The organism is Pseudomonas sp. CAN1 (genome assembly GCF_030462585.1).
Taxonomy (GTDB): domain Bacteria; phylum Pseudomonadota; class Gammaproteobacteria; order Pseudomonadales; family Pseudomonadaceae; genus Pseudomonas.
This window is the reverse complement of record NZ_JASMRU010000005.1, coordinates 170966-283458: the sequence shown is the minus strand read 5'-3', so window position 1 is coordinate 283458 and position 112493 is coordinate 170966. Positions and strand designations below refer to the sequence as shown.

General features: G+C 66.6%; 105 protein-coding genes and 1 pseudogene (2 of these 106 running past the window's edge). 51 read left to right on the top strand and 55 right to left on the bottom strand.

Annotated features, from left to right (window positions below):
- Together QO207_RS10150 and QO207_RS10145 are read right to left on the bottom strand one after the other, a co-directional pair.
- Window positions 1-596 carry the 5' portion of a pitrilysin family protein gene (locus QO207_RS10150; protein ID WP_301532305.1) on the bottom strand. 922 nt of this gene lie to the left of the window's left edge, so 596 of the gene's 1518 nt are visible here — the first part of the coding sequence; its start codon is at window positions 594-596; the stop codon falls past the left edge of the window.
- The gene (locus tag QO207_RS10145) at window positions 589-1959 is read right to left on the bottom strand and encodes a pitrilysin family protein (protein ID WP_301532304.1); all 1371 of its coding nucleotides are present in this window, start codon (window positions 1957-1959) and stop codon (window positions 589-591) included. Before QO207_RS10145 ends, QO207_RS10150 begins: the two co-directional genes overlap by 8 nt.
- Window positions 1960-2150: 191 nt before the next feature.
- On the opposite strand from QO207_RS10145, the gene ftsY reads away from it, so the two are divergent.
- The 5 genes from ftsY to QO207_RS10120 all read left to right on the top strand — a co-directional run bounded on the left by ftsY (window position 2151) and on the right by QO207_RS10120 (window position 7030).
- Window positions 2151-3662: a signal recognition particle-docking protein FtsY gene (ftsY, locus tag QO207_RS10140; RefSeq protein ID WP_301532303.1), complete on the top strand. Its 1512-nt coding sequence runs from the start codon at window positions 2151-2153 to the stop codon at window positions 3660-3662.
- Window positions 3659-4330: a cell division ATP-binding protein FtsE gene (gene ftsE, locus QO207_RS10135; protein WP_301532302.1), complete on the top strand. Its 672-nt coding sequence runs from the start codon at window positions 3659-3661 to the stop codon at window positions 4328-4330. Before ftsY ends, ftsE begins: the two co-directional genes overlap by 4 nt.
- A complete protein-coding gene (gene ftsX / locus QO207_RS10130; protein ID WP_301532301.1) occupies window positions 4330-5340 on the top strand; it encodes a permease-like cell division protein FtsX in 1011 nt (336 codons plus the stop codon). The genes ftsE and ftsX overlap by 1 nt, the downstream gene beginning before the upstream one ends.
- A 110-nt stretch (window positions 5341-5450) precedes the next feature.
- Window positions 5451-6305 carry an RNA polymerase sigma factor RpoH gene (rpoH, locus tag QO207_RS10125; RefSeq protein ID WP_301532300.1) on the top strand — a complete coding sequence of 285 codons (855 nt, stop codon included), beginning with the start codon at window positions 5451-5453 and terminating at the stop codon, window positions 6303-6305.
- A gap of 83 nt (window positions 6306-6388) precedes the next feature.
- Window positions 6389-7030, top strand: coding sequence for a hypothetical protein (locus QO207_RS10120; protein WP_301532299.1), 642 nt, complete (start codon window positions 6389-6391; stop codon window positions 7028-7030).
- A gap of 160 nt (window positions 7031-7190) precedes the next feature.
- On the opposite strand, the gene mtgA is transcribed toward QO207_RS10120, so the two are convergent.
- Complete coding sequence (mtgA, locus tag QO207_RS10115) at window positions 7191-7913, bottom strand: monofunctional biosynthetic peptidoglycan transglycosylase (RefSeq protein WP_301532298.1); 723 nt, start codon at window positions 7911-7913, stop codon at window positions 7191-7193.
- A 32-nt stretch (window positions 7914-7945) separates the two neighbouring features.
- Here mtgA and QO207_RS10110 point away from each other — a divergent pair, with 32 nt between their 5' ends.
- The 5 genes from QO207_RS10110 to QO207_RS10090 all read left to right on the top strand — a co-directional run bounded on the left by QO207_RS10110 (window position 7946) and on the right by QO207_RS10090 (window position 11833).
- Window positions 7946-8314, top strand: a complete 369-nt coding sequence (locus QO207_RS10110; RefSeq protein ID WP_184590497.1) for a DUF423 domain-containing protein — start codon at window positions 7946-7948, stop codon at window positions 8312-8314.
- A gap of 101 nt (window positions 8315-8415) precedes the next feature.
- The gene (thiS, locus tag QO207_RS10105) at window positions 8416-8616 is read left to right on the top strand and encodes a sulfur carrier protein ThiS (RefSeq protein WP_205338666.1); all 201 of its coding nucleotides are present in this window, start codon (window positions 8416-8418) and stop codon (window positions 8614-8616) included.
- A 54-nt stretch (window positions 8617-8670) separates the two neighbouring features.
- A complete protein-coding gene (locus tag QO207_RS10100) occupies window positions 8671-9477 on the top strand; it encodes a thiazole synthase (protein ID WP_301532297.1) in 807 nt (268 codons plus the stop codon).
- Window positions 9478-9612: 135 nt separating this feature from the next.
- On the top strand, window positions 9613-10284 hold the full coding sequence (trmB, locus tag QO207_RS10095) for a tRNA (guanosine(46)-N7)-methyltransferase TrmB (protein WP_301532361.1): 672 nt from the start codon (window positions 9613-9615) through the stop codon (window positions 10282-10284).
- Between the two features lie 202 nt (window positions 10285-10486).
- Window positions 10487-11833: a DUF1329 domain-containing protein gene (locus tag QO207_RS10090; RefSeq protein ID WP_301532296.1), complete on the top strand. Its 1347-nt coding sequence runs from the start codon at window positions 10487-10489 to the stop codon at window positions 11831-11833.
- A 311-nt stretch (window positions 11834-12144) separates the two neighbouring features.
- Here the strand turns inward: QO207_RS10090 and QO207_RS10085 are convergent, their stop codons facing one another.
- The 13 genes from QO207_RS10085 to QO207_RS10025 form a co-directional block, all read right to left on the bottom strand.
- Window positions 12145-12399 (bottom strand): hypothetical protein, encoded by a 255-nt coding sequence (locus tag QO207_RS10085; protein ID WP_254470050.1) that lies wholly within the window; start codon window positions 12397-12399, stop codon window positions 12145-12147.
- Between the two features lie 43 nt (window positions 12400-12442).
- Entirely contained in the window at window positions 12443-12766 is a 324-nt protein-coding gene (locus QO207_RS10080) for a DUF3392 domain-containing protein (protein WP_017520106.1), read from the bottom strand.
- Window positions 12767-12838: 72 nt separating this feature from the next.
- Window positions 12839-14047 (bottom strand): radical SAM family heme chaperone HemW, encoded by a 1209-nt coding sequence (hemW, locus tag QO207_RS10075; protein WP_301532295.1) that lies wholly within the window; start codon window positions 14045-14047, stop codon window positions 12839-12841.
- Window positions 14044-14637 carry an RdgB/HAM1 family non-canonical purine NTP pyrophosphatase gene (gene rdgB, locus QO207_RS10070; protein ID WP_301532294.1) on the bottom strand — a complete coding sequence of 198 codons (594 nt, stop codon included), beginning with the start codon at window positions 14635-14637 and terminating at the stop codon, window positions 14044-14046. Before rdgB ends, hemW begins: the two co-directional genes overlap by 4 nt.
- On the bottom strand, window positions 14634-15056 hold the full coding sequence (locus tag QO207_RS10065; RefSeq protein WP_301532293.1) for a DUF4426 domain-containing protein: 423 nt from the start codon (window positions 15054-15056) through the stop codon (window positions 14634-14636). The genes rdgB and QO207_RS10065 overlap by 4 nt, the downstream gene beginning before the upstream one ends.
- Window positions 15057-15077: 21 nt before the next feature.
- Window positions 15078-15698, bottom strand: coding sequence for a methionine biosynthesis protein MetW (gene metW, locus QO207_RS10060; RefSeq protein WP_301532292.1), 621 nt, complete (start codon window positions 15696-15698; stop codon window positions 15078-15080).
- Between the two features lie 8 nt (window positions 15699-15706).
- A complete protein-coding gene (locus QO207_RS10055) occupies window positions 15707-16846 on the bottom strand; it encodes a homoserine O-acetyltransferase (protein WP_301532291.1) in 1140 nt (379 codons plus the stop codon).
- Window positions 16847-16955: 109 nt separating this feature from the next.
- Entirely contained in the window at window positions 16956-18923 is a 1968-nt protein-coding gene (locus tag QO207_RS10050) for a dynamin-like GTPase family protein (protein WP_301532290.1), read from the bottom strand.
- Window positions 18924-19042: 119 nt separating this feature from the next.
- On the bottom strand, window positions 19043-19333 hold the full coding sequence (locus QO207_RS10045) for a DUF167 domain-containing protein (RefSeq protein ID WP_138213121.1): 291 nt from the start codon (window positions 19331-19333) through the stop codon (window positions 19043-19045).
- A gap of 6 nt (window positions 19334-19339) precedes the next feature.
- Window positions 19340-19933, bottom strand: coding sequence for a YggT family protein (locus QO207_RS10040; protein ID WP_301532289.1), 594 nt, complete (start codon window positions 19931-19933; stop codon window positions 19340-19342).
- A gap of 142 nt (window positions 19934-20075) precedes the next feature.
- The gene (locus tag QO207_RS10035) at window positions 20076-21290 is read right to left on the bottom strand and encodes a hypothetical protein (RefSeq protein ID WP_301532288.1); all 1215 of its coding nucleotides are present in this window, start codon (window positions 21288-21290) and stop codon (window positions 20076-20078) included.
- A gap of 5 nt (window positions 21291-21295) precedes the next feature.
- Window positions 21296-22129 (bottom strand): pyrroline-5-carboxylate reductase, encoded by an 834-nt coding sequence (gene proC, locus QO207_RS10030; protein ID WP_301532287.1) that lies wholly within the window; start codon window positions 22127-22129, stop codon window positions 21296-21298.
- Window positions 22130-22158: 29 nt separating this feature from the next.
- On the bottom strand, window positions 22159-22848 hold the full coding sequence (locus tag QO207_RS10025; RefSeq protein ID WP_301532286.1) for a YggS family pyridoxal phosphate-dependent enzyme: 690 nt from the start codon (window positions 22846-22848) through the stop codon (window positions 22159-22161).
- Window positions 22849-22921: 73 nt separating this feature from the next.
- On the opposite strand from QO207_RS10025, the gene pilT reads away from it, so the two are divergent.
- The 5 genes from pilT to QO207_RS10000 all read left to right on the top strand — a co-directional run bounded on the left by pilT (window position 22922) and on the right by QO207_RS10000 (window position 28458).
- On the top strand, window positions 22922-23956 hold the full coding sequence (gene pilT, locus QO207_RS10020; protein WP_301532285.1) for a type IV pilus twitching motility protein PilT: 1035 nt from the start codon (window positions 22922-22924) through the stop codon (window positions 23954-23956).
- 104 nt (window positions 23957-24060) lie between these two features.
- Window positions 24061-25206, top strand: a complete 1146-nt coding sequence (gene pilU, locus QO207_RS10015) for a type IV pilus ATPase PilU (protein ID WP_301532284.1) — start codon at window positions 24061-24063, stop codon at window positions 25204-25206.
- 78 nt (window positions 25207-25284) lie between these two features.
- Window positions 25285-25689: a TM2 domain-containing protein gene (locus QO207_RS10010; protein ID WP_301532283.1), complete on the top strand. Its 405-nt coding sequence runs from the start codon at window positions 25285-25287 to the stop codon at window positions 25687-25689.
- A 229-nt stretch (window positions 25690-25918) separates the two neighbouring features.
- Window positions 25919-27292, top strand: coding sequence for a cystathionine beta-synthase (locus QO207_RS10005; protein ID WP_301532282.1), 1374 nt, complete (start codon window positions 25919-25921; stop codon window positions 27290-27292).
- Entirely contained in the window at window positions 27289-28458 is a 1170-nt protein-coding gene (locus QO207_RS10000) for a PLP-dependent aspartate aminotransferase family protein (protein ID WP_301532281.1), read from the top strand. Before QO207_RS10005 ends, QO207_RS10000 begins: the two co-directional genes overlap by 4 nt.
- A gap of 193 nt (window positions 28459-28651) precedes the next feature.
- On the opposite strand, the gene QO207_RS09995 is transcribed toward QO207_RS10000, so the two are convergent.
- From QO207_RS09995 to gshB, 8 genes are all read right to left on the bottom strand, one after another.
- Window positions 28652-29023 (bottom strand): hypothetical protein, encoded by a 372-nt coding sequence (locus QO207_RS09995; protein WP_301532280.1) that lies wholly within the window; start codon window positions 29021-29023, stop codon window positions 28652-28654.
- A 62-nt stretch (window positions 29024-29085) separates the two neighbouring features.
- Window positions 29086-30357, bottom strand: coding sequence for a dihydroorotase (locus tag QO207_RS09990; protein ID WP_301532279.1), 1272 nt, complete (start codon window positions 30355-30357; stop codon window positions 29086-29088).
- Window positions 30354-31358 carry an aspartate carbamoyltransferase catalytic subunit gene (locus QO207_RS09985; RefSeq protein ID WP_301532278.1) on the bottom strand — a complete coding sequence of 335 codons (1005 nt, stop codon included), beginning with the start codon at window positions 31356-31358 and terminating at the stop codon, window positions 30354-30356. Before QO207_RS09985 ends, QO207_RS09990 begins: the two co-directional genes overlap by 4 nt.
- Before the next feature lie 45 nt (window positions 31359-31403).
- On the bottom strand, window positions 31404-31916 hold the full coding sequence (gene pyrR, locus QO207_RS09980; RefSeq protein ID WP_301532277.1) for a bifunctional pyr operon transcriptional regulator/uracil phosphoribosyltransferase PyrR: 513 nt from the start codon (window positions 31914-31916) through the stop codon (window positions 31404-31406).
- Between the two features lie 158 nt (window positions 31917-32074).
- Entirely contained in the window at window positions 32075-32512 is a 438-nt protein-coding gene (ruvX, locus tag QO207_RS09975) for a Holliday junction resolvase RuvX (protein WP_253442713.1), read from the bottom strand.
- A complete protein-coding gene (locus QO207_RS09970; RefSeq protein WP_236172735.1) occupies window positions 32509-33078 on the bottom strand; it encodes a YqgE/AlgH family protein in 570 nt (189 codons plus the stop codon). Before QO207_RS09970 ends, ruvX begins: the two co-directional genes overlap by 4 nt.
- Before the next feature lie 75 nt (window positions 33079-33153).
- Window positions 33154-34047, bottom strand: a complete 894-nt coding sequence (locus QO207_RS09965) for an energy transducer TonB (protein WP_301532276.1) — start codon at window positions 34045-34047, stop codon at window positions 33154-33156.
- A gap of 54 nt (window positions 34048-34101) precedes the next feature.
- Window positions 34102-35064 carry a glutathione synthase gene (gene gshB, locus QO207_RS09960; protein WP_301532275.1) on the bottom strand — a complete coding sequence of 321 codons (963 nt, stop codon included), beginning with the start codon at window positions 35062-35064 and terminating at the stop codon, window positions 34102-34104.
- Window positions 35065-35345: 281 nt separating this feature from the next.
- Here gshB and pilG point away from each other — a divergent pair, with 281 nt between their 5' ends.
- The 10 genes from pilG to QO207_RS09910 all read left to right on the top strand — a co-directional run bounded on the left by pilG (window position 35346) and on the right by QO207_RS09910 (window position 51363).
- Window positions 35346-35753 carry a twitching motility response regulator PilG gene (pilG, locus tag QO207_RS09955; RefSeq protein ID WP_015475142.1) on the top strand — a complete coding sequence of 136 codons (408 nt, stop codon included), beginning with the start codon at window positions 35346-35348 and terminating at the stop codon, window positions 35751-35753.
- A gap of 46 nt (window positions 35754-35799) precedes the next feature.
- Window positions 35800-36165: a twitching motility response regulator PilH gene (pilH, locus tag QO207_RS09950; RefSeq protein WP_024766237.1), complete on the top strand. Its 366-nt coding sequence runs from the start codon at window positions 35800-35802 to the stop codon at window positions 36163-36165.
- 56 nt (window positions 36166-36221) lie between these two features.
- The gene (locus tag QO207_RS09945) at window positions 36222-36758 is read left to right on the top strand and encodes a chemotaxis protein CheW (RefSeq protein ID WP_081519603.1); all 537 of its coding nucleotides are present in this window, start codon (window positions 36222-36224) and stop codon (window positions 36756-36758) included.
- 83 nt (window positions 36759-36841) lie between these two features.
- A complete protein-coding gene (locus tag QO207_RS09940; RefSeq protein WP_301532274.1) occupies window positions 36842-38890 on the top strand; it encodes a methyl-accepting chemotaxis protein in 2049 nt (682 codons plus the stop codon).
- Between the two features lie 62 nt (window positions 38891-38952).
- Window positions 38953-39816 (top strand): protein-glutamate O-methyltransferase, encoded by an 864-nt coding sequence (locus tag QO207_RS09935; RefSeq protein ID WP_301532360.1) that lies wholly within the window; start codon window positions 38953-38955, stop codon window positions 39814-39816.
- A gap of 24 nt (window positions 39817-39840) precedes the next feature.
- A complete protein-coding gene (locus QO207_RS09930) occupies window positions 39841-48315 on the top strand; it encodes an Hpt domain-containing protein (RefSeq protein ID WP_301532273.1) in 8475 nt (2824 codons plus the stop codon).
- Complete coding sequence (locus tag QO207_RS09925; protein ID WP_301532272.1) at window positions 48308-49342, top strand: chemotaxis protein CheB; 1035 nt, start codon at window positions 48308-48310, stop codon at window positions 49340-49342. Before QO207_RS09930 ends, QO207_RS09925 begins: the two co-directional genes overlap by 8 nt.
- A gap of 11 nt (window positions 49343-49353) precedes the next feature.
- Window positions 49354-49869 (top strand): chemotaxis protein CheW, encoded by a 516-nt coding sequence (locus tag QO207_RS09920; RefSeq protein WP_301532271.1) that lies wholly within the window; start codon window positions 49354-49356, stop codon window positions 49867-49869.
- A 7-nt stretch (window positions 49870-49876) separates the two neighbouring features.
- Window positions 49877-50677: an AraC family transcriptional regulator gene (locus QO207_RS09915; protein WP_301532270.1), complete on the top strand. Its 801-nt coding sequence runs from the start codon at window positions 49877-49879 to the stop codon at window positions 50675-50677.
- A 74-nt stretch (window positions 50678-50751) separates the two neighbouring features.
- The gene (locus QO207_RS09910) at window positions 50752-51363 is read left to right on the top strand and encodes a LysE family transporter (protein WP_301532269.1); all 612 of its coding nucleotides are present in this window, start codon (window positions 50752-50754) and stop codon (window positions 51361-51363) included.
- Window positions 51364-51486: 123 nt separating this feature from the next.
- On the opposite strand, the gene QO207_RS09905 is transcribed toward QO207_RS09910, so the two are convergent.
- Together QO207_RS09905 and QO207_RS09900 are read right to left on the bottom strand one after the other, a co-directional pair.
- Complete coding sequence (locus tag QO207_RS09905; RefSeq protein ID WP_301532268.1) at window positions 51487-52206, bottom strand: 16S rRNA (uracil(1498)-N(3))-methyltransferase; 720 nt, start codon at window positions 52204-52206, stop codon at window positions 51487-51489.
- An 85-nt stretch (window positions 52207-52291) separates the two neighbouring features.
- A complete protein-coding gene (locus tag QO207_RS09900) occupies window positions 52292-53695 on the bottom strand; it encodes an adenosylmethionine--8-amino-7-oxononanoate transaminase (RefSeq protein ID WP_301532267.1) in 1404 nt (467 codons plus the stop codon).
- A gap of 192 nt (window positions 53696-53887) precedes the next feature.
- Between QO207_RS09900 and QO207_RS09895 the strand changes: the two genes are divergently transcribed.
- The 3 genes from QO207_RS09895 to QO207_RS09885 all read left to right on the top strand — a co-directional run bounded on the left by QO207_RS09895 (window position 53888) and on the right by QO207_RS09885 (window position 56710).
- Window positions 53888-55375, top strand: a complete 1488-nt coding sequence (locus QO207_RS09895; protein ID WP_301532266.1) for a flavin monoamine oxidase family protein — start codon at window positions 53888-53890, stop codon at window positions 55373-55375.
- Window positions 55376-55551: 176 nt separating this feature from the next.
- Window positions 55552-56106: a cytochrome b gene (locus QO207_RS09890; RefSeq protein ID WP_301532265.1), complete on the top strand. Its 555-nt coding sequence runs from the start codon at window positions 55552-55554 to the stop codon at window positions 56104-56106.
- 28 nt (window positions 56107-56134) lie between these two features.
- On the top strand, window positions 56135-56710 hold the full coding sequence (locus QO207_RS09885; protein ID WP_301532264.1) for a YceI family protein: 576 nt from the start codon (window positions 56135-56137) through the stop codon (window positions 56708-56710).
- A gap of 51 nt (window positions 56711-56761) precedes the next feature.
- Here the strand turns inward: QO207_RS09885 and QO207_RS09880 are convergent, their stop codons facing one another.
- Entirely contained in the window at window positions 56762-57196 is a 435-nt protein-coding gene (locus tag QO207_RS09880) for a MarR family winged helix-turn-helix transcriptional regulator (protein WP_301532359.1), read from the bottom strand.
- Window positions 57197-57466: 270 nt separating this feature from the next.
- On the opposite strand from QO207_RS09880, the gene mexA reads away from it, so the two are divergent.
- From mexA to QO207_RS09865, 3 genes are read left to right on the top strand one after another with little or no spacing between them, the layout of a single operon-like run.
- Complete coding sequence (mexA, locus tag QO207_RS09875) at window positions 57467-58624, top strand: multidrug efflux RND transporter periplasmic adaptor subunit MexA (RefSeq protein WP_301532263.1); 1158 nt, start codon at window positions 57467-57469, stop codon at window positions 58622-58624.
- A 15-nt stretch (window positions 58625-58639) separates the two neighbouring features.
- Window positions 58640-61783 (top strand): efflux RND transporter permease subunit, encoded by a 3144-nt coding sequence (locus QO207_RS09870; RefSeq protein WP_301532262.1) that lies wholly within the window; start codon window positions 58640-58642, stop codon window positions 61781-61783.
- Window position 61784: 1 nt separating this feature from the next.
- The gene (locus tag QO207_RS09865) at window positions 61785-63233 is read left to right on the top strand and encodes an AdeC/AdeK/OprM family multidrug efflux complex outer membrane factor (RefSeq protein WP_301532261.1); all 1449 of its coding nucleotides are present in this window, start codon (window positions 61785-61787) and stop codon (window positions 63231-63233) included.
- Between the two features lie 306 nt (window positions 63234-63539).
- On the opposite strand, the gene QO207_RS09860 is transcribed toward QO207_RS09865, so the two are convergent.
- From QO207_RS09860 to ubiE, 12 genes are all read right to left on the bottom strand, one after another.
- The gene (locus QO207_RS09860; RefSeq protein ID WP_301532260.1) at window positions 63540-63968 is read right to left on the bottom strand and encodes a UPF0158 family protein; all 429 of its coding nucleotides are present in this window, start codon (window positions 63966-63968) and stop codon (window positions 63540-63542) included.
- Between the two features lie 100 nt (window positions 63969-64068).
- Window positions 64069-66015: a methyl-accepting chemotaxis protein gene (locus QO207_RS09855; RefSeq protein ID WP_301532259.1), complete on the bottom strand. Its 1947-nt coding sequence runs from the start codon at window positions 66013-66015 to the stop codon at window positions 64069-64071.
- 834 nt (window positions 66016-66849) lie between these two features.
- The gene (locus QO207_RS09850; protein ID WP_301532258.1) at window positions 66850-68763 is read right to left on the bottom strand and encodes a methyl-accepting chemotaxis protein; all 1914 of its coding nucleotides are present in this window, start codon (window positions 68761-68763) and stop codon (window positions 66850-66852) included.
- A 185-nt stretch (window positions 68764-68948) separates the two neighbouring features.
- Complete coding sequence (locus tag QO207_RS09845; protein ID WP_301532257.1) at window positions 68949-69656, bottom strand: 16S rRNA (uracil(1498)-N(3))-methyltransferase; 708 nt, start codon at window positions 69654-69656, stop codon at window positions 68949-68951.
- Entirely contained in the window at window positions 69653-70450 is a 798-nt protein-coding gene (gene tatC / locus QO207_RS09840; RefSeq protein ID WP_301532256.1) for a twin-arginine translocase subunit TatC, read from the bottom strand. The genes QO207_RS09845 and tatC overlap by 4 nt, the downstream gene beginning before the upstream one ends.
- Window positions 70447-70983, bottom strand: a complete 537-nt coding sequence (gene tatB, locus QO207_RS09835) for a Sec-independent protein translocase protein TatB (RefSeq protein WP_301532255.1) — start codon at window positions 70981-70983, stop codon at window positions 70447-70449. Before tatB ends, tatC begins: the two co-directional genes overlap by 4 nt.
- Window positions 70984-70986: 3 nt before the next feature.
- Complete coding sequence (locus tag QO207_RS09830) at window positions 70987-71238, bottom strand: twin-arginine translocase TatA/TatE family subunit (RefSeq protein WP_301532254.1); 252 nt, start codon at window positions 71236-71238, stop codon at window positions 70987-70989.
- 24 nt (window positions 71239-71262) lie between these two features.
- On the bottom strand, window positions 71263-71601 hold the full coding sequence (locus QO207_RS09825; RefSeq protein ID WP_301532253.1) for a phosphoribosyl-ATP diphosphatase: 339 nt from the start codon (window positions 71599-71601) through the stop codon (window positions 71263-71265).
- Entirely contained in the window at window positions 71591-72004 is a 414-nt protein-coding gene (gene hisI, locus QO207_RS09820) for a phosphoribosyl-AMP cyclohydrolase (protein ID WP_301532252.1), read from the bottom strand. Before hisI ends, QO207_RS09825 begins: the two co-directional genes overlap by 11 nt.
- A gap of 83 nt (window positions 72005-72087) precedes the next feature.
- Entirely contained in the window at window positions 72088-73695 is a 1608-nt protein-coding gene (ubiB, locus tag QO207_RS09815; protein ID WP_301532251.1) for a ubiquinone biosynthesis regulatory protein kinase UbiB, read from the bottom strand.
- Window positions 73692-74318, bottom strand: a complete 627-nt coding sequence (locus tag QO207_RS09810; RefSeq protein WP_301532358.1) for an SCP2 domain-containing protein — start codon at window positions 74316-74318, stop codon at window positions 73692-73694. Before QO207_RS09810 ends, ubiB begins: the two co-directional genes overlap by 4 nt.
- Window positions 74315-75097: a bifunctional demethylmenaquinone methyltransferase/2-methoxy-6-polyprenyl-1,4-benzoquinol methylase UbiE gene (ubiE, locus tag QO207_RS09805; RefSeq protein ID WP_301532250.1), complete on the bottom strand. Its 783-nt coding sequence runs from the start codon at window positions 75095-75097 to the stop codon at window positions 74315-74317. The genes QO207_RS09810 and ubiE overlap by 4 nt, the downstream gene beginning before the upstream one ends.
- A 150-nt stretch (window positions 75098-75247) precedes the next feature.
- Here ubiE and QO207_RS09800 point away from each other — a divergent pair, with 150 nt between their 5' ends.
- The 3 genes from QO207_RS09800 (at window position 75248) to QO207_RS09790 (ending at window position 77054) form a co-directional block, all read left to right on the top strand.
- Window positions 75248-75523 carry a polyhydroxyalkanoic acid system family protein gene (locus QO207_RS09800; protein WP_138213081.1) on the top strand — a complete coding sequence of 92 codons (276 nt, stop codon included), beginning with the start codon at window positions 75248-75250 and terminating at the stop codon, window positions 75521-75523.
- A gap of 168 nt (window positions 75524-75691) precedes the next feature.
- Complete coding sequence (locus QO207_RS09795) at window positions 75692-76102, top strand: phasin family protein (RefSeq protein ID WP_301532249.1); 411 nt, start codon at window positions 75692-75694, stop codon at window positions 76100-76102.
- A 10-nt stretch (window positions 76103-76112) separates the two neighbouring features.
- Window positions 76113-77054 carry a phasin family protein gene (locus tag QO207_RS09790; RefSeq protein ID WP_301532248.1) on the top strand — a complete coding sequence of 314 codons (942 nt, stop codon included), beginning with the start codon at window positions 76113-76115 and terminating at the stop codon, window positions 77052-77054.
- A 73-nt stretch (window positions 77055-77127) separates the two neighbouring features.
- Here QO207_RS09790 and QO207_RS09785 read toward each other — a convergent pair whose 3' ends face one another.
- The 10 genes from QO207_RS09785 to QO207_RS09740 all read right to left on the bottom strand — a co-directional run bounded on the left by QO207_RS09785 (window position 77128) and on the right by QO207_RS09740 (window position 90826).
- Entirely contained in the window at window positions 77128-77742 is a 615-nt protein-coding gene (locus tag QO207_RS09785; protein WP_301532247.1) for a TetR/AcrR family transcriptional regulator, read from the bottom strand.
- Window positions 77743-78053: 311 nt separating this feature from the next.
- Window positions 78054-79736, bottom strand: a complete 1683-nt coding sequence (phaC, locus tag QO207_RS09780; protein ID WP_301532246.1) for a class II poly(R)-hydroxyalkanoic acid synthase — start codon at window positions 79734-79736, stop codon at window positions 78054-78056.
- Between the two features lie 343 nt (window positions 79737-80079).
- Window positions 80080-81084, bottom strand: a complete 1005-nt coding sequence (gene phaZ, locus QO207_RS09775; RefSeq protein ID WP_301532245.1) for a poly(3-hydroxyalkanoate) depolymerase — start codon at window positions 81082-81084, stop codon at window positions 80080-80082.
- Window positions 81081-82760, bottom strand: coding sequence for a class II poly(R)-hydroxyalkanoic acid synthase (gene phaC, locus QO207_RS09770; RefSeq protein WP_301532244.1), 1680 nt, complete (start codon window positions 82758-82760; stop codon window positions 81081-81083). The genes phaZ and phaC (QO207_RS09770) overlap by 4 nt, the downstream gene beginning before the upstream one ends.
- Before the next feature lie 506 nt (window positions 82761-83266).
- Window positions 83267-83638 carry a DUF971 domain-containing protein gene (locus tag QO207_RS09765; RefSeq protein WP_301532243.1) on the bottom strand — a complete coding sequence of 124 codons (372 nt, stop codon included), beginning with the start codon at window positions 83636-83638 and terminating at the stop codon, window positions 83267-83269.
- A 92-nt stretch (window positions 83639-83730) separates the two neighbouring features.
- Window positions 83731-85071: an ATP-dependent protease ATPase subunit HslU gene (gene hslU, locus QO207_RS09760; RefSeq protein ID WP_301532242.1), complete on the bottom strand. Its 1341-nt coding sequence runs from the start codon at window positions 85069-85071 to the stop codon at window positions 83731-83733.
- 27 nt (window positions 85072-85098) lie between these two features.
- Window positions 85099-85635, bottom strand: a complete 537-nt coding sequence (hslV, locus tag QO207_RS09755) for an ATP-dependent protease subunit HslV (protein ID WP_017520170.1) — start codon at window positions 85633-85635, stop codon at window positions 85099-85101.
- Window positions 85636-85778: 143 nt separating this feature from the next.
- On the bottom strand, window positions 85779-86591 hold the full coding sequence (locus QO207_RS09750) for an SPOR domain-containing protein (RefSeq protein WP_301532241.1): 813 nt from the start codon (window positions 86589-86591) through the stop codon (window positions 85779-85781).
- Window positions 86592-86597: 6 nt separating this feature from the next.
- A complete protein-coding gene (gene argS, locus QO207_RS09745) occupies window positions 86598-88361 on the bottom strand; it encodes an arginine--tRNA ligase (RefSeq protein WP_301532240.1) in 1764 nt (587 codons plus the stop codon).
- Between the two features lie 203 nt (window positions 88362-88564).
- A complete protein-coding gene (locus QO207_RS09740) occupies window positions 88565-90826 on the bottom strand; it encodes a primosomal protein N' (protein ID WP_301532239.1) in 2262 nt (753 codons plus the stop codon).
- A gap of 175 nt (window positions 90827-91001) precedes the next feature.
- Between QO207_RS09740 and rpmE the strand changes: the two genes are divergently transcribed.
- The 6 genes and pseudogenes from rpmE to QO207_RS09710 all read left to right on the top strand — a co-directional run bounded on the left by rpmE (window position 91002) and on the right by QO207_RS09710 (window position 96157).
- Window positions 91002-91217: a 50S ribosomal protein L31 gene (gene rpmE, locus QO207_RS09735; protein ID WP_301532238.1), complete on the top strand. Its 216-nt coding sequence runs from the start codon at window positions 91002-91004 to the stop codon at window positions 91215-91217.
- A 129-nt stretch (window positions 91218-91346) separates the two neighbouring features.
- Window positions 91347-91587, top strand: a pseudogene (locus tag QO207_RS09730) (hypothetical protein); the annotation flags it as partial.
- Between the two features lie 2 nt (window positions 91588-91589).
- Window positions 91590-93035 carry a M48 family metalloprotease gene (locus QO207_RS09725; protein ID WP_301532357.1) on the top strand — a complete coding sequence of 482 codons (1446 nt, stop codon included), beginning with the start codon at window positions 91590-91592 and terminating at the stop codon, window positions 93033-93035.
- A 103-nt stretch (window positions 93036-93138) separates the two neighbouring features.
- On the top strand, window positions 93139-94407 hold the full coding sequence (locus QO207_RS09720; protein WP_301532237.1) for a malic enzyme-like NAD(P)-binding protein: 1269 nt from the start codon (window positions 93139-93141) through the stop codon (window positions 94405-94407).
- Window positions 94408-94587: 180 nt separating this feature from the next.
- Window positions 94588-95358, top strand: a complete 771-nt coding sequence (locus QO207_RS09715) for a phosphatase PAP2 family protein (RefSeq protein WP_301532236.1) — start codon at window positions 94588-94590, stop codon at window positions 95356-95358.
- Window positions 95359-95422: 64 nt separating this feature from the next.
- The gene (locus QO207_RS09710; RefSeq protein ID WP_301532235.1) at window positions 95423-96157 is read left to right on the top strand and encodes an ABC transporter substrate-binding protein; all 735 of its coding nucleotides are present in this window, start codon (window positions 95423-95425) and stop codon (window positions 96155-96157) included.
- A 249-nt stretch (window positions 96158-96406) separates the two neighbouring features.
- Here the strand turns inward: QO207_RS09710 and yccS are convergent, their stop codons facing one another.
- A complete protein-coding gene (gene yccS / locus QO207_RS09705) occupies window positions 96407-98602 on the bottom strand; it encodes a YccS family putative transporter (RefSeq protein WP_301532234.1) in 2196 nt (731 codons plus the stop codon).
- A gap of 201 nt (window positions 98603-98803) precedes the next feature.
- On the bottom strand, window positions 98804-100180 hold the full coding sequence (gene dbpA / locus QO207_RS09700; RefSeq protein WP_301532233.1) for an ATP-dependent RNA helicase DbpA: 1377 nt from the start codon (window positions 100178-100180) through the stop codon (window positions 98804-98806).
- Window positions 100181-100501: 321 nt separating this feature from the next.
- Between dbpA and QO207_RS09695 the strand changes: the two genes are divergently transcribed.
- The gene (locus QO207_RS09695) at window positions 100502-100711 is read left to right on the top strand and encodes a cold-shock protein (RefSeq protein ID WP_138213067.1); all 210 of its coding nucleotides are present in this window, start codon (window positions 100502-100504) and stop codon (window positions 100709-100711) included.
- 122 nt (window positions 100712-100833) lie between these two features.
- Window positions 100834-101346, top strand: a complete 513-nt coding sequence (locus QO207_RS09690; protein WP_301532232.1) for a RimK/LysX family protein — start codon at window positions 100834-100836, stop codon at window positions 101344-101346.
- On the opposite strand, the gene mdtD is transcribed toward QO207_RS09690, so the two are convergent.
- Window positions 101347-102783, bottom strand: coding sequence for a multidrug transporter subunit MdtD (gene mdtD / locus QO207_RS09685; RefSeq protein ID WP_301532231.1), 1437 nt, complete (start codon window positions 102781-102783; stop codon window positions 101347-101349).
- A 293-nt stretch (window positions 102784-103076) separates the two neighbouring features.
- On the opposite strand from mdtD, the gene QO207_RS09680 reads away from it, so the two are divergent.
- Complete coding sequence (locus QO207_RS09680; RefSeq protein WP_184590345.1) at window positions 103077-103619, top strand: DUF2780 domain-containing protein; 543 nt, start codon at window positions 103077-103079, stop codon at window positions 103617-103619.
- Between the two features lie 97 nt (window positions 103620-103716).
- Window positions 103717-104271 carry a DUF2780 domain-containing protein gene (locus QO207_RS09675; protein ID WP_301532230.1) on the top strand — a complete coding sequence of 185 codons (555 nt, stop codon included), beginning with the start codon at window positions 103717-103719 and terminating at the stop codon, window positions 104269-104271.
- Window positions 104272-104277: 6 nt separating this feature from the next.
- Here QO207_RS09675 and QO207_RS09670 read toward each other — a convergent pair whose 3' ends face one another.
- Window positions 104278-105162 (bottom strand): acyltransferase, encoded by an 885-nt coding sequence (locus QO207_RS09670; protein ID WP_301532229.1) that lies wholly within the window; start codon window positions 105160-105162, stop codon window positions 104278-104280.
- A gap of 124 nt (window positions 105163-105286) precedes the next feature.
- Between QO207_RS09670 and QO207_RS09665 the strand changes: the two genes are divergently transcribed.
- The 7 genes from QO207_RS09665 to QO207_RS09635 all read left to right on the top strand — a co-directional run bounded on the left by QO207_RS09665 (window position 105287) and on the right by QO207_RS09635 (window position 111507).
- Window positions 105287-106552, top strand: coding sequence for an HD-GYP domain-containing protein (locus QO207_RS09665; RefSeq protein ID WP_301532228.1), 1266 nt, complete (start codon window positions 105287-105289; stop codon window positions 106550-106552).
- 69 nt (window positions 106553-106621) lie between these two features.
- Window positions 106622-107143, top strand: coding sequence for an ATP-dependent zinc protease (locus QO207_RS09660; protein ID WP_301532227.1), 522 nt, complete (start codon window positions 106622-106624; stop codon window positions 107141-107143).
- Window positions 107144-107208: 65 nt separating this feature from the next.
- Complete coding sequence (gene creB, locus QO207_RS09655) at window positions 107209-107898, top strand: two-component system response regulator CreB (RefSeq protein WP_301532226.1); 690 nt, start codon at window positions 107209-107211, stop codon at window positions 107896-107898.
- Window positions 107898-109313 (top strand): two-component system sensor histidine kinase CreC, encoded by a 1416-nt coding sequence (gene creC / locus QO207_RS09650; RefSeq protein WP_301532225.1) that lies wholly within the window; start codon window positions 107898-107900, stop codon window positions 109311-109313. The genes creB and creC overlap by 1 nt, the downstream gene beginning before the upstream one ends.
- 171 nt (window positions 109314-109484) lie before the next feature.
- A complete protein-coding gene (gene creD / locus QO207_RS09645; protein ID WP_301532224.1) occupies window positions 109485-110927 on the top strand; it encodes a cell envelope integrity protein CreD in 1443 nt (480 codons plus the stop codon).
- An 11-nt stretch (window positions 110928-110938) separates the two neighbouring features.
- Entirely contained in the window at window positions 110939-111238 is a 300-nt protein-coding gene (locus QO207_RS09640) for a hypothetical protein (RefSeq protein ID WP_301532223.1), read from the top strand.
- Window positions 111235-111507: an ABC transporter substrate-binding protein gene (locus QO207_RS09635; RefSeq protein WP_301532222.1), complete on the top strand. Its 273-nt coding sequence runs from the start codon at window positions 111235-111237 to the stop codon at window positions 111505-111507. The genes QO207_RS09640 and QO207_RS09635 overlap by 4 nt, the downstream gene beginning before the upstream one ends.
- Before the next feature lie 33 nt (window positions 111508-111540).
- On the opposite strand, the gene QO207_RS09630 is transcribed toward QO207_RS09635, so the two are convergent.
- Both QO207_RS09630 and QO207_RS09625 read right to left on the bottom strand, forming a co-directional pair.
- Window positions 111541-112164 (bottom strand): glutathione S-transferase, encoded by a 624-nt coding sequence (locus tag QO207_RS09630; RefSeq protein WP_301532221.1) that lies wholly within the window; start codon window positions 112162-112164, stop codon window positions 111541-111543.
- Between the two features lie 31 nt (window positions 112165-112195).
- Window positions 112196-112493, bottom strand: the 3' end of a protein-coding gene (locus QO207_RS09625; RefSeq protein ID WP_301532220.1) for an SMP-30/gluconolactonase/LRE family protein. It continues 668 nt past the right edge of the window; 298 of the gene's 966 nt are visible here — the last part of the coding sequence; the start codon falls outside the window, past its right edge — the gene reads right to left on this strand; the stop codon is at window positions 112196-112198.

Here is a 112493-nt window from a genome sequence, read left to right as displayed (position 1 = left end):
GCCATGACCTGGTTCTTGATGCGCGCCAGGGCGTCCTCGGGGAAGGTCGGCTGGCCGATCACCTGGTCGAACAGCGCCAGGGCGGCGTCGCGCTTGCTCGGCTCGCTCAGGCTGCGCAGGCTGGCCACCGCCATGTCGCGGTAGGAACCGTTGCCGAAGTTGGCGCCCAGGTCGTCGAAACCGGCGGCGATGGCGCTGGTGTCCTTGCCGGGCACGCCTTCGTTGAGCATGGCGTTGGTCAGCATGGCCAGCCCGTAGGCGTCGCCGTCCTGGCTGCTGCCGGCGGCAAAGGTCAGGCGCAGGTCGAACATCGGCAGCTCATGGGCCTCGACGAAGAGCACGCGGGCGCCTTCGGCGGTCTGCCATTGCTGGATGTTCAGCTTGCGGTGGCTGGGCGCCTTGCCGGCGGCTTCGGCGAGCGATTGCAGGCCGGTGGGCGCGGTATTTTCGGCGGCAGCCGGTTTTGTTGGGGCAGGTGCCGGCGCTGCCGCTTCGGGTGCGGCAGCGGGGCGGGAAACGAACAGTACCAGTCCGGCGATCAGCGCGATGACGATCAGCCCGACCAGGCCGTAGCGCAGGCCATTGCGTTCACTCATGGCTCGGCTCCTTGTCGGTGGCGACTTCCGGCAGGACCTGGGCGAGGGTCAGGCGGGAGCGGGTGAAGTAGGTGCGGGCGGCTTGCTGGATATCTTCGGCGGTAACCGCCTGGATGGCTTCCAGGTCCTTGTCCGCCAGGCGCCAGCCGAGGCCGACGCTTTCCAGCTCGCCGATGGTGCTGGCTTGCCCGGCGATGGAGTCGCGCTCGTAGACCAGCCCGGCGATGACCTGGGCGCGCACGCGTTCCAGTTCTTCCTTGCTCGGTGGGTTCTGCTTCAGGTCTTCCAGCTGCTTCCACAGCGCGGCCTCGACCTGGTCGAGGGTCTTACCGGTCTGCACGTTGGGCGTGGCCGAGAGGAAGAACAGGCCGTCGCCGCGGGAGAAGGCGTCGTAGGAGGCCGAAGCACCGGCGACGATCTCTTCGCCGCGCTCCAGGCGGGCGGACAGGCGCGCGCTGTAGCCGCCGTCGAGGATCGCCGAGATCAGGCGCAGGGCGTTGATCTGCTTGGCGTCGTCGCTGCTGCCCAGGGTCGGCACGTTGAAGCCCATGATCAGGCTGGGTAGCTGGGTGCGCACGTGCAATTTGAGACGACGTTCACCCGGCTCGGCCAGCTCCAGCGGTTTGCGCGCGGCGGGCAGGTCGCGCTTGGGAATCTCGCCGAAGTACTTCTCGGCCAGGGCCTTCACCTCGTCGCCGCTGACGTCGCCGACCACCACCAGAGTGGCGTTGTTCGGCGCATACCAGGCCTGGTACCAGTGGCGCAGGTCGTCGATGGTCATGCGCTGCAGATCGGCCATCCAGCCGATGGTCGGCGTACGGTAGCCGCTGGCAGGGTAGGCGGCGGCCTTGAAGCGCTCGAAGGCCAGCGCGCTCGGCTTGTCCTCGGTGCGCAGGCGGCGTTCTTCCTTGATCACCTCGATCTCGCTCTTGAACTGGTCGGCCGGCAGGGCGAGGTGCGCCATGCGGTCGGCTTCCAGCTCCAGCGCTACCGGCAGGCGGTCGCGGGCCAGCACCTGGTAATAGGCGGTGTAGTCGTCGGTGGTGAAGGCGTTCTCTTCCGCGCCGAGGTCGCGCAGCACCAGCGAAGCCTGGCCGGGGCCGAGCTTGCGGCTGCCCTTGAACATCATGTGTTCCAGGGCGTGGGAGAGGCCGGTGAGGCCGGGCGTCTCGTAGCTGGAGCCGACCTTGTACCAGAGCTGGGAGACCACCACGGGGGCGCGGTGGTCCTCGCGGACGACGACCTTCAGGCCGTTGTCCAGGGTGTATTCGTGGGTGGGCTGTGGTTCCGCGGCGCTGGCCATCAGCGGCAGCAACAGGGAGCCGAGCAGCAGGCCGGCGTGACGGCGTGCAAGGGTTTTCATCGTGGACTGAACCTTTCGGGCTGTCCGCGGGGTCTATGCAGGCTGGCGGCCAGCCTCTTAACCCCGGCGGGCGAGGAGATGCTAGGATACCCATCCGTTTTCCGGGCGGCCACGTTCTGGGCTTCTCAAAGCTGTTTCGAAGCTTTTTTGCTGCCAGTTTCCGTGGCGTCCCCTAGAGATTCGATCCCTACATGTTTGGTTCCAACGACGACAAGAAGGCCCCGCCAGCCGGGGAGAAGAAAGGTCTGTTCGGCTGGCTGCGCAAGAAGCCGCAGACCCCGGAGCAGCCCGCCGCCGACACCGAGCCGCAGGTTGAACAGCCTGTTGCCGCCGAACCGGTTGCTGCCCCCGAGCAGGTTCCCGTCGCCCAGACCGAAGCGCTGGCGCCGCGCGCCGAGCCGACGCCGGAACCGACTCCCGAGCCTGTGATCGACGTGGTCCCGGCCAGCGTGCCGGTCGAGCCGCTGGCGCAGCCCGCTCTGCAACCAGAAGCGCAGCCTGCTCCTCAGCCTGAGCTCGTTGTCGCCGAAGCGCCGATCGCAGTCGAGGCGCCGCAGCCCGCTATCCAGCAACCGGCCGTCCAGCCGCCAGTCAGCCAGCCGGTCGAAGCGCCAGTCGCTGCGCAGCCGGTCGAGCCGGCACCAGCGCCTGTCGCCGCGCCCGTTCAGCCCGAACCCGTGGCCGAAGCCCCCGTCGTGGTCGAACAGCCGGAAGCCGAGCCTGCCCCGCAGCCCGAGCCGGAAGCCAAACCGGCTGCCACGGAGCCAGCCAAGATCGGCTTCTTCGCCCGCCTCAAGCAGGGCTTGTCGAAGACCAGCGCCAGTCTCGGCGAAGGCATGGCCAGCCTGTTCCTGGGCAAGAAGGCCATCGACGACGACCTGCTCGACGAGATCGAAACCCGCCTGCTGACCGCCGACGTTGGCGTCGAGGCCACTACCACCATCGTGCAGAACCTCACCAAGCGCGTTGCGCGCAAGGAACTGGCCGACAGCGAAGCGCTGTACAAGGCCCTGCAGGAAGAGCTGGCCGGCCTGCTGCGCCCCGTCGAGCAGCCGCTGACCATCCCCCGCGACAAGCAGCCCTACGTGATCCTCGTGGTCGGCGTGAACGGCGTCGGCAAGACCACCACCATCGGCAAGCTGGCGAAGAAGCTGCAGCTCGATGGCAAGAAAGTCATGCTGGCCGCCGGCGACACCTTCCGTGCCGCCGCCGTCGAGCAGCTGCAGGTCTGGGGCGAGCGCAACAACATCGCGGTGATCGCCCAGCACACCGGCGCCGATTCCGCCTCGGTGATCTTCGACGCCGTGCAGGCCGCCAAGGCCCGTGGCGTGGATGTGCTGATCGCCGACACCGCCGGCCGCCTGCACACCAAGGACAACCTGATGGAAGAGCTGAAGAAGGTGCGCCGGGTGATCGGCAAGCTGGACGAGACGGCTCCCCACGAAGTCCTGCTGGTGCTGGACGCCGGCACCGGGCAGAACGCCATCAACCAGGCCAAGCAGTTCAACAACGCCGTGGAACTCACCGGCCTGGCCCTGACCAAACTGGACGGCACCGCCAAGGGCGGGGTGATCTTCGCCCTGGCCAAGCAGTTCGGCCTGCCGATTCGCTACATCGGTGTCGGCGAAGGGATCGACGATCTTCGAACCTTCGAGGCCGACGCCTTCGTCCGTGCACTCTTCGAGACCCGGGAAATCGCATGATCCGTTTCGAGCAGGTTGGCAAACGCTATTCCAACGGCCATGTCGGCCTGCACGAGATTTCGTTCCGCGTGCCGCGCGGCGAGATCATGTTCGTCACCGGCCACTCCGGCGCGGGCAAGAGCACCCTGCTGCGCCTGATCCTGGCGATGGAGCGACCGACCTCCGGCAAGCTGCTGCTTGGCGGGCAGGACGTCTCGCGCATCTCCACCGCGCAGATTCCCTTCCTGCGCCGGCAGATCGGCGTGGTGTTCCAGAACCACCAACTGCTGGATGATCGCAGCGTGTTCGAGAACGTCGCCCTGCCGATGCAGATCCTCGGCCTGCCCAAGGCGGACATCGCCTACCGCGTCGAAGCGGCGCTGGAGCGGGTGAACCTCAAGGAGAAGGCCGAGGACCGCCCGTCCGACCTCTCCACCGGCCAGCAGCAGCGCGTCGGTATCGCCCGCGCGGTGGTGCACCGTCCGGCCCTGCTGCTCGCCGACGAACCCACCGGCAACCTCGACCCGCGCCTGGCCTCGGAAATCATGTCGGTGTTCGAAGACATCAACCGCCTCGGCACCACCGTGCTGATCGCCAGCCACGACCTGGCGCTGATCGCACGCATGCGCCACCGGATGATCACCCTGCAGCGCGGCCGCATCATCGCCGACCGTGAGGAGAACGCCTGATGAGCGCCAATGACCTGCCCCGCGGCGACGAAGAAGGCACCCCGACGCGCAACACCCGCGAGCGCCCGGAAGATAACGAACACCAGGACCACAGCGCCTCGCTCTCGGCCTACGCAGAAAACCACCGCGCCAGCCTGATGGACAGCCTGCACCGCCTGGTCAGCCACCCCTTCGGCAGCTTCTTCACCTGTCTGGTGATGGGCATCACCCTGAGCCTGCCGATGGGGCTGTCGCTGCTGCTGAACAACGTCGAGCGCCTCGGCGGCTCCTGGCAGCGCGCTGCGCAGATTTCCCTGTTCCTCGACCTCAAGGCCAGCGAGGCCCAGGGCCAGGACCTGCGCGAACAGATTGAGAAAATGCCCGATGTGATCGAGGCACAGCTGATCAGCCGCGACGATGCGCTGAAAGAGCTGCAGGAACAGTCCGGCCTCGGCGAAGCGCTGAAGGAACTGCCTGACAACCCGCTGCCGGCGGTCATCTCGGTGACGCCCAAGCAGATCGACAAGGCCCAGCTGGATGCCTTGCGTCAAAGGTTGTCGGAGCTGCCGGGTGTACAACAGGCCCAGCTGGACCTGGTCTGGGTCGAGCGGCTGTCGGCGATCCTCAAGCTGGGCGACCGCTTCGTCTTCGGCCTGACCCTCCTGCTGGTGCTTACGCTGCTGCTGGTGATCGGCAACACCATCCGTCTGCACATTGAAAACCGCCGTAACGAAATCGAAGTCATCAAGCTGGTTGGCGGGACGGACGGCTACGTGCGCCGCCCCTTCCTTTATATGGGCGCGCTGTACGGCCTGGGCGCGGGCATCCTGTCCTGGGCCCTGCTGGCCTTCGGCCTGGACTGGCTGAACAGCTCGGTGGTCAACCTAGCCGGGCTCTACGGCAGTGATTTCGGCCTGGCGGGCGTGCCCGTCGACGATGGCCTGTCGCTGACCGTGGGCGCCGTGCTGCTGGGCTGGATCGGCGCCTGGCTGGCCGTGGCGCGCCACCTGCGCGAGCTGGCGCCACGCTGAAACCCCCTGATTTTGCAGGGATTAAGCGGGTGTAAAGGAACTTTTACACCCGCTTGCAGTCCGATTTCGCAGTGCTACACTGCGCGAGTTTCGTGAATCGGAGGATTCGCATGACCACTTCTCTGCAACCTGTCTATGCCCTGGCTCCCGGTGCAAACCTGGAAGCCTATGTGCACTCGGTGAACAGCATTCCGCTGCTGACGCCGGAGCAGGAGCGCGAACTGGCCGAACGCCTCTTCTACCAGCAAGATCTGGAAGCGGCACGGCAAATGGTTCTGGCGCACCTGCGCTTCGTCGTGCATATCGCCCGGAGTTATTCCGGGTACGGCCTGTCACAAGGCGATCTGATCCAGGAAGGCAACGTCGGTCTGATGAAGGCCGTGAAGCGCTTCAACCCGGAAATGGGTGTGCGCCTGGTGTCGTTCGCCGTCCACTGGATCAAGGCCGAGATCCATGAGTTCATCCTGCGCAACTGGCGGATCGTGAAAGTCGCGACCACCAAGGCGCAGCGCAAGCTGTTCTTCAACCTGCGCAGCCAGAAAAAGAAACTGGCCTGGCTGAGCAACGATGAAGTGCACCGCGTCGCGGACACCCTCGGTGTCGAGGCCCGCGAAGTCCGCGAGATGGAAAGCCGTCTCACCGGACAGGACATGGCCTTCGACCCGGCGGCGGATGCCGACGACGAGAGCGCCTACCAGTCCCCGGCGCACTACCTGGAAGACCATCGCTACGACCCGGCGCGCCAGCTGGAGGAAGCGGACTGGAGCGACAGCTCCACCGCCAGCCTGCACGAAGCGCTGGAAGGCCTGGACGACCGCAGCCGCGACATCCTCCAGCAGCGCTGGCTGGCCGAGGAGAAGGCGACCCTGCATGACCTAGCTGCCAAGTACAACGTCTCCGCCGAGCGGATTCGTCAGTTGGAGAAGAACGCGATGAACAAACTCAAGGGTCGCATCGAAGCCTGACCGGCTTCGACGCGCCCCGCGAGTCGCGAACCGCACCCTGGTGCGGTTTTTTTCTGTCCGCCTTCCGGACTCTGGAGCATTGCATGCCGCGCCTGCGTCCCGTCCACGGGATGTTCTTCCTGGTCATCGCCCTGCTGGCCTTCGGCCTGGGTACCTGGGTCGCCCGCACCTCGGCGCCGCCCAAGCCGCCGCAGTGGTTCATCGACTGGAAGGAAAAGGTCTTCGAGCCGCTGGCCGATGACAAGCTGACCCTCGACGATCTGCAGGCCCAGCAGCCCGGCGAGCTGTGGCTGACCGCCAGCCAGGACGGCCCGCAGCTGCATTACCGTGGCCGGTTGGTGACGGAAGAGGGGCCCTGGCACGTCGAGGCGGAACTGGCGCTGAGCGACGACGAGCACGCCAGCCTGGCCAAGGCCACCGGCATGCAGGCCAACAGCAAGGACCAGCCGCTGAGCGCCGAGCTGATGGGCCAGCTGGGCAACAAGCCGGTCTCCGAGCTGGCGCTGGCGCCCCAGGAAGACCTGGCAGTCGGCGGCCTTGCGGTGAGCCTGGGCGACCCGCGCCTGCGTCTGCAGGTGGATGGCGGCGAAGCCTGGGTCTATCCGGAGAAGGGCATGACCCTGCTGCACCGCGACGGCACCCTGCAGTGGGTGCGCGTGGTGCCGCGCAGCACTTTCAAGCTCGGGGCGGAAGCGGAAGCACCCTCTCCCCAGCCCTCTCCCTGAAGGGAGAGGGGGCAGTCCGGCAGAGAGTCTGGTTTTCGTGCCCCTCCTGATGCTTCGGGAGTGCTCAGGGCATGAGGTTGGCGCCTGGCGGTCTTCGCGCCCTCAAGGGAGATCGCTGGGGCAAAGCGTCTGACGCCGACCCAGCGACACGGCCAATCCTTTACAGCCGCTGCAGGTACTCGCTGCCACCCAGCTGCCACATCTGCTGGCGAATCCACGAGGCGCGCTGGCGCACGTAGGGGCCGGGCTTGCCGGCGCTCCACTTGCGCGGGTTGGGCAGCACGGCGGCGAGCAGGCTGGCCTGCTGCTGCGACAGGCGTTTCGCGTCGACGCCGAAGTGATGCTGGGCCGCGGCCTGGGCGCCGAATACGCCGGCATCCCATTCCACGCTGTTGAGGTAGACCTCGAGAATCCGCTGCTTGGACCAGAAGGTCTCGATCAGCAGGGTGAACCAGGCCTCGAAGCCCTTGCGCAGCCAGCTGCGGCCGGTCCAGAGGAAGACGTTCTTCGCCACCTGCTGGCTGATGGTGCTGCCGCCGCGCACCTTGCCGCCCTGCTCGTTGTGCGCCAGCGCCTTCTGGATCGCCGGCACGTCGAAGCCGTGGTGCTCGGCGAACTTCTGGTCCTCGCTGGCGATCACCGCCAGCTTGAGGCTGTCCGGCAGATCGTCCCAGGAGCGCCAGCTGCGCTGCAGGTCGATGGGCTTGCCGTTGAACCAGGACTCGACCTTGCGCTCGACCATCACCATGGTGCCTGGCGGCGGTACCCAGCGCAGGATGATGACCAGCGCCACGCTGACGGCGACGAACCAGAGCGCGATCTTGAACAGGCGGCGGAGGACGTTGCGCATGCGAGGCTTTGCCTGGGCGGATGAGCGGGCCATTATAGCGGCACTCACCTGCCTGGAGCTGTCCCATGCTGCGTACTTTCCTGATGCTCGCCGCGTTCTTCGGATTCACCGGCGTCGCCCTCGGCGCGTTCGCCGCCCACGGCCTGAAGAACAAGCTCACGCCCGAGTACCTGGCGGTGTTCCAGACCGGCGTGCACTACCAGATGCTGCATGCCCTGGCGCTGTTCGGCGTGGCGCTGCTCACCGCGCATATCGGCGGTACCCTGGTGACCCTTGCCGGCTGGGCCTTCACCGTCGGCATCCTGCTGTTTTCCGGCAGCCTCTACCTGCTGACCCTGGCCGGGCTGGGCGTGGGCATCATCACCCCGATCGGCGGGCTGTTCTTCCTCATCGGCTGGGCGCTGCTGCTGGTCGCGGCCTTCCAGCTGGGTTGACCCGAGCGTCAGAAAAGCCCGAGTGCGGCACTCCGGAACCTTGGTCATCCGGCGCGATCGGGCTAGAATGCCGACCCCCTCCAGCAACGACCGTCCCGCCCATGCGTATTCAGTTGAATGGCGAACCTTTCGAGCTGCCCGACGGCCACACCGTCGCCAACCTGCTCGAGCGTCTCGACCTCACCGGCAAGCGTGTCGCGGTCGAGCTCAATCTGGACATCGTGCCGCGCAGCCAGCACGCCGCCACCGCCCTGAGCGAAGGCGACCAGGTGGAAGTGGTGCATGCCATCGGCGGCGGCTAGCAGCCGCCTCCCAGACTTTCAGGCCCCGCCCGCCTTCCCTTCAGGAGTGATCCGATGAGCCAATCCAACGCCAACCTGCCGGTCGACAAGCCCTTCACCCTGGCTGGTCGCACCTACAATTCGCGCCTGCTGGTCGGCACCGGCAAGTACAAGGACCTCGAAGAGACCCGCGTGGCCATCGAGGCCTCGGGCGCCGAGATCGTCACTGTTGCCGTGCGCCGCACCAACATCGGCCAGAATCCGGGCGAACCGAACCTGCTGGACGTGATCCCGCCGGATCGCTTCACCATCCTGCCGAACACCGCTGGCTGCTACGACGCCGTCGAGGCCGTGCGCACCTGCCGCCTGGCCCGTGAGCTGCTCGATGGCCACAACCTGGTCAAGCTGGAAGTCCTGGCCGACCAGAAGACCCTCTTCCCCAACGTCGTGGAAACCATCAAGGCCGCCGAAGTGCTGGTCAAGGACGGCTTCGACGTCATGGTGTACACCAGTGACGACCCGATCATCGCCCGCCAGCTGGCCGAGATCGGCTGCATCGCGGTGATGCCGCTGGCCGGGCTGATCGGCTCCGGCCTGGGCATCTGCAACCCGTACAACCTGCGCATCATCCTCGAAGAAGCCACCGTTCCGGTGCTGGTGGATGCCGGCGTGGGCACCGCCTCCGACGCCACCATCGCCATGGAGCTGGGCTGCGAGGCCGTGCTGATGAACACCGCCATCGCCCATGCGCAGAACCCGGTGATGATGGCCGAGGCCATGAAGCACGCCATCGTCGCTGGCCGCCTGGCTTACCTGGCCGGCCGCATGCCGCGCAAGCTGTACGCCAGCGCGTCGTCGCCGATGACGGGCCTGATCAACTAACTATTTCCATCCCGACGCGCGGGCCGGTTTGCCAAGGGCAGCCGGCCCGCGCGTGCATTTACCCGCAAGGTCCGAGTCATGAGTGACATTCCCGAGAATCAGCCCGAGAACCAGCCCGACGCCGACAACCGTCCGATGCGTGCGATCAAGAGCTTCGTCATGCGCGCCGGGCGCATGACCGAAGGCCAGCAGCGCGGCCTCGACCAGGGCTGGCCGAAATTCGGCCTGGAGCTGGCCGACGGTGCACGGGACTTCGATCAGGTGTTCGGGCGCCAGGCGCCGCGTACCTTCGAGATCGGTTTCGGCATGGGCCACGCCACCCTGGAGATGGCCGCTGCCGCGCCGGAGCAGGACTTCATCGGTGTGGAAGTACACCGTCCGGGCGTCGGCGCGCTGCTCAACGGCATGCTGACCCAGGACCTGAGCAATATCCGCGTCTACAGCTGCGACGCCCTCGAAGTGCTGCGTGACTGCGTGGCCGACGCCAGCCTCGACCGCCTGCTGTTGTTCTTCCCGGACCCGTGGCACAAGTCGCGTCACCACAAGCGCCGTATCGTGCAGCCGGCCTGGGCCGAGCTGGTGCGGCAGAAGCTGAAGGTCGGCGGCGTGCTGCACATGGCCACCGACTGGGAACAATATGCCGAGCACATGCTGGAAGTGATGAATGCCGCACCCGGCTATCGCAACCTTTCGGCCGATAATACCTACGTGCCGCGCCCGGAAGAGCGCCCGGTCACCAAGTTCGAACGTCGCGGGGAGCGACTCGGCCATGGCGTCTGGGACCTGAAGTTCGAGCGCATGGACTGATCTACCGGAAAAGGCCTGCCCAGCAGGCCTTTTTCATGCAAGCCGGCTCTTGCAGAAGAGCCGCTCCCGGACGGGAGCATCTACCAGACCGGGACCACCCGGCAGGCCCCAGAGGCCACCCTCACCTCCTGAATAAAAAGCGGCATCCGCCGCGGACGAAAATAAGAGTGACGGACAGGAGTCCGTCGCAAAGGAGTCTGCTGTGTTGAAGAAACTTGCTGTACTGCTGATGGCAGGGGCGTGCGCCCTGCCGGCGCAGGCGAAGGTCGACGCCTCCGAGGCTGCTCGACTGGGCCGCGACCTGACGCCGATGGGGGCGGAGAAGGCCGGCAACGCCAGTGGCACCATTCCCGCGTGGACCGGCGGCATCACCACTCCGCCCGCGGGCTATCAGCCCGGCACCCACCATCTCGATCCGTACGCCGCCGATGCTGTGCAGTACAAGGTCGACAGCAAGAACCTGGCGCAGTACCAGGCCCTGCTCACCCCGGGCACCCAGGCGCTGCTGCAGGAAAACCCGGACTACTACCTGCGCGTCTTCCCCAGCCGTCGCAGCGCCTCCTTGCCCCAGCGCATCTACGACGCCACCCGCTTCAACGCCGAGAACGCCGAGCTGATCGCCGACGGCAACGGCGTGCAGGGCGCCGCAGCAGGCGTGCCGTTCCCGATGCCGAAGAGCGGCCTGGAAGCCATCTGGAACCACATCATGCGTTACCGTGGCGAGCAGATTCACATGGTGACCAACCAGGCCGCCGTGCTCGCCAATGGCAGCTACAACCTGCTCAAGCTCGATCGCTACGTGTACTTCAACTACGGCCGCGAGGGCATGACCCCGCAGGACCTGAACAACACGCTGTTCTACTACAAGTACAACATCGTCGCCCCGGCCAAGCTGGCCGGCTCCGCGCTGGTGGTGCAGGAGACCATCGACCAGGTGCTGTCGATCCGCAAGGCCTGGCGCTTCAACCGCGGCGAACGCCGCGTGCGCCGCCTGCCGAGCCTGGCCTACGACACCCTGCAGCCGGACACCAACGGCCTGGCCACCGCCGACACCGTGGACGTCTACAACGGCGCGCCGGACCATTACGAGTGGCAGCTGCTGGGCAAGCGCGAGATGCTGGTGCCGTACAACAGCTACGCGGTGCACCAGAAGGGCATTCCCTACGCCGATATCCTGCGCACCAAGACCCTCAATCCCGAGCTGCTGCGCTACGAGCCACACCGTGTCTGGGTGGTCGAAGCGACCCTGCGCAAGGGCATGGGCCATCCGTTCGCCAAGCGCCGCTTCTACCTGGACGAGGACAGCTGGCAGATCCTCGCTTCGGACATCTACAACGCCGACGGCAAGCTGATCCGCGCCCAGGAAGTGCACCCGATCAACTACTACGACGTGCCCATGGTGCTCAGCACCCTGGAAGCGCTGTACGACTTCGAAGGGGCGCGCTACTTCGTCGATGGCCTGGACAACAACGAGCCGATGTACGACTTCAACGCTCCGCTGGGGCCGCGCGACTTCACCCCGCAGGCCTTGCGCCGCGAGGGTAACTGAGTCCAGCAGAGGCCGCCGCGAGGCGGCCTTTGTGTTTGTGCGGGATGGCATGTCGTTGCTGGTGCAACGAATCGCCGGCATGGCCCGCCACAACGGTGATCGCTGGCGGCGCCGACGTTGGGGCGGTTGCCTGAACGAAGGGCGGATAACGCTGGCGCGTTATGCACCCTACGGGGCTGACTCCGGCATGCCCCTTCGCGTAGGAGCGGACTCTGTCCGCGATGTGCCACCGGCCAGCTCGGAGCAGCCGGGAATCGATCGCGGATAAATCCGCTCCTACGTTCCGTTTTGCTTCAGCAGGTGCGGGCCGGCTATTCGATCAGCTCGGCGCCCAGCACCGTAGTCTCCGGCATGCGCATGGGCGCCGGGCTGATCTGCAGGTACTTGATGCTGGCGCGGGGGATGATCAGCAGGTCGCCATCGACCTCGATACTGATGACCGGCGATTCCATCTGCTTGCGGATGCCGCGAGCCACTTCGGCGGGGTCGTCGCTCTGTTGCGGGAAGCGCAGCGCCAGGCGCTGGCCATCGGCAAAGTGCAGGTACAGGTGCTTGATCGGCTTCATGTGTCCTCCGGCGGGTGGTGGCCAACCGCCGGAGGCTCGCAGCTCAGCTGCGGTCGGCGATCATGCCAATCACGAAGAACACTAGCAGCAGGACGGGCGCCAGGGTGTAGTTGTTGAAATAACCCAGGCCCTTGGCCAGCCACGGGGTGACGAAGACCATCGCCAGGCCGTAGCCCACGGCGCAGATCAGCACGAACAGCAGGGTGCGGAAGACGAAATTCAGGCTGCCAATGCGCTGCTGTACCCAGGCGTTGATCGCCGGACCGAACAGCACCAGCACGGTGGCCATGATCGCCAGGGCGATGTCGGACAGATGGCCGCGGCACCAGCGGGAGACGTTGGCAATCAGGTCGAGCGCGAAGTCCATTGGGGCTCCTTGGGATTCAGAGTCGCCGGGGAGTGTACACGCCGGGCGACAGCAGCGTCGCCCGGCGCATTCTCAAGGCAGGAAGCGCTGCAACAGGTCGTTGAGGAACAGCTGGCCGCGTTCGCTGGGCGCGAGGCGCTGCGGGTCGTCCAGCAGCAGGCCGTCTGCGCGCGCCTGGCGGCAGGCTTGCTCGATAGCGGCCAGCGGCAGGCCGGTGCGCTCGGCGAAGGTGCCTGCCGGCACGCCGTCGGTGAGGCGCAAGGCGTTCATCATGAACTCGAAGGGCAGGTCGTCCGGCTCCAGGTCGCGCTCGCCGGCCTGGAAGKGTTTCTCCGGGTTCAGGTAGTCCTTCGGCAGGCGGGTCTTCCAGGTGCGCAGGATGCGGCCTTCCGGCGTGCTCAGCTTGGCGTGGGCGCCAGCGCCGATGCCGAGGAAGTCGCCGAAGGTCCAGTAGTTCAGGTTGTGCCGCGCGCGCTTGCCGTCGCGGGCATAGGCCGAGGTTTCGTACTGCACGTAGCCTGCCTGGGCGAGCAGCGCCTGGCCGGCTTCCTGGATTTCCCACAGCTGGTCGTCCTCGGGCAGCTCCGGCGGCTGGCTCCAGAACACCGTGTTCGGCTCCATGGTCAGCTGGTACCAGGACAGGTGCGTCGGCGCCAGGTCGATGGCCTGCTGCAGGTCGGAGAGCGCGTCGGCGACGCTCTGCTCCGGCAGGCCGTGCATCAGGTCCAGGTTGAAGTTGTCGAAGCCGGCGCGGCGCGCCATCTCGGCGGCGCGTACCGCTTCGTCACCGTCGTGGATGCGGCCCAGGGCCTTGAGCTTCTCGGCCTGGAAGCTCTGGATGCCGATGGACAGCCGGTTGATGCCCAGCGCCCGGTAGTCGGCGAACTTGGCCTGCTCGAAGGTGCCGGGGTTGGCTTCCAGGGTGATCTCGATGTCGCTTTCGAAGCCGACTTGCTGCTCCAGGCCCTCGAGGATGCGGCCCAGCGCCTTGGCGGAGAACAGGCTGGGCGTGCCGCCGCCGAAGAAGATCGAGGTCAGCTTGCGGCCGTACACGTAGCCGCGATCCGTCGCCAGATCGGCCAGCAGCGCCTCGACGTAGGCGTCCTCGGGCAGCTCCGGGCCGGCGGCATGGGAGTTGAAGTCGCAATAGGGGCATTTGCGCACGCACCAGGGGATGTGCACGTACGCCGAGAGCGGCGGAAGCTGCAGGCTGCAGGCCGTAGGCTGCAGGTGGGGGCTTTTGCCTGGGGCCTGAAGCCTGTCGCCTGAAGCCTTGGTCATAGTCCCAGCCGCTGCTTCAGCAGGGCCATCGCGCGGGCGCGGTGGCTGATCTGGTTCTTCTGCTCGGGCGCCAGTTCGGCGCTGGAGCATTCGGCTTCCGGCACCCAGAACAGCGGGTCGTAGCCGAAACCGTGTTCGCCGCGGGCTTCGCGCAGGATGCTGCCGTGCCAGAGGCCTTCGCAGAGGATCGGCAGCGGGTCGTCGGCGTGGCGGACCAGGGCCAGCACGCTGACGAACTGGGCGCCGCGTTGCTCGTCCGGTACGTCTTTCATCGCGTCCAGCAACTTGGCGTTGTTCGCCGCGTCGCCCTTGCCGTCGGCGTAGCGCGCGGAATAGATGCCCGGCGCGCCGCCGAGGAAGTCCACCGCCAGGCCCGAGTCGTCGGCCAGCGCCGGCAGGCCGGAGATGCGCGCGGCGTTGCGGGCCTTGAGGATGGCGTTCTCGACGAACGACAGGCCGGTCTCTTCCGGTTCCACGTCGCTGAACTCGCCGATGGAGCGCACCTTCACGTGGGCGCCGAGCATGGCCTGGAGTTCCTTGAGCTTGCCGGCGTTGTGACTGGCCAGCACCAGTTGTTCGAGCTTGATCATGGGTCTGGGAAGATTTCCTGCATGAAATCGAAGCTTTGCGCGGCTTCGTTTCCGGACTGGACCTGGATGGAGAAGGTCAGGGTTTCGCGGCCTTCGATGGGGAACTGCGCCAGGTTGTAGACGGCGCCTTCCTCGACCACGCGCTTGAAGGTCAGAGGGATGTTCTGCCCCATCAGGTTCTTCGCGGAGCCGGCGACGGTGACATTGGCCGGCTTGCCGCTGGCGTCCAGCGGCACGATGTTGATCACGCCCTGGGCCTTGCTGCGCACCACGCCCACCGCTTGCGCGACATTGGGCTGGAGGAAGCTGGAGTTGAACACGCTGTAGTGCACCTGCAGGTCGCCCAGGCGCTTCACCTGTTCGGCGAAGGCGGGCAGGGCGAGGACCAGGCAGGCGAAGAAGGTAAGCAGGCGGCGCATGATGTTTCTCCCGGGCGCGAGTTAGACGGCGATGCGGTGATCCTGCACGCCGGCACCGCTGACCCTGTAGATGCCGATCTCACCCAACAGATTAGGCCAGATTCGCGAGGCCCAGCCGTGCTGGTGCTCGTGGTCCACCGCCAGGCGGTCGAGCACCTTCGCGTGCTGTTCGTGGCAGAGCGCCTCGAAGTCGCGGAAGGTACAGAAGTGGATGTTCGGCGTGTTGTACCAAGTGTAAGGAAGGAATTCCGACACCGGCATGCGGCCATTGCGCGCGAGGTACCAGCGGCAGCGCCAGTGACCGAAGTTGGGGAAGGTGATGATGCAGGTCTTGCCCACGCGCAGCATCTCCGCCAGCACCTTGTCCGGGTAGCGCAGGGCCTGCAGCGACTGGGTCATCACCACCACGTCGAAGCTGTTGCTGGCGAAGTTGCCCAGGCCCTTGTCCAGGTCCTGTTCGATGACGTTGACCCCGCTTTCGACGCACTTGGCGATCTTGTCGGGGTCGATCTCCAGGCCGTAGCCGCCGACCTGCTTGTGGTCGCGCAGCCAGGCGAGCAATTCGCCGTCGCCGCAGCCCAGGTCGAGCACGCGGCTGCCGGCGGGGATCCAGTCTTGGATGATTTCCAGGTCGGCGCGCATGGTGGTCCTTATACGCTGATGCGGTGCATGTAACCGCTGAAGGCTTGCAGGTAGCGCGGGATCGGCATCAGGAAGGCGTCGTGGCCTTGCGGTGCGTCGATCTCCAGGTAGCTGACGTTCTTTTTCGCCGCCAGCAGCGCGTCGACGATCTCCCGCGAACGGGCCGGGGAGAAGCGCCAGTCGGTGGTGAAGGACATCAGGCAGAAGTCCGCCTTCACGTCGGCCAGGGTCCGCGCCAGGTCGTCGCCATGGGCGGCGGCCGGGTCGAAGTAGTCCAGCGCCTTGGTCATCAGCAGGTAGGTGTTGGCGTCGAAGCGGGTGGAGAACTCCTCGCCCTGGTAGCGCAGGTAGCTTTCCACCTGGAACTCGACGCTGTGCAGGTCGTAGTTGAGCTTCTCCGACTTCATGTCGCGGCCGAACTTGGCGCCCATGGCGTCATCGGAGAGGTAGGTGATGTGCCCGACCATCCGCGCCAGGCGCAGGCCGCGCTTGGGGATCACGTCGTGGTCCTGGAAGTGGCCGCCGTAGAACTCCGGGTCCGAGAGGATGGCCTGGCGGGCGACTTCGTTGAAGGCGATGTTCTGCGCCGACAGCTTCGGTGCGCTGGCGATGCACAGGCAATGGCGCACGCGCTCTGGGTAGCTGATGGTCCACTGCAGCGCCTGCATGCCGCCCAGGCTGCCGCCGACGATGGCGGCCCAGCTATGGATGCCGAGGCGATCGGCCAGGCGCGCCTGGCTATTGACCCAGTCTTCCACGGTGACCACCGGGAAGTCCGCGCCATAGGTCTTGCCGGTGGCGGGGTTGAGGCTGGTCGGGCCGGTGGAGCCGTTGCAGCCGCCCAGGTTGTTCAGCGCGACGACGAAGAACTTGCGGGTATCGATGGGCTTGCCCGGACCGATGCAGCTGTCCCACCAACCCGGCTTGCGTTCATCTTCGCTGTGGTAGCCGGCGGCGTGGTGATGGCCGGAGAGGGCGTGGCAGATCAGCACGGCGTTGCTCGCCGTGGCGTTCAGCTCGCCGTAGGTCTCGATCACCAGCTGGTATTCGGGCAGCGTCTTGCCGCAGGCCAGGGGCAGCGGTTCGTTGAACTGCAGCGTCTGGGGGGAGACCAGACCGACGGAATCTTCGGGGAAGACTGTTGGCATCGACCCAGCTCATGAATAAAAAAGGACGGCCAGTCTAAAGAGCGCCGCCCCCTGCGGCAAGCGCGCTCGGAAGGGGCAGGGCAGGGGCGGGGCGGGCGTGGCGCGGGGTTCAGGCGCGCTGGGAAGTGGGCAGGGTGACGACCTTGGCCTGGCGCTGCAGCGGCGCCGGGCGGCGCAGCAGGCGGAGGATGTCGGTGGCCTCGGCGAGCTGGCTTTCCAGCTCCCCGGTGTAGCGCCCCAGCAGCAGCGAGCGCTGCCGCGTCTGCTGGGTTTCCTGGGCCAGCGCCTTGAGCCGCAGCATGTGGGTTTCCAGCATCTGCTTGTGCTCCAGGCTGTACTGCATCAGCGGCATCAGCGCGTCGGCGGCCCACTGCTCGGCTTCCTCGCGCAGGCGCTGGTGCAGGCCGATGACTTCCTGGGCGACGGTGGCGAAGAAGCGCCGGGTCAGCAGGCGCTGCTCGGTGAGTAGGGTCTTCAGGTGCAGGCGGAAGCGGTCGGCCTTCTGCTGCAGCTTGGCCAGCTCGCGCAGGTAGCGCTCGACGCGCAGTTGCGGGGCGTCGAGGGCGTTGAGCGGGTTCTCCTGGTTATGCCGCTGGTAGATGGCCGCGACCATGCGGTTGGCGGTCTCCGATTCGTGCATCAGGCCGACCAGGTCGGTCTCCACGGTGCGGAAGAACTGCAGGATGGCCTGGTTGATGCCGACCGTGGTCCAGCTGCCGCGCAGTTTCTCGTGGACCTTGCGCAGGTGCTGTTCCAGGCGCTCCGGGCGCACCGCGTCGCGCAGCTGCTCGCCCTGGTGGCGCAGCAGGCGTTGGTTGGTCTTCAGGCCGAGCAGGCGCTTGTGGTGCAGGTTGTGGTCGTCCTTGGTCCGCGCCGTCAGCTCGAACAGCAGCTGTCCGCTGTCCTGCTGCTGGTCGTTGAGCAGCGCCTGCTGCTCCTTCACCTTCTCCAGGCGCACGCGCAGGCTGTGCTGGCTGTTGTTGACCAGGGCCAGCACGCGGCCGACCACGGCGTCCTCCAGCAGCCGCTCCTTCTGCGCGACGATGCGCTCGCAGAGCAGCTCCTCCAGCGACTCCATCTGGCTGCGCGCCAGCAGTTCGCGGTCGCCGCGCACCTTGGCCAGCAGCGCCTGCTTGGCCGACAGCGGCAGCACATCCTCGCGGCCGATGCCCAGCTGGCGCGCGGTGGTTTCCTGGATCTGGCGGATGGCGTTCTGCACGAAGGTTTCGCCGGCCAGGTCGTCCCAGAGCACGTCGATCTTGTTCAGCACGGCGTAGAGCGAAGTGTGGCCGTCCTCGCCGAGCTGGCGCACGTGGTCCTGCCAGATCGCCATGTCGGAAGCGGTGACGCCGGTGTCGGCGGCCAGCAGGAAGAGGATCGACTGCGCGCTGGGCAGCATCGACAGGGTCAGTTCCGGCTCGCTGCCCAGGGCGTTCAGGCCGGGGGTGTCGAGGATTCGCAGGCCCTGGCGCAACAGCGGGTGGTCGAAGTTGACCAGCGCATGGCGCCACGCCGGCACCAGCACGATGCCGGGCTTGTCGCTGGCTTCGAGCATGTCCGGGTGGAAGCCCAGCTGGATCGCCTGTTCCACCGGCAGCGGCTTGGTCTTGGCGACCTGGGCGAAGGCCAGCGCCATGTTGGCCGGGTCGGAGGTGTCCAGCGGGATGTTCACCCAGTGCCGCGGGATGCGCTTGAACTGCGCCACGCTGGCCTCGGCGACGCGGGTCTCGATGGGCAGCAGGCGGATGTAGGGGCGTTCCGAGCGCGGGTCGAAGAACAGTTCGGTGGGGCACATGGTGGTGCGCCCGGCCTGGGACGGCAGCATGCGCCGGCCGTAGCCGGCGAAGAACAGGCTGTTGATCAGCTCGGTCTTGCCGCGCGAGTACTCGCCGACGAAGGCCAGGGTGATGTGGTCGACCCGCAGCAGGCGCAGGGTACGTTCCAGACGCTCCTCGATCTCCGGCGAATTCAGCCGGGCACGCTCCAGCCAGCTGCGATAGCGGGTGATCTCGCGGACCAGCTCGCGCTTCCAGGTGACGTAGGCATCGATCTGCTGACTGAGACGTTCCATGCTCATCCGGGCGTTCCTTGGGCTGGCGCGTCCTGCGCAGGGGAATGGATGGCGTGGATTATGCGGTGGACTGTAGGAATAGCAATTGGCCTACAGCACATTCCTACACGTAAGGTCGGCCAAGGTTACCGAGCGGCTATCCCAAGTTCCGCCGGAAGTTTCGTCGGGCGCGGAATGCGCACGCGCTTCTGCCGGTTCAGCTCTCCGCTTTCCAGTTTCACCGCGCTTTTCGGCACGCCGAATGCCTTGCCGAGGAACGCCAGCAGGTGGGCGTTGGCCTTGCCTTCGACGGGCGGCGCGGTGAGGCGGATTTTCAGGCGCTCACCGTGCAGCCCGGCGAACTCGTCGCGGCTCGCCTTGGGCTGCAGGTGGCAGTCGAGGATCAGGTCCTCGCCGTCCCAGTGGTAGAACGGCATGGCCGGTTACATGAACGGCGACAGGATCTGCGGCATGCCGGTCATGGCGGCGAGGTTGCCGATCACCAGCATGTCGATCAGCTTCAGCGCGATGAACGCGAAGATCGGCGAGATATCCAGGCCGCCGAGGTTCGGCAGCAGCTTGCGGAAGGGCGCCAGGAACGGCTCGCAGATCTGGTTCACCAGCTGGGCGCCGGGGTTGTAGCTGCCCGGAGCGACCCAGGAGAGGATCACGCTGATGATCAGGGCGAAGAAGAATACCTTCAGGAACAGCGAGGTCACCGCGATGATCGACCACACCAGCAGCTGCAGGATGTAGCCGCCGACGCCGTAGCCCATCAGGGTCAGGGTGATGACCATGAGCACCAGCTGGACCAGGATGGCCAGCACCAGCGAGGCGAAGTCGATGCCGCCGAAGCCGGGGATGACGCGGCGCAGCGGGTTCAGCAGCGGCTTGGTGGCGCGCACGATGAACTGGCTGAGCGGGTTGTAGAAGTCGGCGCGGACCAGTTGCAGGATGAAGCGCAGCAGCACGATCAGCAGATACAGGCTGCCAAGGGTCTGGATCACATAGATGGCGGCTGTGGAAAGTCCGGTCATTGGGCGGTCCTTGGTAAACGTTGGGCGCCGGCGCGCAGGGCCGGGCGAATCGGGCGGTCGGTCAACGACGGCGCTGTAACGCCATACTGTAGGGAATTCATCGTCGCCGGTCGCCTGTAAGTGTGTTTCGTCACGTGCAAATTCAACCCCGCCTGGCCATCAGGTCAGGGCCACTGCACGCCGGGTCGGCGCTGCGGCTCAGGCCCAGCAGGGTAAAACCGTTGGCCTCCTGGCGGATGCTGACGAAGCGCTGGTTGCCTTCGGCCAGCGGCTCCGGGCTGTCCAGCTCGATGTCCACCTGGAAGCGTGCGGGGTCGGCCTTGCAGCCGCGCACCGCGGTGTAGGCCAGGGTCACGCCGCTGCGCTTGTTGAGGCCGAGCAGTTCCTCGCGCGCCGCCAGGGTGGCGTCGGCGCCGGCCGGGTCGGCCCAGGCGCGGGCAAGCGGCGGGTCCACCCGCAGCCATTCATCGACGAAGCCGCGGCCATTGGACGCGGCCGGCTGGATGCGCTGGAAGCTTTCGCCGTCCTGGCGGTAGCGGAAGATGCCGGGCCGGGTCAGCAGGTCGCCGTCCAGGCTGCCGACCTCGGCGCGCCACTCGAAGCCGTCGGGGCGGGCCTTGAGCTTCACTTCGTGGTCGTCGCGCACGTAGTCGTGCTCGTTGTGCAGCAGGGTGCGCTGGGCTTGGTCGGCCGTGGCCGGGCGCACCACTTCCAGTGCCAGGTGGCTCCAGCGCGAGGTGCACCAGGGCGTGCCGTGCATCATTGCGATGTCGCCGTTGGCCAGGCGTTCGTACAGGTACAGGTCGCCGTAGGCGCCGGAGATGTCCTTATAAGGGCCGCTCTGCCAGTCCAGCGCGCGCACCCAGGTATCGCCTTCGCGGCGGTAACCGCGCAGCACGTTGTCACTGCCGCAGGGAATGGCGAAGCCACCGCTGACCAGTAGCAGCGGAGCGGGACTGGCGCTGAGGCTGACGACGATCTCGTTTTGGTCGGGCAGGGCGACTTCGCTGTCGTTGACCGGCTTCGGCACCGGCAGCAGGCGCTGGCTCAGGTCGGCCTGCAGGGCAGTGACGTCCGGCGTGGCCGGGGCGCAGGCGAGGTGGGCGTCGAAGGCGTCGGCCAGCGTCTGTTTATAGTGCTCGATGGCCTGGCTCAGCTCCGGCGTCACGCTGTTGTCCGCGTCATCGGTGAAGCCGCTGGCCATGGCCTGCTGCATGGCCTGGTAGGCGGTCTTGACGTTGTCGTCGGTCGCTGGCGCAACCGGGCATTGCGCAGCCTGGACGGCGGCGCTGGCCAGCAGGAAACAGACAGCTAGGGGCAGTGCGACCTTCCCTGGTCGCGAAGTCTTGAAGGTCATCGAGATCAGCGGCCCAGCTGCTCGGCCAGTTCGGCGGAGCGGTGGTCAGCGGCGCCAACCGCCTTCTCCACCAGCGCCTCGAAGCCATTGGCCTGGAAGGTGTTGATGGCCGCTTCGGTGGTGCCCTTGGGCGAAGTCACACGGCGGCGCAGTTCGGCCGGGTCGACGTCGCTGGTAGTCGCCATCTGCGCGGCGCCCAGGGCGGTCTGGCGAGCCAGCTGGCCGGCAACTTCGCGGGACAGGCCGAGCTTCTCGCCGGCGGCGGTCATGGCTTCCATCAGCAGGAAGAAGTAGGCCGGGCCGCTGCCGGAGACGGCGGTGACCGCGTCGATCTGGCGCTCCTCGTCCAGCCACAGGGCAATGCCCACGGCGCTCAGCAGTTGCTGCGCCTGCTCGCGCTGGGCGGCGCTGACGCTGACGTTGGGGAACAGGCCGCTGGCGCCGAGGCCGACCAGCGCCGGGGTGTTGGGCATGCAGCGGACGATGGCGCGCGGCTTGCCGTTCACTTCGCCGAGCCAGCGTTCGAGGCTGGCGCAGGGGATGCCGGCGGCGATGGAGACGATCAGCGCGTTTTCGCTCAGCGCCGGCGCCAGGGCCAGGCAGACGTCCTTCATCACCTGCGGCTTGACCGCCAGGACCACCACGTCGGCACCGGCCACGGCGCTGGCGTTGTCGCCGACCACTTCGATGCCGTGCTCGGCGGCGATCTTTGCGCGCTGCTCGGCGCCCGGATCGCTGGCGCGGATGTCGCTCGCGGCGACGCCCTTGGCGCGCAGGCCACCGATGAGACTGGCGGCCATGTTGCCGGCGCCGATGAAGGCAATGCGGGTGCTGCTCATGGAGTCTCTTCCTTTATTCATTCCGTACGTCAGTGCGAAGTGCCGTAGTCGCGGGCGCCGAACAGGGCGGTACCGATCCGCACCCAGGTGGCGCCTTCGCCGATGGCGGCTTCGAGGTCGTGGCTCATGCCCATGGACAGGCTGTCCAGACCGAGATTCAGGGCTTGCATCAGCTCGCGCAGGCGGGCGAAGGCGGCGTGTTGCGCGGCGACGTCTTCGGTGGGTTCGGGGATTGCCATCAGGCCGCGCAGTTTCAGGTTCGGCAACTGCGCCACGGCGCGGGCGAGGGCGGGCAGTTCCGCGGGGGAACAGCCGGACTTGCTGTCCTCGCCGCTGACGTTCACCTGCAGCAGCACGTTGAGCGGCGGCAGGTCCGCCGGGCGCTGCTCGGAGAGGCGCTGGGCGACCTTCAGCCGGTCCACCGAATGCACCCAGTCGAAGTGCTCGGCGATCGGCCGGGTCTTGTTCGACTGGATGGGACCGATGAAATGCCAGGTCAGCGCCAGGTCGGTGAGCTCGACCTGCTTGAGCAGCGCTTCCTGCAGGTAGTTCTCGCCGAAATCGCTCAAGCCTTCGGCATGCGCTTCGCGGATCGCGGCGGCGGGTTTGGTCTTGCTCACGGCAAGCAACTGCACCGACCCAGGCGTGCGATTTTTCGCTTGTTCCGCCTCACGGATTCGTACGCGAACCTTTGCAATATTCTCTGCTATCGTGGACATTACCGTCGCTTTTCCGCCCGGCTGCTGCGTGTTCTGCGGCATTCTACCTGCTTGCTCTTGATTGGGGAGTCCCATGGATATTACCGAGCTGCTCGCCTTCAGCGCCAAGCAGGGCGCTTCGGACCTGCACCTCTCGGCCGGTCTGCCGCCGATGATCCGCGTCGATGGCGATGTTCGCCGCATCAACCTGCCGCCACTAGAGCACAAGCAGGTTCACGCGCTGATCTACGACATCATGAACGACAAGCAGCGCAAGGATTATGAAGAATTCCTGGAAACCGACTTCTCCTTCGAAGTCCCGGGGGTTGCGCGTTTCCGGGTCAACGCCTTCAACCAGAACCGCGGCGCCGGCGCCGTGTTCCGGACCATTCCCTCCAAGGTCCTGACCATGGAAGACCTGGGCATGGGCGAGGTGTTCAAGCGCGTCTCCGACGTGCCGCGCGGCCTGGTGCTGGTCACCGGTCCCACCGGTTCGGGCAAGTCCACCTCGCTGGCGGCGATGCTCGACTACCTGAACAACACCAAGTACAGCCACATCCTCACCGTCGAGGACCCGATCGAATTCGTCCACGAATCGAAGAAGTGCCTGGTCAACCAGCGCGAGGTGCACCGCGACACCCTCGGCTTCAACGAGGCGCTGCGCTCGGCTCTGCGTGAGGACCCGGACATCATCCTGGTCGGCGAGATGCGCGACCTGGAAACCATCCGCCTGGCGCTGACCGCCGCGGAAACCGGCCACCTGGTGTTCGGCACCCTGCACACCACCTCCGCGGCCAAGACCATCGACCGTATCGTCGACGTGTTCCCCGCCGAGGAGAAATCCATGGTTCGCTCCATGCTCTCCGAATCCCTGCAGGCGGTGATCTCCCAGACCCTGCTGAAGAAGATCGGCGGCGGCCGGGTGGCGGCCCACGAGATCATGATCGGCACCCCGGCGATCCGTAACCTGATCCGCGAGGACAAGGTGGCGCAGATGTATTCGTCGATCCAGACCGGCGGCGCGATCGGCATGCAGACCCTCGACATGTGCCTCAAGGGCCTGGTCGCCAAGGGCCTGGTGACCCGCGACGCGGCGAAGGAAAAAGCCAAGATTCCGGAAAACTTCTAACTCCACCGGGCCACCGCGGCCCGGCGCATGGAACGCGCCACACGCACTCGTTCCGTGCTTCGACAGCATCGTCGCAGTCAGCGTGAAACCCCGCGAGAACGAGCATGGAATTCGAGAAGCTGTTGCGCCTGATGGTGGAAAAGGGTGCCTCCGACCTCTTCGTCACGGCGGGCGTGCCGCCGTCGATGAAGGTCAATGGCAAGGTGCTGCCGGTCACCAAGACCGCGCTGTCGCCGGAGCAGACCCGCGAGACGGTGCTCTCGGTGATGAACGAGCAGCAGCGCCGCGACTTCGCCGAAAACCACGAATGCAACTTCGCCATCAGCGCGCGCGGCATCGGCCGTTTCCGCGTCAGCGCCTTCTACCAGCGCAACCTGGTGGGCATGGTGCTGCGTCGCATCGAGACCAGCATCCCGACCATCGACGACCTCAAGCTGCCGGAAATCCTCAAGAAGCTGGCGATGACCAAGCGCGGCCTGGTGATCTTCGTCGGCGCCACCGGTACCGGTAAATCCACCTCCCTGGCGGCGATGATCGGCTACCGCAACAAGAACTCCACCGGTCACATCATCTCCATCGAAGACCCCATCGAGTACATCCACCAGCACCAGGGCTGCATCGTCACCCAGCGCGAGGTGGGCCTGGATACCGACAGCTTCGAAGTGGCGCTGAAGAACACCCTGCGCCAGGCGCCGGACGTGATCATGATCGGCGAGGTACGCTCGCGCGAGACCATGGACCACGCCGTGGCCTTCGCCGAAACCGGCCACCTGTGCCTGGCGACCCTGCACGCCAACAACGCCAACCAGGCGCTGGAGCGGATCATCCACTTCTTCCCCGCCGACCGGCATGGGCAGGTGTGGATGGACCTGTCGCTGAACCTCAAGGCCATCGTCGCCCAGCAACTGGTGCCGACCCCGGACGGCAAGGGCCGCCGCGCGGTGATCGAAGTGCTGCTGAATACCCCGCTGGCTGCCGACCTGATCCGCAAGGGCGAGGTCCACGAGCTCAAGCCGCTGATGAAGCGCTCCACCGAGCAGGGCATGCAGACCTTCGACCAGGCGCTGTATCAGCTCTACACCCAGGGCGAGATCACCTACGAAGACGCGCTGGCCTACGCCGACTCGGCGAACGACCTGCGTCTGATGATCAAGCTGGGCTCGGAGACCGACGCCGACCACCTGAGCAGCATGACCAAGGGCCTGACCCTGGAGCTCAGCGACGACGATCCCAATCGCGGTTTCCGCTGATTCCGCCAGCCCGAGAAGCCCGCCCCGTGCGGGCTTTTCGTTTATGCTGGGTACCTTGAATCGCAACGGGAGAAAGGCATGTCCGCCAACCCTGATACCCACAGCAAGGTCATTGGCTACCTGCTGTGGATCTTCGGCTTTACCGGCTCGCACCGCTTCTATTACGGCAAGCCGATCACCGGCACCATCTGGTTCTTCACCCTCGGCCTGTTCTTCATCGGCTGGATCATCGACCTGTTCCTCATCCCCTCCATGGACGACGCGGCGGACCAGCGCTTTCGCGCCGGTGGCGTGGACTACAACGTCGCCTGGATCCTGCTGACCTTCCTCGGCGTGTTCGGCGTGCACCGGATGTACATGGGCAAGTGGATAACCGGGCTGATCTACCTGTGCACCGGTGGCCTGTTCTTCATCGGCGTGCTCTATGACTTCTGGACGCTGAACAGCCAGATTTCCGAGCGCAACGGGCCGCAGCGCATCTGATCCTTCTCTTGTAGGAGCGAGCTTGCTCGCGAACAGGCCCAGCCTCGACGCTCGGTATGTTCGCGAGCAAGCTCGCTCCTACAGCTAATGCCGTACCTTTCGCGCACCGTCTGCCCCGCCGTCTTTCGTCGCGCCGCCTGGCGCGAGCTGTGCCGCCCGCCTAAGGTCAGGAGGACAGTAGCAGGCGCCGCCGGGCGATCCCCGTGGCGCCGCAGAAGGAGTGGCTGCCATGAGCAACGAATCCCGCCCTGCCGTACTCGACCTGATCGGCAATACCCCCATGGTCCGCGTGACACGCTTCGATACCGGACCCTGCACCCTGTTCCTCAAGCTCGAATCGCAGAACCCCGGCGGCTCCATCAAGGACCGTATCGGCGTCGCCATGATCGAAGCCGCCGAGCGCGACGGCCGGCTCAAACCCGGCGGCGTGATTGTCGAAGCCACTGCCGGCAACACCGGCCTGGGCCTGGCGCTGGTGGGGCGCGCCAAGGGCTACCGGGTGGTGCTGGTGGTGCCGGACAAGATGTCCACCGAGAAGGTCCTGCACCTGCGCGCCATGGGCGCCGAAGTGCACATCACCCGCTCCGACGTCGGCAAGGGCCATCCCGAGTACTACCAGGACGTCGCCGCGCGATTGGCGAAAGACCTGCCCGACGCCTTCTTCGCCGACCAGTTCAACAACCCCGCCAACCCGCTGGCCCACGAGACCGGCACCGCCCCGGAAATCTGGGCGCAGACCGGCCATGATCTCGACGCTGTGGTGGTCGGTGTCGGCTCCGCCGGCACGCTCACCGGCCTCACGCGCTTCTTCCAGAAGGTCCAGCCCGAGCTGGAAATGGTCCTGGCCGACCCGGTCGGCTCGATCATGGCCGAGTACTCCCGCTCCGGCGCCATCGGCACGCCCGGCTCCTGGGCAGTAGAGGGGATTGGCGAGGACTTCGTACCTTCGATTGCCGACCTCTCCAGCGTGCGCCACGCCTACTCGATCAGCGACGAAGAGAGCTTCGCCACCGCCCGCGAGCTGCTGCGCAACGAAGGCATCGCCGCCGGCTCCTCCACCGGCACGCTGCTGGCCGCCGCGCTGCGCTTCTGCCGCGAGCAGAAGGAACCCAAGCGCGTGGTCAGCCTGGTCTGCGACACCGGCACGCGCTACCTGTCGAAGATCTACAACGACCAGTGGATGACCGACCAGGGCCTGCTGCAACGCAAGCGCTACGGTGACCTGCGCGACATCATCGCGCGGCGCTTCGAGGAGGGCCGGGTGGTCAGCGTCGGCCCCGGCGACACCCTGCTCACTGCCTTCCAGCGCATGCGCCTGGCGGACATCTCCCAGCTCCCCGTGCTCGACGGCAAGCGCCTGGTGGGCGTGATCGACGAGTCCGACATCCTCATGGGCGTGCATGACGACCCGGCGCACTACCGCTGCGAAGTCTCCAGCGCCATGAGCGACGCCCCGGAAACCCTCGCCCCCGGCGCCAGCCTCGCCGAGCTGGAAGCCGTACTCGGCCGCGGCCTGGTGGCGATCATCGCCGACGCCTCGGGCTTCCATGGCCTGATCACCAGATTCGACCTGCTCAACCACCTGCGGAGGATCCTCCCATGAGTCAGCACGACGACCGCCTCGGTTTCGCCACCCGCGTGATCCACGCCGGGCAGGAGCCGGACCCGTCCACCGGGGCGATCATGCCGCCGATCTACGCCAACTCCACCTACCGCCAGGAAAGTCCCGGCGTGCACAAGGGGCTGGACTACGGTCGCTCGCACAACCCCACGCGCTGGGCGCTGGAGCGCTGCGTGGCGGACCTGGAGGGCGGCAGCAAGGCGTTCGCCTTCGCTTCCGGGCTGGCGGCTATCTCGGCAGTGCTGGAGTTGCTCGATGCCGGCTCGCACATCGTCTCCGGCAACGACCTCTACGGCGGCACCTTCCGCCTGTTCGAGCGGGTGCGCCGGCGTAGCGCCGGGCACGACTTCCATTTCGCCGATTTGGCCCAGCCCGGTGCCCTGGAAGCGGCGCTGACCGAAAAGACGCGCATGGTCTGGGTGGAAACCCCGAGCAACCCGCTCCTGCGCCTGACCGATCTCGCCGCCATCGCCCGTACCTGCCGCGAGCGCGGCATCCTCTGCGTGGCCGACAACACCTTCGCCAGCCCCTACGTGCAGCGCCCGCTGGACCTGGGCTTCGATATCGTCGTGCACTCCACCACCAAGTACCTCAATGGCCACTCTGACGTCATCGGCGGCATCGCCATCGTCGGCGACAACCCCGACCTCGCCGAGCGCCTGGGCTTCCTGCAGAACTCGGTGGGCGCCATCGCCGGCCCGTTCGACGCCTTCCTCACCCTGCGCGGGGTGAAGACCCTGGCCCTGCGTATGGAGCGCCACTGCGCCAATGCCCTGGAGCTGGCCAAGTGGCTGGAGCAGCAGCCACAGGTGAAGCGCGTGTATTACCCCGGCTTGGCCTCGCACCCGCAGCACGAACTGGCGCGCACGCAGATGAAGGGCTTCGGCGGGATGATCTCGCTGGACCTGGACACCGACCTCGCCGGCTCGCGGCGCTTCCTGGAGAACGTCCAGCTGTTCGCTCTGGCGGAGAGCCTGGGCGGCGTAGAAAGCCTGATCGAGCACCCGGCGATCATGACCCACGCCAGCATCCCGCCGGAGAACCGCGCGGCGCTCGGCATCGGCGATTCGCTGATTCGCCTGTCAGTGGGGGTGGAGGACGTTGAAGACCTGCGCGCCGACCTCGCCAAGGCCCTGGCGATGATCTGAACCGTGGCGCATTTGTAGGATGGCGTGGAGCGAAGCGATACCCATCAACCGCGGCACCGCCAGCATGGGTATCGCTCCGCTCCACCCATCCTACTTTGAAGCTCCCGGTAGGAGCGGACCTTGTCCGCGAAGTCGTGCCGACACTGCGGAATGCCCAAGGCGTGGAGCGTCTAACCGTTCGCGGCTATACGCTCTACCCTTCAAGATTGTGGGAGTGGTAGAGGCCGTATCGCTGCTGCATGTGCAGCTCGAATGACTCCGGCCCCTGAATTTCCCAGTAGGAAGAGTCCACTGCCGTCAGGGTGCAGATTGGCTGTCCCGCGATGAGGGCGGTGAACTCGCCATCTATCGTCTGGTAGATGCCTTGGTACAGCGCCCAGAATTCGGCATTACTCAGCTCCAGCCCGTCCTTGGAAAGATGCTCGATCTCCAGGGCTCGATCGCCGGAGCACCAGTCAATGCGGATGCGCCAGGTTTCGATGGCGGGAAGGTGCGACAGGTCTTCCGCGAACGTCCGCATGTCGTTCAGTTCGTTGCGCGGGCCGTGCTGGGGGATGGTTACCATGAAGTGCTTCCGTTCGTGAAAAGCCCGCCAATCGGCGGGCTTTTTCATGGGGCAGCGCAGCGTTACACCGCGTGGACGATGTGCCCGTCCACCAGGGTGCAGCGCACCACGCCCGGCAGGCAGTGACCGAGGAATGGGCAGTTCTGGCCGCGGGAGAGCCAGGTTTCGCCCGCCAGGGTCTGGCCGTCGGCTTCGAACAGCACCACGTCGGCTGCCGCACCTACGGCCAGCTTGCCGGCCGGCAGGCGCAGGGCGGCGGCCGGGCCGCTGGAGAGGCGGGCGAGCAGGGTCGGCAGGTCGAGCAGGCCGTCCTGTACCAGGGTCATGGCCAGCGGCAGCAGCAGTTCGACGCTGCTGATGCCCGGGTCGGTCGCGGCGAACGGGGCGTTCTTGGCGTCCTGCTCGTGGGGCTGGTGGTGGCTGGCGATGGCCTGGATCACGCCGCTCTTCACCGCTTCGCGCAGGGCGTCGCGGTCCTTGCGTGAGCGCAGCGGCGGCTGCACGTGGTACAGGCTGGAGAAGTCCGCCAGCGCCTCGTCGGTGAGAATCAGCTGGTACAGCGCCACGTCGGCAGTGACCGGCAGGCCGCGGGCCTGGGCCTGGGCGATCATCTCGACGCCACGGGCGCTGGTCAGCTGGCTGAAGTGCGCCCGCACGCCGGACTGTTCCACCAGCAGCAGGTTGCGCGCCAGGGCTACGGTTTCGGCGGTTTCCGGAATGCCGGCGAGGCCGCGGAAGCTGGCAGTCGGGCCTTCGTGGGCGATGCCATCGGCGGCCAGTTCGGCATCCTGGGAGGTGAACACCACGGTCAGGTCGAAGGTCGCTGCGTATTCCAGCGAGCGCAGCAGTACGCGGTTGCTCGCCATCGGCGCCAGGCCGTTGGTGAAGGCCACGCAGCCGGCGTCGCGCAGGGCGACCAGCTCGGACAGCTGCTCGCCGGCCAGGCCCTTGGTCAGCGCGCCGATGGGGAACACCTTGGCGTTGCCGGCTTCGCGGGCGCGGTCGAGGATCAGCTCGGCGACGGCGGAGGTGTCCAGCACCGGCTTGGTCTGCGGCGGGAAGCACAGGCTGGTGACGCCACCGGCAGCGGCGGCGCGGGTTTCGCTTTCGATGCTGCCCTTGCGGCTGTAGCCCGGCTCGCGCAGGGCGACGCTCAGGTCCACCAGGCCGGGCGCGGCGATCAGGCCGGCGGCGTCGATTTCCTGGGCGGCGTGGAAGCCTTGCGGGGCTTCACCGACGGCGACGATGCGGCCGGCCTCGATGTGCAGGTCGCAGACCTGGTCCAGGCCGCTGGCCGGGTCGATCAGGTGGGCGCCACGAATACTGACGGTCATTGCGCGTCCTCCTGTTCCAGCTGGCGTTGGGCGTTCTGGCCGCTCATGGCCATGGACAGCACGGCCATGCGGATGGCGATGCCGTAGGTGACCTGGTTGAGGATCACCGACTGTTCGCCGTCGGCCACGGCGGAGTCGATCTCCACGCCGCGGTTGATCGGGCCGGGGTGCATGACGATGGCGTCGGGCTTGGCCAGCTTGAGGCGCTTCTGGGTCAGGCCGTAGAGCTTGAAGAACTCGCCTTCGCTGGGCAGCAGGCCGCCGGCCATGCGCTCGCGCTGCAGGCGCAGCATGATCACCACGTCGACGTCCTTCAGGCCTTCGTCGGCGTTGGTGAACACCTTCACCCCGTACTGCTCTTCCAGGCCTACCGGCAGCAGGGTGCGCGGGGCGATGACGCGGATGTTCGGGCAGCCCAGGGTCTTCAGCGCCAGCATGTCCGAGCGCGCCACCCGCGAGTGCAGGATGTCGCCGACGATAGCCACCGAGAGGTTCTCGAAGCTGCCCTTGTGGCGGCGGATGGTGAGCATGTCGAGCATGCCCTGGGTCGGGTGGCCGTGGCGGCCGTCGCCGCCGTTGATCACGGCAACGTTGGGGCTGACGTGCTCGGCGATGAAGTGCGCGGCGCCTGAGTCGCTGTGGCGCACGACGAACATGTCGGCAGCCATGGCTTCGAGGTTGCGCAGGGTGTCGGTGAGCGTCTCGCCCTTGCTGGTCGAGGAGGTCGATACGTTCAGCGAGATGACGTCGGCGGACAGGCGCTGGGCGGCCAGCTCGAAGGTGGTGCGGGTGCGAGTGGAGTTCTCGAAGAACACGTTGCACACGGTCTTGCCGCGCAGCAGCGGGACCTTCTTCACCGCGCGGGCGCCGACTTCGAGGAAGGAGTCGGCGGTATCGAGGATTTCAGTCAGCAGTTCGCGGGACAACCCGTCGAGCGAGAGGAAGTGGCGCAGCTGGCCCAGATCGTTGAGCTGCAGCGGGCGCTTGGCGTCGGTCGGCATGTGGCAGGCCCTGAAAGTTGGGGGTGGAGGTCCGGGCGCGCGAAGTTACAGCGCGGTGCTGAGAAGCGTGCGCTCGAGGACGAGTGGTGCGGGACCGCGCAATTTTACCCGCTCGTTGGGTGCCAGGGACAGGGTTTCGCCGACGATATCCGGGCGAATGGGCAGCTCGCGCTTGTTCAGGTCCACCAGGCTGACCAGGGTCACGCTGGCCGGGCGACCGTAGTCGAACAGCTCGTTGAGCGCGGCACGAATGGTCCGGCCGCTCATCAGCACGTCGTCCACCAGGACCAGGTGCTGGCCGTCGATCTCGAACGGCAGTTCCGACGGACGGACCTGCGGGTGCAGGCCGCTGCGGCTGAAATCGTCGCGGTAGAAGGACACGTCGAGGATGCCGAGGATCTCCTCGCTGCCCAGTGCCTTGAGCAGTTCCTGAGCGACCCAGATGCCGCCGGTGTGGATGCCGACGAAGCGCGGCGAGTCGATCCCGCGCTGCGCCAGGTAGTTGCGCAGGTCGGTGGCCATGCGGGGGATGAGTTCGGCGGGGCTGGGCAGGGTCATGACGTCTCCGGTTCGGTTGGCGAGGCCACCCGGCGCGGGCGGCCATCGGGGCGGACCGCTTCCGCGAAGGAATGGTCCGGCAAGCTTAGTGGCTTTCGCTGCGCTGGCGCTGCTTCAGGTCAAGGACGCTGCGGCCGCGGCAGGCAGAGGGCCAGGGATCAGGCGGGGGCGTTGTCGGCCAGCCAGCCCTCCAGCAGCAGGGCGGCGGCCAGGGCGTCCACCGGGCGTTCACGGTAACCATCGCGCTGGCCCTGGGCCAGGCGCTCGCCCTTGGCGGCGTAAGTGGTCAGGCGTTCGTCGTGGGTGTGCACCGGCAGGTTGTAGCGGCCGTGCAGGCGGCGGGCGAATTTCTCGGCGCGCTCGCTCATGTCGCTGGGAGTGCCGTCCATGTTCAGCGGCAGGCCGACGACGATGGCGTCGGGCTGCCATTCCTTGATCAGGGCTTCGACGCGGTTCCAGTCCGGCACGCCGTTCTGCGCCTTGAGCACGCAGAGTTCGCGGGCCTGGCCGGTGATGGCCTGGCCGACGGCGACGCCGATCTGTTTGGTGCCGTAGTCGAAGCCAAGCAGCAGGCGCAGGGGTTTGCTCGACATCAGGCGTGTCCGGCCTGGGCGGTGAGCAGGCTGAGGTTGACCCCTAGGCGCTCGGCAGCGGCCGACAGGCGCTGCTCGGCCGGCACCTCGAAGAGCACCGCCGGGTCGGCGGGGCAGGTCAGCCAGGCGTTGTCGGCGAGTTCCGCTTCCAGCTGGCCGGCTTCCCAGCCGGCGTAGCCGAGGGTGATCAGGTGCTGCGCCGGGCCGCTGCCATCGGCGATGGCGAACAGCACGTCCTGGGAGGTGGACAGCGACAGCTCGCCCAGCTCCAGGGTGGCCTGGTAGCTGCGCCCGGCGGGGTGCAGGACGAAGCCGCGGTCGGTCTGTACCGGGCCGCCGTTATAGATGGTCATGCCCTGGCAGCGCACCGGCGGCAGTTCGTCCGGGCGCAGTTGTTCGAGCACGTCGGCAAGGCTCAGGCCGCTGGGGCGGTTGATGATCAGGCCCATGGCGCCCTGCTCGTTGTGTTCCACGAGGTAGGTCACCGTCTGGGCGAAATTGGAGTCCGCCATGTGCGGCATGGCGATCAGGAAATGGTGCTTGAGGTAGCTGGCGGCTGTGCTTTTCATGCCGGCTAGTGTCAGGCCTGGGGCGCAAAGGGACAAGACTTGAAAGTGTCACCGGACGCCACAGGTGCGGCCGGCTTACTTGCTGGAGAGGCGGTCGCCGCGCTCGAAGCGCCAGGTGCGGATGATTTCCAGGCGGTCGATGTCGTTGAGGTCGCCGGAGAACGGCGCGAAGGGCGCGGCCAGGCGCACGATGCGCTGGGCGGCCTGGTCGAGCAGGGGCTGGCCGGAGGATTCCAGGACCTGCACTTCATACAGCGAACCGTCGCGATTGATCGACACCAGCAGCCGCAGGCTGCCGTAGATGCGCTGGCGACGAGCTTCGTCCGGGTAGTTGAGGTTGCCGATGCGCTCGATCTTCTTGCGCCATTCCTCTTTATACCAGGCGCCCTTGTCGCGCATGGTCGAGGCGGCGCTCAGGCGGTGGATGCGTGGGCGCTTGGCGTAGGCCTGCTGGTCGCGGGCGAGGTCGGCTTCGAGGCTGGAGATTTCCGCCGAGAGCTGGGCGGAGTCGAACTGCGGCGCGGGCTTGGCGACGGTCTCGGCCTTGGGCGTCTGCTGCTTGGTCTGCACCTTGTCCGGGCGCGGGCTGCGGGTGGCGACGGCGGCCTTGGGCGCCTCCGGGCTCTTGGCCTGGCGCGGCGTGGCGGGCGGGGCGACCTTCTTCACCTCGGTGTCCTGGAAGGGCGCCTGTTCGGTGGTCTTGGGGATCGCCTTGTGTTCCAGGGTGCCGCTGCCCTGCTGGTTCATCTGCGCGAGGTAGTCGGCCTTTTCCGGGGCCTTGTCGCTCTTGAAACTGGCCAGGGTGATTTCCAGCGTCTTGCTCAGCTGGCTGGGCATCGGCATGGTGAAGCCCACGCCGAGCAGCACGGCAACGTGCAGGATGGCCGCAATGAACAGGGTGAAACCCAGACGGTCCGCCGGACGTACGCCGGAGGACACGGGGAAGTCTTGGTGGGTTGCAGCGTTCATTGCGGGTCACTGGGCCAAAGTGGGCGAGAGTCTGCCGACGAGGCTTATAAAAGTCTATGACGCACTGCGCGCCTTGAGCTTTTCGTCGATGACTGCCATCAGCCTCTCACCGATGCGGGTGTCATAGGCCGCGTCGATCTCGCGGATGCAGGTCGGGCTGGTGACGTTGATCTCGGTGAGGTTCTCGCCGATCACGTCGAGGCCGACGAACAGCAGGCCGCGCTTGCGCAGTTCCGGGCCGACCTGTGCGGCGATCCAGCGGTCGCGCTCGGTCAGCGGCTGGGCCACGCCACGGCCGCCGGCAGCGAGGTTGCCGCGGGTCTCGCCCTGCGCCGGGATGCGCGCCAGGCAGTATTCCACCGGCTCGCCGTCGATCATCAGGATGCGCTTGTCGCCGTCCTTGATGGCCGGCAGGTAGCGCTGCGCCATCACCTGCTCCTGGCCGTGGCGGGTCAGGGTCTCGAGGATCACCGAGAGGTTCGGGTCGCCTTCGCGGTGGCGGAAGATCATCGATCCGCCCATGCCATCCAGGGGTTTGAGAATGATGTCACGATGCTGTGATGCAAACTCGCGCAGAATGTCGGACCGGCGGCTCACCACCGTCGGTGGCGCACATTGCGGGAAGAGGGTGGCGAAGTACTTCTCGTTGCAGTCACGCAGGCTCTGCGGCTTGTTGACCACGAGGGTGCCGGCGGCTTCGGCCTGCTCCAGCAGGTAAGTGGAGTAGACGAACTCGTTGTCGAAGGGCGGGTCCTTGCGCATCAGGATCACGTCCAGCTCCGACAGCGGCTGGTCGACTTCGTCTTGCAGTTCGAACCAGTGGGCCGGATCGTAGAACACCTTGAGCGGGCGCATGCGACCGCGGGCGACGTTCTCCTTCTGGTAGAGGTCCTGCTGTTCCATATAGAACAGCTCCCAGCCACGGGCCTGGGCAGCCAGCAGCATCGCCAGCGAACTGTCCTTCTTGAAGCTGATCTGCGCGATGGGGTCCATCACGATCCCGAGGCGTACGCTCATGGATGTCCTCCTGGGGGAATATCCGGGGGCTTGGGGCTGCGACTCGAAGCCGCGCCGCAAAGGCTGAAAAGGGACGCTCAGGGTGGCGCTGGATGTGCGCTCGGTCAAGGAAAAAGCCTGCGCGTTCGGGGTCTTATGGCCTGGATTTGCTGGGCGTGGTAAAGATTCTGACGATTGTGGTAAAAGGTTCCCACGATTGGGTCGCAGCCCGACGGTGGCAGGGCGCTTGCGCACTGAAATAAAAAGCGGAAAAACGACTCACCGAGATGGTAAGGGCGAACATGGAACAGCATTCCGACGGTTTGAAAGTAATGGTGATCGACGATTCCAAGACGATTCGTCGCACGGCTGAAACCCTGCTGAAGAAAGTCGGCTGCGATGTCATTACGGCCATCGACGGCTTCGACGCGCTGGCCAAGATCGCCGATACCCATCCCAGCATCATCTTCGTCGACATCATGATGCCGCGCCTGGATGGCTATCAGACCTGCGCCCTGATCAAGAACAACAGTGCATTCAAATCCACGCCGGTGATCATGCTGTCCTCCAAGGACGGCCTGTTCGACAAGGCCAAGGGTCGCATCGTCGGTTCCGATCAGTACCTCACCAAGCCTTTCAGCAAGGAAGAACTGCTCGGCGCGATCAAGACCCATGTGCCCGACTTCACCCCGGTGGAGCACGCTTCCTGAAGTCCGGCGCCTGCGCCGGTGACGCCTATTCCGTATGGGGACCACAATGGCTCGAATTCTGATTGTTGATGACTCGCCGACCGAGATGTACAAGCTGACCGCGATGCTGGAAAAGCACTCGCACCAGGTACTCAAGGCCGAAAACGGCGCCGATGGCGTGGCCCTGGCTCGCCAGGAGAAACCCGACGTCGTCCTGATGGACATCGTCATGCCCGGCCTGAACGGCTTCCAGGCGACCCGTCAGCTGTCCAAGGACCCGGAAACCAGCGCGATTCCGGTGATCATCGTCACCACCAAGGACCAGGAGACCGACAAGGTCTGGGGCAAGCGCCAGGGCGCTCGCGACTACCTGACCAAGCCGGTGGACGAAGAGACGCTGCTCAAGACCATCAATTCGGTGCTGGCCGGCTGATCCAGCCCGTCTGCACGTACTGCACATAATTATTAGAGAAGAAGGCCAGGGCCGGCATGGCGGAAGTCCAGAGTCCTTTCGAGGTTCTCGTCCAGATCGATCAGCGCTGTCGGCAGCTGGCTGCGGGCCTGCCCGCCCAGCGCGAGGTGGTGCAGAGCTGGAACGGCATCGGCTTTCGCATGGCGGGACGCCTGTTCGTTGCACCCATGGGGGAGGTCGGCGAGGTTCTTCACGAACCCCGCTACACACTGCTGCCCGGCGTCCGTGACTGGGTGAAGGGGGTCGCCAACGTGCGCGGCCGCCTGTTGCCGATCATGGACCTGTGCGGCTTCCTCGGCGCGGAGCTTTCGCCTCTGCGCAAACAGCGGCGTGTGCTCGTCGTGGAATACCAGGAAGTCTTCGCCGGCCTCATCGTCGATGAGGTATTCGGCATGCAGCACTTCCCGGTGGACACCTTCTCCGAGCAGCTGCCGCCCCTCGAAGCGGTCCTGCAGCCCTTTATCCATGGCGTCTTCCATCGGGAGCAACCCTGGCTCGTGTTCAGCCCGCATGCGCTGGCTCAACATCCGGGGTTCCTCGACGTCGCCAGCTAGAGTTTGACCGGTTGGGCCGGCATTGCCGGCCCTTGTTGTGACATGGAAACCGTAATCGTGGTGGGTCCAGGCGGGGGCCGAATATGAAAAATATAAAGGCAGGCAGTCTTTTCTCGGGCGCGCGCAGCAGCTCGCTGATCCTCGGACTCTTCGTGGTCCTGATCGTGGCGATCGTCTTGCTGTTCGCGAACTTCGCTTACCTCAACACCCAGGCGAACCACGACAAGCAGTACATCGGCCACGCCGGCGAGCTGCGCGTGCTGTCCCAGCGTATTGCCAAGAACGCCACCGAAGCGGCGGCGGGCAAGGCGGAGGCGTTCAAGCTGCTGAAAGAGGCGCGCAACGACTTCGAGAAGCGCTGGAACATCCTCACCAAGGGTGACGAGACTACCGGCCTGCCGCCGAGCCCGGCTTCGGTACAACCGCAGATGGCGGACGTACAGAAGGACTGGGACACCCTGCGCAAGAACGCCGACTCCATCCTCGCCAGCGAACAGACCGTACTGTCCCTGCACCAGGTAGCCGCGACCCTCGCCGAAACCATCCCGCAGCTGCAGGTGGAGTACGAAGAGGTCGTCGACATCCTGCTGGAAAACGGTGCCCCGGCCGACCAGGTTGCGGTAGCCCAGCGCCAGTCGCTGCTGGCCGAACGTATCCTCGGCTCGGTGAACAAGGTACTGGCCGGCGACGAGAACTCCGTGCAGGCCGCCGACAGCTTCGGCCGTGACGCCAGCCTCTTCGGCCGCGTACTCAAGGGCATGAAGGAAGGCAACGCGGCGATGAGCATCTCCAAGGTGACCAACGCCGAAGCGGTGGACCGCCTCAACGAGATCGCCGAACTCTTTGAATTCGTCTCCGGCTCGGTGGACGAAATCCTCGAGACCTCGCCGGAACTGTTCCAGGTCCGGGAAGCTGCCAACACCATCTTCGGTGGCTCGCAGACCCTGCTGGACAAGGCTTCCAGCCTCGCCGACGGCTTCGAGAACCTGGCCGAGGGCCGGGTCTTCAACCAGGTCGCCAGCGTGGCCCTGGGCATCATCGTGCTGGGCGCGATCATCCTCATCGGTCTGGTGATGGTGCGTGAAACCAACCGCCGACTGGCCGAGACCGCCGAGAAGAACGAACGTAACCAGGCGGCGATTCTGCGACTGCTCGACGAAATCGCCGACCTCGCCGACGGCGACCTGACGGTGGCCGCGACGGTAACCGAGGACTTCACCGGTGCCATCGCGGACTCCATCAACTACTCCATCGACCAGCTCCGCGAGCTGGTGGAAACCATCAACCTGACCGCCGTGCAGGTGGCCGCCGCCGCCCAGGAAACCCAGGCCACCGCCATGCACCTGGCCGAGGCTTCCGAGCACCAGGCCCAGGAAATCGCCGGCGCCTCCGCCGCGATCAACGAAATGGCCGTGTCCATTGACCAGGTATCGGCGAACGCCTCCGAGTCCTCGGCGGTAGCGGAACGTTCCGTAGCCATCGCCAACAAGGGCAACGAAGTGGTGCACAACACCATCACCGGCATGGACAACATCCGTGAGCAGATCCAGGACACCTCGAAGCGGATCAAGCGCCTCGGTGAATCGTCCCAGGAGATCGGTGACATCGTAAGCCTGATCAACGACATTGCCGACCAGACCAACATCCTCGCCCTGAACGCCGCGATCCAGGCGTCCATGGCGGGCGACGCGGGCCGCGGCTTCGCCGTGGTAGCGGACGAAGTACAGCGCCTGGCGGAACGTTCCTCCGCTGCGACCAAGCAGATCGAGGCGCTGGTGAAGACCATTCAGACCGACACCAACGAAGCGGTGATCTCGATGGAACAGACCACCTCCGAGGTGGTTCGTGGTGCCCGCCTGGCGCAGGACGCCGGTGTGTCGCTGGAAGAGATCGAGAAGGTATCCAAGACCCTGGCAGCGTTGATCCAGAACATCTCCAACGCCGCCCGTCAGCAGGCCTCCTCCGCCGGCCACATTTCCAACACCATGAACGTGATCCAGGAGATCACCTCGCAGACCTCCGCCGGTACCACCGCCACCGCGCGCAGCATTGGCAACCTGGCCAAGATGGCCGGCGAGATGCGTCACTCCGTATCCGGCTTCAAACTGCCGGACATCGCCGAACAGGCCTGAGCAGAGGAGGTGCGCTGCTCTTCACCGGGTAGCGCATGACAGTCTTGAGCGAGGGGCGCGACATGCAGGCAAGTGGCGTCTGGTCGTTGCAGCCGTTGGCCGACATGTCGGCCGCGGACTTCCGCGACTGGCAGGCACTGTTGGAAGACCGCACCGGCGTCGTGGTCAACGAGCAACGCCGTGCCTTCCTGCAGACCAGCCTGGGCGCGCGGATGCGCGAACTGGGCATAGCCGACTACGGCACCTATTACCGCCAGGTCACCGACGGCCCGCGCGGCGCCGTGGAGTGGTCGAACCTGCTGGATCGCCTCACCGTTCAGGAAACCCGTTTCTTTCGCCACCAGGCATCCTTCGAAGTGCTGGAGAGCTACCTGCAGCAGCGCCTCGAACAGGTCGGCCCGAGCCGGCCACTGGCCTTGTGGAGCGTCGGCTGTTCCAGCGGTGAGGAGCCTTACTCCCTCGCCATGGTGACGGCCAAGGTGCTGGAATCGGCCGGCCTCGCCCCGCTGTTCGGGGTGACCGGTACCGATATCAGCCTGAATGCCCTGAATCGCGCTCGCGAGGCCCGCTACGCGCCGCGCAAGCTGGAAGACATCGACCCTGAACTGGTCACGCGCTACTTCAGCGCGCAGGATGACGGTCGATACGCAGTGATACCCGATCTCGCCGGGCGCGTCTGTTGCACCCGGCTGAATGTGCTGGAACTGGCCAAGGCGCCAATGTCCGGCATGGACGTGATTTTTTGCCAGAACCTGCTGATCTATTTCCGCCGCTGGCGGCGGCGGGAAATCCTCAATCGCCTGGCCGAGCGCCTGGCGGTGGGGGGACTGCTGGTGATCGGTGTGGGCGAGGTGGCCGACTGGCAGCACCCGCTCCTCGAACCGGTCGCCGATGAGCGCGTTCTGGCCTTTACCCGGAAGGGATGACACAGACACATGAGTGGAGTGGCTATGGGTGATCGGCACGATTATGTCGCCCTGGAATGGGTAAAAGGCGAGATTGCCGAAACGCTCAAGCAGGCGCGGCAGGCCCTCGAATCCTACGTCGAGAATCCCCAGGACCCGACGCGGATGGGCTTTTGCCTGGCCTATATCCACCAGGTGCGCGGCACGCTGCAGATGGTGGAGTTCTATGGCGCGGCCCTGCTCGCCGAGGAGATGGAATACCTCGCCCAGGCGCTGATCGACGGCAAGGTCTCCAGCCACAGCGAAGCGCTGGAAGTGCTGATGCAGGCCATCCTGCAGCTGCCGGCCTACCTGGAACGCATCCAGAGCGCCCGCCGCGACCTGCCGATGGTCGTGCTGCCGCTGCTCAACGACCTGCGTACCGCCCGCGGCGAGAAGCTGCTGTCGGAAACCAGCCTGTTCTCCCCCGACCTCTCCCAGACCTCCCCGGTGCTGCCGGTGGACGCCCTGGCGCGCCTGCGCACCGCCGAACTGCCGGCGCTGCTGCGCAAGCTGCGGCAGATGCTGCAGGTCGCCCTGGTCGGCGTCATCCGCAACCAGGACCTGCCGACCAACCTGGGCTACCTGGCGCGCGTTTTCGCCCGCCTGGAATCCCTGTGCAAGGACGCTCCGCTGGGCCGCCTGTGGGTGATCGCCTCGGCCATGGTCGAAGGCCTGGCCAACGGCAGCATCGCCAACGGCACCTCGGTGCGTAACCTGCTGCGCCAGGTCGACCGCGAATTCAAGCGCCTGGTCGACGAAGGCGCCGACGCCATGAACCAGCCGGCGCCGGACGAACTGATCAAGAACCTGCTGTTCTACGTCGCCAAGGCCTCCGACCAGTCGCCGCGCGTGCGTGCGGTGAAGGACGAGTACCGCCTGGACGATGCCCTGCCGGGCGCCGCCCTGGTGGACGAGGAACGCGCCCGTCTCGCCGGCCCCGACCGTGACGCCATGCGCTCGGTCGTCGGCGCGCTGTGCGAGGAGCTGGTGCGGGTCAAGGACAGCCTCGACCTGTTCGTGCGCAGCGACCGCAGCGGCGTCAGCGAACTGGGCGGGCTGCTGGCGCCGCTCAAGCAGATCGCCGATACCCTCGCCGTGCTGGGCTTCGGCCAGCCGCGCAAGGTCATCCTCGACCAGATCGACGTGGTCAGCGCGCTCGCCCACGGCCAGCGCCAGCCCAACGACGCGACCCTGATGGATGTCGCCGGGGCACTGCTGTACGTCGAAGCCACCCTGGCCGGCATGGTCGGCCCGAGCGAAGAGCCGGGCAGCGAAGAGAACGTCCTGCCGACCACCGACGTCGAGCAGATCCACCAGGTGGTGATCAAGGAAGCGCGCAATGGCCTGGAACTGGCCAAGGACGCGATCATCGAGTTCATCGCCTCGCAGTGGAACCATGAGCACCTGGCCCGCGTGCCGGAACTGCTGACCCAGGTTCGCGGCGGCCTGGCGATGATCTCCCAGGAACGTGCGGCGAAACTGCTGGAAAACTGCAATCGCTACATCCAGGAACAACTGCTGGTGCGCCAGGCCGTGCCGGACTGGCACAGCCTGGACACCCTGGCCGACGCCATCACCAGCGTCGAGTACTACCTCGAACGTCTGTCCGAGGACCACAGCACCCAGGGCGACGTGATCCTCGACGTCGCCGAGGAGAGCCTGGACAGCCTCGGCTACTCGCTCAAACCGCGTCCGTCGATCCTCGACGCCGAGCCGGCCACCCATGTGCCCGCGCCGCTGGACAACCCGCTGGACGAGATCGACGTGCTGGCCGCCGAGCCGCTGGCCGAGCCGACCGAAGCTGTGCCGGTGGAAGAAGTCCCGGAATTGGCTGCACCGGTGGAGATCGGCGACAGCCTGGAGCCTGCTGCCGTCGACGAACCCCAGGCCGAGCTGGCCCAGTTCGAAGCGGCTGAAAGCCAAGCGCTGGAAGCTGAACCGGTTGCGCCGCAATCCGACGAATTCGTCCTCGACCTCGCCGACCTCGATACGCCCAAGGCCGCCGAGAGCCAAGACAGCTTCACCTTCGAAACCCTGGAACCGCTGGTCGAGCCGACCGCGCCGCAGGACGCGTTCGAGCTGCCGAGCGACCTCGGCGCCAACACCGAAGCCGAATCAGAAGCAGAAGTGCAGCCCACCGCCGAAGCCAAGCAGAGCTTCAGCTTCGAACCCCTGGAACTGGACAGCGGCCTGCCGGCCACCGAGCCGAGCGCCGACCTGGGCGCCTGGACCCTCGACGATATCGAGCCGCTGGCTGCGGCACCCGAGCTACCGGCCGCGACCCTGGAGCCGGAAAGCCTCAGCTGGGACATCGAGCTGGAGCCCGCCGCACCGATCACCGACACCACCCTGGCCGACGAAGGCTGGTCGCTGGACGACAGCCACAAGGTCGACAGCATCGAGTTCAGCCTGGAAACGCTGGAAGAAACTCCCGCGCAGCCGCTCAGCGACGAGCTGAGCTGGAGCCTGGACGACGCCGCTCCGCTGGCGGATGCGCCGCTGGTCGAGACCGCGCAGGTCGAGACCACATTGCCCGCCGCCGAATCCTGGGAACCGCTGGACCTTTCCGCGCCCCAGAGCGAAGCACCGGCCACCGCGCTCGACCTGAGCGACGACTTCAGCAGCCTGTCGCCGCTGGACGCCGCCCCTGCCGCGGTGGACGAGCTGACCTGGGACATGCAGCCGGTCGCCCCGGCCGCCGAGCCAGGCGCCGAGGAAGACTGGTTCAGCGTCGACCTGAGCAAGCCGGCCAACGAAGCGCCGGCGCCTTCCCTGGAGTTGGACGAAAGCTTCGCCAGCCTGGAGAGCGCCGAGCCTGCGCCGCTGGCAAACCTGGACTCGATGGATGAGCTGAGCTTCGACGCCCAGCCCGTCTCCGCCGAACTGGGCGCCGCCGAAAGCGAGCTGGTCAGCGACGACAACTGGACCCTGGGCGAGTTGAACGAGCCGGGCGCACTGGAGGCTGGCGTCGACCTGAGCCTCGACGCGCCGCTGGAACCGCTGGAGCTGGAGCCGCTGGCCAACGCCGAGCTGCCCGCCGTCCAGGCCGAGGCCTGGAGCGAAGCGAACATCGCCGACCTGGAGCTGCCGGAAGTCGAGCTGCCCAGCCCGCCGGCCGAGCCCGAGCCGGTCACCGAGGCAGCGGCCAAGCCGCTGTCCCTGGCCGAAGTCATGGCCGCCCCGGTGCAGGCGATCAATCCGCCGGCCCAGGACGTCCCGCCGAGCCTGCTGCCGCCGCCTGCCGACGAAAAACCGATCGACGAAGAGCTGCGCGAAGTCTTCATCGAGGAAGCCGGTGAAGTGCTGGAAACCATCGGCGAGCACCTGCCGACCTGGCTGGCCAGCACCGACGACCGCGAGTCGCTCACCGAAATCCGCCGCGCCTTCCACACCCTCAAGGGCAGTGGCCGCATGGTCCGCGCGCTGGTGATCGGCGAGCTGGCCTGGTCCATCGAAAACCTGCTCAACCGCGTGCTCGACCGCAGCATCGCCGCCTCGCCTGCCGTGCTGCAGGTGGTGCAGGATGTGGTCGCGCTGATGCCCGAACTGGTCGAGGAATACGCCGCCAGCGCCCAGCGCCAGCGTGACGACGTCGACCGCCTGGCCGCAACCGCCCATGCCCTGGCCAAGGGGCAGCCGGTGCCGCCGCCCGGTGGCGGGCTGCCTGAATCGGCGCCGTCGGTGGAAGACATCAGCCCCGAGCTGGCGGATGTCGAGGACATCGCCGCGCAAGCGGCCAACGAAGGCCTCGACGAGAGCCTCGATCCGCAGCTGCTGGAAATCTTCCGCAACGAGGCGGAAACCCACCTGGAAACCCTGGTCGGCTTCCTCGCCGATTGCGCGCAGCAGCTGCCGCAGCCGGTGACCGACGACCTGCAGCGCGCCCTGCACACGCTCAAGGGCAGCGCGCACATGGCCGGCATCCTGCCGATCGCCGAAATCGCCACGCCGCTGGAGCGGCTGGTGAAGGAATTCAAGACCAACCTGCTGCAGGTCGACCTGCGCGAGGCCGAGCTGCTGCACGCCGCCGAAGGCCTGTTCCGCGTCGGCCTCGACCAGCTCGTCGAAGGCCGCCCGCTGGCGCCCATCGAAGGCAGCCCGGAGCTGCTGGCGCGCATCGCGCAGATTCACCAGGAGCGCCTGGAAGCCGCCGAGGCCAAGCGTCGCGGCGAAAGCGGCGAGGGCAGCGGCAACGACCCGCACCTGATCGGCATGTTCCTCGCCGAGGGCATGGACATCCTGCTCGACGCCGAGGACCTGCTGCGCCGCTGGCGCGAGCACCCGCAGGAGCGCCAGGAACTGGGCGCCCTGTATGACGAACTGGAAACCCTCAGCCGCGGCGCACAGATGGCCGAGCTGCCGCAGATGGCGGAGCTCGCCGACGCGCTGCTGGCCGTCTACGGCGCCGTGCGTGAGGGCCGCCTGGAGACTGGCGAGGTCTTCTTCTCCACCGCCGAGACCGCCCACGAAGCGCTGATCGGCATGATGGACCAGGTGGCCGCCGCCCTGCAGGTGAGCGCACAGCCGGAACAGGTCGAAGCGCTGCATCGCCTGCTCGACGCCCCGGCCCCGGAGCACGCCCCGGCACAGCCGCAGGAGGCGCTGGACGTCGAGTTCGTCGACCTGGAAAACCTCACCGCCGAGGACTTCCCCGCCGAGGACGACGAGTTCCTCATCGACGGTCGCCCGGTGGACGACGACAACCTGCCCGACGGCCTGAACTGGTCGCCGCGCAACGACCACGACGGCGCGCCGCGACACGCCGCCGACGATGACGACGAAGACGTCATCACCGCCGAGACCCCGCACGCCCACCCGGCGCCGCAGCAACCGCCGCGGGCGCTGGACGAGGAAATGGTGGCGATCTTCCTCGAAGAGGCCGTGGACATCCTGGACAACGCCGGCCAGGCGCTGGACCAGTGGCTGGCCTCGCCCGAAGGTCTTGCCGCGCTCTCGACCCTGCAGCGCGACCTGCACACCCTCAAGGGTGGCGCGCGCATGGCGGAAATCCGCGAGATCGGCGACCTCTCCCACGAACTCGAATCGCTTTACGAAGGCCTGCTGGACCATCGCTTCCAGCACAGCCAGCCGCTGGGCGACCTGCTGCGTACCTGCCACGACCGCCTGGCGACCCAGCTCGACCAGTTGCAGGCCGGCCAGGCGCTGACCGACCCGGCCGACTTGGTGCAGACCATTCGCACCTTCCGCCAGAACCCGGCTGCCGGCCTTGCCGCGCCCCAGGCCCTGGCTGCCCAGCCGCAGCTGGACGCCGTGGCTGAAGATGACGAAGCCCTCGAACTGCCGCAACTCAGCGAAGACGACATCGAGCTGGAGCTGCCCGCCGAGGCGGAATCGCAAGCCGAGGCCGCCGAAGGATCCGAAGCTGCTGCTGAACTCAGCGAGCTGGAAGCCACCGAATTGGAAGGCCTCGAGCTGGACAGCGGTGACCTGGACAACATCGAGCCGGACAGCAGCGTCACCGAAGCAGCGGCCGAGCCGGAAGCAGACGACGCCGAGCTGCAAGCCTTCCTCGAAGAAGCCGAGGCCGAAGTTGCCGACGGGCAGCTGGCCGCAGCGGAAATCGTCGAGCCAGCCGCTGCCCCTGCCGCACCCGTGGTGCAGGACAGCGAGTACGAGCTGGACGAAGACCGCGATCCGGAGCTGGTGGAAATCTTCCTCGAAGAAGCCTTCGACATCCTCGAAAGCTCCTCCGGCGCCCTCCATCGCTGGATGGAAAACCCCGACAACAGCGTCGAGCTGGAAGCGCTGCAACGCGACCTGCACACCCTCAAGGGTGGCGCGCGGATGGCCGAGATCCGCCCCATCGGCGACCTCGCCCACGAACTGGAATTCCTCTACGAAGGCCTCTGCGGCGGGCGCCTGCGCGCCAGCCCGACGCTCTTCGAGCTGCTCCAGCGTTGCCACGACCGTCTCGCCGAGATGCTCGAAGCCGTCCAACAGCATCGCCGGGTGCCGGGAGGTGAATCGCTGATCGACGCGATCCGCCGATTTCGCGCCAACCCCGAAGAACAACTGAGCATCCCCAGCAGCGTCAGCCTGCAGGCGATCAGCTCCAGCCCGTCCGTGGCAGAAGGCCCGGAAGCCGACATCCTGGATATCTTCCTGGAAGAGGCCGACGACCTGCTCGAAGGCATGGAACAGGCCCTGGGCCGCTGGGACGCCGAACGTGAGAACGGCGCGCTGGACGAGCTGCTGCGCATCCTCCACACCCTCAAGGGCGGTGCGCGCCTGGCTGGTCAGTCCAGCCTCGGCGACCTCGCCCACGACCTCGAACAGCACCTGGGCGAAGCCCAGCAACAGGGCGCGCCCTGGCCGGAAAGCCTGCTGCTGGACGTGCAGTCCGGCTTCGAAGGGTTGCAGGCCGAGGTCGACCAGCTGCGTCTGCACCTGGGCGAAGTCGAGGTTTTCGACAACCAGCCCGAAGACATCCACGTCGAGGCACCGGTCGAACAGCCGGCCCCGGTGAGCCTGCCGGTACTGCCGGAAGCCATCATGGCCGCCGCCGTGCCGCAGCGTATCGACGCGCCGGTGGTGCTGCCGTTCGTGCGCCGCGCCCAGGAAGCCGCCCAGGAAGCCGCCGCGCGCCGCGCGCCGCAGGAACTGGTGAAGGTGCCCGCGCAACTGCTCGAAGGCCTGGTCAACCTGGCCGGTGAGACCTCGATCTTCCGTGGCCGCGTCGAGCAGCAGGTGAGCGACGTCGGTTCGACCCTGGGCGAGATGGATGCCACCATCGAGCGGGTACGCGACCAGCTGCGCCGCCTCGATACCGAGACCCAGGCGCAAATTCTCTCGCGCCACCAGGCCGACGCCGACCGCGCCGGCTATGAAGATTTCGACCCGCTGGAAATGGACCGCTACTCGCAGCTGCAGCAGCTCTCCCGCGCGCTGTTCGAGTCCGCCTCCGACCTGTTCGACCTGAAGGAAACCCTCGCCGCCAAGAACCGCGACGCCGAGACCCTGCTGCTGCAACAGGCGCGGGTCAACACCGAGCTGCAGGAAGGCCTGATGCGCACCCGCATGGTGCCCTTCGACCGCCTGGTGCCGCGCCTGCGCCGCATCGTCCGCCAGGTGGCGAGCGAGCTGGGCAAGCAGGTCGAGTTCGTGGTCAGCAACGCCGAAGGTGAGATGGACCGTACCGTGCTCGAACGCATCGTCGCGCCGCTGGAGCACATGCTGCGCAACGCCGTCGACCACGGCATCGAGTCCGGCGACGCGCGCCGCAGCGCCGGCAAGCCGGAGCAGGGCACCATCCGCCTGACCCTCGGCCGCGAAGGCGGCGACATCCTCCTGACCCTGGCCGACGATGGCGCCGGTATCCGTCTCGAAGCGGTGCGGCGCAAGGCCATCGAGCGCGGCCTGATGACCGCGGACAGCGAGCTGAACGACCACGAGGTGCTGCAGTTCATCCTCGAGGCCGGCTTCAGTACCGCCGAGAAGGTCACGCAGATTTCCGGCCGTGGCGTGGGCATGGACGTGGTGAACTCCGAGGTGAAACAGCTCGGCGGTTCCATGAGCATTCACTCTGCCGTCGGCGAAGGCACTCGCTTCGACATCCGCCTGCCATTCACCGTGTCGGTGAACCGCGCGCTGATGGTGCTCTCCGGCGAAGACCTGTATGCCCTGCCGCTGAACACCATCGAAGGCATCGTGCGGGTCTCCCCGTACGAGCTGGAAGCGCTCTACGAACAGGCTGCCGCCGACGAAACCGGCGCCGCGCCGCGCTTCGAGTACGCCGGCCAGAGCTACGAACTGAAATACCTGGGCGACCTGCTCAACAACGGCCAGCATCCCAAGCTGGTCGGCCAGTCGCTGCCGTTGCCGGTGATCCTGGTGCGCTCGGCGGACCACGCCGTGGCGGTGCAGGTCGACGCCCTGGCCGGCTCGCGCGAGATCGTGGTGAAGAGCCTCGGCACGCAGTTCGCCGGCGTCAGCGGCATCTCCGGCGCGACCATCCTCGGTGACGGTCGCGTGGTGGTGATTCTCGACCTGCTGGCGACTATTCGCGTGCTCCACGCCCAGCTCATCCAGCACGTGCCGCGCCGCCAGCTGGCCGGCCCGAGCGTGGCGGAGATCGAGCACCAGCGCCCGACCCTGGTCATGGTGGTGGACGACTCGGTCACCGTGCGCAAGGTCACCAGCCGCCTGCTGGAGCGCAACGGCATGAACGTGCTCACCGCCAAGGACGGGGTGGACGCCATCGCCCAGCTGCAGGAGCACAAGCCCGACATCATGCTGCTGGACATCGAGATGCCGCGCATGGACGGTTTCGAGGTGGCCACCCTGGTGCGCCACGATGAACAGCTGAAGGACCTGCCGATCATCATGATTACCTCCCGTACCGGCGAGAAGCACCGCGACCGCGCCCTGGCCATCGGCGTCAACCAGTACCTGGGCAAGCCGTACCAGGAATCCGAGCTGCTGGAGAGCATCCAGCAGCTGGTGAAATCCCATGTCTGAGCAGAGCACGCCGCGTATCGCGGTGATCGCCGACACCTCGCTGCAGCGCCACGTGCTGGCGCAAGCTTTGGCCGGCCATGGCTACCAAGTGGTGCTCAACGCCGACCCGGCGCGCCTTGAGAGCGAGCAACTGGACGCCTGCGAGACCGACCTGTGGCTGGTGGACCTGGCCCAGCAGGAGGACTCGCCGCTGGTGGACAACCTGCTGGAACAGTCGCGGGTGCCGGTGCTGTTCGGCGAGGGCCACGCGCCGGAGCGGCACTCCGAACATTATCCGCGCTGGGAACGCCGGCTGGTGTCCAAGCTGCGCAAGCTGGTGGGCGACCCCAGCGCTGGCGTCGGCCGCAGCCTGGCTGCGCTGCTCGACGAAGCGCAGCGGCCGACCCGCGTGGCGCTGCCTGACGACCTCGCCGCTTCCCCGCTGAAGGCTGGCGAACCGGCCGCGCAGGTCTGGCTGCTGGCCGCCTCGCTGGGTGGCCCGGCCGCGGTGAAGACCTTCCTCGATGCGCTGCCCGGCGGCCTGCCGGTGGGCTTCCTGTATGCCCAGCACATCGATCCTTCCTTCGAGGCCAACCTGCCGCAAGCCGTCGGCCGCCACAGCCAGTGGCACGTCAACAGCGTGCGCGACGGCGACCCGGTGCGCTGCGGCGAAGTGGTGGTGGTGCCGATCAGCCGCGAGCTGGGCTTCGATGATTCAGCGCGCATGCGCGTGGAAGATCGCAGCTGGCCCGAGCCCTACAGCCCGTCCATCGACCAGATGATGCTCAACCTCGCCCAGCAGTACGGCGATCGTTGCGGCGTGATCGTGTTCAGCGGCATGTGCAGCGACGGCAGCGCCGCCGCCGCCTACGTGCGCCGCCAGGGCGCGCCGATCTGGACCCAGCGCGCCGACAGCTGCGCCTGCTCGAGCATGCCCGACAGCCTGCGCGAAGGCGGCTACAGCCTCTTCACCGGCGACCCTCGCGAACTCGCGGCGGCGCTGGTCAATCACCTTGCCGAACAATGCGTCGGCGCAGTCACCCAGTGAGATAAGGCCCGATGAGTGATCTCCCCGTCGCCAATGCCGGCGTTGCCAATAGCGCGGTTGCCCATGCTGCCGCGGCCAACGCCGCTCCCAGCAGCCTGACCGCGCTGCTGGTGCCGCTGGCCGACCGCAACCTGCTGCTGCCCAACGTGGCGGTGGCCGAGCTGATCACCTACCGCGCGCCGCACCCGGTGGACGGCCTGCCGTCCTGGTACCTGGGCCAGGTGGCCTGGCGCGACCTGCGCCTGCCGCTGCTGTCCTTCGAGGCGGCCTCCGACGGCCAGGCGGAAGTCAGCCCCGGCGCACGGGTGATCGTGGTCAACGCCCTGGGCGGGCGTCCCAACGTGAAGTTCTTCGCCCTGCTGGTGCAGGGCATCCCGCGTTCGGTGAAGGTCGGCAGCGACCTCAAGCGCGCCGACGTGCCGCTGGCGCCGCTGGAACTGGACGCGGTGGACCTGGGCGACGCCCAGGCGCGCATCCCCGACCTGGCCGCGCTGGAGCAGAAGCTGGCCGATTCCGGCCTGATCTGAGCCCGCCATGAGTGCCGGCCTGCGCCTCGCCCAGCTGGGGGACCAACCTGGCTTCGAGGTCGCCAGCGCCACCCTCGGCGGCCACCGCTTCGAGCGCCACAGCCATGACGAATTCGTCATCAGCGCCAACCTGCGCGGTGAGGAAAGCGTCTGGCTGGATGGCCACCGCTTCGACGCCGGCCCCGGTGCCTTCACCGCCTACAACCCCGGTCAGATCCAGGGTGGCGGCGTTGCCGAAGGCCAACCCTGGCAGTTCGTCAGCCTCTACCTCGCCCCGGATCAACTGGCCGCGATGCTCGGCCTGCAACGCCTGGAATTCGAACGCCCCACTGAGCGCCTGCCCTTGCTGGCTGCCGCGATGGCCGACGCGGTCGAACGCGTGTTGGGCGAAGACTCCTTCGTTCGCCAGCGCGGCGAGGAGCGCCTGACGCTGCTGCTGGCCGAGATAGCTCGGGCCCTGGGCGTGCGCCTGCCGCAGGACGGTTTGCAGGGCGGTGGGCGGATTGCCGATCTGCAGGACTGGCTGGCCGCTGACCTCGCGCGCCAGCCCAGCCTCGACGAGATGGCGGCCTATCTCGGCCTGTCGCGCTTCCACCTGCTGCGCAGTTTCCAGAGGCAGGTCGGCCTGAGCCCTCGGCAGTGGGCCATGCAACTGCGCACCCGCCGCGCCCAGGCGCTGCTGCGCGCAGGCCTGCCGGCTACCGAGGTGGCGCATGAACTCGGTTTCGCCGACCAGAGCCACCTGAACCGGCACTTCCGCGCCGCCTACGGCGTGTCGCCGGGCAGCTTCCAGCGCGCCCTGCGCTGAGCAATCCGGTTCAAGTCCGGCCGCCGCTGCCCAGGCACAATTGCGCCATCGCCCATCTGTTCGAGAGCTGATCCATGACCCTGTTCTTCGCCGCGCTGCTGTTCGGCATAGTCTTCTGCCTGTCCCCCGGCGCGGTCCTCGCCGAAACCCTGCGCCGCGGCCTGAAAGGCGGCTTCCGCCCGGCGCTGCTGGTGCAGTTCGGTTCGCTGATCGGGGATGCGGTATGGGCGCTGATCGGCCTCACCGGGCTGGCGCTGCTGCTGGGCCACGAAACCCTGCGCCTGCCGCTGACCCTGGCCAGCGCGGCCTACCTGGCCTGGCTCGGCGTGCAGAGCCTGCGCGATGCACGCGATGTCAGCGCGGTGGACGAAGGTGACAGCGGCGAACACCACGCCGGGGCCTTCGCTTCCGGCGCCATGCTGTCGCTGTCGAACCCGAAGAACATCGTCTACTGGGGCGCGCTGGGCGGCGCCATGGCCGGCCTGGTGAACGGTGTGCCGTCGCTGGCAGATTCGCTGGTGTTCTTCGCCGGCTTCATGACCGCCTCGGTGCTCTGCTGCTTCCTCTGCGCCGCCCTGGTGGACTGGCTGCGGCGCAATGCTTCGCCGCGCTGGCATCGGGTCAGCCATGCGTTGTGCGGGGTGGTGTTGCTGGTGCTGGCGGGGTTGGCGTTGCGGGGTATCTGAGTTGGCTGGATAGACTGGCGCTGGGCTGTTCGCGAGCAAGCTCGCTCCTACAGGTAGCCGGCTAGCTCGGTTGGCTTTTCGTAGGAGCGAGCTTGCTCGCGAACCCGCCCCACGCCGAAGCCTCTAGAAATCACCCCAAAGCTGCTGCGCCACACTCAGCGCCACAACGGGAGCGGTCTCGGTGCGCAACACACGCGGGCCGAGGCGTGCGGCGTGGAACCCGGCGCCCTTGGCTTGCTCTACTTCTGCATCGCTCAAGCCACCCTCCGGGCCGATCAGGAAGGCCAGGCTGGATGGTTTGTCATGGCTGGTCAGCGGCTCGGCCACCGGGTGCAGCACCAGCTTGAGCTGCGCTTCGCAGCTTTCCAGCCATTCCGCGAGGGTGACCGGGGCGTTTAGCACCGGCAGCACCGAGCGGCCGCATTGTTCACAGGCGCTGATCGCCACCTGGCGCCAGTGAGCCATGCGCTTGTCGGCGCGTTCGTCCTTCAGGCGGACTTCGCAGCGTTCGCTGACGATCGGGGTGATCTCGCTGGCGCCCAGTTCGGTGGCCTTCTGGATCGCCCAGTCCATGCGCTCGCCGCGGGAAAGGCCCTGGCCCAGGTGCACGCGCAGCGGCGATTCGGCTTGGCCGTCGAAGGCTTCGCGCAGCTCCACGCGGACGTTTTTCTTGCCCACTTCGATCAGTTCGCCCAGGTACTCGCGGCCCGAGCCGTCGAACAGCTGCACGGCGTCGCCGGCCGAGTGCCGCAGCACGCGGCCGATGTAATGGGCCTGGGCTTCGGGCAGCTCGTGCTGGCCGAGGGAGAGCGGGGCGTCGATGAAGAAGCGGGAGAGGCGCATTTTTTTGGCTACAGGCGGCAGGCTGAAGGCTACAGGCGGACTAGTGTATCGCCTGCCGCCTTCAGCCTGAAGCCTGCCGCCGCTGTCAGCCCGGATCGCGATGCTCGGGGAAGCGCTCGCTGACCGCCACGCTGACGCTGTCGCGGGTGGCGATGTCGATGCCTTCGCTGGCGACCTCGGCGAGGAAGTCGATCTGCTCCGGGGTGATGATGTACGGCGGCAGGAAGTACACCACGCTGCCCAGCGGGCGCAGCAGCGCGCCGCGCTCCAGGCCGTGCTGGAAGACCTTCAGGCCGCGGCGTTCCTGCCAGGGGTAGGCGGCTTTCGTGGCCTTGTCCTGGACCATCTCGATGGCGAGGATCATGCCGGTCTGGCGGATTTCCGAGACGTGCGGGTGGTCGGCCAGGTGCGCGGTGGCGCTGGCCATGCGTGCCGCCAGGGCCTTGTTGGCTTCGATGACGTTGTCCTGCTCGAAGATGTCCAGGGTTGCCAGGGCGGCGGCGCAGGCCAGTGGGTTGCCGGTGTAGGTGTGCGAATGGAGGAAGGCGCGCAGGGTGGCGTAGTCGTCGTAGAAGGCCTGGTAGACCTTGTCGGTGGTGAGCACCGCGCTCATCGCCAGGTAGCCGCCGGTCAGCGCCTTGGACAGCACCAGGAAATCCGGGGTGATGCCGGCCTGTTCGCAGGCGAACATGGTGCCGGTGCGGCCGAAGCCCACGGCGATCTCGTCGTGGATCAGGTGTACGCCGTAGCGGTCGCAGGCTTCGCGCAGCAGCTTGAGGTAGACCGGGTGGTACATGCGCATGCCGCCGGCGCCCTGCACCAGCGGCTCGACGATCACCGCCGCGACTTCCTTGTGGTGCTGTTCCAGCGCCTGCTCCATGGCCGCGAACATCGTCCGTGAGTGTTCTTCCCAGCTCACGCCTTCGGGGCGCAGGTAGCAGTCGGGAGTCGGCACCTTGATGGTGTCCATCAGCAGCGACTTGTAGGTCTCGGTGAACAGCGCCACGTCGCCCACCGACATCGCCGCCACGGTTTCGCCGTGGTAGCTGTTGGTCAGGGTGATGAAGCGCTTCTTCTCCGGCTGGCCGAGGTTGTGCCAGTAGTGGTAGCTCATCTTCAGCGCCACTTCGATGCCGGCCGAGCCGCTGTCGGCATAGAAAACCCGCGAGAAACCGGCCGGCGCCAGGCGCAGCAGGCGCTCGGACAGCTCGATCACCGGCTGGTGGCTGAAGCCGGCGAGGATCACGTGCTCCAGCTGGTCCACCTGGTCCTTGATGCGCTGGTTGATGCGCGGATTGGCGTGGCCGAAGACGTTGACCCACCAGGAGCTGACGGCGTCCAGGTAGCGCTTGCCTTCGAAGTCCTCCAGCCAGATGCCCTCGCCGCGACGGATCGGGATTACCGGCAGGCGTTCGTGGTCTTTCATCTGGGTGCAGGGGTGCCACAGCACCTGGAGATCACGCTGCATCCACTCGGCATTCAGGCCCATGGGCTGCTCCTTCTATCTGGCGGGGGTTCTGGGGGCGACTGGCGCGGGTTGCGCAAGCCTATGCAATGCACCTGAGATGAACAAGGACACGTCCTACGACACATGTCGTAGGTTGCCGACCAACACGGCTATTCGGCTTTCAGGCGCTCACGTATGCTTCGCGCCTTTGCACCAATTCGGGGAAGTCTGGCGATGAAAATGGGATGGCTGCGCGCTGCCGCGCTGCTTGCTCTGGGGGTGTTCAGCGTAGTGGCGCTGGGCAAGGACAAACAGCCGACCGCCATCGTGGTCGGTGGCGGACTCGCCGGCCTCTCCGCGGCCTACGAGCTGCAGCAGGCGGGCTGGCAGGTCACCCTGCTGGAAGCCAAGCCGCAGGTGGGCGGCCGTTCGGGCCTGGCCACCAGCGAGTGGATCGGCAACAAGAAAGTCCAGCCGACCCTCAACGGCTACCTGGATACCCTGAAGGTGAATTCGGTGCCGGCACCGGAATTCGTCCGCACCCCGAGCTACCTGATCGACGGCCTCTACTACACCAGCGCCGACCTGAAGACCAAGATGCCCGCGGTCGCCGCTGACCTGGAGCGCTTCGAGAAGTCGCTGAACGAGCTGTCCGCTTCCATCGACGACCCGCTGAACCCGCTGGCGAACAAGACCCTGTTCGCCCTCGACCAGCTCACCGCCGCGCGCTGGCTGGACAAGCTGAACCTGTCGCCGACCGCGCGCCTGCTGGTCAACCAGCGCATCCGCTCGCACTACGACGAGCCGTCGCGCCTGTCGCTGCTCTACCTCGCCCAGCAGGGCCGTGTGTACCGTGGCGTCGACGACCGTGACCTGCGCGCCGCGCGCCTGCCCGGTGGCAGCCAGGTTCTGGCCCAGGCCTTCGTCAAGCAGATCAAGACCATCAAGACCAACGCCAAGGTCACTGCGATCAACCAGGACAAGGACGGCGTGACCGTCAAGGTCGGCGCTACCGGCTACACCGCCGACTATCTGGTGCTGGCCGTGCCGCTGCGCGCGCTGGGCAGCATCACCCTGACCCCGAGCCTGAACGAGAAGCAGCAGGCTGCGCTCAAGGGCACCAACTACGGCTGGCGCGACCAGATCCTGATGAAGTTCAAGCGTCCGGTGTGGGACGACAAGTCGCGCCTCTCCGGCGAGATCTACAGCGATCAGGGCCTGGGCATGATCTGGGTCGAGCCCGCGACCAAGGGCGGCGTCAACGTGCTGATCAACCTGTCCGGCGACAACGCCCGCGTGATGCAGGCCTTCGGTGACCGCCAGCTCTCGGAGCAGGTGCTGATCCGCATGAACAAGTACTACCCGAAGATGCGCGGCGCCTACGACGGCTATGAAATGCGTCGCTACAGCACCGACGTCGGTACCGGCGGTTCCTACCTGGCCTACGGCCCGGGGCAGATCAGCCGCTTCTGGCGCGTCTGGGAGACCCCGGTGTCCCGCGTGGCCTTCGCCGGCGAGCACACCGATGCGCTCTATCCGGGCACCATCGAAGGCGCCCTGCGCAGCGGCAAGCGCGCCGCCAGCCAGGTCCGCGACCTGTACGCCGGCAAGACGCCGGTGCTCGAAGGCAAGGCCATGGTCGCCGAGAGCAAGCCGGCCGCCAGCGACAAGGCGGATGAGAAGGGCGAGAAGAAGGGCATCATGTCCTGGCTGCCGTTCTGACCTGAGCGATATCAACGACAATGCCGGCGAAAGCCGGCATTGTCGTTTCTGGCTCTGGAACGGGCGTTTCAGGTCGAAACCTATCTTGTCAGTCGATGTTTCAAAGCAGGTTTTTCTGCTTTTATTCGATGGATTAATCGCTAGTCTTTAATTCCCGTTTTCAAGGATGTCGATCGATGCAATGGCGTAATTCCCCCGCTCGCTACGGACTGGTCAGCCTGTTCATGCACTGGGGCAGTGCGCTGGTGATCTTCGGCCTGTTCGGCCTGGGTCTGTGGATGCGCGAGCTGGACTACTACGACACCTGGTACCACCGCGCCCCGGAAATCCACAAGAGCATCGGCATCCTCCTGGCCATCGCGCTGATCGTGCGCGTGCTTTGGCGCTTCATCAGCCCGGCGCCGCCGACTCCGGCCAACCACGGCAACCTCACTCGCCTGGCTACCAAACTCGGCCACCTGGCGCTGTATGGCCTGCTGTTCGCGGTGATCATCGCCGGCTACCTGATCTCCACCGCTGAAGGCAAACCCATCAGCGTGTTCGGCTGGTTCAACGTGCCCGCCACCCTGAGCGGCATCACCGACCAGGCCGACATCGCCGGCGTGATCCACCTGTACCTGGCCTGGACCCTGGTGGTGCTGGCCGTGCTGCACGCCCTGGCGGCGCTCAAACACCATTTCCTCGACCGTGACGAGACCCTGGTCCGCATGCTCGGTCGTGCCGCGAAATAACACCTCACCCCAAAGGGAGATTGCTTCAATGCTGAAGAAGACGTTCGCCGCTCTGACGCTGGGTACCGCCCTGTTCTCTGCTGGCCAGGCCATGGCCGCCGACTACAAGATCGACAAGGAAGGCCAGCACGCCTTCATCGAATTCCGCATCAAGCACCTGGGCTACAGCTGGCTGTACGGCCGCTTCGACGACTTCGACGGTGCCTTCACCTTCGACGAAAAGAATCCGTCCGCCGACAAGGTCAAGGTGACCATCAACACCAACAGCGTGAACTCCAACCACGCCGAGCGTGACAAGCACCTGCGCAGCGCGGACTTCCTCAACGTCTCGAAGAACCCGACCGCGACCTTTGAGTCCACCGCTGTGAAAGCCGACGGCAAGAATGCCGAAATCACCGGCAACCTGACCCTCAATGGCGTGACCAAGCCGGTCACCCTCAAGGCTGAACTGGTCGGCCAGGGCGATGACCCGTGGGGCGGCTACCGTGCCGGCTTCCTCGGCACCACCACCCTCAAGCTGAAGGACTTCAACATCCAGCGCGACCTCGGCCCGGCTTCCCAGGAAGTCGAGCTGACCCTGTCGGTCGAAGGGGTGCGTCAGTAAGACGCAGGAATGCGAAAACGCCGGCGAATGCCGGCGTTTTCGTTTGTGCGGTCAGTCTTCGTGGCCCTGTAGGCACTGCCGCAGGAGGCGGGTGAGAGTACGCTGCTCGCCGTCGTCCAGGGGTGCGAAAAGACTGTCATGGGTTCGTGCGAGTATGGCCTGGGTACGCTCGTCGATGCGCTTGCCGGCGTCGGTGAGGAACAGCTGGAAGCTGCGTTGATCGATCGGATTGCGCTCGCGGCGGACCAGGCCCAGAGTCTCCATCTCGCGAATCTTGCGGGTCACCAGCGCCTTGTCGCGGCACATCCGCCGACCGAGGCTCTGCAAGCTCTGCCCTGCATCGGCGCCGATCAGTTCGAGCAGGCGGATGTCGGGTGGCGTGAGGTCAATGCCCTCGGCGCACAGTTCGTCCTGAAGGGTCTCGCGCAGGTGCTCGAGGACCTTCATCAGGGCTTGTGGCAGGTCGGGATTCACGCTGTGGGTCATCGGCTCGGTCACGGTAAACCTTGTGTAAATCAGGTTGATCGGATCAACCATTTTTTCGTATTTTAGTTGATGTTATCAACTTTGTTCGTCCATGCGACTGCCTTGCGGGAAACCTACTGCGATATCGGCCTCTGGCTAAAACGTTTCAGTAGTTTTCCCTCAGGGCTTTCGGACGTTTACAAACACAGCTGAATGTAAGTATTTTTGCCAGCTTTTCCGGACCGGCAAGCCCACAGCCAAACCGGATGCTTTGCTCACGAGGACAACGATATGCAACGAAAGCCAGCCATGCGCGCCCTGGTCCCGGCCCTGCTCGTCGCCATGGCCACTCTTGCCGGCTGCGACAAAGCCCAGGCCCCGCAGGAGAAGCAGATCCCTGAAGTCGGTGTGGTGACCCTGCAGCCGCAGGAGGTGACCCTGAGCACCGAACTGCCCGGCCGCACCACTGCGTATCGCATCGCCGAAGTTCGCCCGCAGGTGAACGGCATCATCCTCAAGCGCCTGTTCAAGGAAGGCAGCGACGTCAAGGAAGGCCAGCAGCTGTACCAGATCGACCCGGCCACCTACGACGCCACCCTGCAGAGTGCCCAGGCCAACCTGGTGTCCACCCAGCAGCAGGCCGAGCGCTACAAGGAGCTGGTGAAGGACGAGGCGGTGAGCAAGCAGCAGTATGCCGACGCCCAGGCCGCCTACCTGCAGGCCAAGGCCACGGCCGACAGCGCCAAGATCAACGTGCGCTACACCAAGGTCTACTCGCCGATTTCCGGCCGCATCGGCCGCTCCAGCGTGACCGAAGGCGCCCTGGTGCAGAACGGCCAGACCACTGCCATGGCCACCGTGCAGCAGCTGGACCCGATCTACGTCGACGTCACCCAGTCCTCCACCGCGCTGATCCGCCTGCGTCGCGAGCTGGCTGCCGGCCAGCTGGAGAAGGCCGGCGACAACGCCGCCAAGGTCAAGCTGTACCTGGAAGACGGTTCCGAATACCCCATCGAGGGCAAGCTGGAGTTCTCCGAGGTCTCGGTCGACCAGGGCACCGGCTCGGTGACCGTGCGCGCCATCTTCCCCAACCCGAACAAGGAGCTGCTGCCGGGCATGTTCGTCCATGCGCAGCTGGAAGAGGGCATCAAGAAGCAGGCCATCCTCGCGCCGCAACAGGGCGTCACCCGTGACTTCCGTGGCATGGCCACGGCGCTGGTGCTCAACGCCGAGGACAAGGTCGAGCTGCGCACCATCAAGACCGAGCGCACCGTTGGCGCCTACTGGCTGGTCAGCGATGGCCTGAAGCCCGGCGAGCGCCTGATCACCGAAGGCCTGCAGTACGTCCAGCCGGGCGCCCAGGCCAAGGCCGTACCCGCGAAGAACGTGGCACCCACCGCCGGTGCCGCCGACAAGCCCGCCGCCGCTCAACCGGCCAAGCAGGGTTAATCAAGGGGATTCGTAATGTCGAAGTTTTTCATTGACCGGCCCATCTTCGCCTGGGTAATCGCCCTGGTGATCATGCTGGCGGGCGGTCTGTCGATCCTCAAGTTGCCGGTGAACCAGTACCCGGCCATTGCGCCGCCGGCCATCGCCATCCAGGTGAGCTACCCGGGCGCCTCCGCCGAAACGGTGCAGGACACCGTGGTCCAGGTGATCGAGCAGCAGATGAACGGTCTCGACCATCTGCGCTACATCTCCTCGGAGTCCAACTCCGACGGCAGCATGACCATCACCGTGACCTTCGACCAGGGCGCTAGCCCTGACATCGCCCAGGTCCAGGTGCAGAACAAGCTGCAGCTGGCCACCCCGCTCCTGCCGCAGGAAGTGCAGCAGCAGGGCATCCGCGTGACCAAGGCGGTGAAGAACTTCCTGATGGTGGTCGGCGTCGTCTCCACCGACGGCAGCATGACCAAGGAAGACCTGTCGAACTACATCGTCTCCAACATCCAGGACCCGCTGTCGCGGACCACGGGCGTGGGCGACTTCCAGGTGTTTGGTTCGCAGTACGCCATGCGCATCTGGCTCGACCCGGCCAAGCTCAACAGCTACCAGATGTCCCCGGGCGACGTGAAAACGGCGATCCAGGCGCAGAACGTGCAGATCTCCTCCGGCCAGCTGGGCGGCCTGCCCGCGGTCAAGGGGCAGCAGCTCAACGCCACGATCATCGGCAAGACCCGCCTGCAGAGCGCCGAGCAGTTCAAGGAAATCCTCCTCAAGGTCAACGCCGACGGCTCCCAGGTTCGCCTGAAGGATGTCGCCGACGTCGCCCTGGGCGGCCAGGACTACAGCATCAACGCCCAGTTCAACGGCAAGCCGGCCTCGGGCATCGCGATCAAGCTGGCCACCGGCGCCAACGCGCTGGATACCGCCAAGTCGATCCGCGCCACCCTGGCCACGCTGGAGCCGTTCTTCCCGCAGGGCATGAAGATCGTCTACCCGTACGACACCACCCCGGTGGTCTCCGCCTCCATCCATGAGGTGGTGAAGACCCTGGGCGAAGCGATCCTGCTGGTGTTCCTGGTGATGTACCTGTTCCTGCAGAACTTCCGCGCCACGCTGATCCCGACGATCGCCGTGCCGGTGGTGCTGCTGGGCACCTTCGGCGTGCTCGCCGCCTTCGGCTTCTCGATCAACACCCTGACCATGTTCGGCATGGTGCTGGCGATCGGGCTATTGGTGGACGATGCCATCGTCGTGGTGGAAAACGTCGAGCGGGTGATGGCCGAGGAAGGCCTGTCGCCCAGGGAAGCCGCCCGCAAGTCCATGGGCCAGATCCAGGGCGCGCTGGTGGGTATCGCCATGGTGCTCTCGGCGGTATTCCTGCCGATGGCCTTCTTCGGCGGCTCCACCGGGGTGATCTATCGCCAGTTCTCCATCACCATCGTCTCGGCCATGGCCCTGTCGGTGCTGGTGGCCCTGGTACTGACCCCGGCGCTCTGCGCCACCATGCTCAAGCCCATCCAGAAGGGCGACCACGGCGAACACAAGCGCGGCTTCTTCGGCTGGTTCAACCGGGTGTTCCTCTCCACCACCCATGGCTACGAGCGCGGCGTCACCTCGATCCTCAAGCACCGCATGCCGTACCTGCTGATGTACGTGCTGATCCTCGGTGGTATGGTCTATCTGTTCACCCGCATCCCCACCGCGTTCCTCCCCGACGAGGACCAGGGCGTGCTGTTCGCCCAGGTGCAGACCCCGGCCGGTTCTTCCGCCGAGCGCACCCAGGTGGTGGTGGACTCCATGCGCGAGTACCTGCTGGAGAAGGAAAGCAGCTCGGTGGCCTCGGTGTTCACCGTGACCGGCTTCAACTTCGCCGGCCGCGGCCAGAGCTCGGGCATGGCGTTCATCATGCTCAAGCCCTGGGAAGAGCGTCCGGGCGCGGAGAACAGCGTGTTCGCGCTGGCCCAGCGCGCGCAGATGCATTTCTTCAGCTTCAAGGACGCGATGGTGTTCGCCTTCGCCCCGCCGGCGGTACTCGAACTGGGTAACGCCGTGGGCTTCGACATCTTCCTCCAGGACCAGGCTGGCGTCGGCCATGAAGTGCTGATGCAGGCGCGCAACCAGTTCCTTGGTCTGGCTGCGCAGAACCCGATGCTGCAGCGCGTGCGTCCCAACGGCCTGAACGACGAACCGCAGTACAAGCTGCTGATCGACGACGAGAAGGCCAGCGCGCTGGGCGTTTCGCTGGCGGACATCAACACCACCGTGTCGATCGCCTGGGGTTCGAACTACGTCAACGACTTCATCGACCGTGGTCGGGTGAAGAAGGTCTACCTGCAAGGCCGGCCAAACGCGCGGATGAGCCCGGAAGACCTGGACAAGTGGTACGTGCGCAACAGCGCCGGCGAGATGGTGCCGTTCAGCGCCTTCGCCACCGGCGAGTGGAGCTACGGCTCGCCCAAGCTTGCGCGCTACAACGGCGTGCCGGCCATGGAAGTGCTCGGTGAGCCGGCCCCGGGCCGCTCCACCGGTGAGGCCATGGCGGCGGTCGAGGACATCGTCAAGCAACTGCCCAAGGGCGTCGGCTACTCCTGGACCGGTCTGTCCTACGAGGAACGCCTGTCCGGCTCGCAGGCTCCTGCGCTCTATGCGCTGTCGCTGATCGTGGTATTCCTCTGCCTGGCGGCGCTGTACGAGAGCTGGTCGATTCCGTTCTCGGTGATGCTGGTGGTGCCGCTGGGCGTCATCGGTGCGCTGCTGGCGACGTCCATGCGCGGGCTGTCCAACGACGTGTTCTTCCAGGTGGGTCTGTTGACGACCATCGGCCTGTCGGCGAAGAACGCCATCCTCATCGTGGAATTCGCCAAGGAGCTGCACGAGCGAGAGGGCAAGCCCATCGTCGAGGCGGCCATCGAGGCCTGCCGGATGCGTCTGCGCCCGATCGTCATGACCTCCCTGGCGTTCATCCTCGGCGTGGTACCGCTGGCGATCTCCACCGGCGCCGGCTCCGGCAGCCAGCATGCGATCGGTACCGGCGTGATCGGCGGCATGGTCACCGCGACCGTCCTGGCGATCTTCTGGGTACCGCTGTTCTATGTGGTGGTCAGTACCCTGTTCAAGGACAAGCTGTCCAAGGAACAGGAAGCCACCGAGAAGGGGCATTGATATGAGAAAGTCCTTTTTGTCCCTGGCCGTTGCAGCAGTCGTGCTTTCCGGCTGCTCGCTGATCCCCGACTACGAGCGCCCCGAGGCGCCCGTGGCCGCGGCCTATCCCCAGGGCGATGCCTACGATGCGGCGCAACCGGCCAATGCCGGCGTCGACATCGGCTGGCGCGAGTTCTTCAAGGACCCGCAACTGCAGCGACTGATCGAAACGTCGCTGGCAAACAACCGCGACCTGCGCGTCGCCGCACTGAACATCGAAGCCTACCGGGCGCAGTACCGCATCCAGCGGGCCGACCTGTTCCCGGCGGTGGATGCCAGCTTCGACGGCTCGCGCCAGCGTATTCCGGCGGACCTGTCGCAGACCGGCAGCTCGATGATCAGCAGCCAGTACGGCGCCACCCTGGGCGTGACCTCCTGGGAGTTGGACCTGTTCGGCCGCCTGCGCGCCCTGCGTGACCAGGCGCTGGAGCAGTACTTCGCCACCGAGGAAGCGCAACGCAGCACCCAGACCAGCCTGGTGGCCAACGTCGCCAACGCCTACCTGACCCTGCGCGCTGATCAGGCGCAACTGGAGCTGACCCGCAATACCCTGGGCACCTACCAGAAGAGCTACGACCTGACCAAGCGCAGCTACGAGGTCGGCGTCGCTTCGGCCCTGGACCTGCGCCAGTCGCAGACCCAGGTGGAAAGCGCACGGGCGACCCTGGCGCAGTACACCCGTCTCGTTGCGCAGGACCAGAACGCCCTGGTGCTGCTGCTCGGCTCCGGCCTGCCGGGCGACCTGCCCCAGGGCCGCCAGCTGTCCGACGAGCTGCTGGCCACGGTGCCGGCGGGCCTGCCCTCCGAACTGCTGCAGCGCCGCCCGGACATCCTCCAGGCGGAGCACCAGCTCAAGGCGGCCAACGCCAACATCGGCGCGGCGCGTGCGGCGTTCTTCCCGAACGTCAGCCTGACCGCCAATGCCGGCACCATCAGCCCGGACCTCGGCGGCCTGTTCGACGGCGGCTCCGGCACCTGGCTGTTCAAGCCCTCGATCAGCCTGCCGATCTTCAACGCCGGCAGCCTGCGCGCGAGCCTGGACCTGGCCAAGGTGCAGAAGGACATCAACGTGGCGCAGTACGAGAAAGCCATCCAGACGGCCTTCTCCGAGGTCGCCGACGGCCTCGCCGCCCGTGGCACCTTCAACGAGCAGCTGCAGGCGCAGCGCTCGCTGGTGGATGCCAGCAGCGAGTACTACCGCCTGGCCGACAAGCGCTACCGCACCGGTGTGGACAACTACCTCACCGTGCTCGACGCGCAGCGCTCGCTGTTCAGTGCCCAGCAGCAGCTGATCACCGACCGTCTCAACCAGCTGACCAGCGAGGTCAACCTGTACAAGGCCCTCGGCGGCGGCTGGCAGGCCACGGCGGCGCAAGCCAAGCCGATCTCCAGCGAGGCGCCGAAAGGCTGAGCCTCACCGGCTGGAAACGAAAACGCCGCCCCTTGGGGCGGCGTTTTTGTTGGTGCGCCCTGGGAAGGGCCGGTGCACGCGGGTGGCCAATCGCGGACGGAGTCCGCTCCTACAGTGCAGGTGAGCACGGCACTCCGTGCAGCCCCGTGTTGGCGGCGGATAACGCCTGGGGCGTTATGCGCCCTACGGGTTGCCCGGTGTTCGGGGCGGTTCGCGAGCAAGAACTAGGCGTTCCCCTCGGTCCTACAAGTGCCGGCTAGCTCGGTGTGCTCTTCGTAGGAGCGAGCTTGCTCGCGAACCTGCGGACTACAGCATCGCACTGCGCCCCGCCGGCTGGATCTGGTTGTCCGCCAGCCAGTCCAGCGCGCATTCGCGCAGGCGTTCGCCCTGGTAGACGTACCAGGCCTGGAGCAATTCGGGATAGCCCATCAGCACGTGGCGGAAGGCCTTGAACGGCTTGCGCCCCTCGATGGCATTGGCCAGGGCGGAATAGGCGTGGGGCTCGGGGACTTCGCGGAGGAAGTCGCGCATCAGCTCCAGCGACTGGCCGCTGCTCAGCGGTTCGATGGGCAGCAGGCGCTCCGGCTCGCGGTGCAGCAGCTCGGCCAGCTCCGGGTCGGGGTCTTCTTCGGGGATCAGCAGCACCTGGCCGCTGAACAGGTCGAGGTAGTGATCGATACCCTGGGTATCAAGCGCGAAGGCCAGTTCGTCGAGGTCGATGGTCAGCGGGCGCATGGTCACTCTCCCTAGATGGCGAGTGACCGATGCTACGCCATGCGCATGACAGCTGTCCTGCCAATGTCGGCCGATGCGGGCGCACCGACCGAGGCGCGCGTCACAGGCGGAAGCGCCCGACCTGCAGCTGCAGTTCGTTGCCCAGGCGCGCCAGCTCGGTGCTGGAGCTGGCGGTCTGCTCGCTGGCCGCGGCGGACTGGTCGGCGATCTCGCGCACCTGCACCACGCTGCGGTTGATCTCCTCGGCGACGCTGCTCTGCTGCTCGGCAGCAGAGGCAATCTGCAGGTTCATGCCCTGGATATCGGCGACGGTGCGGGCGATATCGCCCAGCGCCTCGCCGGCGCGGCGGGTCAGTTCCACCGAGCTGCCGGTCAGGCGGCGGCTGTCTTCCATGCGTGTCACCGCTTCCTGGGCGCCGCGCTGGAGGGCGGCGATCAGGGTTTCGATTTCCTCGGTGGACGACTGGGTACGCTGCGCCAGGCCACGGACTTCGTCAGCGACCACGGCGAAGCCACGCCCGGCATCGCCGGCACGGGCCGCCTCGATGGCGGCGTTGAGCGCCAGCAGGTTGGTCTGCTCGGCCACCGACTTGATCACCACGAGCACGCTGCCGATCTTCTCGCTTTCCTTGCGCAGCGATTCCATGGCCTCGGCGGAGCGATCCACCTCACTGGCCAGGCGGTCGATCTGGTTCACCGCGTCCCGGACCACCTTGTCGCCCTCGCGGGCCTGCTGGTCGGCCTGCTGGGCAGCGGTGGAGGCCTGCTCGGCGTTGCGCGCGACTTCCTGCACGGTGGCGGCCATTTCGTGGATGGCGCTGGCGACCTGCTCAGTCTCCACCCGCTGGGCGTTGACCCCGGCGCGGGTCTGCTCGGTAACGGCGGAGAGTTCGTCAGCAGCGGTGGCCAGCTGGCTGACACTGCCACCGATATGCCCGAGCAGCTGCGACAGGCTCTCGCGCATGCGCAGCATCACCCGCTGCAGCTGGCCCAGCTCATCGCTGCGCTGCACGTTGAGATCGCGCGCCAGGCCCTGGGACAGGTCGCCCCCGGCGATGCGCTCGGCCAGTTCCAGCGCCTCATGCAGCGGGCGGACGATCTGCCGGTTGATCGCCCAGCCCGACAGCAGACCGAAGGCCAGGGCCAGCACGGCGATGAGAATCTGCCGGGACTTGGCGGCGGCGGTCTCGGCATCGTTGCGCGCCAGGGTGTCGTCGTACAGGTGGTCGCTCGCCGACAGCAGCGCCTCGCTGGCGCTGCTCAGGCTGGTGCGTGCCTGCTGCGTGGCACTGACGCCGTCGCGGAAGTGCTCGATGCCGGCACGGTAGTTCTGCAGGTCCTTCAGCGCGCTGCCCAGGCCGTCGGCGGCGAGGGTCGGCAACTGGCTTTGCAGGGCGCTGCCACTATCGCGCAGCTTGTCGAAGGCGGCGAAGGCGGCCTGTTCGGCGCTGGCGGATTGTTCGAAGACGTAGCCGCGTACCTGGTAGCGCACCACCAGCAGTTGCTGGTGCAGCTGTCCGACGGCTTGGGCGCCATGCAGCAACTGGGCATCGCCGGGCTGTTCGGCGAGCAGGTCGAAGAGTTGCTTGTCCAGCGCCTCGAAGGCTTGCAGGGCGCTCTGCGCGCTGCCTACCAGAGTGCTGCGGGCCTGGGTGCGCTGGTCCACTGCGCGGGTCAGGGCGGCGAAGGCTTCGCGGTACTGGCTGACGGCCTGGCGCGCCGCGTTCAGCTGGTTGGCATCGATGTCGCTGCCTTTCAGGCGTTGCTCGATCAGTTCCAGCATCTTCGTGCTGTGCTGCTCGACGCGCTCGGCCTGGCTGCGGTCGCCGCCCAGCTCGAACTGCAGGCGAGCCAGGTTGGCCTGCTGGCTGAGGTCGTTGAGCTCGGTGATGGTCGCCATCTGCGCGCCGCGCTCGGCCTGGTTGTCCAGGCTGTGCAGGCCGCCGAGCAGCACCAGCAGGGTGAGGAAGAGGAGGATGCCGAAACCCACCACCAGCTTCAGGCTGACGTTCAGGCGTCCCAGCTGTACTACTAGCCAATCGTACATGTCGAATACTCCAGGCAGGCGTCGCCACGGGATCGACGGCCCGTGGCTGGCAACAACGAAAAGGCAAAGGCGAGGCGGAATTGTCGGGACGCATCTTCGTGCGTCAGAGGCTATCGGCGGTGCGCCGGGAAACTGAAGGCGGGAATTTGTCGCGGGGTTTCTGGCGCGGTGCACGGCGAAACCTGTAGGAGCACACCCTGTGCGTGATCACGGGCAGGCCTCACTCCTACCGGGAGATTTCGGCGCGTGGGCCCGCCCTCACCCTAGCCCTCTCCCAGGGGGAGAGGGGACCGTTCGGTGCAGGATGACACCGAGGTATCAGCCGGCAGGGACTGCTCCCTCTCCCAGAGGGAGAGGGGACCGTTCGGTGCAGGATGGCACCGAGGTATCAGCCGGCAGGGACTGCTCCCTCTCCCAGAGGGAGAGGGGACCGTTCGGTGCAGGATGGCACCGAGGTATCAGCCGGCAGGGACTGCCCCCTCTCCCTGAGGGAGAGGGCTGGGGTGAGGGGGAAGCCCAAGTACCGATGTCCGGGTAGGGGGGGCAAAAAGACCCGAGTCATGCGGACTTTCTCTTGGCGGGTAGGGGTGGATGCCGTACAGCTCTTGTAGGAGCGAGCTTGCTCGCGAACCAACTCCGCAGCGGGGCTTGTTCGCGAGCAAGCTCGCTCCTACGAAAAGCGAAAAGCGAAAAGCGAAAAGCGAAAAGCGAAAAGCGAAAAGCGAAAAGCGAAAAGCGAAAAGCGAAAAGCGAAAAGCGAAAAGCCGCCGGGTGATGTTCGGGGGCGAATGAAAAAGGCCCGCATTGCGCGGGCCTTCTTCAGGGCAGGGCAAGTCAGACGCGGAAGCGGCTCACCAGCATCTGCAGCTCGTTGCCCAGACGTGCCAGCTCGATGCTGGAGGCGGCGGTTTCCTCGCTGGCGGCGGCGGTCTGCTCGGAGATGTCGCGCACGTTCATCACGCTGCGGTTGATCTCCTCGGCCACTGCGCTCTGCTGCTCGGAAGCGGCGGCGATCTGCTGGTTCATCGCCTGGATGGTCGACACGGTACGGGTGATGGCGCCCAGGCGCTCGCCGGCGCGGCGGGTCAGGTCGACGGTGCTGACGGTCAGGTCGCGGCTGGTCTCCATCATCTGCACGGCCTGCTGGGTGCCGCTCTGCAGGCCGGCGATCAGCTCTTCGATCTCCTCGGTGGAGGACTGGGTGCGCTGCGCCAGGCCACGTACCTCGTCGGCCACCACGGCGAAACCACGACCGGCGTCGCCGGCGCGGGCGGCTTCGATGGCGGCGTTGAGCGCCAGCAGGTTGGTCTGCTCGGCCACCGCCTTGATCACATCCAGCACGCTGCCGATCTTCTCGCTTTCACGCTTGAGCTTGAGCACCGACTCGTTGGTCCGGCCGACTTCGCCAGCCAGGCGGTCCATCTGCGTCACCGCTTCGGTTACCGCGCCTTCGCCGTCGCGGGCCTGGCGGTCGGCGGCGGAGGCGGCCTCGGAGGCTTCCTCGGCGTTGCGCGCGACTTCCTGCACGGTGGCAGCCATCTCGTTCATGGCGGTGGCGACCTGGTCGGTCTCGACTTTCTGATTGTTCACCCCGGCACTGGTCTGCTCGGTGACCGCGGACAGCTCCTCGGCGGCACTGGCGATCTGCGTCACGCCGTCGTGGATGCGACTGATCAGCTCGCGCAGGGACAGGTTCATGCGCTGCATGCTCTTCTGCAGCTGGCCCAGCTCGTCGTTGCGGGTGGTGGGAATATCGCGGGACAGGTCGCCGTCGGCGATGCGCTCGGCATGGCCCAGCACGTCACGCAGCGGATTGACGATCTGCGCGGTGATGATCCAGGCGGCGATGCTGCCCAGCACCAGGGCGATCAGCGCGGCGAGGCCGAGCAGGGTCTTGGCCTGGGCCACACCGGCGTCGCGCTTGGCGGTCTGGGTGGCGGTCAGCTCGTTGCTCAGCTTCTCGATCTGCTGGCCGCCGTCGCGCATGCGGTCGCGGGCCGCCTGGCTGTCGTTGACCTCGTTGCGGTAGTTGGTCAGCGCGTTGCGGTAGGTTTCCAGCGCATCGAGGGTGGCGCGGAATTCGCCGCTCAGCTCGGCCGGCGAGGTGCTCATGTCGCTCTTCACGCCGTCGATCAGTTGCTGCAGGGCGGCGAAGGCCGGCTGTTCCAGGTTCTGCGCATCGGTGCTGGTGTAGGCCATCACCTGCAGGCGTGCCTGCATGACCTCACGGCCGATGCCGGAAAGGTCCTGCAGGTGCTGCAGGCTCTCGGCGCTGCCGCCGCTGACCAGCTTCTGCTCGGCCTTCTGCAGGCCCTCGCTGACGGCGCCCGCGGCCTTGATCAGCACCTGCTTGGCGGCGTCGCGCTCTTCGAAGGACTTCAGCAGCTGGTCGTAGAGGCGGCGGTACTCCACCGACAGCTCGTGCTGCTGGTCGATGACGCGGCGGTCTTCTTCCTCGGTGAAGTGCTGTTTCAGCGCCTGATGGCGCTGGTCCAGGCGGTCCAGGGTCTGGGTGACCAGCCGCGCGTCTTCCGGGGCGCGGGTGGACTGGAATTTCAGGCGGGCGATGCGCAGGTCCTTGGCGATCGCGATCAGCTCGGAGATCTCGCCGAGCTTGTCGCCGCGGCTGATCACGTTGCCCAGGTTGATCCAGCCGGTGAGGGCGATCAGCAGGGTGAGCAGCAGCACCAGGCCGAAGCCGGATGCCAGTTTGAGTTTGACACTGAGGTTGCTGAACCAGCGAAACATGAAGGCGGCGCTCCAGGGTTGTACGGGGCCGGTACGCATGGCTGAGCAGGAAATGCGCAGAGTGGGGACGACCGGTAGCGCAGATATCGGCGCCGCTGCCTGGAACTAGAGTGATGGCACTTTGGTTTTTTGACCGGCGGTTCACGCTGGAGGCCGCGTGGTCACTGGGCTGTAGCGATTCGAAGTTAGAACAGGCGTGCCAGGAGAGCGGTCACGGCGGTCTCGACACGGAGGATGCGTTCGCCCAGTTGCACGGGGTTCAGCCCGGCTTCGCGCAGCTTGTCGACTTCGTAGGGAATCCAGCCACCTTCCGGGCCGATGGCCAGGGTCACCGGCTCGCTCAGCGCCCGCGGGCATTCCGGCCAGGGGCCGGGGTGGCCGATCAGGCCGAGGCTGCCGGCGGCCAGCGCCGGCAGGCGGTCTTCGACAAAGGGCTTGAATCGCTTCTCGATGATCACCTCGGGCAGCACGGTATCGCGCGCCTGTTCCAGGCCGAGGATCAGTTGCTCGCGCACGGCCTCGGGGTCGAGGAAGGGGGTCTGCCAGAAGCTCTTTTCCACCCGGTAGCTGTTGAGCAGCACCAGGCGTGGCACGCCCATGGCGGCAACGGTCTGCAGCACGCGGCGGAGCATCTTCGGGCGGGGCAGGGCGAGCAGCAGGGTGAGCGGCAGCTTGGCTGGCGGGGCCTGGTCGAAGCTGACCTGCAACTCGGCCTCGTTGGCTTCCAGGCGCAGCAGGCGGCCTTCGCCCATCAGCCCGCCGAGGCGACCGACGCGCATCCGGTCGCCGCTTTCGGCGCGGTGGACTTCCTGCATGTGGACGAGGCGGCGGTCGCGCAGGATCACGCGGTCCGCCGCCACGAAGTCGGCGTCATCGAGCAGCAGCAGGTTCACGAACGGGTGGCCGGCGGCTGGTCGCCCTTCGATTCTTCTTCTTCGTCTTCCGGGCCGCGCTTGCGGATCAGGTGGCTGAACAGTACGCCAGCCTCGAACAGCAACCACATCGGTACCGCCAGCAGGGTCTGCGACAGCGGGTCCGGCGGGGTGAGGACCATGCCGACGACGAAGCAGCCGATGATCACGTAGGGGCGGATCTTCTTCAGATACGCCACGTTGACCACCCCGATCCACACCAGCAGCACGGTGGCCACGGGAATCTCGAAGGCCACGCCGAAGGCGAACAGCAGGGTGAGGAAGTCCAGGTAGCTGTTGATGTCGGTCATCGGCGTCACCCCTTCCGGGGCCGAGCCGAGGAAGAAGTGGAACATCAACGGGAACACCAGGAAGTAGGCGAAGGCCATGCCGGCGTAGAACAGCACGATACTGGAGGCCAGCAGCGGCAGGGCGACGCGCTTCTCGTGCTTGTACAGGCCCGGTGCGATGAAGCCCCAGACCTGGGCCAGGATCACCGGCATGGCGAACAGCACGGCGACGATCATGGTGAGCTTCAGCGGCGCGAGGAAGGCCGACGCCGGGTCGATGGCGATCATCGTCGCGCCTTCGGGCAGGAAGCGCCGCAGCGGCTCGGAAGCCAGCGCGTAGATCTTCTGCGAGAAGTACAGCAGGCCGATGAAGATCACGAAGATCGACACCACGCAGCGCAGCAGGCGCGTGCGCAGTTCGGTCAGGTGCGAGACCAGGGGCATTTCCTGGTCATGTTCGGGCTGGTCGGGTTTTTCGGCGCTCATGGGTTACGCGGCGTCTCGGACGAAGCGGACGGCGGGCTCGGCTGCTCCGCCAGGCCCGCTTGCGGGGCCTGGGGCGCGGCGCTGGGCTCGGCCGGTGCGGCGGGTGCCGCTTGCGGTGCAGGCGCGATGCCTGCGCCCGGCAGGCTGTTCAGGCGGCTGTTGGGCGCGATGGTATTGGGCGCAATGCTCGGCGCCGCAGGCGCCTCGCCGGTCGCGGCCTGGCCTTCGGGCTGGGCCGACGGCTGCTGCGGGTTGAACGCTTCCCGGGCCTGATCCTGCAGGTCGGTCAGCGGCGCCATCAGCTTCTTGGCTTCCTGTTCCATCTGCAGGATGTGCTCGTTGTGCAACTGGCGGCGGATTTCGTCCGCACCCAGCTCACGCTCCACTTCCGTCTTGATGGCGTTGAAGCTGCGCTTGAGCCGGCCGATCCACAGGCCGGCGGTGCGCGCGGCACCGGGCAGGCGATCGGGGCCGAGCACCAGCAGGGCGACGAGGCCCACCAGCAGCAGTTCGCTGAAGCTGATACCGAACATGAATCAGTCCTTGCGCGCCGGCTCTTCGACCTTCTGCGCCTGGGCGTCGATGGTGTGCGGCTGGTTCAGCGGCGGGGTGCCGGCGGCGTTGGCGTTCGGGTCTTTCTTCTCGTCTTCTTCGGTGTTCATCGCTTTCTTGAAGCCCTTGATGGCTTCGCCGACGTCCGAACCCAGGTTCTTCAGGCGCTTGGTGCCGAAGACCAGGACCACGACGATCAGGATGACGACCCAGTGTTTCCAGTCAAAGATGCCCATCTTGTTCTCCTAGGATTGTTCGTGTCAGGCCGACGGCTGGCGCGCAGCTTTCTCGTCGTGCCCGGAAAGGCCGAAGCGGCGATCCAGCTCTTCCAGTACCGCCTGCGGGTGCTGGCCGAGGGCGGCGAGCATCACCAGCGAATGGAACCAGAGGTCGGCCGTTTCGTAGATCAGGTCCGTGCAGTCGCCGCTTGCGGCGGCGTCCTTGGCAGCGAGGATGGTTTCCACCGATTCCTCGCCGACTTTCTCCAGAATCTTGTTCAGGCCCTTGTGGTACAGGCTGGCCACGTAGGAGCTGTCCGGTGCGGCATTCTTGCGCGCTTCGAGGACTTCCGCCAGACGGGCGAGGGTATCAGTGCTCATGGAGTTTTCCTGTACCTACGTGGGAGTAGATGGCACCCGGGTCCTTGAGCACCGGGTCGACGGTCTGCCAGGCGTCGTTCTCGAATACCCGGTAGAAGCAGCTCTCGCGGCCGGTGTGGCAGGCGATGCCGCCCAGCTGCTCGACCATCAGGATCACCACGTCGGCGTCGCAGTCCAGCCGCAGTTCGTGCAGTTTCTGCACGTGGCCGGAGTCCTCGCCCTTGCGCCAGAGCTTGCCGCGCGAGCGCGACCAGTAGATGGCGCGGTTCTCGGCGGCGGTGAGGGCCAGGGCCTCGCGGTTCATCCAGGCCATCATCAGCACGCGGCCGGTGCGATGGTCCTGGGCGATCGCCGGCACCAGTCCATCGGCATTCCACTTGATTTCGTCCAGCCAGTCTTTCATCTCGGGTTCCGTACAGCGGGCACGTCGGGTGCCCGGAGCCACTGTCTACAACGGTTTAGTGTGCCAGCCAGGGCGGCGACTGGCTATCGGCGCAGAATCAGATACAGACCACCGGCCAGCATCGCCCAGGCCGGCCAGGCCGCGAGGCTGTGGGTGGCAAGGCCGGTCTCGGCAGCGCCGGCGACCAGCACTGCGCCAATCAGCCGCGCCGGCCAGGCGCTGGCCATGCCGGGCTGGGCGCCGGTGAGGCGCGCTTCGGCTTGCGGCTCGCGGGACAGGCGTTCGAGCGTGTCGCGGGTCATCTGTGCCAGGTGCGGCAGCTGTTCGATGTGCTGCTGGGCGTTGCGCAGCAGGGTGCCGGGGCTGACGCGGTCGCGCATCCAGCGTTCGAGGAAGGGCTGCGCGGTGGTCCATAGGTCCAGCTCCGGGTAGAGCTGGCGGCCCAGGCCTTCGATGTTCAGCAGGGTTTTCTGCAGCAGCACCAGTTGCGGCTGCACTTCCATGTTGAAGCGGCGCGCGGTCTGGAACAGGCGCAGCAGCACCTGGCCGAAGGAGATGTCCTTGAGCGGCTTCTCGAAGATTGGCTCGCACACGGTGCGGATCGCCGCTTCGAAGTCGTTGACCTTGGTTTCCGCCGGCACCCAGCCCGAGTCGATGTGCAGCTGGGCGACCTTGCGGTAGTCGCGCTTGAAGAAGGCGATCAGGTTGCGCGCCAGGTAGTCCTGGTCCTCGTCGGTGAGGCTTCCGACGATGCCGCAGTCCACCGCAATGTACTGCGGGCTCCACGGCGTGCGGGTGCTGACGAAGATGTTGCCGGGGTGCATGTCGGCGTGGAAGAAGCTGTCGCGGAACACCTGGGTGAAGAAGATCTCCACGCCGCGCTCGGCCAGCGCCTTGAAGTCGGTGCGCTGGTCGCGCAGGGTCTCCAGGTCGGTCACCGGGATGCCGTAGATGCGCTCCATCACCAGCACCTTGGGGCGGCACCAGTCCCAGTAGACCTGGGGCACGTAGAGCAGCGGCGAGCCTTCGAAGTTGCGCCGCAGCTGGGAGGAGTTGGCCGCTTCACGGAGCAGGTCCAGCTCGTCGTAGATGGTCTTCTCGTAGTCGCTGACCACTTCCGCCGGGTGCAGGCGGCGGGCGTCGGCGGAGATGCGTTCGGCCATGCGCGCGAGGATGTGCAGCCAGGCGATGTCGGAACGGATCACCGGCTCCAGGTTCGGCCGGATGACCTTCACCACCACGTCCTCGCCGCTCTTGAGCTGCGCGGTGTGCACCTGCGCCACCGAGGCGGAAGCCAGCGGTTCGCGCTCGAAACGGGAGAACACCTGCTCGATCTTCGCGCCGAGCTGCTGCTCGATGAGCGCCACGGCCTGTTCCGGCGGGAAGGGCGGCACCTTGTCCTGCAGGAAGGCCAGCTCCAGGGCGATGTCGTCAGGCAGCAGGTCGCGGCGGGTGGAGAGAATCTGGCCGAACTTGATGAAGATCGGCCCGAGATCTTCCAGCGCCAGCCGGATGCGCGCGCCACGGCTGAGCTCCAGCGGCTTGCGCGGCAGCCAGCGCCAGGGCAGCAGCCCACCGAGCAGGCGCAGCCACCAGGGCAGGAAGGGCAGTTCGAGGACCATGTCGTCCAGACGGTAGCGGATGGCTACGCGCTGGATGCGCAGCAGGCGGCGGAAGGCGAGCAGCTTCATGCGTCAGGCTTGATCTTCTGGGTCAGGCGGGTGATCCGCGCGTCGAGGCGGTCGAGGGACATCTTCAGCTGGTCCAGCTCGGCGAAGCGCGCTTCGGCTTCGTGCTGGCCGACCAGGCTGCGGCTTTCCTCGGCGAGATAATCGGCGAGGCTCAGGCGCAGGCTTTCCAGGCTGTCGCCGGCCCAGGCCATGCCACCGCGCAGGCGCGCGCCGAGCAGGTGCGCGGGCACCGGGCCGAGCCAGCGGGCAACTTCGTATTCCCAGTCCAGCTCCAGGCTCTGGAGGATGTCGGCCAGCTCCAGCAGCATCGCGCTGTCGCCGCCCATGGTCACTTCAGGGCTGTGCAGGACGCGGGTCTTGTCCTTGGCCAGGGCCAGTTGCAGCAGGCTGCCGGCGGGGGCTACGAGGGTGCAGTCGGCCGGCGCCTCGTGGTGCGCGGCCAGATGCAGGCCGTCGGCGTCGGGCAGGATGAACAGCCGCAGCGCGGGCGCCTGGCAGTCCACTTCCAGCACCTTGCCGGCGAGCCGGCCGAAGCGCCGCAGGGCCACGCCGTCCAGCCGCAGCACGCGGTTGACGGTGGCTTCGGCGCTGGCCAGGGCGGCCTGCAGGAGCAGGGTCATCAGGGCTTGATGCCGCGGTGCAGGGCGACCACGCCGCCGGTCATGTTGTGGTAGGTGACGCGGTCGAAGCCGGCCTCCACCATCATCGACTTCAGCGTTTCCTGGTCGGGGTGCATGCGGATCGATTCGGCGAGGTAGCGGTAGCTCTCGGAATCGTTGGTCACCAGCTTGCCCATCAGCGGCAGCAGGGTGAAGGAGTAGGCGTCGTAGGCCTTGGACAGCAGGCTGCTGGTGGGCTTGGAGAATTCCAGCACGAGCAGGCGGCCGCCGGGCTTGAGCACCCGCAGCATGGAGCGGATGGCTTCGTCCTTGTGGGTGACGTTGCGCAGGCCGAAGGCGATGGTCACCGCGTCGAAGTAGTTGTCGGGGAACGGCAGCTTCTCGGCGTCGGCCTGGACGAAGCTGACGTTGCCGGCGACGCCGCTGTCGAGCAGCTTGTCGCGGCCGACCTTGAGCATCGAGGCGTTGATGTCGGCCAGCACCACTTCGCCGGTCGGGCCGACCAGGCGGGAGAACTGGCGGGTCAGGTCGCCGGTGCCGCCGGCGATGTCCAGCACCCGGTTGCCGGCGCGCACGCCGGACAGCTCGATGGTGAAGCGCTTCCACAGACGGTGGACGCCGCCGGACATCAGGTCGTTCATCAGGTCGTACTTGGCGGCGACCGAGTGGAACACCTCGGCGACCTTCTCGGCCTTCTCGCTCTCGCGCACGGTCTTGTAGCCGAAGTGCGTGGTGGGATCGGCGCTGTCCTGGCCGGCTTGGGGCTTGCGCGGTTCGCTCATGGCGTTTGTACCCTGGAAGTCAGTGGCGGGCATTCTAACAGGATGCGGAGAAAACGCCGCCCCGCTCGCCAGCCTGTGAGGGCTGCCTGGGTGCGGCGATAGGGCGCGGCGCGTATGATCGACGGGGTCAGTCAATCGCGGAGTTCCAGCATGTCCCGTATCCACGTCGAACGTTCCCACTCCCTCGGCCTCGAAGCCGCCCGCGCCAAGGCGGAGAAGCTCGCCGACAAGCTCACCCGCGAGCACGGCGTGAGCAGCGAGTGGCAGGGCGATACCCTGCTGTTCAAGCGCAGCGGCGTGGACGGGCGCATCGAAGTGGGCGCGGACAAGGTGGCGGTGGACGTGAAGCTCGGCCTGATGCTCTCGGCCATGGGCGGCCTGCTCAAGGGTGAGATCGAACGCGCCCTGGACAAGGCGCTGGCCTGATTCCCTCCGGCCCCGTTTCCTGCGGGGCCATGCCATCTCCCGGTGGCGCCGGCTTTCCTACAAAGCCTGGTATGTGTTTTCTAATTTTCCCCGATACCTTGGCTCACAGTCCCGCCTTTCGCGGGCAGCTATTCGACATCATCGAATCCGAATCTGTGAGGTGCCACCATGGCCAAGGCTGTCAGCAAGAAGAAAGTCGTAGAACTCGAATCCTCCCTCTACACCGATGCCAAGCACTACGCGCGGCAGATCTGGCTCGCGGGCCTGGGCACCTACGCCAAGGTCGGCCAGGAAGGCAGCGAGTACTTCAAGGAACTGGTCAAGTCCGGCGAGTCCGTGGAGAAGAAGGGCCGCGAGCTGGTGACCACCCAGATCGATGCCGCCAACGACAACGTCAAGGGCCGCCTGCACAGCGTCAAGGCCAAGCTCAACTTCGACAAGATCGAAGCGGCGTTCGACGCCCGCGTCGGCTCTGCCCTCAACCGTATCGGAATTCCCTCCAGGCGTGATGTGGAGGCGCTCTCTGCTAAGCTGGATGAGCTGAGCGCAGTGCTCGAGCGAGTCGCGAGAAACCAATAAGGAGAGCAGGATGGCTGGCAGAAAAACTACCGATAAAAAAGAGTCCGGCTGGATCGGCGAGATCGAGAAATACTCGCGGCAGATCTGGCTGGCCGGCTTGGGGGCCTACTCGAAGGTCAGCAAGGACGGCAGCAAGGTATTCGAGTCCCTCGTGAAGGATGGCGAGAAGGCGGAGAAACAGGCCAAGACCGAAGTCGAGGGTGCGGTGAAAACCTCCACCCGTTCCGCGAAGGCGCGCGTGGATGCCGTCAAAGGCGCTGCGATCGGCAAGTGGGGCGAGCTGGAAGAGGCCTTCGACAAGCGCCTGAACAGCGCGATTTCGCGTCTGGGCGTACCGAGCAGCCGTGAAGTGAAAGACCTGCACAGCAAGGTCGACAGCCTCACCAAGCAGATCGAGAAGCTCACCGGCGTCAGCGTCAAGAGCGCCAAACCGGCCGCCAAGGCCGCCGCCAAGCCTGCAGCGAAAGCCGCCGCCAAACCGGCTGCGAAACCCGCTGTGAAGACCGCGGCATCCAAGCCGGCTGCCAAGGCCGCTGCGAAGCCTGCAGCGAAACCCGCCGCCAAGGCCGCTGCCAAACCGGCTGCCAAGGCTGCCGCGAAACCCGCTGCCAAGCCTGCTGCGAAGCCGGCTGCCAAGGCTGCGGCCAAGCCCGCCGCGAAACCGGTCGCCAAGCCCGCTGCTGCGAAAGCCGCCGCGAAGCCTGCTGCCAAGCCCGCTGCAAAACCGGCTGCCGCCGCCAAGCCTGCCGCTGCGAAACCTGCAGCCAAGCCGGCCGCGGCGAAGAAGCCTGCCGTGAAGAAGCCCGCCGCGCCCAAGGCCGCCGCCAAGCCGGCAGCTCCGAAGCCGGCAGCCGCTCCGGCCGCCACTCCGGTACCGTCGGCTCCCGCCGCCGCTACACCGGCCGTGACGCCGTCCGCTGCACCGACGACTACGCCGTCGTCCCAGGCCTGATCGGTCTGTTGCAACACCCACGCCCGGCCTTGTGCCGGGCGTTTTCATTTCAGCGCGGCGTGAACGCCCTCGGTCAGGGCGCGAGGTAGCGCTGGGCGATGCGCTCGGCGACCCGCTGCGAGTCCGGACGCAGGTGCGGTGCCACCAGCATCATCACCTGGAACACCACGTGGCGGACGTCGCCGGCGTGGCCGAGGATGCGCTGGTAGTCGAGGGAGAACAGCAGGGTCAGGGTGATCTGCTCCACCAGCTGGCCGAGGGCCTCGGTATCGCTGACCAGTTCGTCCTGCGCCTTGAGCTGCGCCAGCAGGGTGGCCAGGGTGCGCTTGAGCTGGTTGAGCCAGGCGCGCATGCCGCGGGCCAGCTTGGGCAGCTTGCCGGACAGGTTGGAGAGGTCCTGGAAGAGGAAGCGGTAGTGCGCCAGGCGCTCGACGATCAGGTGCAKGAACAGCCAGTAGTCCTCGGCCCCCAGTTGCACGTCGGCAGGCGGGTCGAGCAGCGGCGCCAGCTCGTCCTGGAAACGCTCGAACAGCGCCAGCACCAGCGGCTCCTTGCCGTGGAAGTGGTAGTAGAGATTGCCCGGGCTGATGCCCAGTTCGGTGGCGATCTCCAGGGTTGAAACGTTGGGCTCGCCCTGCTCGTTGAACAGCTGCAGGGCGCATTCGAGAATCCGGTCGCGCGTTTTCATCCGTGTTCAGGTTCCAGCCGCAGTGGGGCCGACGATAGCTTCGGGAGAGGGTGGCTGCCAATTGCCGTGCGGCAAACTTCTGCATGGTGCCCCGCGCTGTGGCTCGCCGGAGCATCCTACTAGTGCTTCCGCATGGCGTCCCTGTAGGAGCGAGCTTGCTCGCGAACCTTGCCGGACGGACACGGCATCAGGCGGTACGCGAGCAAGAACTAGGCGTCCCCCTCGATCCTACGAAGAACAAAGCAGAACAGTGCCAGTGGTGGGCGGGGAGTGAACAACCCGCAACGGGTTGCTCGCGCCTCCTGCGTTCGTCAGCGCACGTGCACGTAGGTCCCCGGTGCGGCCTCTCTGGGCGGATGCTCGGCGTTGCCCAGTTCGAAGCTCACCGCGCGGCGCTCCCCGGAGCGTTGCTGTATCCACTCCAGCCACAGCGGCCACCAGCTGCCTTCCTGGCGCTGGGTGTCGTAGTACCAGGCGCGCGGGTCGGAGCTGATCTTGCCGTTCTCGAAGTAGCAGGCCTTGGGGTTGCCGGGCGGGTTGAGGATGCTCTGGATATGCCCGCTGTTGGACAGCACGAAGCGGCTGTCGCCGCCCAGCAACTGGGCCGAGCGGTACACCGCGTCCCACGGGGTGATGTGGTCGGTGATGCCGGCGACGTGGAAGTTGTCCACCGCCACCTTCTTCAGGTCGATGGGCGTGCCGTTGACTTCCATGGCGCCGGGACGGGCCAGCGGGTTGTGCTTGAAGAAGTCGAGGAAGTCGCCGTGCAGCGCGGCGGGCAGGCGGGTGTTGTCGTTGTTCCAGTAGAGGATGTCGAAGGCCGGCGGCTGCTTGCCCAGCAGGTAGTTGTTGACCCAGTAGTTCCAGATCAGGTCGTTGGGGCGCATCCAGGCGAAGATCTTCGCCATGTCGCGGCCGTCCAGCACGCCGTGCTGGTAGGAGCGCCGCTTGCTGGTCTCCAGGGTCTGCTCGTCGGCGAACAGCGCGGCCGGAGTTTCCACCTGGCTGTCCAGCAGGCTCACCAGGTAGGAGGCGCTGGAAATCTTGCGCAGCTGTCGGCGCGCCTGCAGGTGGCCCTGCAGCGCGGCGATGGTCAGGCCGCCGGAACAGGCGCCCAGCAGGTTGACGCTGCGGCTGCCGCTGATCGAGCGGCACACCTCGATGGCCTCGTCGAGCGCATCGGTGTAGGTCGACAGGCCCCATTCGCGGTGGCGCGCGTCGGGGTTGCGCCAGCTCACCATGAACACCTGCAGATTGTTCTTCAGGGCGTACTGGACGAAGCTCTTCTCCGCCGACAGGTCGAAGATGTAGAACTTGTTGATCTGCGGCGGCACGATCAGCAATGGCTTGGCATGCAGGTGCTCGCCCATCGGCTTGTACTGGATCAGCTCCAGCACCTCGTTGCGAAACACCACGGCGCCGGGCGTGGTGGCCAGGTTCTGGCCGACCTCGAAGGCGCTGCGGTTGACCTGGCTGGGCATGCCGCCGTTGTGCATCAGGTCATCGAGCAGGTGCTGCACGCCCTTCACCAGGCTCTGCCCGCCGGTGTTGAACAGTTCCTTCACCGCCAGCGGGTTGAGCAGGGTGTTCGACGGCGATGCCGCATCGGAGAGGATCGACAGCAGGAAGCGTGCGCGGGCGCGGTCGTCGCCGTTCAGGTCGCTCTCGTCGACCCAGGCCAGCAACTGCTTCTGCCAGGCCAGGTAGGTCTGCACGGTGCGCCGGTAGAAGGGGTTGAGGCGCCAGGACGGGTCCTGGAAGCGCGCGTCCTGCGGGTTGGGCTGCAGCGGCGAGTCACCGATCAGCACCTTGCCCACCTGCTTGCCGAAGGCCGCCAGGTGCTTCGCCGAATGCACCGGCCGGCGCACGCCCTGCAGCGCCAGCAGGCGCAGGGTGGACAGCATGTCCTTGCCGCGCAGGCCGAGCATCGCACTCTGCGCATTCATGTATTGGGTGGGGACGGGGACGCTACCAGGCTCAGCTTTCTCTCGCATGAACAGCACTCCGTAAAGGGTCCGACCTGCCAATGGCGACGCAAGGCCTGTACCAGAATCGGGAAACTCCCGTTCCAGACGCCTGCCGCCGGTTCGAGGGGTGTGCACGGGTATCGACGCGAGAGGGCAACTGCCCGAAAACAGGGCAGCGGATCAGCAGCCGGGTTGCCCTGCGGTCACCTGTGAAGGTGGCCGCAGCGGCGGTCCCGAATCAGGCGCTACGTGTCGATACCCGTGAACACGCCTGTTTGTTGTTCGGCTCTTTAAAAAAAGTGCCTGAGCAGCGATCGGTCAAGGCAGGATGCCCACCGACTGTGACGAAGCTGTGATGCTCGAGCCAGCCTCAGCTGGCTTTGGGAGCGAAAGGACGCGGGTGAATGATCGCGCGCTGCCGTTCTTCCTGGAGGAACTTCATGATGATCGGCGCCACGGTTTCCGCGCGGGTCACCAGGAACAGGTGGCCGTCGTCGATCACGTGCAGCTCGGAGTTGGGGATGCGCCAGGCCAGCATGCGCATGTTGATCAGCGGGATGATCGGGTCGTCGTCGCCGGCCAGGATCAGCGTCGGCTGCCGAATCTTGTGCAGCCAGTGGATGCTGGTCCAGCCGAGGCCGGCGAACAGCTGCCAGTAGTAGCCCATCTTGCCGGACGAACGGACCTTGCTGGCGAAGGCCATGGCCAGCTTCGGATCGCGGCGGAAGGCGCCGCCGTAGATGTCCGGGGCGATGTGCACGCCGTAGGACGGCTGGATGTAGCGCCGCGGGCTGGCCATGCGCCAGAGCACCGCCGGCTTGCCCGGCACCATCACCGCACCGGCGGCGGTGGCGGCGAGGATCAGCTTCTTGCAGCGTTCGGGGTAGTCGTGGGCGAACTGCTGCGCCAGGGCGCCGCCCCAGGACACGCCGATGGCCGTCACCTGGCCGTAGTCCAGGTAGTCGAGCATCCGCGCGGCCAGCTTCGCCAGGCCGGGGAAGCGATACGGCGTGCTCGGCGTGGACGAGCCGCCGACGCCGGGGACGTCGAAGGCGATCACCTCCAGGTCCGGGTCCAGCGCGGCGACGAAGGGGAAGACCAGTTCCAGGTTGGCGCCGATGCCATTGAAGATCAGCAGCGGCGTCATGTGCTTCTTGCCCGGACGCACGGCGGTGCGGATGGTCTGCCCGTCGAGTTCGATGGTGCGGAACTCGAAGGGCTGTGCCGCCGGCGCCTTGCTCGGCAGGATCTCCTCCGCGCTGGCTTTGCTGCGCGCGCGCCGGCTCGTCGGCGCGGCGACTTCCGGTGCCGGCGACGATTCTGCTAATTCGGCGTCGTCCACGGCGCCAGCTTGCGGGAGGAGTTCTGTTTTCATCGTTCGTGTACGTAGGTTCCGGGAGAAGCTTCGCCAGCCGGATAGGCTTTGTTACCCAGGGCAGTCGGCGCCTTGCGCGTCTTGCCCGAGCGGTCGGCGAGCCAGTTCTGCCAGTGCAGCCACCAGGAGTCGGCGTGCTTGCTGGCGTTTTCCTGCCAGGTCTTCGGATCAACCGTGAGTTCCGGGCCGGTCATGAAACGCGCCTTGGGGTTGCCCGGCGGGTTGAGGATGCTCTGGATGTGCCCGCTGTTGGAGAGCACGAACTCGCACTTGCCGCCGAGCAGGCGCGCGGAGCGGTAGCAGGCTTCCCACGGGGTGATGTGGTCGTTGAGCCCTGCCAGGCAATAGAAGTCGCAGGTCACCTGCTTGAGATCGATCGGCGTACCTCCCACCTCCAGCGCGCCGGAGCGGCTCAGCGGGTTGGTCTTGAACATCTCCACCAGCTCGCCGTGCAGCGCAGCGGGCAGGCGCGTGGTGTCGTTGTTCCAGAACAGGATGTCGAAGGCCGGTGGCTCGTTGCCCAGCAGGTAGTTGTTGACCCAGTAGTTCCAGATCAGGTCGTTGGGGCGCATCCACGCGAACACCTTGGCCATGTCCTTGCCTTCGAGCACGCCGGCCTGATAGGAGCGGCGCTTGGCGGCTTCCAGGGTCTTCTCGTCGGCGAACAGGGCGACCTGGGTGTCCAGCTCGAAGTCCAGCACGCTGACCATCTGGGTGAAGGCATGCACCTTGTTCTCGCCCAGGGCGGCGTAGTGGCCGAGCAGGGTGACGGTGGTGATGCCGCCGGAGCAGGCCCCGAGCATGTTCAGGTCCTTGCTGCCGGTGATCTTCAGGACCACGTCGATGGCTTCCTTGAGCGCCTCGATGTAGGTGGTCAGGCCCCACTCGCGCTGCGCCTTGGTCGGGTTGCGCCAGCTGACGATGAAGGTCTGTACCTGGTTGCGCAGGCAGAAGCGCGCCAGGCTCTTCTCCGGCGACAGGTCGAAGACGTAGAACTTGTTGATCTGCGGCGGCACCACCAGCAGCGGGCGCTCGTGCACGCTCTCGGTGATCGGCTTGTACTGGATCAGCTCCAGCACGTCATTGCGGAACACCACCGCGCCGTCGGTCATGGCCAGGTTCTTGCCGACCTCGAAGGCGTCCATGTTGACCTGGCTGGGCATGCCGCCGTTGTTCACCAGGTCCTTGGCCAGATGGGTGAGGCCGTCGAGCAGGCTCTTGCCGCCGGTCTCGAAGAAGCGTTTGACCGCCGCCGGATTGGACAGCGTGTTGGTCGGCGCCATGGCCTCGGTCATCAGGTTGATGACGAACTGGCCGCGGCTGATGTCCTGGGGCGACAGGTCGCTCTCGCCCATCCAGGTGTGCAGCTCCTTGCGCCAGGCCAGGTAGGTCTGCAGGTAGCGGCGGTAGAGCGGGTTCTGGCTCCAGGCCGGGTCGTTGAAGCGGCGGTCGTCGTCCGAGGGCTTGAGCTCGGATTTGCCGAGCAGCACGTTCTTCAGTTCGAGGCCGAAATGGGTCACGTGCTTGGCGCTGTGGAAGGGCTGCTTGATCGCCTGCAGCAGCACCATCCGGGCAGAAGTGAGCAGGTCCTTGCCGCGAATCCCGATCACCGGGTTCAGGGCGAGTGTGTTTTCCGCGGCTTGCTGGGGTAGATCGCTGTTGTTCTTCTGGGTCATCGGCGACGCTCCATTGTCCTGAGACGCATACTGGCGGGGCTCACCTGGGTGACGTAAGGCCAAGTACTTCTCGGGGTTGCGGAACGTGGAGGGTGCTCCACGCGATTCATCACTTGGCGGCATCACTGGAAAATCAGGGAGACCACGCTTCGCGCAGCGCAATTCCGGTGCGCTGCACTGCCTTGGTTACCCGAGTTTCCTTCGCCGCGCAAGCTGGTGCAGCGTGGGCCTTCTCCTAGGAGTATGTCGGGAAAAGTTAGAAAACGCGCCCTAGAGCGGGGGCATCTCGCCAATTCCCTGACGGCGGCCACGCGAGCAGCAGTCTGCCGAAGGAATGTTGCAAATGGCGTGCCCTGGGCGAATGCCCGACGAAGGTTGGTGCGGAGGGGAGGGAAAGATCGAACGAATTGTAGGAGCGGATTCATCCGCGATGGGTTGGGTGCGGCGCCGGACCGATCGCGGACGGAGTCCGCTCCTACCCAGTCGGTCGGTTCGGCGTTCCCGATCTACAGCATGAGTTTGACGACAGACTCCGATGGGTCGCGCGACTTGCCGGCCTTTTCCAGCTGCGCCAGGTAGTCGGCCCACATCTCGTCCTGGCGCACGCACAGTTCGTAGAGATAGTCCCAGGTGAACAGGCCGCTGTCGTGGCCGTCGTCGAAGGTCAGCTTGAGCGCGTACTGCCCGGCCGGCTCGATGTTGCTCAGGCCGACGTTCAGCTTGCCCACCTGCAGCACCGGGTTGCCGTGGCCCTGCACCTCCGCCGACGGCGAATGCACCCGCAGGAACTCGGCGGACAGTTCGTACGACTGTTCCCCGTAAGTCAGCGAAAGCTTCTTCGAGGCCTTGTGCAGCTTGATGGCGGAAGGGATGCGCATGGACGGCTCCTGGACGACGATTGCGGCATTGTAGCGCCGCCGGAAAAACAGCGGGGCGCCCTGAGGCGCCCCGTCGCAGCGATGTGGATCGCTTAGAGGATGTAGCGGGACAGGTCTTCGTCCTGGGCCAGTTCGCCCAGGTGGCCGTTGACGTAGGCCGCGTCGATCACGATGGCCTTGTCGCTGTGCTCGCTGGCCAGGTCGGCGGCGTCGAAGGACACCTCCTCCAGCAGGCGTTCGAGCAGGGTATGCAGGCGACGGGCACCGATGTTCTCGGTCTTCTCGTTGACCTGGAAGGCGATCTCGGCGAGGCGCTTGATGCCGTCGGCGGCGAATTCGATGTCCAGGCCTTCGGTCTTCAGCAGCGCGGTGTACTGCTCGGTCAGCGACGCGTGCGGCTCGCTGAGGATGCGCTCGAAGTCGCTCGGGCTCAGGGCTTTCAGCTCGACGCGGATCGGCAGGCGGCCCTGCAGTTCCGGCACCAGGTCGCTGGGCTTGGACAGGTGGAACGCGCCCGAGGCGATGAACAGGATGTGATCGGTCTTCACCATGCCCAGCTTGGTGTTCACGGTGCAGCCCTCGATCAGCGGCAGCAGGTCACGCTGCACGCCCTCGCGGGAAACATCGGCGCCGCCGACGTTGCCGCGCTTGGCGATCTTGTCGATCTCGTCGATGAAGACGATGCCGTGCTGCTCCACCGCCTCCAGGGCGCGGGCCTTGAGGTCTTCCTCGTTGACCAGGCGCTGGGCCTCCTCGTCGCGGACCATCTTCATGGCTTCGGCGACCTTCAGCTTGCGGCTCTTGCGCTTGCCCTTGCCCATGTTGGAGAACAGGTTCTGCAACTGGTTGGTCATCTCTTCCATGCCGGGCGGGGCCATGATTTCCACGCCCGAAGGGATGTCGGCGACCTCGATGTCGATTTCCTTGTCGTCCAGCTGGCCTTCGCGCAGGCGCTTGCGGAACAGCTGGCGGGTGTTGGAATCCTCGCGCGGCGGCTCGTCACCGAAGCCGCCGGTGCGTGCCGGCGGCAGCAGGGCGTCGAGGATGCGCTCTTCGGCGGCGTCTTCGGCGCGGTACTTGACCTTCTGCACTTCCTGCTCGCGGAGCATCTTGATCGCGGCATCGGCGAGGTCGCGGATGATCGACTCGACGTCACGGCCGACATAGCCGACCTCGGTGAACTTGGTCGCTTCGACCTTGAGGAACGGGGCGTTGGCCAGCTTGGCCAGGCGCCGGGCGATCTCGGTCTTGCCGACGCCGGTCGGGCCGATCATCAGGATGTTCTTCGGTGTCACTTCGGCGCGCAGCTCGGCCGGCAGCTGCATGCGCCGCCAGCGGTTGCGCAGGGCGATGGCGACGGCGCGCTTGGCGTCGTCCTGGCCGATGATGTGGCGATTGAGTTCGTGGACGATCTCGCGGGGAGTCATGGACATTGACTAGCTACTCCGGAACGACAGCGCTCAGACAGCGCTGTCGAGCTCCTCAAGGGTCAGGTTCTGGTTGGTGAACACGCAGATGGAGCCGGCGATGTTCAGCGCGGTTTCGGCGATCTCGCGGGCGCTCATGTCGTCGCTGCCTTTCTGCAGCAGGGCCAGCGCGGCGGCCTGGGCGAAGCCGCCGCCCGAACCCATGGCGATCAGGCCATGCTCGGGTTCGACCACGTCGCCGTTGCCGGTGATGATCAGCGAGGCGTCCTTGTTGGCCACCGCCAGCATGGCTTCCAGGCGGCTCAGGGAGCGGTCGGTACGCCAGTCCTTGGCCAGCTCGACAGCGGCGCGCACCAGGTGGCCCTGGTGTTTTTCCAGCTGCTGCTCGAAGCGTTCGAAGAGGGTGAAGGCATCGGCGGTGGCGCCGGCGAAGCCGGCCAGCACTTCACCGTGGTACAGGCGGCGGACTTTCTTCGCGTTGCCTTTCATCACGGTGTTGCCCAGGGAAACCTGGCCGTCGCCGCCCATGACGACTTTGCCATTGCGGCGGACAGATACGATGGTGGTCAAGGGTCTTACTCCACACTGCGGGGCGTTGTGCCCGAATGCAGAGTCAGATGGGGACTGCGAAGGCGGGGTTCAAGTCCCGCACCGGACGAGTAGCGCGCATTTCGCGCGCCACCCGTCGGCGCAGGGCCTGATTTCGCGGGGCTTCAGCGGGTCTGGCGCTGCTGTAACAGCAGGTTGCTGAAGCCGTTGCCGGCGAGCTGCTTCTGTGCGGCGGAGGCCTTGGTGCGGTCGCCGTAGGGGCCGACCATGACGCGGTACCAGGTTTCGTCGCGCACGGTGCCGGACTCCACGCGGGCGTTCTGGCCCATCATGATGATCTGCGCGCGCAGGTGGTCGGCGTCGGTCTGTTTGCGGAACGAGCCGGCCTGCAGGTAGTACTGGGTCGCGGCCACGGCCGGCGGCGGGGTCGGCTTGGCTGCGGTGTCGCTGGCCGGAGCCTGCGGCAGGGCCGGCTTCTGCGCGCTGGCGACCTGGGTCGCGGGCGGCGTGGCTGGCTTGACTACCGCGGGCGGCGGCGGGTTCTGCCCGCTCAGGGCGGTCAGGGCGCGCTGGGTGTCGATCTTCTCGGCTTCTTCCTTGGTCGCGACCACGGTCGCCGGCGGCTGCGCGGGTTGCGTCGGCTTGGCCGGCGGCGGCACGGCATCCGGCGGCACCGCGACTTCCGAGCCCGGCAGCAGGGTGTAGAAGTCGTACTTGGGCTTCACCCCGGTCGGCGCCGCAGGCTGTTGCTGCTGCACGGTGCCGGAGGGCTTGTTGGAGCCGACCACGGTCTTGGCCGTCTCCGGCTTCTCGCGTTTGACGTCGTTGCGACCCGGCTCCAGCTTCATCAGGAACATGATGAAGCCGCCGATGGCCAGGCCGGCGACCAGCCAGACCCAGCCGGGGACCGAAGTCTTCTTGGCCGGGGCCTGGTAGCGGCTGGCGCCGCGCTTGGGAGCGGGTTTCTTCTTCGCCATGGGTGCTTACATGCGCTCCAGGGTTTCCAGGCCCAGCAGCTCCAGGCCCTGCTTGAGGGTACGGCCGGTCAGCGCGGCAAGGCGCAGGCGGCTTTCCTGTTGCGCCGGGTCCTCGGCAGTGAGGATCGGGCAGTGCTCGTAGAAGCTGGAGAACAGCCCGGCCAGCTCGTACAGGTAGGCGCAGAGGATGTGCGGGACACCCTTCACGGCGACGTTGTTGAGCAGGTCGGTGAATTGCGCCAGCTGCGCGGCCAGGGCGATTTCCTGGGGCTGCTGCAGGTGGATGCTGCCGCCCACTTCGTCATAGGTCTTGCCCAGCTTGCGGAACACGCCGGCTACACGGGTGTAGGCGTAGAGCAGGTACGGCGCGGTGTTGCCCTCGAAGCTCAGCATCAGGTCGAAGTTGAAGCTGTAGTCGCTGGTGCGGTGCTTGGACAGGTCGGCGTACTTAACCGAATCGATACCCACCACGTGGCCGATGCGGCGCAGTTCTTCCTCGCTGAAGGGCGTTTCGCCTTTCTCCACGCGCTTCTCGTTGAGGCCTTTCACCAGGGTGTAGGCGCGCTCCTCGGCTTCGATCAGCAGGTCGATCAGCTTCACGGTGCCGCCGTCGCGGGTCTTGAATGGCTTGCCGTCGGCGCCGTTCATGGTGCCGAAGCCCATGTGCTCCAGGTCCATGCTGGCCGGGACGAAACCGGCGCGGCGGGCGACTTCGAACACCTGCTGGAAGTGCAGGGCCTGGCGCTGGTCGACGAAGTACAGCACGCGGTCGGCGTGCAGCACCTTGTGGCGGTAGCGCATGGCGGCGAGGTCAGTGGTGGCGTAGAGGTAGCCGCCGCCAGCCTTCTGCACGATCACCGGCAGCGGCTCGCCTTCGGCATTCTTGAACTCGTCGAGGAACACGCACAGGGCGCCGTCGCTCTCGACCAGCAGGCCCTTGGCGGTAAGGTCGGTAACCACCTGCGCGAGGTCGTCGTTGTAGGCGCTCTCGCCCTTCACGTCGGCCATGGTCAGCTTCACGCCCAGCAGGTCGTAGACCTTCTGGCAGTGCGACAGGGAGATGTCGTTGAAACGGTTCCACAGGGCGATGCACTTGGGATCGTTGGCCTGCAGTTTCACCACCAGCTCGCGGGCGCGGTCGGCGAACTCGGGGGACTCGTCGAAGCGCTTCTTGGCGGCGCGGTAGAAGACTTCCAGGTCGTGCAGTTCGGCCTGGGCGTCCACCGGTTGTTCTTCCAGGTAGGCCAGCAGCATGCCGAACTGGGTGCCCCAGTCGCCTACGTGGTTCTGGCGGATCACGGTGTCGCCGAGGAATTCCAGCACGCGGCTGACGGCGTCGCCGATGATGGTCGAGCGCAGGTGGCCGACGTGCATTTCCTTCGCCAGGTTCGGCGAGGACAGGTCAACCACCACGCGCTGGGCGGCACCGGCCTTGCGCACGCCGATGTTACCGTCGGCGAGGGCCTTGTCGAGGCGGGCGGCGAGCCAGGCCTGGTCCTGGAAGAAGTTCAGGAAGCCGGGGCCGGCGATCTCGACCTTGGCCACTTCCGGGCTCTGCGGCAGCGCCGCGACCAGCTTGGTCGCGAGGTCGCGCGGCTTCATCCCGGCCGGCTTGGCCAGCATCATGGCGATGTTGCTGGCGAAGTCACCGTGGGTTCGGTCCTTGGTGTTCTCCACCTGGATGTCGGGCGTCAGGCCGGCCGGCAGGGTGCCGTCTTCGGTGAGGCTGACAAGGGCTTGCTGGATCAGGTGGCGAATCGTGTCTTTCATGGTTTTCTCCGTGCTCGCGTGCTTCCGGCGCGCGCGACCGGTTATCGGGCTCAGAACCGCGCATTATCCGTGGCCGGGCATGGCTTGCCAACCGCGGAGCGCTCCTTGTTCAGTCTCGCCGCTGCGCCATCCGTCGCGGCTGATGGAAGTCAATGTAGGACGGATGCGCAAGCCCGGACGGTTTTATCCGTGCGAGGCATCTGTCAGAAGAGGTCGATCGGGTCCACGTCCAGCGACCAGCGTACCTGGCGCCCGCTGGGCATGCCTTCCAGCGTCTGCAGCCAGGGTGTCAGCAGGCGGTGCAGCGGCGCGCGGGCGGTGCTCATCAGCAACAGCTGGGCGCGGTAGCGTCCGGCGCGGCGCTCCATGGGAGCCGGCACCGGGCCGAGGAGTTCCACGTCCTGGCCCAGCGTAGCCTGCAGGCGCTCGGCCTCGGCGCAGGCTTCGTCGAGGAAGCCTTCGGCCTGCCCCGGCTTGTGCGCCTCGGCGCGCAGCAGGGCGAGGTGCGAGAACGGCGGCAGGCCGGCGGAGCGGCGTTCGGTGAGGGCCTGGTCGGCGAAGGCGAAGTAGCCCTGTTCGGTGAGCTGCACCAGCAGCGGGTGGTCGGCCAGGTGGGTCTGGATCAGCACGCGGCCCGGCTCCTCGGCACGCCCGGCGCGGCCGGCGACCTGGACGATCTGCTGGGCCATACGCTCGCTGGCGCGGAAGTCGGCGGAGAACAGCCCGCCGTCGGCATCGAGGATCGCCACCAGGGTGACGCGCGGGAAGTGGTGCCCCTTGGCGAGCATCTGCGTGCCGACGAGGATGCACGGCTCGCCTTTATTGATGGTGGCGAACAGGTCGCGCATGGCGTGCTTGCGCGAGGTGCTGTCGCGGTCGATGCGCAACACCGGGTAATCCGGGAAGAGGATGCGCAGGCGCTCCTCGGCGCGCTCGGTGCCGGCGCCCACCGGGCGCAGGTCCACCGTGCCGCATTTCGGGCAGTTGCGCGGCGGCCGCTCGCGGTGGTCGCAGTGGTGGCAGCGCAGCTCGCCGCTGCCCTGGTGCACGGTCATCCGCGCGTCGCAGCGCGGGCACTGGCTGATCCAGCCGCAGTCGTGGCACAGCAGGGTCGGGGCGAAGCCGCGGCGGTTCAGGTAGACCAGCACCTGCTGGCCGGCGGCCAGGGTTTCCTTGATCGAACGCTGCAGCGGCATGGAGATGCCCGAATCCAGCGGCAGGCTCTTCACGTCCAGGCGGTGGAACTTCGGCTGGTGCGCGCCGCCGGCGCGCTGGGTCAGGCGCAGCAGGCCGTAGCGACCACTCTGGGCGTTGTGCAGGCTTTCCAGCGCGGGGGTGGCGGAGCCCAGCAGGATCGGCACGTTCTCCAGCCGCGCGCGCACCATGGCCAGGTCGCGGGCGTGGTAGCGCAGGCCTTCTTGCTGTTTATAGGAAGCGTCGTGTTCCTCGTCGATGATGATCAGCCCCGGATTCTTCATCGGGGTGAACAGCGCCGAGCGGGTGCCGATGATGATGTCGGCGTCGCCGTCACGGGCGGCCAGCCAGGCGTCGAGGCGCTCGCGGTCGGTCAGCGCGGAGTGCAGCAGGGCGATGCGCGCGTTGAAGCGGCGCTCGAAGCGGCTCAGGGTCTGCGGGCCAAGGTTGATCTCGGGGATCAGCACCAGCGCCTGCTTGCCGGCCTCCAGGGCCTCGCGGATCAGTTGCAGGTAGACCTCGGTCTTGCCGCTGCCGGTGACGCCGGCGAGCAGGAAACTGTGGAAGCTGCCGAAGCCGGCGCGCACCGATTCGAAGGCGGCACGCTGTTCGGCGTTGAGCGGCAGTTCCGCCTGCGCCAGCCACGGGCCGTGGTGCGGCGCCACGCTGTGGACGCGCACTTCCAGGCTGACCAGGCCCTTTTCCTGCAGCAGGTCGAGGCTGTCCTTGTTGATCTGCAACTGGCTGAGCAGGTCGTGGGCGACGCCGTGGGGATGCTGTTTGAGGATTTTCAGCGTCTCGCGCTGGCGCGGCGCGCGGGCCAGGCGCGAGTCGTCCTCGCGAGCGCCCGGCTCGGCGTGCCAGAAGCGCTGCTGGCGCGCCTCGGCCGGCTCGCCCTGGCGCAGCAGGTTGGGCAGCGCCCAGGAAAAGGTGTCGCCCAGGCTGTGCTGGTAGTACTGCGCCGTCCAGCGGCACAGCTCCAGCAGGTGCGCCGGCATCGGCGGCTCGTGGTCGAGCACGGCCAGGGCCGGGCGCAGTTTGTCGGCCGGGACCTCGGAGGTCTCCACCTTGTCCACCAGGACGCCGACCATCTCGCGGCGGCCGAACGGCACGCGCAGGCGCACGCCCGGCTGCAGGCGCGAAGCATCGACCCCGCGCGGGGGCAGGTAGTCGAACAGGCGGCGCAGCGGCGAGGGCAGGGCGAGACGCAGGATGGCGGGTGCGGGCACGCGACGGATTCCGGGGCGGCGAGGAACCCTGGATGGTAGCATGGGCGATACGACGGTCGGTCATGCCTGATCTTGCGTTGCAGGCGTTCTCTGGTATGATCCACGCCCTTAATTTCCGTGCGGTGCCCGGTAAAAGATCCCGCCCGCGGTCCTCGATGACCGTGGCTCGGCTTCTGCCAGAGACTGGGTGGCGGCACACCACCGAGAGGAAGAGACCATGAAACCGGAAATCCATCCCGCGTACGAAGATATCGAAGCTACCTGCAGCTGTGGCAACGTGATCAAGACCCGTTCCACCCTGTGCAAGGGCATTCACCTGGACGTCTGCTCCGAGTGCCACCCCTTCTACACCGGTAAGCAGAAAGTTCTGGACACCGGCGGCCGTATCGACCGCTTCAACCAGCGCTTCGCCATGTTCGGCAGCAAGAAGTAAGATCGATTTCCGAGAAAGGCCATCCATGGTTTTTCACGGTATCTCGAAGAAGGCGTCCCTCGTGGGCGCCTTTTTTATGGCCGTCCTTTTTTCCCTGGCCGACGGCCGCAGCGTCCGTCTGATTGGCATGGCCTGGGCTACCTTGTAGCTATCGCGCCGAACACCGATCTCACCGCCTGCCAGCAGGCTGTGAATCGAGGCGCGGCTGCTGAAGCAGTTCGATGATGCAACCCTGCGCGGCCTCGAAGGTCGACAGGTAGAGGCGCGCGGCTGGGTCATCGACCGCTCCGCGCGCGGTGGCGTAAAACCCGGACAGGCGCGCTGGATGCTGCCCTTGACCGACCCGGCGATGATGGAGGTATTGCCATGAGCTTGCGCTCGTTCGGAATCCTGACCCTGCTGGCGCTGCTGAGCGTGCTCGGCGGCTGCGCCACCAACCCGGCCACCGGCAAGTCTGACTTCGTGATGATGAGCGAGCAGAGCGAGCTGGAGATGGGCCAGAAGTACAGCCAGGAAATCCTCAAGCAATACCCGCGCTACGAGGACGAGAAGCTGCAGGCCTATGTCCAGCAGGTCGGCGAGCGCGTCGCCCGTGCCGGTGACCGGCCGCAACTGCAGTACCACTTCACCGTCATCGACACCCCCGACATCAACGCCTTCGCCCTGCCCGGCGGCTACATCTATATCCACCGCGGGCTGATGGCCTACCTCGGCTCCGAAGCCGAGCTGGCTGCGGTGCTCGGCCACGAGGTCGGCCACGTCACCGCCCGCCACAGCGTGCGCCAGCAGAGCCAGTCCAGCGCCTGGGGCATCCTCGGCCAGGCCGTGGCCATCGGCACCGGTGTCGGTGCGGCGGCGGACCTGACCAACGTGCTCGGGACCGCCTTCGTGCGCGGTTATGGCCGCGACATGGAGCTGGAGGCCGACGGCTTGGGCGCCAAGTACCTGGCCCGCGCCGGCTATGACCCCACTGCGATGATCCAGGTGGTGCGGGTGCTGAAGAACCAGGAAGACTTCGCCCGCGACGAGGCCGCGCGCAAGGGCCAGGCGGCCCAGCCGGTCGGTTACCACGGACTGTTCGACACCCATCCGGACAACGACGAGCGACTCAAGCAGGTGCTTGGCCCGGCCCAGGCGCTGGCCACCAGCGGCCAGCGCGAGGTCGACGTCGAGCGCTACCTGAAGGCCATCGATGGCATGCCCTTCGGCGACTCCGCCGCCAGCGGCGTGCGCCGCGGGCAGAGCTTCTACCACTCGGAGCTGGACTTCACCCTGACCTATCCGTCCGGCTGGGGCATCCTCAACCAGCCGACCGCGCTGGTGGGCTACACCGCCGACCAGCAGGCCTACATCGGCATGAAGCTGGTGCCCCGCGAAGGCCAGCTGACTCCGGCGGAATACCTGCGCAAGGGCGCTGGCGGGCGGTTATCGAACGAAGAAAGCTTCCAGCAGGCCGGCCTCGATGTCGCCACCGGCGTGGTGCCCGGCTCGCCGGCCCGCCGCGCTGCGGTGATCTACCAGAAGGACCACGCCTTCCTGTTCATCGGTGTGGTCAAAGGTCGCGCCTCGCTGGAAAGCGAGGACGACCACTTCATGCAGGTCATCCGCAGCTTCCGGCCCATGCGTGCGGACGAGCAGAAGCTCGCGCAACCGCGCCGGATCGCCGTCGTTCAGGTCAAATCCGGGCAGACTGTCGAGGAGTTTGCGAAGGCCGAATCCGGTCCGCAAACTGACTCGATAAATCGTATACGTTTATTGAATGACTTGTATCCAACTGGTCAGCCAAAACCGGGCGACTGGCTGAAAGTCGTACGCTAGAGGTCTTGACAGCAGGGGCTTGGGCTACCTTGGCAGGTGCGGGGTTTGTGCGTATGCTCGGACCCCCGTCTGTCCAACAAGCAACAAAAGCGGAAGTGCCCAAATGTCTGATCTCAAGACCGCTGCCCTCGAATATCACGCCCAACCCCGCCCCGGTAAACTGAGCGTCGAGCTGACCAAGCCGACCGTCACCGCCCGCGACCTGTCGCTGGCGTACAGCCCGGGTGTCGCCGAGCCGGTGCGCGAAATCGCGCGTGATCCGGAACTGGCCTTCAAGTACACCGGCAAGGGCAACCTGGTCGCGGTCATTTCCGACGGCACCGCCATCCTCGGCCTGGGCAACCTCGGCCCGCTGGCCTCCAAGCCGGTCATGGAAGGCAAGGGCGTCCTGTTCAAGCGCTTCGCCGGTGTCGACGTGTTCGACATCGAAGTCGACGCCGAGAGCCCGCAGGCCTTCATCGATACCGTCAAGCGCATCTCCATCACCTTCGGCGGCATCAACCTGGAAGACATCAAGGCACCCGAGTGCTTCGAGATCGAGCGCGCGCTGATCGAACAGTGCGATATCCCGGTCTTCCACGATGACCAGCACGGCACCGCCATCGTCACCGCCGCCGGCATGCTCAACGCCCTGGAAATCGCCGGCAAGAAGCTGGAAACCGCGAAGATCGTCTGCCTGGGTGCCGGCGCTGCCGCCATCTCTTGCATGAAGCTGCTGGTCAGCATGGGCGCCAAGGTCGAGAACATCTACATGATCGACCGCCAGGGCGTGATCCACGCCGGCCGCAACGACCTGAACCAGTACAAGGCAGTGTTCGCCACCGAGACCGACAAGCGCACCCTGGCTGACGCCCTCGACGGCGCCGACGTGTTCGTCGGCCTGTCCGGCGCCAACCTGCTGAGCCCGGAAGACCTCAAGCGCATGGCGGCCAACCCGATCGTCTTCGCCTGCTCCAACCCGGACCCGGAAATCAAGCCGGAACTGGCCCACGCCACCCGCGATGACGTGATCATGGCTACCGGCCGTTCGGACTACCCGAACCAGGTCAACAACGTACTGGGCTTCCCCTTCATCTTCCGCGGTGCCCTGGACGTACGCGCCACCCGCATCAACGAAGAAATGAAGATCGCCGCCGCCCTGGCCCTGCGTGACCTGGCCAAGCAGCCGGTACCCAAGGACGTGTGCGACGCCTACGGCGTGAGCGCCATCGAATTCGGCCGCGAGTACATCATTCCGAAGCCGATGGACAAGCGCCTGATCACCATCGTTTCCGATGCCGTGGCCAAGGCCGCCATCGAGACCGGCGTGGCGACCCTGCCGTATCCGAAGCACTACCCGCTGCAATCGGTGGAAGACGTCTTCAAAGGCTGATTCCGTCTGACCCGGAGAACCCCGCCTCGGCGGGGTTTTTCTTTTTCCGCTGAATGAAAAGAAGAGTTACCGATTAATGACTGAAGGCAGAGGCCTTCAGATTCGTCGCAACTATCCTTCCCGGCTCATGCATTGACGCGTCCGCAACCCCGGAGCGGTCGGGCGCATGGGGGGAACATCATGAATCGGACTTTGCTGGCAGTCGCCACCCTGGCGGCCAGCGCCGCGCTCATCGGTTGCGCAGGAGCACCGCAGATGAGCTGGGAGCGGGTGGGGGACTCGGCGCAGCGTGCCGTCACCAGCGCCGACGTCTGGGCCCCGGTGGCCGGCGCGGCGGTGATCGCCGCGGGCAACTGGGACCACAAGTGGCAGAAGTCGGCGAGCAATCACGACTGGTTCTTCGGCGGTGATGCCAACCAGGCCGCCGACCGCATGCTCAACCTGGCCACCGGCCTGAGCGTGGTGACCGCCCTGGTGGCTGCGCCCAAGGACGTCAGTGACGAGGAGAAATGGAGCTGGCGCGGGCGCAACCTGACGCTGCTGGCGGCGGACCGCTACGCGGTGACCGGTTTCGTCGAGGAGGCCAAGGAGTGGTCCGGGCGCGAGCGGCCGGACAAGATTCCCGACGACTCCTTCCCGTCCAAGCACACCGCCGTGACCGCCGTACACACCAGCTTCACCCGGCGCAACCTCGACTACATCGACATGAATCCGACCTGGCGCTACACCGCCAAGGCCGGGCTCTACACCCTCGATGGGCTGACCGCGCTGTCACGGGTGGAAGGCGACAAGCACTATCCCACCGACGTGCTGGTGGGCATGGCAGTGGGCAACTTCTTCGCCAACTTCACCTACAACCTGTTCCTCGAAGGCCCGGAAAGCGAGCGCTACAACGTTGCGGTGGTGCCCGAGACCGGCGGCATGAGCCTGCGCGCAGCGATGCTGTTCTGAGATTGGCGCGGCGGCGGGGGCAGCGGCTAGTCTTGCCGAAGCCTCCCTGTGGACGACGCCGTCGATGCCGCTACGCCTGCTGCTGATCCTCCTGTGCCTGTGCGCGGCAACGTCCGCGCGCGCCGGCGAGGTGCTGCGCGTTGCCGCCGACCGCTGGCCGCCCTACGCGGACCGCCAGCTGCCGGGCAACGGCGTGGCTGTGCGCCTGGTGCAGGCCGCGCTGACCCGCGCCGGCTATGCCAGCGAGTACGTCGAGGTGCCTTGGCCGCGGGTACTGCACGGGGTGGAGAACGGCGAGTACGACCTGGTGGCGGACGCCTGGTATTCGGCGGAGCGCGAGCGCTTCGGCGAGTACTCCGAGCCCTACCTGGTCAATCGCGTGCGCCTGATCAAGCGCCATGGCTCGTCCATCACCTTCAGCAAGCTGGCCGACCTCTACCCCTATCGTATCGCCATGGTGCGCGGCTACGCCTATTCCGCCGAGTTCGACGGCGACCCGAAGCTGCAGCGGGTACCGGTGTTCAGCTTCGTCAACGCCGCGCTGATGCTGCAGGCGGGGCGCGTCGACCTGACCCTGGAAGACGAGATCACCGCGCGCCTGCACCTCAACGGCGACCTCGCCGAGCTCAAGGGGCAGCTGGAGTTTCTACCGCTGCCGCTGACCGAGAACGGCCTGCATATCCTGGTCGGCCGGCACAATCCGCACCACGCCGAGATAGTCGCGGCCTTCAACAAGGCGATCCGCGAGATGCGCGCGGATGGCAGCTACGACGAGCTGATGCGCGAATACGGCTTGTAGGAACGGCGATGTTGTCCGGCGCGAGGCGGGCCCATCGCGGACGGAGTCCGCTCCTACGCAGCTTGAAGTTTCGGCGTCAGGCGGCTCCGCCTTGCTCCGCACCGAGCTCCATGTTCAGCAGGCCGCAGGGCGCATAACGCGCCAGCGTTATCCGCCGCGGTGCAATTGGCGGATAACCCGTTCCGGGTTATGCGCCCTACAAGGGTTTCGCAGGTGGAGTCCGCTCCTACGCAGCTGGAAGTTTCGGCGTCAGGCGGCTTCGACCTGCTCTGCGCCCAGATCCTTCTTCAGCAGGTGCGCCGCCAGGGTGCGCAGCGGCGTGAGCTGCCGGCAGATCAGTGCCAGTTGGGTCTGCACCAGGCGATGGGCGTCGTCCTGTTCTTCGGGCAGTTCTTCCAGGCGCTTGGCCAGCGCATCCTCCGCGTCGCTATAGATATCCACCGGACGCCGTTCGTTGAGCCGTGCGGCGATGTCGTCGAGGCTGCTGGTCAGGCGGTCGGCGGCCTCGGCGATGAGGTCGTCGTTGACGTCCGGCGGCAGCTGGTTGCGGTGCGCGCCGAGGGCGGAGAGGTAGCTGAGCAGGGTGTGCGAGAGCACCAGGAAGCGGAAGCCGATCTCCGCGTCCTTCCGGAAGTGGCCGGGCTCCAGCAGCATGKTCGACAGCGTGGTGGACAGCGTCGCGTCGGCGTTGTGCGCGTTGCGCCGGGCGGTGCGATAGGCGAGGTCGTCGCGCTTGCCGTTGGCGTACTGCTGCATGATCTCGCGCAGGTAGCGGCTGTTGCACGCCAGGGTGCCGCCGACCAGGCGGTGCAGGCTGCGCCCGTGCCAGTCGGGCAGCACAAGGAACACCGCGATGCCGGCGATCAACGCGCCGAGCAGGGTATCGACCAGGCGCGGCAGGATCAGCCCGTAGCCGTCGCCCACCTGGTTGAAGCAGAACAGCACCAGCAGGGTGATCGCCGCGGTCGCCAGGGTGTAGCGCGTGCTCCGCGTGGCGAAGAAGGCGACCCCGGCCGCCACCGCCAGCAGTGACTGGATCAGCGGGTTGGGGAACAGGTCGATCAGTGCCCAGCCTGCCACCAGGCCGACCAGGGTGCCAAGTATCCGCTGCACCAGGCGGATGCGCGTGGCGCCGTAGTTCGGCTGGCAGACGAACACCGTGGTGAGCATGATCCAGTAGCCCTGGGTCGGGTGGATCAGGTGCAGCATGCCGTAGCCGGCCGCCAGCGCCAGGGACAGGCGCAGGGCGTGACGGAACAGCAGCGAAGTCGGCGAAATCTGCAGGCGTATGCGTTCCAGTGCGTCCTTGAACGAGCGCGGCGAGCGGTCCAGCAGGGTGCTGTCCTGCTCGTCGTCGAGCATGTCCGGGTTGCTCGCGCCGCTGAGCTTGCGGTCCAGCGTGGTGAGGTTGGCCGCCAGTGCGCCGAGGGAGCGCAGCAGCCCGCGCCACGCCGGGTTGCCCTGCTGACGCAGGTAATCCAGCGAGGCGTTGAGGTCCGCCAGCGCAAGTTCGCTGTCGTTGTAGTCGAACGGCTGGCGCAGCTGGATCGCCTTCGCCAGCGCCTTGCATGCCTTGCCCTGCTGGTTGAGCAGGCGCTGGCAGCGGAACAGCACGTCGCTGTGGAAGAACGCTTCGGCCAGCTGGTTGTAAGGGTAGTGCGAGGAGCTGGCACGCTCGTGGACGTCCTGGGCGATGAAGTAGAGCTTCAGGTAACGGCTGATCTTCGGACTTGGGCGTCCGTGGGAGAGCCGCGCGAGGATGGTTTCCTTGGCCTGGTTGAGCGCCACCACGACCCGGCCGTTCTGCCGCGCCAGCGCCAGGCGCTGGGCTTCGACGTCGAGCTGGCGCAGCGGCTCCAGCAGGGTCGACTTGATCTTCAGGTACTCGCCCAGTTCGAGGAACAGCTTCGCCAGGCTCTGCTGCACCGGCTGGTTGGCGAACAGCGCGTTCCACAGCACCGAGAGCAGCCCGTACCAGCCGGCGCCGGCCACCAGCAGCAGCGGTTCGCGCCAGAAGTCGGTGGGTGTGCCGCCGCGCTGGTCGACGCCGATCATGGTGTAGATCGACAGGATCAGCGTGGCCGAGGCGATGGCTGCGTAGCGCTCGCCGAGGGCGCCGAGCAAGGTCATGGCAAAGGTCGACAGCGCGAGGCCGGCGACGAACAGCGGCGGGTAGGGGAACAGCAGCTCCACCGCCAGCGCGGCGATGCTGAAGCAGGCCAGGGTCACCAGCAGCGCCTGCAGGCGGCCGAGCCAGTGGTCGTCGGTTTCTGCCAGGGCGCTGGCGATGACGCCGAGGAACAGCGGGATCACCAGTTCCGGCCGACCCTGTAGCCAGCACGCGAGCATGACCCCGCTGAGGGCGACGAACACCCGCAGGCTATAGGCGAACTTGTCCAGCGCCCAGAGGCGCCGCAGGGACTGGAGCAGTGGCGAGGAAAACATGCGCGTGCGGGACTTCCGGATGTCTGCCGCTCAGACTAGCGGATCGCTCCGGGCGCGGCTATCGCGAGGGCGACAGCTTGGGTGCCGCCAGCGTAGGAGCGGACTCCGTCCGCGATAGGTTCGCCTCGCTCCGGATACCATCGCGGACGAAGTCCGCTCCTACGCGAGGGGAGAGGTCGGCGTGACCTGTAAGAGGCTGAGTCAGAGAATGCGCGCCTTGAACGAGCGGCCCTTGATCTTGCCTTCGTTGAAGTGCTTCAGCGCTTGCTTGGCGGAATCGCGCTCGATGGCGACGAAGGCCTGGAAGTCGAAGATGGCGATCTTGCCGACCTGGGCGCCCTTGAGCCCGGCGTCGCCGGTCAGCGCGCCGAGGATGTCGCCTGGGCGCAGCTTGTCCTTGCGCCCGCCGGCAATCGCCAGGGTGGTCATCGGCGGCAGCAGCGGGGCGTCGTTGGCCTTGAGGAAGTCGATGCGCTCCCAGTTCAGCGGCGCGCCCTGCAGGTCTTCGATGGCCTGGGCGCGGTTGGCTTCGGCGGGGGTTACCAGCGACAGCGCCAGGCCCTTCTCGCCGGCACGACCGCTGCGGCCGATGCGGTGAATGTGGATCTGCGCATCGCGCGACAGCTCGACGTTGATCACCGCTTCCAGCGCGGCGATATCCAGCCCGCGCGCGGCCACGTCGGTAGCCACCAGCACGCTGCAGCTGCGGTTGGCGAACATGGTCAGCACCTGGTCGCGCTCGCGCTGCTCCAGGTCGCCGTGCAGGGCCAGGGCGGAAATCTTGCGGGCGTTGAGCTGCTCCACCACTTCCATGCACTGCTGGCGGGTATGGCAGAAGGCGACGCAGGACTGCGGGCGGAAATGCTGGAGCAGGCGAACGACAGCATCGAGGCGCTGCTTCGCATCGATCTCGTAGAAGTGCTGTTCGATCTGGCTGTCGTCGTGCAGCGCTTCCACTTCCACGCGCTCGGGGTTCTTCAGGAACTTCGCCGCGAGCTGGTCGATTCCCTCGGGGTAGGTGGCGGAGAACAGCAGGGTCTGCCGGCGTGCCGGGGCCTGGCCGATGATGTCGGCGATGCTGTCGTAGAAGCCCATGTCGAGCATGCGGTCGGCTTCATCGAGCACCAGGGTGTTGAGGCCGTCGAGCTTCAGGGTGCCGCGGCGCAGGTGTTCCTGGATGCGTCCTGGGGTGCCGACCACCACGTGGGCGCCGTGCTCCAGCGAGCCGATCTGCGGGCCGAAGGGCGTGCCGCCGCAGAGGGTCAGCACCTTGATGTTGTCGGCGGCGCGGGCGAGGCGGCGGATTTCCTTGGCCACCTGGTCGGCCAGTTCGCGGGTCGGGCACAGCACCAGCGCCTGACAGCCGAAGTAGCGCGGATTCAGCGGGCTGAGCAGGCCGATGCCGAAGGCCGCGGTCTTGCCGCTGCCGGTCTTGGCCTGGGCGATCAGGTCGCGTCCCTTGAGGATCGCCGGCAGGGCGGCGGCCTGGATCGGCGTCATCTCGCGATAGCCGAGAGAGTCGAGGTTGGCCAGCAGGTCGGCCGACAGCGCGAGGCTGGAAAATGCAGAGGTGGTCACGAAGGAAACCCGGGTGAATCCATATGGCCGCGCAGTGTAGCAGGAGAGCACCCTTCGCAGGGCTGAGAAGCTGATATGGCAAGGGTTTGCGGCCGCTCGTCCGAATTCCCCGAAGCGCCTGGATCGGGTTTTTCCAAGAGATTCGCTTTCCGCAGATTTTTGTCGTAGAGTTTCCGGACTGTGTTTGCATGGGTCGCCGTCGATCGTGACCTGATGCGGTCGGTTATTCCACCCCGTCCTGCTCGACTCCTTGTAACTCCTTGCAACTCAGTTCCTGGCCATTCGTGGCTAATTTTAAAAATACGTTCCAAGGAGAACACCATGTCGAATCGTCAGAACGGCACCGTCAAGTGGTTCAACGAGACCAAAGGCTACGGCTTCATTACCCCGGAAAGCGGCCCGGACGTATTCGTTCACTTCCGCGCCATTGAAGGTACCGGCTTCAAGACCCTGGCCGAAGGCCAGAAGGTCACCTTCGAAGTCGTGCAGGGCCAGAAAGGCATGCAGGCCGAGCGCGTACAGGTAGCCTAAGCGCTTCCTGGCGTCAGCCAAGAAAACCCCGGGTGGAAACATCCGGGGTTTTTTATTGCCTGAGTACTGATTGCCTATAGTGCCGGTATCCGTGCCGACATCGCTTTCCGGAGTTGCCATCCATGCCCTCGAACCCCTTCCGCCTGCTGCTTGCCGGCCTGCTTGTTTGCGGTACTGCCGTCGCCGCTGACGCGCCCGCCCAGCCCGCCACCTGGGGCTGGGTCGAGACGCTCACGCTGATGCMCGAGCAGGCGCCGCTCAAGGCCAAGCTGGACACCGGCGCGCAGACCTCGGTGATGGATGCGCGCAACATCACGCGTATTCGCAAGAATGGCGAGCGCTGGGTGCAGTACGACGTGATGATCACCGACCCGGCCTCCGGCAAGGAGCAGCGCCTGCCCTTCGAGCGCCGCGTCGAGCGCGTGCTGAAGTTCAAGACCGATACCGGCGTCGAGCGCAGCCCGGTGGTGCTGATGGACGTTTGCCTGGGCGGCAAGGTCTACCGCGAGCAGTTCACCCTGCGCGACCGCCAGACCCTGGACTACCCCGTGCTGCTCGGCCGCCGCACCCTGGAACACCTGGGCCCGGTGGACGCGTCGAAAAGCCAGACCGTCGCGCCCACCTGCAAACCCTGATCAGTGCTCGTTGACGCCGTGCTCGGGCTCGACCCGGCGCGGCGTGGTGCGGCCATCCTCGGCGTTGAGCTGGAAGAAGATCGCCGCGGCCAGCATCGACAGCGCCCCGACGCTGAAGTAGGTCGCGTGGAAGGCTGACAGCACATCCCCTTGGGCGCTTTCCGGGTCGGCGTTGAAGCCGCCCAGCAGCGCCGCCGCGCAGGCGATGCCCATGCCGATGGACAACTGCATGACCACCGAGAGCAGGCTGTTGCCGGCGCTGGCATTGTCGTCGCGCAGGTCGATCAGGGTCAGGGTGTTCATCGCGGTGAACTGCAGCGAGTTGATCCCGCCCAGCACCGCCAGTTGCACCAGCAGCAGGGCATAGGGCGTGTTCTGGTCGACCAGGCCGAGGCTGGCGATCATCGCCCCCATGAGCAGCGTGTTGCTCACCAGCAGCTTGCGGTAGCCGAACAACTCCAGCAGCGGCTTGGCCAGCGACTTGATCACCATGGCGGCCAGGGCCATGGGGATCATGGTCATGCCCGCGCGCGACGGTGAAAAGCCCAGGCCGACCTGCAACAGCAGGGGCGTGAGGAAGGGCAGCGAGCCGCTGCCCAGTCGCGCGAACAGGTTGCCCAGCACGCCGACGGCGAAGGTGCGGGTGGCGAACAGTGCCGGCGGGAACAGCGGCGACTCGATGCGCAGCGCGCGCAGCCAGTAGGCCGCCAGCAGCACCAGCCCGCCTACCAGCAGCAGGACCACGCGCACGTGGGGCATGTGAAGTTCGCCCAGGCCTTCCAGGGCGATGGTGATCAACACCATGGCGCCGCCGAAAAGCAGGAAACCGATCGAGTCGAAGCGCGTCGCCCGCACGCCGTGCAGGTCTGGCATCAGCCGTAGGGCGACGATGAAGCCGAGCAGCCCCACCGGCAGGTTGATCAGGAAGATCCAGTGCCAGCTGGCGTACTCCACCAGCCAGCCACCCATGGTCGGGCCGGCCAGCGGGCCGAGCAGGCCGGGGATGGTGACGAAGCTGAGGATGCGCACCAGCTCCGTGCGCGGGTACACGCGCAGGATCACCAGGCGCCCCACCGGCATCATCAGCGCGCCGCCGATACCTTGCACCACGCGGGCGCCGACCAGGGTGCCGAGGCTCGGCGACAGCGCGCAGAGCAGCGAGCCGAAGCTGAACAGGAAGATCGCGAAGAGGAACACCCGGCGGGTGCCGAAGCGGTCGGAAATCCAGCCGGAGGAGGGGATCAGCAGCGCCACCGTGAGCAGGTAGGCGATCACCACGCCTTGCATGCGCAGCGGGTCCTCGTCCAGCGAGCGGGCCATGCTCGGCAGCGCGGTGTTGAGGATGGTGCCGTCCAGCGCCTGCATGAAGAAGGCGATGGCCACCAGCCAGGGCAGCAGGCGGGCCACGCGGGGCGTGAGGATGAAGGGTTCGCTCATGGTCGGTCCGTCGGGCGGGAATGGCTCTAGCTTAGGGAATCTTTGACGGCCATGGGAGAAATCGGTCGCTGTGTTGCGGCCGGATTATCTCGTTGGCAATGCTCAACGGATTGTACGAATGGCCCCGCGACACAACTTGCGCGCTGCGGGAAAGTTCAGGGCCACAGGCTGCAAGACAGTCTTCGCCGCAGCACCGTGAACCTCTGCCGGCTTTGCTCTGCGGCGCCGGACAGGGCGGAACATTGGTCCTGCCTCCCGGTCGATATGGCGTCCGGTATTCCCAGGAGACAGCGATGTCCGTCAAACCCCGCGTCACCCTCGCACTGGCTGCCCTGCTGGCGGCTTCCTCCGCATTCGCCTTCAACCTCGGCGACGCCGCCAAGGCGGTGTCCGGTGCGACCGGCTCCGATACCTCACGCGTTGCCTCCACGCCGCAGACCAGCGGCCTGCTCGATGCCCTGACCGGCCAGCTCGGCGTCAGCGACGAACAGGCTCTCGGCGGCACCGGCGCACTGCTGGGCCTGGCCAAGAACAAGCTCAGCACTGGCGATTACTCGCAGCTGGCGAAGACCGTCCCCGGCCTCGACAAGCTCACCGGCAGCAACGCCCTGGGCGGCCTTGGTGGCCAGCTTGGCAACCTCGGCGGCGGCGCCTCCAGCGGCCTGCTGGGCAACGTCAGCAGCATGGGCGATGTGAGCAAGGCCTTCGGCGCGCTGGGCATGGACCAGGAGATGACCGGCAAGTTCTCCAGTGTGCTGCTGGATTACCTCGGCAAGCAGGGCCTCAACAGCAACCTGCTCGGCACCCTGGGCAGTCTCTGGGGCACCGGCGCCTGATATCCGCCGGCCGGCGCGGAACCGCCGCGCCGGCCCCCGGTCCTATCGACGATCCGGCCCCGCCCTGGGGCCGGACAGCCGCTTTTCGGAGCCGTCGATGTCCACCCGTTCCGTCGTCTTCCTGGCCACCGCCTGGCTGCTCGCTACCCCTGTCTTCGCCGCTACCTTCAACGAAGTAAGCGAGCCGACCACGCAGGCGCCGTCGATCCCGCCGGCGGCCAATGCCCTGCTGGGCAATCTCACCCATCAGCTGGGCGTCAGCGAAGAGCAGGCCATCGGCGGCACCGGCGCCTTGCTCGGCCTGGCGATGAACAGCCTGAAGGACAACGACACCGCGCAACTGCAGAAATCCCTGCCGGACCTGCAACAGCTCGCCGGCACCAGTTCGCTGGGCGACCTGGGCGGGGCGCTGGGTGGCTTCGGTGGGCTGGGCAACGCCGCGGCGCTGCTGGGCGGGATCAACAACCTGGAAGACGTCGACCAGATCTTCGGCGTGCTCGGCATGGACCAGTCGATGATCGGCCGCTTCGCCGGGGTGATCCTCGACTACTGCAACCAGCAGGGCCTGAACAGCCAGTTGCTGGGCACGCTCGGCGGCCTCTGGGGCACGCCAGCCGCACCGGCCACTCCGGTGGCCGGGCGGGGCGCATAAGCGGCGTCAGAACTCCTGGCGCAGCTGCTCGATGCGCTGGTCCTTCTGCTCCCACAGTTGCGACACCCAGCGCTGCACGTACTGGCGAAACTCGGGGTCGTTCTCGTAATCGCCTTGCCAGAGCGCGGGGTCGATCTCCCGCGCCTGGATGTCGACTATCACCCGCGGCACACGCCCGCACAGCAGGTCCCAGAAGCCCGGTCGCGGGCCCTTCGGGTAGACCAGGGTGACGTCCAGCAGGGTATCCAGCTGCTCACCCAGTGCGGCGAGGACGAAGGCCACGCCGCCGGCCTTGGGCTTGAGCAGGTTCTGGTAGGGCGACTGCTGCCGGGCCTGCTTGGCCGGGGTGAAGCGGGTGCCTTCGAGGTAGTTCACCACGGTCACCGGCATGCGCTTGAACTTCTCGCAGGCGGCCTTGGTGATCTCCAGGTCCTTGCCCTTGAGCTCCGGGTGCTTCTCCAGGAAGGCCTTGCTGTAGCGCTTCATGAAGGGGTAGTCGAGCGCCCAGAAGGCCAGGCCGAGGAAGGGCACCCAGATCAGCTCCTTCTTCAGGAAGAACTTGAAATAGGGCGTCTTGCGGTTGAACGCCTGGACCAGCGCCGGGATGTCGACCCACGACTGGTGGTTGCTGATCACCAGGTAGGAGGTGTCGCCGCGCAGCTGGGCGGTGCCGCGGATGTCCCAGACGGTGGGGGTCATCAGGGCGAAGATGGCCTTGTCGATTTCCGCCCAGGTCTCGGCGATCCACATCACCCCGCGCGAGCAGGCGTCCTTGGCGGACTGGCCGGGGACGATCAGTTTCAGCAGCGCGATCAGCAGCATCGGGCCGATCAGGATCAGGGTGTTGAGCAGCAGCAGAAGGCTGGCGATGACGCCCATCAGTGCCTGCATGAAGTCCTTTCCTTGTGCGTGATTGGCCGGCCCATCATACGCAGCCGACCCCAGGTTCCCAAGCGGCACTCCCGCCAACGAGGCGGGCGGACTATGCTGCGCAAATCACCTGCCGGGAGCTGTCATGTCCGACTCGCCGTACCTGCGCATTCCAGTGCAAGCCGTCACCCTCGGGATGTACGTGCAGGAGCTTTGCGGCTCCTGGGTCGACCATCCGTTCTGGCGCGCACGCTTTCTCCTGGAGGACCCGGACGACCTCCGACGTCTGCAGCGCAGTGCGGTCCGCGAAGTACTGATCGACCCGCGGCGCGGCCTGGTTCCCGCTGCGCCGACGGTGCCTGAAAGTCCGCCCGCGAAGCCCGTCGAGCCGCCGAGCGAGACGCCCGCCGAACGCCCGGTGCCAGTCTCGCCGATCCTGCGGCGCAACCTGCAGGATGAGCTGCAGGTCGCTCGGCAGCTGTGCATCCGCTCCAAGGAGCGGGTCATCGCCATGTTCCAGGATGCCCGCCTGGGCCGCGCGGTGGAGGCCGAGAGCGCACAGGAACTGGTGGGCGAGATCGCCGCCTCGATGCAGCGTCACCCCAACGCGGTGATCAGCCTGGCCCGGCTCAAGACCGCCGACGAATACACCTACCTGCATTCGGTCGCGGTTTGCGCGCTGATGATCGCCCTGGCCCGCCAGCTCGGTCTCGACGAGCTGCTGGTGCGCGAAGCGGGCCTCGCCGGCCTGCTGCACGACATCGGCAAGATGTGCGTGCCCATGCGCGTGCTGAACAAGCCCGGCCGTCTCGACGAAAGCGAGTTCGCTAGCGTGCGCGAGCATCCCTGGCGCGGCGGCGAGATTCTCCGCGAGGGCCGCCAGGTCAGCGCGCTGGTGCTCGACGTGTGCCTGCACCACCACGAGAAGCTCGACGGCACCGGCTACCCGCATCGCCTGGCCGGCGAGCAGATCAGCCTGTTCGCGCGCATGGGCGCGGTCTGCGACATCTACGACGCGATCACCTCCGACCGCCCCTACAAGGCCGGCTGGGACCCGGCCGAATCGCTGCAGCGCATGTCCCAGTGGTGCGGCAGCCACCTCGACGAGAAGGTCTTCCGCGCGTTCATCCGCTGCCTGGGCATCTACCCCATTGGCGCGCTGGTGCGCCTGGAAAGCGAGCGCCTGGCGGTAGTGGTGGAGCAGGGCGCGGAACTGCTGCTGCCGATGGTCAAGGTGTTCTACTCGACGCGGACCCGCGCGGCGATTCCCTTCGAAGTGGTCGACCTCGCCCGCCTCAAGGGCCGCGAGCGCATCGTCGGCCGCGAGTCGCCGGAGAAGTGGGGCTTCCGCAACCTGGAGTCGCTGTGGAGCGGTCTGGATCGGCGCCGCGGTTCGCTGTTCGAGCGCTGAGCCTGCTGGCGAACCTATGGCGGCCGTGATAGTCCTATGCGCATACCCGCACAACCCCGGAGATTCCGCGTGAAACGCGCCCTCGCCCTGCTGTCCCTGCTCGCTCTGCCCGGCCTCACCCTGGCCGCCGAACCCAAACTCTACGGCCGCTACGAATGGGTCAGCCTGCCCGAGCTGAACCAGACCCTGCAGGCCAAGATGGACACCGGCGCCTACACCTCGTCGCTGTCGGCCAAGGACATACAGATCTTCCAGCGCGATGGCGAAGACTGGGTGCGCTTCAAGCTGGCCACCAAGGACGGCGGTGACTCGGTCTACGAGCACAAGCTGTCGCGCATCTCGAAGATCAAGAATCGCTCCGACGGCGGCGCCGATGACGAGGACGAAGCCTCCAGTCCCGGCCTCAGCCAGCGCCCGGTGATCGAGCTGCCGGTGTGCCTGGGCGGCGACCAGCGCACCATCGAGGTCAACCTCACCGACCGCAGCCACTTCAACTACCCGTTCCTGATGGGGACCAAGGGTCTGCGCAAGTTCCACGTCGCCGTCGACCCCGGCGAGCGCTTCACCGCCGGCAAGCCGAGCTGCTCCTGATCCCCGATTGACGCGGCGCGGGGCATGATGGACCCTTCTGGGACTTTCCCGGGAATCGGAATCCCATGCCCCACATCCTCATCGTCGAAGATGAAGCCGCCATCGCCGACACCCTGCTCTACGCCCTGCAGGCCGAAGGTTTCGAGACCACCTGGCTGAACCTCGCCGGCCCGGCCCTCGAACGCCTGCAGCGCGAGCCCTTCGATCTGGTCATCCTCGACGTCGGCCTGCCGGATATCAGCGGCTTCGAAGCCTGCAAGCAGCTGCGGCGCTTTTCCGAAGTGCCAGTGATCTTCCTCACCGCGCGCAACGCCGAGATCGACCGCGTGGTGGGCCTGGAGATCGGCGCCGACGACTACGTGGTCAAACCCTTCAGCCCGCGCGAAGTGGCTGCGCGGGTGAAGGCCATCCTCAAGCGCACCGCGCTCCGTGAAGCGCCGGCCCAGGCGCCGGTCGGCAACGGCCCGTTCGAGGTGGACGAGGAGCGCTTCCAGATTCGCTACCACGGCCAGTCGCTGGCCCTGACCCGCCACGAATTCCGCCTGTTGCAGACGCTGCTGGCGCGCCCCGAACGGGTGTTCAGCCGCGAGCAATTGCTCGATGCGCTGGGTGTCGCCGCCGACGCCGGCTACGAGCGCAACGTCGACAGCCACATCAAGAGCCTGCGCGCCAAGCTGCGCCAGGTCGCCCCCGCCGCCGAACCGATCCAGACCCATCGCGGGCTGGGCTACAGCTACGCGCCGGACAAGAGCTGATGCGCCTGTCGCTGCGGATCTTCCTGGTCTACTTCTTCTTCGTCGGGCTGACCGGCTGGTTCGTCCTGCGCACGGTGATGGACGAAATCCGCCCTGGCGTGCGGCAGTCCAGCGAAGAGACCCTGGTGGATACCGCCAACCTGCTCGCCGAGGTGCTGCAAGCCGACGTCAAGGCCGGCACCCTCGAGCAGAGTCGCCTGCCGGACATCCTCCGCGCCTACGGCTCGCGCAGCCCGCAGGCGGATATCTGGGGGGTGAACAAGACCGCGGTGAACCACCGCATCTACGTCACCGACGACCGTGGCATCGTCCTGCTCGATTCACTCGGCCAGGCCGTGGGCCAGGACTACTCGCGCTGGAACGACGTCTACCTGACCCTGCGCGGCCAGTACGGCGCGCGCTCCAGCCGCGAGTCGGCGGACGACCCGGAATCCTCGGTGATGTACGTCGCCGCGCCGATCCGCGATGGCGAGAAGATCATTGGCGTGGTCTCGGTCTCCAAGCCCAACCGCACGCTGCAGCCCTACATCGACCGCTCGCAGCGGCGCCTGGCCTGGCTCGGCGCCGGGCTGATCGTGCTCGGCCTGCTGGTGGGGGCTGGGCTGTCCTGGTGGCTGAGCCGCTCGCTGGATCGCCTCACTCGTTATGCCCAGGCCGTCAGCGAAGGCCGCCGTGCCGAGCTGCCGAAATACCGCGGCGGCGAGATGGCGCAGCTGGCCGATGCGGTGGAGCGCATGCGCGTGCAGCTGGAGGGCAAGGACTACGTCGAGCGCTACGTGCACACGCTGACCCACGAACTGAAGAGCCCGCTGGCGGCGATCCGTGGCGCGGCTGAATTGCTCGAAGGCGAGATGCCCGCCGAGCAGCGTGCGCGCTTTGTCGGCAACATCGCCGGGGAAAGCGAGCGTTTGCAGCAACTGATCGAACGCCTGCTGAACCTCGCCCAGGTGGAGCAGCGCCAGGGGCTGGAGGAACGCGTGCCGGTGAATCTGCATGAGTTGGCCAGCGAGCTGATCGACGAACGCCTGGTGCGTGCGCAGGGCGTGCAGCTGGAGAACGCGATTCCTCCGCAGGCCATCGCGCAGGGCGAGCGCTTCCTGCTGCGCCAGGCCCTGGGCAACCTGCTGGACAACGCCCTGGATTTCACTCCGGTCGGTGGCGTGATCCGCTTCGCCGCCCAGCCCGAGGGAGACGGCTGGTGCGTCGAGCTGTGCAACCAGGGCGAGGCGATTCCGGACTTCGCCCTGCCGCGCCTGACCGAGCGCTTCTACTCGCTGCCGCGCCCGGTAAGTGGGCGCAAGAGCACCGGGCTGGGGCTCAACTTCGTCGCCGAGGTGGCGACGCTGCATGGCGGTGAATTGCGCGTGGAAAACGTCGAGGGCGGCGTACGCGCGAGCCTGCGGTTGCCCCAGTAGGAGCGAGCTTGCTCGCGAACAAGCCCCGCTGCGAATTCGGTTCGCGAGCAAGCTCGCTCCTACGAAGAGCCGAAGCCACACAATTCCCACAAAGTCTCCACACTTCGCCCCGAGCGCCCCCACGCGCGGGCCTCAGGCTTGCTCCGTCGTCCACCCACGGAGAAGCTTTCGATGAACCGCCAACTCGGCATCAAGCTCGGCGCCATCGCGCTGTTGATCGTCCTCTTGCTGATACCCCTGCTGATGATCGACGGCCTGGTCGACGAGCGTCAGAACTACCGCGACGAGGTCCTGCAGGACATCGCCCGCAGCGCCAGCTACAGCCAGCAGCTCACCGGCCCGCTGGTGGTCGTGCCCTACACCCGGACCATCCGCAGCTGGCGCCTGGACAAGTCGAGCCAGCAGCGCGTGCTGCAGGAGCGCGAGGTGCGCGGGCGGCTGTACTTCCTGCCGGAGGTGTTCAGCCTCGACGGGCAGATGAATACCGAGCTGCGCCATCGCGGTATCTACGAGGCGCGCCTGTACCACGCCGACAGCCAGGTCAGCGGCAGCTTCGTCCTGCCGGCCAACTACGGCATCAGCGGCGACCTCGACAGCTACCGCTTCGACGAGCCGCTGCTGGCGGTGGGCATCAGCGATGTGCGCGGCATCGAGAACGCGCCGAAGCTGAAGGTCGGTGACCAGCTGCGCGACTTCCAGCCCGGCACCCAGAGCCAGTTCCTCGGCAATGGCGTGCACGCCGTGCTGCCGTTCAAGGCCAGCGAGCGCGAGCAGCGCTTCGACTATTCCTTCGAGCTGTCGCTGCTGGGCAGTAGCCGCCTGGACATCACTCCGGTGGGCCGCGACAGCCAGGTCAAGCTGGTCTCCGACTGGCCTCACCCGAGCTTCGGCGGCGAGTTCCTGCCGACCGAACGCAGCATCAGCGCCGACGGCTTCAGCGCACGCTGGCGCACCAGCTTCTTCGCCACCAACCTGGAGGACCAGCTGCGCGCCTGTGTGGCGCCGGCCCAGGCCGACGTTGCCCGCGCGGTCGGTGCGGACGATCCGGATGCCTTGCGTCCCAGCTCCGCCGAGTGCAGCGAATTCGGCCAGCACCGCTTCGGCGTGGCGCTGGTGGACCCGGTGGACCAATACCTGAAGACCGACCGCGCGGTGAAATACGCGCTGCTGTTCATCGTCCTCACCTTCGCCGGCTTCTTCCTCTTCGAAGTGCTCAAGCGCCTGTCGGTCCACCCGATCCAGTACGCCCTGGTGGGCATGGCGCTGGCGCTGTTCTACCTGCTGCTGCTGTCGCTCTCCGAGCATGTCGGCTTCGAGCTGGCCTACCTGCTGTCCGCTGGCGCCTGCGTCGGGCTGATCGGCTTCTACCTCTGCCACGTGTTGCACAGCCTGTGGCGCGGTGCCGGGTTCAGCCTCGGCCTGGCCGGGCTCTACGGGATGCTCTACGCGCTGCTCAGCGCCGAGGACTACGCATTGCTGATGGGCTCGCTGCTGCTGTTCGGTGTGCTCGGTGGCGTGATGGTGCTGACCCGTCGCCTGGACTGGTACGGCATCGGCAAGCCGCGTGGCGATGACCTGGAATTTTCCCTGGAAGACGTGCGCGTGCAGCGCTGAGGAGAATGGAGATGCCCAACCTGATGCGTTTTTCCCTGTGCCTGTTGGCCGGCCTGCTGGTCAGTGGCCTGTGCCTGCCGGTGCTGATGCTGCTCGGCCGCTTTGACTGGATTGCCCTGCTGGTGGCCACCGGCAAGCCGCTGGCGCACCTGGCACTGTTGCTGCCGGCCGAGCTGTGGACGCAACTCACCGGCGTCGAGGACGCGGCCAACAATCCCCATGTGCGCTCCTTCCTGGAGATGTGCATGGGCGTTGCGCAACTCGGCCTGCTGCTGGCGCTGCCGATCTACCGACTGGGGAACAAGCCATGAGTGCCTGGAACGGATTGCGCGAGGAGCGCGAAGTGGGCCGGCGGCTGGCGCGGCGGATCGCCGGGTTGTTCGAGCTGGGGCTGGAGCGGCGGGTGGTGCGTGATGAGCGCTTCCAGCGCAGGGTGGTGCGGCGCGGTTTGTGCGAGGTGAAGTCCTGGCGCGCAGGCTTCGCCCTCACCCCAACCCTCTCCCAGAGGGAGAGGGGGCTGGGCGGTGCCGGCTGGCGGGTCTGGAGCACGCCGGCGCGACCTCAGGAGTGCTCGGCGTAGGATGGGTGGAGCGAAGCGATACCCATCGTCCAGTCAGCCCGGCACCGTCGCCTGCATCGACGGCCGCTGGCTGACTTCGGCGAACCACTGGGACAGCTGCGGGTAGTCGGCGCGCCAGTCCCAGTGCGGCTGGCGGAAGTCCAGGTAACCGAGAGCGCAGGCCACGCCGATGCCGGCGATGTCGAAGCGTTCGGCCAGCTCGGCGTGGGCCGGGCCGTCGAAGTAGGCGAGGGTGCGGACGATCTTCAGCTGCTGATTGTCCAGCCACTGGTCCCAGTGCTTTTCCTGCGGGCGCATGGCGCTTTCGTAGCGGATCAGTACAGCGGCATCGAGCACCGCATCGGCCAGCGAGGCAAGGGTGAGGCGCCGCCAGCGCGCTGTGCCTTCGCGGGGGATCAGCGGCTCGCCAGCGTGCTGCTGGTCGAGGTATTCGAGGATTACCCGGCTGTCGTGCAGGGTCTGGCCGTCGGCCAGGCGCAGCGCGGGAATCTTGCCGGCGGGGTTGTCCTGCAGCACGCCGGCGTCCGGCGCGATGGGGGTGTGGACGGCGGCGTACAGCTCCACGGAATCGACCTGGCCGGTCTCGTGCAGCAGGACCATGACCTTGCGCACGAAGGGCGAGGCGGCGGCGTGGAACAGGACGGGGCGGGTACTCATCGACAGCAACTCCTGAGGTTCGGTCATCGGGTCAATCGTGGATCTGCACCAGGCGGTCGGTGCCGGATTCGGCACCCCACACCTCGCCGGGCCGGCCTTGCAGCTGGCGCACGCGGGCGTTGGCCTGATCGCTGGGGAAGACGGTGAATTTCTCGCCCTGCGGGTCGAAGCGCAGCAGCGCATTGGCGGTGAAATCGCTCAGCCAGACCTGGTCCATGGCATCGACGTAGACCGCATAGGGCAGCGGATGATCGCCCGGCAGCTTCCAGGTTTTCCACTTGTTATCGCTGGGGTCGAAGCGCGCCAGGCTGCCGGTGCCCCACTGGCTC

Bases quoted from the DNA above. Each gene is read 5' to 3' on its own strand.
- QO207_RS10145 (WP_301532304.1), bottom strand. From the start codon at position 1,959: ATGAAAACCCTTGCACGCCGTCACGCCGGCCTGCTGCTCGGCTCCCTG.
- ftsY (WP_301532303.1), top strand. From the start codon at position 2,151: ATGTTTGGTTCCAACGACGACAAGAAGGCCCCGCCAGCCGGGGAGAAG.
- ftsE (WP_301532302.1), top strand. From the start codon at position 3,659: ATGATCCGTTTCGAGCAGGTTGGCAAACGCTATTCCAACGGCCATGTC.
- ftsX (WP_301532301.1), top strand. From the start codon at position 4,330: ATGAGCGCCAATGACCTGCCCCGCGGCGACGAAGAAGGCACCCCGACG.
- rpoH (WP_301532300.1), top strand. From the start codon at position 5,451: ATGACCACTTCTCTGCAACCTGTCTATGCCCTGGCTCCCGGTGCAAAC.
- QO207_RS10120 (WP_301532299.1), top strand. From the start codon at position 6,389: ATGCCGCGCCTGCGTCCCGTCCACGGGATGTTCTTCCTGGTCATCGCC.
- mtgA (WP_301532298.1), bottom strand. From the start codon at position 7,913: ATGGCCCGCTCATCCGCCCAGGCAAAGCCTCGCATGCGCAACGTCCTC.
- QO207_RS10110 (WP_184590497.1), top strand. From the start codon at position 7,946: ATGCTGCGTACTTTCCTGATGCTCGCCGCGTTCTTCGGATTCACCGGC.
- thiS (WP_205338666.1), top strand. From the start codon at position 8,416: ATGCGTATTCAGTTGAATGGCGAACCTTTCGAGCTGCCCGACGGCCAC.
- QO207_RS10100 (WP_301532297.1), top strand. From the start codon at position 8,671: ATGAGCCAATCCAACGCCAACCTGCCGGTCGACAAGCCCTTCACCCTG.
- trmB (WP_301532361.1), top strand. From the start codon at position 9,613: ATGCGTGCGATCAAGAGCTTCGTCATGCGCGCCGGGCGCATGACCGAA.
- QO207_RS10085 (WP_254470050.1), bottom strand. From the start codon at position 12,399: ATGAAGCCGATCAAGCACCTGTACCTGCACTTTGCCGATGGCCAGCGC.
- QO207_RS10080 (WP_017520106.1), bottom strand. From the start codon at position 12,766: ATGGACTTCGCGCTCGACCTGATTGCCAACGTCTCCCGCTGGTGCCGC.
- rdgB (WP_301532294.1), bottom strand. From the start codon at position 14,637: ATGATCAAGCTCGAACAACTGGTGCTGGCCAGTCACAACGCCGGCAAG.
- QO207_RS10065 (WP_301532293.1), bottom strand. From the start codon at position 15,056: ATGCGCCGCCTGCTTACCTTCTTCGCCTGCCTGGTCCTCGCCCTGCCC.
- metW (WP_301532292.1), bottom strand. From the start codon at position 15,698: ATGCGCGCCGACCTGGAAATCATCCAAGACTGGATCCCCGCCGGCAGC.
- QO207_RS10055 (WP_301532291.1), bottom strand. From the start codon at position 16,846: ATGCCAACAGTCTTCCCCGAAGATTCCGTCGGTCTGGTCTCCCCCCAG.
- QO207_RS10050 (WP_301532290.1), bottom strand. From the start codon at position 18,923: ATGAGCATGGAACGTCTCAGTCAGCAGATCGATGCCTACGTCACCTGG.
- QO207_RS10045 (WP_138213121.1), bottom strand. From the start codon at position 19,333: ATGCCGTTCTACCACTGGGACGGCGAGGACCTGATCCTCGACTGCCAC.
- QO207_RS10040 (WP_301532289.1), bottom strand. From the start codon at position 19,933: ATGACCGGACTTTCCACAGCCGCCATCTATGTGATCCAGACCCTTGGC.
- QO207_RS10035 (WP_301532288.1), bottom strand. From the start codon at position 21,290: ATGACCTTCAAGACTTCGCGACCAGGGAAGGTCGCACTGCCCCTAGCT.
- proC (WP_301532287.1), bottom strand. From the start codon at position 22,129: ATGAGCAGCACCCGCATTGCCTTCATCGGCGCCGGCAACATGGCCGCC.
- QO207_RS10025 (WP_301532286.1), bottom strand. From the start codon at position 22,848: ATGTCCACGATAGCAGAGAATATTGCAAAGGTTCGCGTACGAATCCGT.
- pilT (WP_301532285.1), top strand. From the start codon at position 22,922: ATGGATATTACCGAGCTGCTCGCCTTCAGCGCCAAGCAGGGCGCTTCG.
- pilU (WP_301532284.1), top strand. From the start codon at position 24,061: ATGGAATTCGAGAAGCTGTTGCGCCTGATGGTGGAAAAGGGTGCCTCC.
- QO207_RS10010 (WP_301532283.1), top strand. From the start codon at position 25,285: ATGTCCGCCAACCCTGATACCCACAGCAAGGTCATTGGCTACCTGCTG.
- QO207_RS10005 (WP_301532282.1), top strand. From the start codon at position 25,919: ATGAGCAACGAATCCCGCCCTGCCGTACTCGACCTGATCGGCAATACC.
- QO207_RS10000 (WP_301532281.1), top strand. From the start codon at position 27,289: ATGAGTCAGCACGACGACCGCCTCGGTTTCGCCACCCGCGTGATCCAC.
- QO207_RS09995 (WP_301532280.1), bottom strand. From the start codon at position 29,023: ATGGTAACCATCCCCCAGCACGGCCCGCGCAACGAACTGAACGACATG.
- QO207_RS09990 (WP_301532279.1), bottom strand. From the start codon at position 30,357: ATGACCGTCAGTATTCGTGGCGCCCACCTGATCGACCCGGCCAGCGGC.
- QO207_RS09985 (WP_301532278.1), bottom strand. From the start codon at position 31,358: ATGCCGACCGACGCCAAGCGCCCGCTGCAGCTCAACGATCTGGGCCAG.
- pyrR (WP_301532277.1), bottom strand. From the start codon at position 31,916: ATGACCCTGCCCAGCCCCGCCGAACTCATCCCCCGCATGGCCACCGAC.
- QO207_RS09970 (WP_236172735.1), bottom strand. From the start codon at position 33,078: ATGAAAAGCACAGCCGCCAGCTACCTCAAGCACCATTTCCTGATCGCC.
- QO207_RS09965 (WP_301532276.1), bottom strand. From the start codon at position 34,047: ATGAACGCTGCAACCCACCAAGACTTCCCCGTGTCCTCCGGCGTACGT.
- gshB (WP_301532275.1), bottom strand. From the start codon at position 35,064: ATGAGCGTACGCCTCGGGATCGTGATGGACCCCATCGCGCAGATCAGC.
- pilG (WP_015475142.1), top strand. From the start codon at position 35,346: ATGGAACAGCATTCCGACGGTTTGAAAGTAATGGTGATCGACGATTCC.
- pilH (WP_024766237.1), top strand. From the start codon at position 35,800: ATGGCTCGAATTCTGATTGTTGATGACTCGCCGACCGAGATGTACAAG.
- QO207_RS09945 (WP_081519603.1), top strand. From the start codon at position 36,222: ATGGCGGAAGTCCAGAGTCCTTTCGAGGTTCTCGTCCAGATCGATCAG.
- QO207_RS09940 (WP_301532274.1), top strand. From the start codon at position 36,842: ATGAAAAATATAAAGGCAGGCAGTCTTTTCTCGGGCGCGCGCAGCAGC.
- QO207_RS09935 (WP_301532360.1), top strand. From the start codon at position 38,953: ATGCAGGCAAGTGGCGTCTGGTCGTTGCAGCCGTTGGCCGACATGTCG.
- QO207_RS09930 (WP_301532273.1), top strand. From the start codon at position 39,841: ATGGGTGATCGGCACGATTATGTCGCCCTGGAATGGGTAAAAGGCGAG.
- QO207_RS09925 (WP_301532272.1), top strand. From the start codon at position 48,308: ATGTCTGAGCAGAGCACGCCGCGTATCGCGGTGATCGCCGACACCTCG.
- QO207_RS09920 (WP_301532271.1), top strand. From the start codon at position 49,354: ATGAGTGATCTCCCCGTCGCCAATGCCGGCGTTGCCAATAGCGCGGTT.
- QO207_RS09915 (WP_301532270.1), top strand. From the start codon at position 49,877: ATGAGTGCCGGCCTGCGCCTCGCCCAGCTGGGGGACCAACCTGGCTTC.
- QO207_RS09910 (WP_301532269.1), top strand. From the start codon at position 50,752: ATGACCCTGTTCTTCGCCGCGCTGCTGTTCGGCATAGTCTTCTGCCTG.
- QO207_RS09905 (WP_301532268.1), bottom strand. From the start codon at position 52,206: ATGCGCCTCTCCCGCTTCTTCATCGACGCCCCGCTCTCCCTCGGCCAG.
- QO207_RS09900 (WP_301532267.1), bottom strand. From the start codon at position 53,695: ATGGGCCTGAATGCCGAGTGGATGCAGCGTGATCTCCAGGTGCTGTGG.
- QO207_RS09895 (WP_301532266.1), top strand. From the start codon at position 53,888: ATGAAAATGGGATGGCTGCGCGCTGCCGCGCTGCTTGCTCTGGGGGTG.
- QO207_RS09890 (WP_301532265.1), top strand. From the start codon at position 55,552: ATGCAATGGCGTAATTCCCCCGCTCGCTACGGACTGGTCAGCCTGTTC.
- QO207_RS09885 (WP_301532264.1), top strand. From the start codon at position 56,135: ATGCTGAAGAAGACGTTCGCCGCTCTGACGCTGGGTACCGCCCTGTTC.
- QO207_RS09880 (WP_301532359.1), bottom strand. From the start codon at position 57,196: ATGACCCACAGCGTGAATCCCGACCTGCCACAAGCCCTGATGAAGGTC.
- mexA (WP_301532263.1), top strand. From the start codon at position 57,467: ATGCAACGAAAGCCAGCCATGCGCGCCCTGGTCCCGGCCCTGCTCGTC.
- QO207_RS09870 (WP_301532262.1), top strand. From the start codon at position 58,640: ATGTCGAAGTTTTTCATTGACCGGCCCATCTTCGCCTGGGTAATCGCC.
- QO207_RS09865 (WP_301532261.1), top strand. From the start codon at position 61,785: ATGAGAAAGTCCTTTTTGTCCCTGGCCGTTGCAGCAGTCGTGCTTTCC.
- QO207_RS09860 (WP_301532260.1), bottom strand. From the start codon at position 63,968: ATGCGCCCGCTGACCATCGACCTCGACGAACTGGCCTTCGCGCTTGAT.
- QO207_RS09855 (WP_301532259.1), bottom strand. From the start codon at position 66,015: ATGTACGATTGGCTAGTAGTACAGCTGGGACGCCTGAACGTCAGCCTG.
- QO207_RS09850 (WP_301532258.1), bottom strand. From the start codon at position 68,763: ATGTTTCGCTGGTTCAGCAACCTCAGTGTCAAACTCAAACTGGCATCC.
- tatC (WP_301532256.1), bottom strand. From the start codon at position 70,450: ATGAGCGCCGAAAAACCCGACCAGCCCGAACATGACCAGGAAATGCCC.
- tatB (WP_301532255.1), bottom strand. From the start codon at position 70,983: ATGTTCGGTATCAGCTTCAGCGAACTGCTGCTGGTGGGCCTCGTCGCC.
- QO207_RS09830 (WP_301532254.1), bottom strand. From the start codon at position 71,238: ATGGGCATCTTTGACTGGAAACACTGGGTCGTCATCCTGATCGTCGTG.
- QO207_RS09825 (WP_301532253.1), bottom strand. From the start codon at position 71,601: ATGAGCACTGATACCCTCGCCCGTCTGGCGGAAGTCCTCGAAGCGCGC.
- hisI (WP_301532252.1), bottom strand. From the start codon at position 72,004: ATGAAAGACTGGCTGGACGAAATCAAGTGGAATGCCGATGGACTGGTG.
- ubiB (WP_301532251.1), bottom strand. From the start codon at position 73,695: ATGAAGCTGCTCGCCTTCCGCCGCCTGCTGCGCATCCAGCGCGTAGCC.
- ubiE (WP_301532250.1), bottom strand. From the start codon at position 75,097: ATGAGCGAACCGCGCAAGCCCCAAGCCGGCCAGGACAGCGCCGATCCC.
- QO207_RS09800 (WP_138213081.1), top strand. From the start codon at position 75,248: ATGTCCCGTATCCACGTCGAACGTTCCCACTCCCTCGGCCTCGAAGCC.
- QO207_RS09795 (WP_301532249.1), top strand. From the start codon at position 75,692: ATGGCCAAGGCTGTCAGCAAGAAGAAAGTCGTAGAACTCGAATCCTCC.
- QO207_RS09790 (WP_301532248.1), top strand. From the start codon at position 76,113: ATGGCTGGCAGAAAAACTACCGATAAAAAAGAGTCCGGCTGGATCGGC.
- phaC (WP_301532246.1), bottom strand. From the start codon at position 79,736: ATGCGAGAGAAAGCTGAGCCTGGTAGCGTCCCCGTCCCCACCCAATAC.
- phaZ (WP_301532245.1), bottom strand. From the start codon at position 81,084: ATGAAAACAGAACTCCTCCCGCAAGCTGGCGCCGTGGACGACGCCGAA.
- phaC (WP_301532244.1), bottom strand. From the start codon at position 82,760: ATGACCCAGAAGAACAACAGCGATCTACCCCAGCAAGCCGCGGAAAAC.
- QO207_RS09765 (WP_301532243.1), bottom strand. From the start codon at position 83,638: ATGCGCATCCCTTCCGCCATCAAGCTGCACAAGGCCTCGAAGAAGCTT.
- hslU (WP_301532242.1), bottom strand. From the start codon at position 85,071: ATGTCCATGACTCCCCGCGAGATCGTCCACGAACTCAATCGCCACATC.
- QO207_RS09750 (WP_301532241.1), bottom strand. From the start codon at position 86,591: ATGGCGAAGAAGAAACCCGCTCCCAAGCGCGGCGCCAGCCGCTACCAG.
- argS (WP_301532240.1), bottom strand. From the start codon at position 88,361: ATGAAAGACACGATTCGCCACCTGATCCAGCAAGCCCTTGTCAGCCTC.
- QO207_RS09740 (WP_301532239.1), bottom strand. From the start codon at position 90,826: ATGCTACCATCCAGGGTTCCTCGCCGCCCCGGAATCCGTCGCGTGCCC.
- rpmE (WP_301532238.1), top strand. From the start codon at position 91,002: ATGAAACCGGAAATCCATCCCGCGTACGAAGATATCGAAGCTACCTGC.
- QO207_RS09720 (WP_301532237.1), top strand. From the start codon at position 93,139: ATGTCTGATCTCAAGACCGCTGCCCTCGAATATCACGCCCAACCCCGC.
- QO207_RS09715 (WP_301532236.1), top strand. From the start codon at position 94,588: ATGAATCGGACTTTGCTGGCAGTCGCCACCCTGGCGGCCAGCGCCGCG.
- QO207_RS09710 (WP_301532235.1), top strand. From the start codon at position 95,423: ATGCCGCTACGCCTGCTGCTGATCCTCCTGTGCCTGTGCGCGGCAACG.
- QO207_RS09695 (WP_138213067.1), top strand. From the start codon at position 100,502: ATGTCGAATCGTCAGAACGGCACCGTCAAGTGGTTCAACGAGACCAAA.
- mdtD (WP_301532231.1), bottom strand. From the start codon at position 102,783: ATGAGCGAACCCTTCATCCTCACGCCCCGCGTGGCCCGCCTGCTGCCC.
- QO207_RS09680 (WP_184590345.1), top strand. From the start codon at position 103,077: ATGTCCGTCAAACCCCGCGTCACCCTCGCACTGGCTGCCCTGCTGGCG.
- QO207_RS09675 (WP_301532230.1), top strand. From the start codon at position 103,717: ATGTCCACCCGTTCCGTCGTCTTCCTGGCCACCGCCTGGCTGCTCGCT.
- QO207_RS09670 (WP_301532229.1), bottom strand. From the start codon at position 105,162: ATGCAGGCACTGATGGGCGTCATCGCCAGCCTTCTGCTGCTGCTCAAC.
- QO207_RS09665 (WP_301532228.1), top strand. From the start codon at position 105,287: ATGTCCGACTCGCCGTACCTGCGCATTCCAGTGCAAGCCGTCACCCTC.
- creB (WP_301532226.1), top strand. From the start codon at position 107,209: ATGCCCCACATCCTCATCGTCGAAGATGAAGCCGCCATCGCCGACACC.
- creC (WP_301532225.1), top strand. From the start codon at position 107,898: ATGCGCCTGTCGCTGCGGATCTTCCTGGTCTACTTCTTCTTCGTCGGG.
- creD (WP_301532224.1), top strand. From the start codon at position 109,485: ATGAACCGCCAACTCGGCATCAAGCTCGGCGCCATCGCGCTGTTGATC.
- QO207_RS09640 (WP_301532223.1), top strand. From the start codon at position 110,939: ATGCCCAACCTGATGCGTTTTTCCCTGTGCCTGTTGGCCGGCCTGCTG.
- QO207_RS09635 (WP_301532222.1), top strand. From the start codon at position 111,235: ATGAGTGCCTGGAACGGATTGCGCGAGGAGCGCGAAGTGGGCCGGCGG.
- QO207_RS09630 (WP_301532221.1), bottom strand. From the start codon at position 112,164: ATGAGTACCCGCCCCGTCCTGTTCCACGCCGCCGCCTCGCCCTTCGTG.